Source organism: Streptomyces sp. NPDC007945, from assembly GCF_042958885.1.
Taxonomy (GTDB): Bacteria; Actinomycetota; Actinomycetes; order Streptomycetales; family Streptomycetaceae; genus Streptomyces.
Map to the genome: position 1 here is coordinate 503509 of NZ_JBIBJV010000003.1, position 113936 is coordinate 617444.

The 113936-nt window shown below is 73.6% G+C and carries 101 protein-coding genes and 2 tRNA genes (2 of these 103 only partly in view); 60 read left to right on the forward strand and 43 right to left on the reverse strand.

Features of this window, described 5'->3' with window-relative positions:
- Positions 1–875 carry the 3' portion of a cytochrome P450 gene (locus tag ACFZCF_RS13150; protein WP_391286571.1) on the forward strand. It extends 325 nt beyond the left edge of the window, so only the last 875 of its 1200 coding nucleotides appear in the window; its start codon lies off the left edge, out of view; it ends in the stop codon at positions 873–875.
- 15 nt (positions 876–890) lie between these two features.
- Here the strand turns inward: ACFZCF_RS13150 and ACFZCF_RS13155 are convergent, their stop codons facing one another.
- Together ACFZCF_RS13155 and ACFZCF_RS13160 are read right to left on the reverse strand one after the other, a co-directional pair.
- The gene (locus ACFZCF_RS13155) at positions 891–2459 is read right to left on the reverse strand and encodes an ABC transporter permease (protein WP_391286572.1); all 1569 of its coding nucleotides are present in this window, start codon (positions 2457–2459) and stop codon (positions 891–893) included.
- Positions 2456–3355: an ATP-binding cassette domain-containing protein gene (locus ACFZCF_RS13160; RefSeq protein ID WP_388443018.1), complete on the reverse strand. Its 900-nt coding sequence runs from the start codon at positions 3353–3355 to the stop codon at positions 2456–2458. The genes ACFZCF_RS13155 and ACFZCF_RS13160 overlap by 4 nt, the downstream gene beginning before the upstream one ends.
- 76 nt (positions 3356–3431) lie before the next feature.
- Between ACFZCF_RS13160 and ACFZCF_RS13165 the strand changes: the two genes are divergently transcribed.
- The gene (locus ACFZCF_RS13165; RefSeq protein WP_388443021.1) at positions 3432–3953 is read left to right on the forward strand and encodes a GbsR/MarR family transcriptional regulator; all 522 of its coding nucleotides are present in this window, start codon (positions 3432–3434) and stop codon (positions 3951–3953) included.
- Here the strand turns inward: ACFZCF_RS13165 and ACFZCF_RS13170 are convergent.
- Positions 3932–4753: a diacylglycerol kinase gene (locus ACFZCF_RS13170; protein WP_391286573.1), complete on the reverse strand. Its 822-nt coding sequence runs from the start codon at positions 4751–4753 to the stop codon at positions 3932–3934. The two genes, ACFZCF_RS13165 and ACFZCF_RS13170, sit on opposite strands and share 22 nt — an antisense overlap.
- Positions 4754–4896: 143 nt before the next feature.
- Between ACFZCF_RS13170 and ACFZCF_RS13175 the strand changes: the two genes are divergently transcribed.
- Complete coding sequence (locus tag ACFZCF_RS13175; RefSeq protein WP_388443027.1) at positions 4897–6180, forward strand: adenylosuccinate synthase; 1284 nt, start codon at positions 4897–4899, stop codon at positions 6178–6180.
- A 79-nt stretch (positions 6181–6259) separates the two neighbouring features.
- Here the strand turns inward: ACFZCF_RS13175 and ACFZCF_RS13180 are convergent, their stop codons facing one another.
- On the reverse strand, positions 6260–7090 hold the full coding sequence (locus ACFZCF_RS13180) for an oxidoreductase (protein ID WP_391286574.1): 831 nt from the start codon (positions 7088–7090) through the stop codon (positions 6260–6262).
- A gap of 116 nt (positions 7091–7206) precedes the next feature.
- Complete coding sequence (locus ACFZCF_RS13185) at positions 7207–9159, reverse strand: protein kinase (RefSeq protein ID WP_391286575.1); 1953 nt, start codon at positions 9157–9159, stop codon at positions 7207–7209.
- A gap of 247 nt (positions 9160–9406) precedes the next feature.
- On the opposite strand from ACFZCF_RS13185, the gene ACFZCF_RS13190 reads away from it, so the two are divergent.
- Both ACFZCF_RS13190 and ACFZCF_RS13195 read left to right on the forward strand, forming a co-directional pair.
- Positions 9407–10348 (forward strand): NADP-dependent oxidoreductase, encoded by a 942-nt coding sequence (locus ACFZCF_RS13190; protein WP_388443036.1) that lies wholly within the window; start codon positions 9407–9409, stop codon positions 10346–10348.
- Positions 10349–10490: 142 nt separating this feature from the next.
- Positions 10491–11375 carry a glycoside hydrolase family 19 protein gene (locus tag ACFZCF_RS13195; protein WP_388443039.1) on the forward strand — a complete coding sequence of 295 codons (885 nt, stop codon included), beginning with the start codon at positions 10491–10493 and terminating at the stop codon, positions 11373–11375.
- 202 nt (positions 11376–11577) lie between these two features.
- Here ACFZCF_RS13195 and ACFZCF_RS13200 read toward each other — a convergent pair whose 3' ends face one another.
- Both ACFZCF_RS13200 and ACFZCF_RS13205 read right to left on the reverse strand, forming a co-directional pair.
- Positions 11578–12045, reverse strand: coding sequence for a MarR family winged helix-turn-helix transcriptional regulator (locus ACFZCF_RS13200; RefSeq protein WP_388443042.1), 468 nt, complete (start codon positions 12043–12045; stop codon positions 11578–11580).
- Entirely contained in the window at positions 12042–12635 is a 594-nt protein-coding gene (locus ACFZCF_RS13205) for a DJ-1/PfpI family protein (protein ID WP_391286576.1), read from the reverse strand. The genes ACFZCF_RS13200 and ACFZCF_RS13205 overlap by 4 nt, the downstream gene beginning before the upstream one ends.
- A gap of 165 nt (positions 12636–12800) precedes the next feature.
- Here ACFZCF_RS13205 and ACFZCF_RS13210 point away from each other — a divergent pair, with 165 nt between their 5' ends.
- Positions 12801–14165, forward strand: coding sequence for an aspartate aminotransferase family protein (locus ACFZCF_RS13210; RefSeq protein ID WP_388443048.1), 1365 nt, complete (start codon positions 12801–12803; stop codon positions 14163–14165).
- 62 nt (positions 14166–14227) lie between these two features.
- Here ACFZCF_RS13210 and ACFZCF_RS13215 read toward each other — a convergent pair whose 3' ends face one another.
- From ACFZCF_RS13215 to ACFZCF_RS13230, 4 genes are all read right to left on the reverse strand, one after another.
- Positions 14228–15100: a helix-turn-helix domain-containing protein gene (locus tag ACFZCF_RS13215; protein WP_388443051.1), complete on the reverse strand. Its 873-nt coding sequence runs from the start codon at positions 15098–15100 to the stop codon at positions 14228–14230.
- Between the two features lie 110 nt (positions 15101–15210).
- On the reverse strand, positions 15211–16068 hold the full coding sequence (locus tag ACFZCF_RS13220; protein ID WP_391286577.1) for a helix-turn-helix domain-containing protein: 858 nt from the start codon (positions 16066–16068) through the stop codon (positions 15211–15213).
- A 597-nt stretch (positions 16069–16665) separates the two neighbouring features.
- A complete protein-coding gene (locus tag ACFZCF_RS13225; protein ID WP_388443057.1) occupies positions 16666–19134 on the reverse strand; it encodes an alpha/beta fold hydrolase in 2469 nt (822 codons plus the stop codon).
- Positions 19135–19168: 34 nt separating this feature from the next.
- Positions 19169–19567, reverse strand: a complete 399-nt coding sequence (locus ACFZCF_RS13230) for a nuclear transport factor 2 family protein (RefSeq protein ID WP_388443060.1) — start codon at positions 19565–19567, stop codon at positions 19169–19171.
- A gap of 151 nt (positions 19568–19718) precedes the next feature.
- Here ACFZCF_RS13230 and ACFZCF_RS13235 point away from each other — a divergent pair, with 151 nt between their 5' ends.
- The 6 genes from ACFZCF_RS13235 to ACFZCF_RS13260 all read left to right on the forward strand — a co-directional run bounded on the left by ACFZCF_RS13235 (position 19719) and on the right by ACFZCF_RS13260 (position 26898).
- The gene (locus tag ACFZCF_RS13235) at positions 19719–21200 is read left to right on the forward strand and encodes an MFS transporter (protein ID WP_391286578.1); all 1482 of its coding nucleotides are present in this window, start codon (positions 19719–19721) and stop codon (positions 21198–21200) included.
- A 140-nt stretch (positions 21201–21340) separates the two neighbouring features.
- Positions 21341–22840: an FAD-dependent monooxygenase gene (locus ACFZCF_RS13240; protein ID WP_391286579.1), complete on the forward strand. Its 1500-nt coding sequence runs from the start codon at positions 21341–21343 to the stop codon at positions 22838–22840.
- Complete coding sequence (locus tag ACFZCF_RS13245) at positions 22837–23892, forward strand: 3-oxoacyl-[acyl-carrier-protein] synthase III C-terminal domain-containing protein (protein ID WP_391286580.1); 1056 nt, start codon at positions 22837–22839, stop codon at positions 23890–23892. The genes ACFZCF_RS13240 and ACFZCF_RS13245 overlap by 4 nt, the downstream gene beginning before the upstream one ends.
- 92 nt (positions 23893–23984) lie before the next feature.
- Positions 23985–25064, forward strand: coding sequence for a ScbA/BarX family gamma-butyrolactone biosynthesis protein (locus ACFZCF_RS13250; protein WP_388443072.1), 1080 nt, complete (start codon positions 23985–23987; stop codon positions 25062–25064).
- Positions 25064–25783: an HAD-IB family hydrolase gene (locus ACFZCF_RS13255; RefSeq protein ID WP_391286581.1), complete on the forward strand. Its 720-nt coding sequence runs from the start codon at positions 25064–25066 to the stop codon at positions 25781–25783. The genes ACFZCF_RS13250 and ACFZCF_RS13255 overlap by 1 nt, the downstream gene beginning before the upstream one ends.
- A gap of 26 nt (positions 25784–25809) precedes the next feature.
- Positions 25810–26898 (forward strand): 3-oxoacyl-ACP synthase III family protein, encoded by a 1089-nt coding sequence (locus ACFZCF_RS13260; RefSeq protein WP_388443077.1) that lies wholly within the window; start codon positions 25810–25812, stop codon positions 26896–26898.
- A 75-nt stretch (positions 26899–26973) separates the two neighbouring features.
- Here the strand turns inward: ACFZCF_RS13260 and ACFZCF_RS13265 are convergent, their stop codons facing one another.
- Complete coding sequence (locus ACFZCF_RS13265; RefSeq protein WP_388443080.1) at positions 26974–27879, reverse strand: LysR family transcriptional regulator; 906 nt, start codon at positions 27877–27879, stop codon at positions 26974–26976.
- 100 nt (positions 27880–27979) lie between these two features.
- Here ACFZCF_RS13265 and ACFZCF_RS13270 point away from each other — a divergent pair, with 100 nt between their 5' ends.
- From ACFZCF_RS13270 to ACFZCF_RS13290, 5 genes are all read left to right on the forward strand, one after another.
- Complete coding sequence (locus tag ACFZCF_RS13270) at positions 27980–28921, forward strand: zinc-binding dehydrogenase (protein WP_388443083.1); 942 nt, start codon at positions 27980–27982, stop codon at positions 28919–28921.
- Complete coding sequence (locus ACFZCF_RS13275) at positions 28918–29583, forward strand: NAD(P)-binding oxidoreductase (RefSeq protein WP_388443086.1); 666 nt, start codon at positions 28918–28920, stop codon at positions 29581–29583. The genes ACFZCF_RS13270 and ACFZCF_RS13275 overlap by 4 nt, the downstream gene beginning before the upstream one ends.
- Positions 29580–30653, forward strand: coding sequence for a hypothetical protein (locus ACFZCF_RS13280; RefSeq protein WP_391286582.1), 1074 nt, complete (start codon positions 29580–29582; stop codon positions 30651–30653). Before ACFZCF_RS13275 ends, ACFZCF_RS13280 begins: the two co-directional genes overlap by 4 nt.
- Positions 30654–30766: 113 nt before the next feature.
- A complete protein-coding gene (locus ACFZCF_RS13285; protein ID WP_391286583.1) occupies positions 30767–31480 on the forward strand; it encodes a GntR family transcriptional regulator in 714 nt (237 codons plus the stop codon).
- Between the two features lie 112 nt (positions 31481–31592).
- A complete protein-coding gene (locus ACFZCF_RS13290; protein ID WP_388443094.1) occupies positions 31593–32243 on the forward strand; it encodes a hypothetical protein in 651 nt (216 codons plus the stop codon).
- A 27-nt stretch (positions 32244–32270) separates the two neighbouring features.
- Here ACFZCF_RS13290 and ACFZCF_RS13295 read toward each other — a convergent pair whose 3' ends face one another.
- Positions 32271–32975, reverse strand: coding sequence for an SLATT domain-containing protein (locus ACFZCF_RS13295; RefSeq protein WP_391286676.1), 705 nt, complete (start codon positions 32973–32975; stop codon positions 32271–32273).
- 289 nt (positions 32976–33264) lie between these two features.
- On the opposite strand from ACFZCF_RS13295, the gene ACFZCF_RS13300 reads away from it, so the two are divergent.
- The 6 genes from ACFZCF_RS13300 to ACFZCF_RS13325 all read left to right on the forward strand — a co-directional run bounded on the left by ACFZCF_RS13300 (position 33265) and on the right by ACFZCF_RS13325 (position 38725).
- Positions 33265–33600 (forward strand): YbaB/EbfC family nucleoid-associated protein, encoded by a 336-nt coding sequence (locus ACFZCF_RS13300; protein ID WP_384666151.1) that lies wholly within the window; start codon positions 33265–33267, stop codon positions 33598–33600.
- A gap of 58 nt (positions 33601–33658) precedes the next feature.
- Complete coding sequence (recR, locus tag ACFZCF_RS13305; RefSeq protein WP_388443098.1) at positions 33659–34258, forward strand: recombination mediator RecR; 600 nt, start codon at positions 33659–33661, stop codon at positions 34256–34258.
- 56 nt (positions 34259–34314) lie between these two features.
- Entirely contained in the window at positions 34315–34995 is a 681-nt protein-coding gene (locus tag ACFZCF_RS13310; RefSeq protein WP_359533288.1) for a DUF5063 domain-containing protein, read from the forward strand.
- Positions 34996–35110: 115 nt separating this feature from the next.
- Positions 35111–36379 carry an aspartate kinase gene (locus ACFZCF_RS13315; RefSeq protein ID WP_360602561.1) on the forward strand — a complete coding sequence of 423 codons (1269 nt, stop codon included), beginning with the start codon at positions 35111–35113 and terminating at the stop codon, positions 36377–36379.
- A gap of 538 nt (positions 36380–36917) precedes the next feature.
- Entirely contained in the window at positions 36918–37454 is a 537-nt protein-coding gene (locus tag ACFZCF_RS13320) for a SigE family RNA polymerase sigma factor (RefSeq protein ID WP_388443530.1), read from the forward strand.
- Positions 37451–38725 carry a hypothetical protein gene (locus ACFZCF_RS13325; RefSeq protein WP_391286584.1) on the forward strand — a complete coding sequence of 425 codons (1275 nt, stop codon included), beginning with the start codon at positions 37451–37453 and terminating at the stop codon, positions 38723–38725. Before ACFZCF_RS13320 ends, ACFZCF_RS13325 begins: the two co-directional genes overlap by 4 nt.
- 114 nt (positions 38726–38839) lie before the next feature.
- Here ACFZCF_RS13325 and ACFZCF_RS13330 read toward each other — a convergent pair whose 3' ends face one another.
- Positions 38840–39589 carry an SURF1 family protein gene (locus ACFZCF_RS13330; protein ID WP_388443105.1) on the reverse strand — a complete coding sequence of 250 codons (750 nt, stop codon included), beginning with the start codon at positions 39587–39589 and terminating at the stop codon, positions 38840–38842.
- Positions 39590–39847: 258 nt separating this feature from the next.
- A complete protein-coding gene (locus ACFZCF_RS13335; RefSeq protein WP_391286585.1) occupies positions 39848–40858 on the reverse strand; it encodes an AsnC family transcriptional regulator in 1011 nt (336 codons plus the stop codon).
- 254 nt (positions 40859–41112) lie between these two features.
- On the opposite strand from ACFZCF_RS13335, the gene ACFZCF_RS13340 reads away from it, so the two are divergent.
- The 3 genes from ACFZCF_RS13340 to ACFZCF_RS13350 all read left to right on the forward strand — a co-directional run bounded on the left by ACFZCF_RS13340 (position 41113) and on the right by ACFZCF_RS13350 (position 44073).
- Positions 41113–42510, forward strand: a complete 1398-nt coding sequence (locus ACFZCF_RS13340; protein WP_391286586.1) for a tetratricopeptide repeat protein — start codon at positions 41113–41115, stop codon at positions 42508–42510.
- Positions 42511–42610: 100 nt separating this feature from the next.
- Entirely contained in the window at positions 42611–43624 is a 1014-nt protein-coding gene (locus ACFZCF_RS13345; RefSeq protein WP_388443114.1) for a YdcF family protein, read from the forward strand.
- Positions 43625–43791: 167 nt separating this feature from the next.
- Positions 43792–44073, forward strand: coding sequence for a hypothetical protein (locus ACFZCF_RS13350; RefSeq protein ID WP_388443117.1), 282 nt, complete (start codon positions 43792–43794; stop codon positions 44071–44073).
- A gap of 21 nt (positions 44074–44094) precedes the next feature.
- On the opposite strand, the gene ACFZCF_RS13355 is transcribed toward ACFZCF_RS13350, so the two are convergent.
- Positions 44095–45267, reverse strand: a complete 1173-nt coding sequence (locus ACFZCF_RS13355) for a protein kinase (protein WP_391286677.1) — start codon at positions 45265–45267, stop codon at positions 44095–44097.
- A 321-nt stretch (positions 45268–45588) separates the two neighbouring features.
- On the opposite strand from ACFZCF_RS13355, the gene ACFZCF_RS13360 reads away from it, so the two are divergent.
- The gene (locus tag ACFZCF_RS13360) at positions 45589–46467 is read left to right on the forward strand and encodes a glycosyltransferase family 2 protein (RefSeq protein ID WP_388443123.1); all 879 of its coding nucleotides are present in this window, start codon (positions 45589–45591) and stop codon (positions 46465–46467) included.
- A 158-nt stretch (positions 46468–46625) separates the two neighbouring features.
- Here ACFZCF_RS13360 and ACFZCF_RS13365 read toward each other — a convergent pair whose 3' ends face one another.
- The 5 genes from ACFZCF_RS13365 to ACFZCF_RS13385 all read right to left on the reverse strand — a co-directional run bounded on the left by ACFZCF_RS13365 (position 46626) and on the right by ACFZCF_RS13385 (position 51195).
- Positions 46626–48182: an SPFH domain-containing protein gene (locus ACFZCF_RS13365; RefSeq protein ID WP_391286587.1), complete on the reverse strand. Its 1557-nt coding sequence runs from the start codon at positions 48180–48182 to the stop codon at positions 46626–46628.
- Between the two features lie 50 nt (positions 48183–48232).
- Positions 48233–48736 (reverse strand): hypothetical protein, encoded by a 504-nt coding sequence (locus ACFZCF_RS13370; protein WP_391286588.1) that lies wholly within the window; start codon positions 48734–48736, stop codon positions 48233–48235.
- A gap of 206 nt (positions 48737–48942) precedes the next feature.
- Positions 48943–50001 (reverse strand): PucR family transcriptional regulator, encoded by a 1059-nt coding sequence (locus ACFZCF_RS13375; RefSeq protein WP_388443131.1) that lies wholly within the window; start codon positions 49999–50001, stop codon positions 48943–48945.
- An 84-nt stretch (positions 50002–50085) separates the two neighbouring features.
- Positions 50086–50159 (reverse strand) — tRNA-Pro (locus ACFZCF_RS13380).
- Between the two features lie 97 nt (positions 50160–50256).
- On the reverse strand, positions 50257–51195 hold the full coding sequence (locus ACFZCF_RS13385) for a metallophosphoesterase (RefSeq protein ID WP_388443133.1): 939 nt from the start codon (positions 51193–51195) through the stop codon (positions 50257–50259).
- Positions 51196–51269: 74 nt separating this feature from the next.
- Between ACFZCF_RS13385 and ACFZCF_RS13390 the strand changes: the two genes are divergently transcribed.
- A complete protein-coding gene (locus ACFZCF_RS13390) occupies positions 51270–51734 on the forward strand; it encodes a GatB/YqeY domain-containing protein (RefSeq protein ID WP_388443136.1) in 465 nt (154 codons plus the stop codon).
- A gap of 72 nt (positions 51735–51806) precedes the next feature.
- On the opposite strand, the gene ACFZCF_RS13395 is transcribed toward ACFZCF_RS13390, so the two are convergent.
- Positions 51807–54041: a transglycosylase domain-containing protein gene (locus tag ACFZCF_RS13395; RefSeq protein ID WP_388443139.1), complete on the reverse strand. Its 2235-nt coding sequence runs from the start codon at positions 54039–54041 to the stop codon at positions 51807–51809.
- A 510-nt stretch (positions 54042–54551) separates the two neighbouring features.
- Here ACFZCF_RS13395 and ACFZCF_RS13400 point away from each other — a divergent pair.
- Complete coding sequence (locus ACFZCF_RS13400; protein WP_030495795.1) at positions 54552–54896, forward strand: WhiB family transcriptional regulator; 345 nt, start codon at positions 54552–54554, stop codon at positions 54894–54896.
- A gap of 28 nt (positions 54897–54924) precedes the next feature.
- Here the strand turns inward: ACFZCF_RS13400 and ACFZCF_RS13405 are convergent, their stop codons facing one another.
- Together ACFZCF_RS13405 and ACFZCF_RS13410 are read right to left on the reverse strand one after the other, a co-directional pair.
- Complete coding sequence (locus ACFZCF_RS13405; RefSeq protein WP_391286589.1) at positions 54925–56325, reverse strand: ArsA-related P-loop ATPase; 1401 nt, start codon at positions 56323–56325, stop codon at positions 54925–54927.
- Positions 56322–57287: an ArsA family ATPase gene (locus ACFZCF_RS13410; protein ID WP_388443145.1), complete on the reverse strand. Its 966-nt coding sequence runs from the start codon at positions 57285–57287 to the stop codon at positions 56322–56324. Before ACFZCF_RS13410 ends, ACFZCF_RS13405 begins: the two co-directional genes overlap by 4 nt.
- A 122-nt stretch (positions 57288–57409) precedes the next feature.
- On the opposite strand from ACFZCF_RS13410, the gene ACFZCF_RS13415 reads away from it, so the two are divergent.
- From ACFZCF_RS13415 to ACFZCF_RS13435, 5 genes are all read left to right on the forward strand, one after another.
- Positions 57410–57568 (forward strand): DUF4177 domain-containing protein, encoded by a 159-nt coding sequence (locus ACFZCF_RS13415; protein WP_169093077.1) that lies wholly within the window; start codon positions 57410–57412, stop codon positions 57566–57568.
- Positions 57565–58035, forward strand: coding sequence for a RidA family protein (locus ACFZCF_RS13420; protein WP_359533348.1), 471 nt, complete (start codon positions 57565–57567; stop codon positions 58033–58035). Before ACFZCF_RS13415 ends, ACFZCF_RS13420 begins: the two co-directional genes overlap by 4 nt.
- 126 nt (positions 58036–58161) lie before the next feature.
- Positions 58162–59025, forward strand: a complete 864-nt coding sequence (locus tag ACFZCF_RS13425; protein ID WP_391286590.1) for an NUDIX hydrolase — start codon at positions 58162–58164, stop codon at positions 59023–59025.
- Complete coding sequence (locus tag ACFZCF_RS13430; protein ID WP_391286591.1) at positions 59022–59852, forward strand: MBL fold metallo-hydrolase; 831 nt, start codon at positions 59022–59024, stop codon at positions 59850–59852. Before ACFZCF_RS13425 ends, ACFZCF_RS13430 begins: the two co-directional genes overlap by 4 nt.
- Positions 59853–59980: 128 nt before the next feature.
- Positions 59981–60868, forward strand: coding sequence for a prohibitin family protein (locus tag ACFZCF_RS13435; protein WP_388443153.1), 888 nt, complete (start codon positions 59981–59983; stop codon positions 60866–60868).
- Between the two features lie 65 nt (positions 60869–60933).
- Here the strand turns inward: ACFZCF_RS13435 and ACFZCF_RS13440 are convergent, their stop codons facing one another.
- Positions 60934–61608, reverse strand: a complete 675-nt coding sequence (locus ACFZCF_RS13440) for a Crp/Fnr family transcriptional regulator (protein WP_030495802.1) — start codon at positions 61606–61608, stop codon at positions 60934–60936.
- Between the two features lie 270 nt (positions 61609–61878).
- Here ACFZCF_RS13440 and nth point away from each other — a divergent pair, with 270 nt between their 5' ends.
- From nth to ACFZCF_RS13455, 3 genes are all read left to right on the forward strand, one after another.
- Positions 61879–62982, forward strand: a complete 1104-nt coding sequence (nth, locus tag ACFZCF_RS13445) for an endonuclease III (RefSeq protein WP_391286678.1) — start codon at positions 61879–61881, stop codon at positions 62980–62982.
- A 73-nt stretch (positions 62983–63055) separates the two neighbouring features.
- The gene (locus ACFZCF_RS13450) at positions 63056–63760 is read left to right on the forward strand and encodes an NUDIX hydrolase (RefSeq protein WP_388443156.1); all 705 of its coding nucleotides are present in this window, start codon (positions 63056–63058) and stop codon (positions 63758–63760) included.
- 68 nt (positions 63761–63828) lie between these two features.
- Complete coding sequence (locus ACFZCF_RS13455) at positions 63829–65028, forward strand: MarP family serine protease (RefSeq protein WP_391286592.1); 1200 nt, start codon at positions 63829–63831, stop codon at positions 65026–65028.
- Between the two features lie 9 nt (positions 65029–65037).
- Here the strand turns inward: ACFZCF_RS13455 and ACFZCF_RS13460 are convergent, their stop codons facing one another.
- The 6 genes from ACFZCF_RS13460 to ACFZCF_RS13485 all read right to left on the reverse strand — a co-directional run bounded on the left by ACFZCF_RS13460 (position 65038) and on the right by ACFZCF_RS13485 (position 73740).
- Complete coding sequence (locus tag ACFZCF_RS13460) at positions 65038–65229, reverse strand: hypothetical protein (RefSeq protein ID WP_169093085.1); 192 nt, start codon at positions 65227–65229, stop codon at positions 65038–65040.
- Between the two features lie 164 nt (positions 65230–65393).
- Positions 65394–66329, reverse strand: a complete 936-nt coding sequence (locus ACFZCF_RS13465; RefSeq protein WP_391286593.1) for an alpha/beta fold hydrolase — start codon at positions 66327–66329, stop codon at positions 65394–65396.
- Positions 66326–66823: a phage holin family protein gene (locus ACFZCF_RS13470; protein WP_388443165.1), complete on the reverse strand. Its 498-nt coding sequence runs from the start codon at positions 66821–66823 to the stop codon at positions 66326–66328. The genes ACFZCF_RS13465 and ACFZCF_RS13470 overlap by 4 nt, the downstream gene beginning before the upstream one ends.
- Positions 66824–66897: 74 nt before the next feature.
- A complete protein-coding gene (gene nhaA / locus ACFZCF_RS13475; RefSeq protein WP_391286594.1) occupies positions 66898–68280 on the reverse strand; it encodes a Na+/H+ antiporter NhaA in 1383 nt (460 codons plus the stop codon).
- 252 nt (positions 68281–68532) lie between these two features.
- Positions 68533–70488 (reverse strand): acetate--CoA ligase, encoded by a 1956-nt coding sequence (gene acs / locus ACFZCF_RS13480; protein WP_391286595.1) that lies wholly within the window; start codon positions 70486–70488, stop codon positions 68533–68535.
- Positions 70489–71337: 849 nt separating this feature from the next.
- Positions 71338–73740: a SulP family inorganic anion transporter gene (locus ACFZCF_RS13485; RefSeq protein ID WP_391286596.1), complete on the reverse strand. Its 2403-nt coding sequence runs from the start codon at positions 73738–73740 to the stop codon at positions 71338–71340.
- A 229-nt stretch (positions 73741–73969) separates the two neighbouring features.
- Here ACFZCF_RS13485 and ACFZCF_RS13490 point away from each other — a divergent pair, with 229 nt between their 5' ends.
- Positions 73970–75274: a hypothetical protein gene (locus ACFZCF_RS13490; RefSeq protein ID WP_391286597.1), complete on the forward strand. Its 1305-nt coding sequence runs from the start codon at positions 73970–73972 to the stop codon at positions 75272–75274.
- A gap of 112 nt (positions 75275–75386) precedes the next feature.
- Here ACFZCF_RS13490 and ACFZCF_RS13495 read toward each other — a convergent pair whose 3' ends face one another.
- On the reverse strand, positions 75387–76394 hold the full coding sequence (locus tag ACFZCF_RS13495) for an ATP-binding protein (RefSeq protein ID WP_391286598.1): 1008 nt from the start codon (positions 76392–76394) through the stop codon (positions 75387–75389).
- Between the two features lie 102 nt (positions 76395–76496).
- Here ACFZCF_RS13495 and ACFZCF_RS13500 point away from each other — a divergent pair, with 102 nt between their 5' ends.
- Positions 76497–77315 carry an oxidoreductase gene (locus ACFZCF_RS13500; protein WP_388443182.1) on the forward strand — a complete coding sequence of 273 codons (819 nt, stop codon included), beginning with the start codon at positions 76497–76499 and terminating at the stop codon, positions 77313–77315.
- A 386-nt stretch (positions 77316–77701) separates the two neighbouring features.
- Here ACFZCF_RS13500 and ACFZCF_RS13505 read toward each other — a convergent pair whose 3' ends face one another.
- Positions 77702–78556 (reverse strand): HAD family hydrolase, encoded by an 855-nt coding sequence (locus tag ACFZCF_RS13505; protein WP_388443185.1) that lies wholly within the window; start codon positions 78554–78556, stop codon positions 77702–77704.
- Between the two features lie 495 nt (positions 78557–79051).
- Here ACFZCF_RS13505 and ssd point away from each other — a divergent pair, with 495 nt between their 5' ends.
- From ssd to ACFZCF_RS13540, 7 genes are all read left to right on the forward strand, one after another.
- Positions 79052–80170 (forward strand): septum site-determining protein Ssd, encoded by a 1119-nt coding sequence (ssd, locus tag ACFZCF_RS13510; RefSeq protein ID WP_388443536.1) that lies wholly within the window; start codon positions 79052–79054, stop codon positions 80168–80170.
- Positions 80167–81375, forward strand: a complete 1209-nt coding sequence (locus ACFZCF_RS13515) for a TadA family conjugal transfer-associated ATPase (protein WP_391286599.1) — start codon at positions 80167–80169, stop codon at positions 81373–81375. Before ssd ends, ACFZCF_RS13515 begins: the two co-directional genes overlap by 4 nt.
- On the forward strand, positions 81372–82244 hold the full coding sequence (locus ACFZCF_RS13520; protein ID WP_391286600.1) for a type II secretion system F family protein: 873 nt from the start codon (positions 81372–81374) through the stop codon (positions 82242–82244). Before ACFZCF_RS13515 ends, ACFZCF_RS13520 begins: the two co-directional genes overlap by 4 nt.
- Entirely contained in the window at positions 82234–83049 is an 816-nt protein-coding gene (locus ACFZCF_RS13525) for a type II secretion system F family protein (RefSeq protein ID WP_391286601.1), read from the forward strand. The genes ACFZCF_RS13520 and ACFZCF_RS13525 overlap by 11 nt, the downstream gene beginning before the upstream one ends.
- A 66-nt stretch (positions 83050–83115) precedes the next feature.
- On the forward strand, positions 83116–83352 hold the full coding sequence (locus tag ACFZCF_RS13530; protein ID WP_388443197.1) for a DUF4244 domain-containing protein: 237 nt from the start codon (positions 83116–83118) through the stop codon (positions 83350–83352).
- The gene (locus ACFZCF_RS13535) at positions 83339–83704 is read left to right on the forward strand and encodes a TadE family type IV pilus minor pilin (RefSeq protein WP_388443200.1); all 366 of its coding nucleotides are present in this window, start codon (positions 83339–83341) and stop codon (positions 83702–83704) included. The genes ACFZCF_RS13530 and ACFZCF_RS13535 overlap by 14 nt, the downstream gene beginning before the upstream one ends.
- A gap of 65 nt (positions 83705–83769) precedes the next feature.
- Positions 83770–84162 carry an Rv3654c family TadE-like protein gene (locus tag ACFZCF_RS13540; RefSeq protein WP_391286679.1) on the forward strand — a complete coding sequence of 131 codons (393 nt, stop codon included), beginning with the start codon at positions 83770–83772 and terminating at the stop codon, positions 84160–84162.
- A 126-nt stretch (positions 84163–84288) separates the two neighbouring features.
- On the opposite strand, the gene ACFZCF_RS13545 is transcribed toward ACFZCF_RS13540, so the two are convergent.
- On the reverse strand, positions 84289–86862 hold the full coding sequence (locus ACFZCF_RS13545; RefSeq protein WP_391286602.1) for a DEAD/DEAH box helicase: 2574 nt from the start codon (positions 86860–86862) through the stop codon (positions 84289–84291).
- 80 nt (positions 86863–86942) lie between these two features.
- On the opposite strand from ACFZCF_RS13545, the gene ACFZCF_RS13550 reads away from it, so the two are divergent.
- From ACFZCF_RS13550 to ACFZCF_RS13610, 13 genes are all read left to right on the forward strand, one after another.
- Positions 86943–87296: an STAS domain-containing protein gene (locus ACFZCF_RS13550; protein ID WP_030749286.1), complete on the forward strand. Its 354-nt coding sequence runs from the start codon at positions 86943–86945 to the stop codon at positions 87294–87296.
- 12 nt (positions 87297–87308) lie between these two features.
- Positions 87309–87764: an ATP-binding protein gene (locus tag ACFZCF_RS13555; protein WP_391286603.1), complete on the forward strand. Its 456-nt coding sequence runs from the start codon at positions 87309–87311 to the stop codon at positions 87762–87764.
- A 786-nt stretch (positions 87765–88550) separates the two neighbouring features.
- The gene (locus ACFZCF_RS13560; protein WP_391286604.1) at positions 88551–90884 is read left to right on the forward strand and encodes a sodium-translocating pyrophosphatase; all 2334 of its coding nucleotides are present in this window, start codon (positions 88551–88553) and stop codon (positions 90882–90884) included.
- Between the two features lie 162 nt (positions 90885–91046).
- A complete protein-coding gene (locus ACFZCF_RS13565; protein ID WP_388443215.1) occupies positions 91047–91724 on the forward strand; it encodes a small secreted protein in 678 nt (225 codons plus the stop codon).
- 271 nt (positions 91725–91995) lie between these two features.
- On the forward strand, positions 91996–93558 hold the full coding sequence (locus ACFZCF_RS13570) for a methyltransferase (RefSeq protein WP_391286605.1): 1563 nt from the start codon (positions 91996–91998) through the stop codon (positions 93556–93558).
- 422 nt (positions 93559–93980) lie between these two features.
- Positions 93981–94178: a hypothetical protein gene (locus ACFZCF_RS13575; RefSeq protein WP_388443221.1), complete on the forward strand. Its 198-nt coding sequence runs from the start codon at positions 93981–93983 to the stop codon at positions 94176–94178.
- Between the two features lie 214 nt (positions 94179–94392).
- On the forward strand, positions 94393–97242 hold the full coding sequence (topA, locus tag ACFZCF_RS13580; protein WP_391286606.1) for a type I DNA topoisomerase: 2850 nt from the start codon (positions 94393–94395) through the stop codon (positions 97240–97242).
- A gap of 117 nt (positions 97243–97359) precedes the next feature.
- Entirely contained in the window at positions 97360–100725 is a 3366-nt protein-coding gene (gene tmk / locus ACFZCF_RS13585) for a dTMP kinase (RefSeq protein ID WP_391286607.1), read from the forward strand.
- Between the two features lie 373 nt (positions 100726–101098).
- Complete coding sequence (locus tag ACFZCF_RS13590) at positions 101099–102301, forward strand: DNA polymerase III subunit delta' (RefSeq protein WP_388443230.1); 1203 nt, start codon at positions 101099–101101, stop codon at positions 102299–102301.
- 64 nt (positions 102302–102365) lie between these two features.
- Positions 102366–103928, forward strand: a complete 1563-nt coding sequence (locus ACFZCF_RS13595) for an alpha/beta fold hydrolase (RefSeq protein WP_391286608.1) — start codon at positions 102366–102368, stop codon at positions 103926–103928.
- Positions 103929–104028: 100 nt separating this feature from the next.
- Positions 104029–104102: transfer RNA gene (locus ACFZCF_RS13600), tRNA-Thr, on the forward strand.
- A gap of 322 nt (positions 104103–104424) precedes the next feature.
- Complete coding sequence (locus ACFZCF_RS13605) at positions 104425–104958, forward strand: hypothetical protein (protein ID WP_391286609.1); 534 nt, start codon at positions 104425–104427, stop codon at positions 104956–104958.
- A gap of 268 nt (positions 104959–105226) precedes the next feature.
- Positions 105227–105979, forward strand: a complete 753-nt coding sequence (locus ACFZCF_RS13610) for a hypothetical protein (RefSeq protein WP_391286610.1) — start codon at positions 105227–105229, stop codon at positions 105977–105979.
- Between the two features lie 316 nt (positions 105980–106295).
- Here the strand turns inward: ACFZCF_RS13610 and ACFZCF_RS13615 are convergent, their stop codons facing one another.
- The 9 genes from ACFZCF_RS13615 to ACFZCF_RS13655 form a co-directional block, all read right to left on the reverse strand.
- Entirely contained in the window at positions 106296–107030 is a 735-nt protein-coding gene (locus ACFZCF_RS13615) for a methyltransferase domain-containing protein (RefSeq protein WP_391286611.1), read from the reverse strand.
- Positions 107031–107066: 36 nt separating this feature from the next.
- A complete protein-coding gene (locus ACFZCF_RS13620; RefSeq protein WP_391286612.1) occupies positions 107067–107750 on the reverse strand; it encodes a methyltransferase domain-containing protein in 684 nt (227 codons plus the stop codon).
- A 65-nt stretch (positions 107751–107815) separates the two neighbouring features.
- Entirely contained in the window at positions 107816–109183 is a 1368-nt protein-coding gene (locus ACFZCF_RS13625) for a hypothetical protein (RefSeq protein ID WP_391286613.1), read from the reverse strand.
- Complete coding sequence (locus ACFZCF_RS13630) at positions 109183–109953, reverse strand: hypothetical protein (protein ID WP_391286614.1); 771 nt, start codon at positions 109951–109953, stop codon at positions 109183–109185. The genes ACFZCF_RS13625 and ACFZCF_RS13630 overlap by 1 nt, the downstream gene beginning before the upstream one ends.
- Before the next feature lie 39 nt (positions 109954–109992).
- Complete coding sequence (locus ACFZCF_RS13635) at positions 109993–110580, reverse strand: CYTH domain-containing protein (protein ID WP_391286615.1); 588 nt, start codon at positions 110578–110580, stop codon at positions 109993–109995.
- A 149-nt stretch (positions 110581–110729) separates the two neighbouring features.
- The gene (locus ACFZCF_RS13640) at positions 110730–111029 is read right to left on the reverse strand and encodes a hypothetical protein (RefSeq protein WP_391286616.1); all 300 of its coding nucleotides are present in this window, start codon (positions 111027–111029) and stop codon (positions 110730–110732) included.
- 72 nt (positions 111030–111101) lie between these two features.
- Positions 111102–111611, reverse strand: coding sequence for a nucleoside-diphosphate kinase (locus tag ACFZCF_RS13645; protein ID WP_353795655.1), 510 nt, complete (start codon positions 111609–111611; stop codon positions 111102–111104).
- 196 nt (positions 111612–111807) lie between these two features.
- A complete protein-coding gene (locus ACFZCF_RS13650) occupies positions 111808–112374 on the reverse strand; it encodes an adenylyl cyclase (protein ID WP_391286617.1) in 567 nt (188 codons plus the stop codon).
- A 144-nt stretch (positions 112375–112518) separates the two neighbouring features.
- Positions 112519–113211, reverse strand: coding sequence for an HAD hydrolase-like protein (locus ACFZCF_RS13655; RefSeq protein WP_391286618.1), 693 nt, complete (start codon positions 113209–113211; stop codon positions 112519–112521).
- A 94-nt stretch (positions 113212–113305) separates the two neighbouring features.
- Between ACFZCF_RS13655 and ACFZCF_RS13660 the strand changes: the two genes are divergently transcribed.
- Positions 113306–113936 carry the 5' portion of an XRE family transcriptional regulator gene (locus ACFZCF_RS13660; protein ID WP_391286619.1) on the forward strand. Its footprint extends 143 nt past the window's final position, so the window shows 631 of its 774 coding nt (coding positions 1–631); the start codon lies at positions 113306–113308; its stop codon lies off the right edge, out of view.

Genomic DNA, 113936 nt, shown 5'->3' on the forward strand with positions numbered 1-113936 from the left:
TCACGCCGCGGACGGTGGAGCGCCTCGCGCCGACGGTGCGGGAGCTGGCGGACGGCCTCGTGGGGGAGCTGGTCGCGGCGGGCGGCGGCGACCTCCAGGCGGCGGTCGCCGAACCCCTGCCGGTCGCGGTCATCGCCGCCATGCTGGGCGTCCCGGAGACCGACGACGAACGGGCCATGCTGCGGCCCTGGTCGGCGGCGATCTGCGGGATGTTCGAGCTGAACCCCTCGGAGGAGACCGCCCGCGCGGCCGTCCGCGCCTCCGTCGACTTCTCCGACTACCTGCGCCGGCTGATCGCGCGCCGCCGGTCCGACCCCGGCGACGACCTGGTCTCGGCGCTGGTCGCGGTCGAGGAGCTGACCGAGCAGGAGACGATCTCCACCTGCGTGCTGCTGCTGAACGCGGGGCACGAGGCGACGGTGAACACGACGGTCGGCGGGGTGCGGACGCTGCTGCGCCACGACGCCTGGCCGTCCCTCTCCGCCGGGAACCTGTCCACAGCTGTGGACGAACTCCTCCGCTACGACACACCGCTGCAGATGTTCGAACGGTGGGTCCTCGACGACATCGAGGTCGGGGGGACGGTGATCCCCCGCGGCTCGCAGGTCGCCCTCCTGCTCGGCTCCGCCAACCGCGACCCGGCCCGCTTCGGCCCCACGGCGGACGCGCTGGACCTGACCCGCGCCGACAACCCGCACGTCACCTTCGGCGCGGGCATCCACTACTGCCTCGGCGCCCCGCTGGCCCGCCTCGAACTCGGCGCGGTCTTCCGGGCCCTGCGCGAGCGTGCGCCCGGCCTGCGGCTCGCCGCGGACCCCGTCCGGAAACCCGGGTACGTGATCCGCGGCTTCGAATCCCTGAGCGTGGCGGTCTGACCCGGTCCGAGCGCGTCAGACCCGGAGGTCGCGGCGGCGCAACCCCGCCAGACCGGCCGCGGTGAGGGCCGCCGCCAGCACCGTGAGGAGGACCGCCGGGGTCCACTCGGGGTCCGGGCCCGGCAGGGTGGGCAGGTGGGTGAAGGGGGAGAGGTCGAGGACGGCCCGGGGGAGGTCGAGGGCGGGGCCGATCCAGCCGAGGGCCAGGCACAGGCCGGCCACCCCCCAGCCGGCCGCGGCCGCCCGAGGCGCCGCGCCCCACAGCAGCACCGCCACCGCCGCGAGGGTCCAGACGGCCGGAAGCCGGGTGAGCGCCGCGCCCAGGATCGGGCCGAGGTCGTCGCCGTACGAGACGGCGAGGCCCAGCCCCGCGAGGGCGAGGATCAGCGCGGAGCCGGCGTACGCGTGGGCGAGGTGGCCCGCCGCCCACCGCATCCGCCCGAGGGACGACGCGAGCAGCGGTTCCGCCCGGCCGGAGGTCTCCTCGCCGTGCGCCCGCAGCACGGCCCCGACCGCGTAGAGGCCGGCGAGCATCCCGAAGAGGGAGACCATGGTGGCGAGGAAGGCGTCGGTCAGCCCGTCCTGGCCGCCCATCCGCCGGAAGATCTCCCGCGCCCGCTCGTTGTCGCCGACGAGCTCCGCCGCGCCGTCCGCCATGCCGCCGAAGACGAGCCCGCCGAGGAGGAAGCCGAGTCCCCAGCCGGTCAGCGTGCCGCGTTGGAGGCGGAGGGCGAGCGCGCCGGCGCCGGCGAGCCGGCCGGTGGCGGGGCCGGGCCGGGTGGCGAGGAAGGAAGCGCCGACGTCGCGCCGTGCGGCGAGCCCGTACGCGAGGAGGGTCTGGACGAGCACGGCCGCGGCGATCAGCGGCAGCACCCACCAGCGTTCGCCGCCGTAGGCGCGGACGTTCTCGGCCCAGCCGAGGGGGGACAGCCAGGTCAGCGGGGACGAGCCGGAGGCGTCGCCGGAGTCGCCCGCCGCCCGCAGCGCGAAGGCCAGGCCGAGGACGCCGCCCGCGAGGCCCTTGGCGAGCCGGGCGCTCTCGGTGAGCTGCGCGGTGAGCGCGGCGACGGTCGCGAAGACCATGCCGGTGCCGCCGACGGCGAGGCCGAGGGCGAGCGCCCCGGCGAGGCCCTGCCCGGCGAGCCCGGCGACGATCAGCAGCGCGGTGGCGGCGTTGAGCGTCAGTGCCGCCAGCAGCGCGGAGGTGAGCGGGGCGCGGCGGCCCACGGCCCCGGCGGAGAGGAGCTCCTGCCGGCCCGTCTCCTCCTCCTCGCGGGTGTGCCGGACGACGACGAGGAGCGAGGCGACGGCGGCGAGGACGGCGGCGAAGGTCCCGAAGCGCCAGGCGACGAGTCCGCCGAGGGAGTCGGAGAAGACCGGTCCGTACAGGGAGCGCAGGGAGCCGTCGGCGGTCATGGAGGCGGCGAGTCCGGCGCGCGCCTCGGCCGTGTCGTAGAGCCCGCCGAGGGAGCCGGGGCCGGAGGCGACGAGGCCGCCGGTGACCACGGCCCACAGGGGGAGGGCCAGCCGGTCGCGGCGGAGCGCGAGCCGGGTGAGGGTGCCGGTGCCGGCGAGCGCGGTCATGACGCCACCTCGGTGTCCGCGTAGTGGCGGAGGAAGAGCTCCTCCAGGGTGGGCGGGGTGCTGGTGAGCGAGCGGACGCCGGCGGCGAGCAGCGCGGCGAGGACCGGGTCGAGCGTGTCGGTGTCGACCTGGAGACGGACGGTGCGGCCGTCGACGCGCAGGTCGTGGACGCCGGCGAGCCGGTCGAGCCCCCGGGGCGGTCCGGCGAGTTCGGCGGTGACGCTGGTGCGGGTGAGGTGGCGCAGCTGCGCGAGCGAGCCCGACTCCACCGTGCGGCCCTTGCGGACGATGCTGACCCGGTCGCAGAGGGTCTCGACCTCGCTGAGGATGTGGCTGGAGAGCAGTACGGTGCGGCCCCTGTCGCGGGCCTCGCGGACGCACTCCTGGAAGACCTCCTCCATCAGCGGGTCGAGGCCGCTGGTGGGTTCGTCGAGGACGAGGAGTTCGGCGTCGGAGGCGAAGGCGGCGACGAGGGCGACCTTCTGCCGGTTTCCCTTGGAGTAGGTGCGGCCCTTCTTGGTGGGGTCGAGCTCGAAGCGCTCGATCAGCGCGGTGCGGCGCGCCGGGTCGAGGCCGCCGCCGCGCAGCCGCGCGTACAGGTCGATGACCTCGCCGCCGGAGAGGTTGCGCCAGAGGGTGACGTCGCCGGGGACGTACGCGAGCCGCCGGTGGAGGGCGACGGCGTCGGTCCAGGGGTCGCCGCCGAGGAGCCGGACGGTGCCGGAGTCGGCGCGCAGCAGCCCGAGGAGGACACGGAGGGCGGTGGACTTCCCGGCGCCGTTGGGGCCGAGGAAGCCATGGACCTCGCCGGTGGCGACGGTGAGGTCGAGACCGTCGAGGGCGTGGGTGCGGCCGAACGACTTGTGGAGGCCGGTGACGCTGAGGGCGTTCGTCATGCTTCGGAACGTACGCTCATTTCACAAATTTGTGAAGTTAAGGAATCGTAAAAAGGGACGGTATAGAGTCGTGCCCATGACCAGCACCGATGGCACCCCGCCGCAGGAGGAGGCCGTCTCCCGCTTCGTGGAGCGCTTCGCCGGCGAGCTGACCGAGGCCGGCATGCAGCGGATGGCCTCGCGGGTCTTCGCCGCACTGCTCGCCTCCGAGACCGCCTCCCTCACCTCGGCAGAGCTCTCCGAACAGCTCAGGATCAGCCCCGCCGCCGTCTCCGGCGCCATCCGCTACCTCACCCAGGTCGGCATGGTCGCCCGCGAGCGCGAACCGGGCACCCGCCGCGAGCGGTACGTCCTCCACAACGAGATCTGGTACGAGACCTTCACCCGCCGCGACCAGATCCTGCTCCGCTGGGAGAAGGTCCTCCGCGACGGCGCCGCCACCCTCGGCCCCGACACGGCCGCCGGTGCCCGCACCGCCGAGACCGCCGACTTCTTCGCCTTCATGCAGGAGGAGATGCTCACCCTGATGGACCGCTGGCGGGAGCGGAAGGCCGCCCGGGACACCGCCGCCCGGCCTCAGGAGCCGACCGCCTCCTGAGGCTGCCGGGGCAGCGTCAGCCCCCAACCCGCCGCCCGGACCGTCCAGGTGCGGCGGCGGACCGGGCCCGTGACGCGGCCGTCCGCGCGGTAGCGGAAGTCCGGCCCCGAGACCGTGAACGACCCGGCGACCGCGCGCCGGGGCGCGCCGTATGGGCCGGCCGGATGGACGGCGACGACCGCCGTGCCGTCGCCGGCGTCCGCCGGGCGGGCCGTCACCGCCGTGACCGGGGCGTCCACGTCGGCGAGCAGCACGCCGTCCGCCTCCACCCGCAGCCGGTGGACCAGGACGCCGGGGAACGGCGGCGCCGGGCGCACCAGGGTCCGCACCAGGGACCGGCAGGTCCCCCAGACGGAGGCGGTGCCGGACGCCGGGACCGGCACGGCCGGCAGCCGCAGCTCGCCCAGGACCACCCCGCCGCTGTCGTCCACCAGCAGGTCCAGGCTCCGCACCGTCCCGTCCAGGACCGCCCGGGCCGCCGCCACAGCGCCGCGCGGCACGCCGAAGCCGTGCGCGACCTCCAGGGCGTCCGGCGGGCCGATCGGGACCAGCGCGAGCGGCGCCCGGTCCCGGTGCAGCAGGGTCACCGCGCGCAGCAGCGCCCGGTCGTCGCCGAGCACGACGGGACGCCGGGAGCCGCGCCGGGACAGGGCACGGGAGAATTCCTCGGGAGAGTCCGGCAGGCAGATCTTCGCCTGCGCACCCGCGGACAGGACATCCTTCGCGATCCGCACGGACTCGCCGTCACTTCGGCGGGCGACCGGGTCGACGATGACCAGCAGCTGGTCGTGATCCGACACCTCGGTCCTTCCTCGGGTAGCATCTTTGTGCAAGAGCCCCTTGCGCTATTGCGCCAGGGGCTTCGTCTATTCCGGGGCACCACCGGTGAGGCGGCGTACGCCCCTGACCTTGGACATGCCCCGCCCGGAAGGGGTGTACGCCTGTGCCCGCACTTGTGCTGCTCGGTGCTCAGTGGGGTGACGAGGGCAAGGGAAAGGCCACCGACCTGCTCGGTGGATCCGTGGACTACGTGGTGCGTTACCAGGGCGGCAACAATGCCGGCCACACGGTCGTCGTGGGCGACCAGAAGTACGCGCTCCACCTCCTCCCTTCCGGAATCCTCTCCCCGGGGTGCACCCCGGTGATCGGAAACGGTGTCGTCGTCGATCCGGCGGTCCTGCTCTCCGAGCTGAGCGGACTGAACGAGCGCGGCGTCGACACGTCGAAGCTCCTGATCAGCGGCAACGCCCACCTGATCACCCCGTACAACGTCACCCTCGACAAGGTGACGGAACGGTTCCTCGGCAAGCGCAAGATCGGCACGACCGGGCGCGGCATCGGCCCCACCTACGCCGACAAGATCAACCGCGTCGGCATCCGGGTCCAGGACCTGTACGACGAGTCGATCCTGGAGCAGAAGGTCGAGGCGGCCCTGGAGCAGAAGAACCAGCTCCTCGCCAAGGTCTTCAACCGCCGCGCGATCGAGTCGGGCCGGATCGTCGAGGAGATGCTCCAGTACGCGGACCAGATCCGCCCGTACGTCGCCGACACCACGCTGATCCTCAACGACGCCATCGACGAGGGCAAGGTCGTCCTCTTCGAGGGCGGCCAGGGCACCCTCCTGGACGTGGACCACGGCACGTACCCCTTCGTCACCTCCTCGAACCCGACCGCCGGCGGTGCCTGCACCGGCGCGGGCGTCGGCCCGACGAAGATCAACCGGGTCATCGGCATCCTCAAGGCGTACACGACCCGCGTCGGCGCCGGCCCGTTCCCGACCGAGCTCTTCGACGAGGACGGCGAGGCGCTGCGCCGCATCGGCGGCGAGCGGGGCGTCACCACCGGCCGCGACCGCCGCTGCGGCTGGTTCGACGCGGTCATCGCCCGCTACGCCACCCGCGTCAACGGCCTGACCGACTTCTTCCTCACCAAGCTGGACGTGCTGACCGGCTGGGAGGAGATCCCCGTCTGCGTCGCGTACGAGATCGACGGCAAGCGCGTCGAGGAGCTCCCGTACTCCCAGACCGACTTCCACCACGCGAAGCCGATCTACGAGACCCTGCCCGGCTGGTCGGAGGACATCACGAAGGCCAAGACCTTCGCGGACCTCCCGAAGAACGCGCAGAACTACGTGAAGGCGCTGGAGGAGATGTCCGGCGCCCCGATCTCCGCCATCGGCGTCGGCCCCGGCCGCACCGAGACCATCGAGATCAACTCCTTCCTGTAGGCGGTCCGTGCGAAGGGCCCGCGCCTCCCCGGGGCGCGGGCCCTTCGCCGTGTCCGCGGCCGGGTCGGCCGCGGAGCCCTCAGCCGTCCAGCCGGGTGTCCCGGCCGACCTTGTCCCAGGCGGTCAGGTCGGCGCGGACCTGGTCCAGGTGGGCGTGGACCGCGTCGATGGCGTCGTCGCCGAGGGCGAGCCGCAGCGGGGTCTCCTCGGCGGCGAGCGCCGCGAGGACGGCCGCGGCGGCCTTGGCCGGGTCGCCGGGCTGGGTGCCGTCACCGGACTCCACGTAGGCGCGGGTGGCGCCGACGGTGTCGGCGTAGTCGGCGATGGTGTCGCCGCTGAGGCTGCCGTTCACGAAGAGCCGGGTGCGGAAGGCGCCGGGCTCGACGATCAGGACGTCGATGCCGAGCGGGCGGACCTCCGCGGCCAGCGCCTCCGACATGCCCTCCAGGGCGAACTTCGTCGCGCTGTACGCGCCGAATCCGGGCAGTGACATCTGCCCGCCCACGCTGCTGAGCTGCACGATGGCGCCGCTGCGGCGGGCCCGCATGTGCGGCAGGACCGCGCGGACGAGGGCGGCCGGGCCGAAGACGTGGACGTCGAAGAGGGAGCGGAGCTCCTCGTCGCCGGTCTCCTCCACCGAGCCCACGTGGGTGCGGCCCGCGTTGTTCACCAGCACGTCCACCCGGCCGTGCCGCTCCACGATCCCCGCCACGACCCGCTCGACCGCCGCGCCGTCGGTGACGTCCAGGGCGACCGGGTCGACCCGGCCCGGGTGGGCGGCGACGAGGTCGTCCAAGGTCTCCGTGCGGCGGGCCGCCGCGACCACCACGTCGCCGGCGGCGACCGCCGCCTCGGTGAACGCGCGGCCGAAGCCGCTGTTCGCGCCGGTGATCAGCCAGATCCTGCTCATCCGTACTTCCCCCTGTAGCCGAAGGGCGTCGTCCGGCCGCTGCCGGAGACCCAACCAGCTTGCCCTGTACGGGAGTTGTCGGGGGCGAGAATGAGCCAGGGAGCGGTCGGCGCGGCTCAGTCCGGGCGGTGGTACTCGCCCGGCTCGGTGTCGTACATCGGGTAGACCTGGAGGCGCTCCTCGCCCTTGTACGTCGTCAGCACCAGGTAGCTGCCGGGGTCGTCGCGGACGCACTCCGGGTCGGCGCCGGGCTCCGGGGCCATGGGGCCGAGGACGTACGGGGGCGTGGTGCTCGCCAGGATGGCCGTCCAGCTGCAGTTGACGGCGTCCGACAGGGTGTTGCCCTCCTCGTCCGTGCGCGGGTAGACGCTCAGTGAGCGGAGGACGGCGGCGCCGACCGCGCCCTGGGTGACCGTCACCTCGTCGGTGTAGCGGTCCGCCTCCGGGCCCTCGACCAGCGGCTTCATCTTCCACCGGCCCAGGTACGCCGCGGGCAGGATCGCCCCGCCGGTGCGGGCCCTGCGGAAGGTGGTTTTCGCGGCGCCGGAGGTCCACTCCAGGACCTCGGGGGAGCGCAGGGCGAGGGTCTGGTGGGCGGCCGCCATGCACCGTCCGGCGGGCACGCTGGTGGTGACGTCGGACTCGCCCAGGACGACCTTGTCCTCGTCGGCGGAGACGAGCCGCGAGCGGCCCATGCACAGCCGCCCGTCGCCGACGTGGGTGTAGACGGCGGTCTTGGTGCCGACGGCGCCCTGCACGAGCTCGATCCGGACGGTCTCGCGCGGGCTCTCCTCGGTGCCCCGCAGGACGCCCTCCCAGGCTCCGAGGAAGGCGGCGGGCACGGCCCCGGCGGGCCGCGCCGAGCCGGCGGAGGACGAGGAGGACCCGGTGGTGCCCTTGCCGTCGGGAGTGGTGGCGCCGGGGCCTCCGAGTGGCCACAGCGCGTAGCCGACGCCCGCCGTCGCGGCGACGGCGGCGGTGGCGAGGGCGGCGGCCAGGACGCGGCGCCGGGAGCGGGCCCGGGGCCGCACCGGCTCCGGCTCCGGATCCGCCCCCGGGTCGGTACCGGGACCGGGCGCGGGTGTCGGGGCGCCGACCGCCGCGCCGCCCGCCGTGCGCTCCGGCGTCCGCTCCGCCCCGGCGGGCCGCTCGGAGCCGGCCGGGCTCTCCGCGCCCTCGGCGCTCTCCGCCTCCAGGAGCCGGGCCGCGTGCCGGCCGAGACGGGCCAGGACGTCGGCGGGCAGCCAGGGGTCGGCGACCGGCAGGGTCTCGGCGATCTCGGCCGCCGTCGGCCGCCGCGCCGGGTCCTTGGCGAGGCAGGCCCGGATCAGCCCGGTCAGCTCGGGCGCCACGTCCGTCAGGTCGGGGTCGTCGTGGGCGATCCGGAACATCAGCGCGTGGACGCCGCTGTCGGAGGTGCCGAAGGGGGAGCGGCCGGTCGCCGCGTAGGCGAGGACCGAGCCGAGGCAGAAGACGTCGGAGGCCGGGCCCAGCTTCTCGCCGCGCACCTGCTCGGGCGACATGAAGCCGGGGGAGCCGACGACGGCGCCGGTGCTGGTGAGGCCGCCGTCGGTGACGGTGTCGACCGCCCGGGCGATGCCGAAGTCGATGATCCGGGGGCCGTCGACGGTCAGCAGCACGTTCGAGGGCTTGAGGTCGCGGTGGACGAGCCCGGCCCGGTGGATGTGGTCGAGGGCCCGGCCCAGCCCTGCGCCGAGGGAGCGGACGGTGGCGGACGGCAGCGGCCCGTACTCGTCGCCGACGACGGCCCGCAGCGAGGGCCCGGCCACGTACCCGATGGCCACCCACGGGGAGGCGGCGGCGGTGTCGGAGCCGAGGACGGGCGCGGTGCCGGCGCCGCCGACCCGCCTCAGCGCCTCGACCTCGCGGGCGAAGCGGCGCCGGAACTCCTCCTGGGCGGCGAGCTCGGCGTGCACCACCTTCACGGCGACGGTCCGCCCGCCGGCCGAACGCGCGAGGAACACCCGGCCCATGCCGCCGACCCCGAGACGGCCGACGAGTCGGAACGGGCCGATGGCGACCGGGTCTTCCGCGTTCAATGGCTCCACGTGGCAAGAGGATGCCAGACGCGGCGGACGGCCCGTGGCGCGGTCGCGGTCACGGTCGGATGTCGACCCACCGGCCCCGAGGCGGTCACCCCCCGCCGCGGATCCGCGGCCCCTCCGGGGTGGCGCGCGGCGGGTTCCCACGGAGGCCCCGGGGCGGGGTCGTCCGGGTGGCCCGGCCGGGGTTGCCCGGGTCGTCGGGGCGTGGATGTAATGGCCGTGAGGGGGCCTTCCGGAGGAGGAACACCCCATGCGTGTCGTCGAAGTGACCGCCTACGGCGGACCCGAGGTCCTCAGGTCGGTGCGCCGCCCGGAGCCGGACCCCGCGGACGCCCCGGGGCGGGTCCGGGTACGGCTCAGGGCCGCCGGGGTCAACCAGGCGGACCTCAAGATCCGCTCCGGCCGCTACGCCGCCGCGCTCGGCGCGCTCGCCCCGCCCTTCGTGCTCGGCTACGACTTCGCGGGCACCCTGGTCGACCCGGCCCCTGGCCTCCCCGAGGGCACCCGGGTGGCCGGTTTCGTGCCCTGGGTGGAGGAGGGGACCGGCGCGGGGACGTACGCGGAGACCATCCTGGTGGAGCCGGAGTGGCTGGCCCCCGTCCCGGACGAGGTGGACTTCACGGCGGCCGCCTCCCTGCCGCTCTCCGCGGTGACCGCCGCGCAGGCGCTGGACCTGATGGCGCTGCCGGAGGGTTCGACGGTCCTTGTCACCGGGGCGAGCGGGGTGGTGGGCCGGTTCGCGGTGCAGCTGGCGGCGCGGGCGGGCCACCGGGTGATCGCCCTCGGCCACGGCGACGACGCGCACGAGCTGCGGCTCCTCGGAGCGGACGCGGTGGTGCCGCGCGGTGCGCCGGCGGAGGTGCTCACCGGGGTGCTCGGCTCCGCGCCGGACCGGGTGGACGGGGTCTTCGACGCGGCGCTGGTCGCCGATCCGCTGCTGGCCGCCGTCAAGGACGGCGGGGTCTTCGTCTCCGCCTCCGGCGAGCGGGTCCCGGTCGCCGAACGGGACATCCGGGTGGACGCGGTGATCGGGCGCCCCGACGCGGCGCTCCTGAAGGAGCTGCTCGAACTGGTCGGCACGGGCGGCCTCGCGACCCGGGTGGCCGACGTGCTGCCGCTGGAGTCCGCGGCGGAGGCCCACCGCCGGGCGGAGGCGGGCCATCGTCCGGGCCGCATCGTCCTGATGATCTGAGCCGACGGGCCGACGCCCCGTCGGATCCCTTCCGCGCGCCCCCTGGTGACCCGGTCCCAGGGGGCGAATCCTGGTCTAGACCTTGACAGGTACAGACCAGTGCCGCTTCGCTGGCCTTCCCCCACCGGAAGGACGACAGCGCATGCGACGTCTCCTCGCCCTGCTCGCCGCCCTGTGTACGGCGCTCGGGCTCGCGATCCTGCTCCCCACCACCGCCGGCGCGGCACCCGCCTGCGTCACCGCCTGGAGCTCGGGCCAGGTCTACACCGGCGGCATGACCGCCTCGTACAACGGCCACAACTGGTACGCGAAGTGGTGGACGCAGAACGAGCGTCCCGGCTCCACCGACGTCTGGCGCGACGAGGGCGTCTGCGGCACGGGTGGCGGCGGCGGAACCCCGGACCCGTCCGGATTCGTGGTCACCGAGGCCCAGTTCAACCAGATGTTCCCGAACCGGAACCCCTTCTACACGTACGCCGGTCTGGTCGCCGCCACCAAGAAGTACCCGGCCTTCGCCGGCACCGGCAGCGACACCGTGAAGAAGCAGGAGGCCGCGGCCTTCCTCGCCAACGTCTCCCACGAGACCGGCGGCCTCGTCCACATCGTCGAGCAGAACACCGCCAACTACCCGCACTACTGCGACGCGAAGCAGCCCTACGGCTGCCCGGCCGGGCAGGCCGCCTACTACGGCCGCGGCCCGATCCAGCTCTCCTGGAACTTCAACTACAAGGCCGCCGGCGACGCCCTCGGCATCGACCTCCTCAACAACCCCTGGCGCGTCGAGCGCGAGCCGGACGTCGCCATGATGACCGGCCTCTGGTACTGGAACACCCAGAACGGCCCCGGCACCATGACCGCCCACAACGCCATGGTCAACGGCGCCGGCTTCGGCCAGACCATCTGGGCCATCAACGGCAGCCTGGAGTGCAACGGCGGCAACCCCGCCCAGGTCCAGAGCCGCGTCACCAAGTACCAGCAGTTCACCCAGATCCTCGGCGTCCCGGCGGGCGCGAACCTGTACTGCTAGCCCCCCGCCCTGGAAGCGGTCCGTCGACCGGCTCGCCCTGACCACCCGGATCAGGGCGAGCGCGGGCGTGAAGCCGGCGGCGAACGCCCCCAGCCCGCCGAACCCCGCCACCGGGAACTCCAGCGCCTTCGGCGGCAGCAGCCCCAGCCCGGCCGACAGGACCCCCCGGCGCGCGGCACAGGCGCCCCACGGGGCCGGAGCGCTACCCCTCGCGCGCGGCCGCCGCCTCCACCGCCTCCAGTGCCGCCGAGAGGCGTTCCAGGACCCGCACCGTCTCCTCGAAGGCGGCCGGGCCGCCGAGTTCGGCGGTCAGCCGGGCGGCCAGCTCCGCGTGGCCCGGGTCGATGCGGGCGAGCGCCGCGCGGCCGGCCTCGGTGGGGGCGAGGAGCTTGGCGCGGCGGTGCGCCGGGTTGGGGGCGTAGGCGGCCAGACCGTCGCGAACCAGTAGGTCGGCGATCCGCTGCACGCTCTGCCGGGTGATGCCCATGACCCGGGCGACGCCGGACACCGGCAGCGGCTCGGGGAGGACCGCGCCGAGCACCTGCCACCAGGCGGCGGTCAGCCCGGCGGGCTCGGCCAGCTTCTCCGAGACGGCGAGGAACTGCCCGTTGAGCCGGAAGACCCCGAGGGCGGTGCGGCTCAGGGCGTCCTGCCGGTCGCGGCCGCTCACGCGTTCAGCTCGGCGAAGGCGGCCGGGTCGGAGTGGTGGAAGAGCCGGTACCAGGCGTCCCGCTTCCCCTCGTACGCGCCGAGACGGGCGAAGATCTCACGGGCGAAGGCGACCGGCTCGGTCGGCCCGGCGGTGACGAGGTCCCCGTCGGTGACCGCGTCCGCCTCGACGTACCGCTCCCCGCCCGCGTACCCGGTGGCGGCGAGGTAGAAGGGGGCGGCGCTCGTGTGCGCCCGGTCGTCGAGCAGCCCCTCCCTGGCGAGCCCGGCGGTGGCCCCGCAGATGGCGGCCACCGGCACCCCCGCGTCGAGGAAGGCCCGTGCCTTGGCGGCGAACGGCGCGAGCTCGTCGCCCTCGTCGTACTTCTCGGCCCCGGGGAGGATGAGCAGCGCGCTCTCCTCCGGCCGCAGCCCGTCCAGCCCGAGATCAGGCACGATCCGCACCCCCGCGAGCGTGGTGACGGGCTCCCCGGCCCGGAATCCCACGGTCCGGACGGTGAAGCCGTCCCGGGCGAGCCACGCGGTGGCGTGCCCCGTCTCCCAGTCGGCGAGGGTGTCGTACACGGCGAGGTGAACGGTCCTGGAGGTCATGACAGCATGCTGTCTTCATGTCAGCCTGCTGTCAATGGGGGAGGGCGGGGTCCACGACGGAATCCGTGGCGGGACCCCCGGCGAAGCACAGTGTCGCGTCCGGCGCGTTCTCGGTGGACAAGATGGTCATGGCCGCCCCACCTGCGGTTCCTTACCCTCGGGTGCATGACCCCTCATGTCATCGAACCCGATCCCCAGGCCGGTGCCGCCGTCAAGGCCGCGGACCGCGCGCACGTCTTCCACTCCTGGTCCGCCCAGGGCCTGATCGACCCGCTCGCCGTGGCCGGCGCGGAGGGTTCGTACTTCTGGGACTACGACGGCAACCGCTACCTCGACTTCACCAGCGGCCTCGTCTACACCAACATCGGCTACCAGCACCCCAAGGTGGTCGCCGCCATCCAGGAGCAGGCCGGGAAGCTCGCGACCTTCGCGCCCGCCTTCGCCGTCGACGTCCGCTCGGAGGCCGCGCGCCTCATCGCCCAGCGCACCCCCGGCGACCTGAACAAGATCTTCTTCACCAACGGCGGCGCCGAGGCCGTCGAGAACGCCGTCCGGATGGCCCGGCTGCACACCGGCCGCCACAAGGTGCTCTCCGCCTTCCGCTCGTACCACGGCGCCACCTCCACCGCGATCAACCTCACCGGCGACCCCCGCCGCTGGGCCTCCGACACCGGCTCCGCGGGCGTCGTGCGCTTCTGGGCGCCCTTCCTCTACCGCTCGCCGTTCTACGCGGAGACCGAGCAGCAGGAGTGCGAGCGGGCCCTCGCGCACCTGGAGGACACCATCGCCTTCGAGGGGCCCGGCACCATCGCCGCGATCATCCTGGAGACCGTCCCCGGCACCGCCGGCATCATGACCCCGCCGCCCGGCTACCTCGCCGGCGTCCGCGAGATCTGCGACAGGTACGGCATCGTCTTCGTCCTCGACGAGGTCATGGCCGGCTTCGGCCGCACCGGCGCGTGGTTCGCCGCCGACCACTTCGACGTCGTCCCCGACCTGCTGACCTTCGCCAAGGGCGTCAACTCCGGCTACGTGCCGCTCGGCGGCGTCGCCATCAGCGAGGAGATCGCCGCGACCTTCGAGACCCGCCCCTACCCGGGCGGCCTCACCTACTCCGGCCACCCGCTGGCCTGCGCCGCCGCCGTCGCCACCCTGCACGTGATGGAGGACGAGAAGGTCGTCGAGAACGCCGCCCGCATCGGCGAGCAGGTCCTCGGCCCCGGCCTGCGCGCGCTCGCCGAGCGCCACCCGTCGGTCGGCGAGGTCCGCGGCATGGGCGTCTTCTGGGCGCTCGACCTGGTCAAGAACAAGGAGACGCGCGAGCCGCTCGTCCCCTACAACGCGGCCGGCGAGGCCAACGCGCCGATGGCGGCCTTCGGCGCCGCGGCGAAGAAGAACGGCCTGTGGCCCTTCGTCAACATGAACCGCACCCACGCCGTCCCCGCCTGCAACGTCTCCGACGACGAGGTGAAGGAGGGCCTGGCGGCCCTCGACGCGGCCCTCACGGTCGCCGACGAGCACACGGTCTGAACCACCCGGCCCACCGGGGCCCGCCGGTCCCCGGTGGGCCCGGTGGCCTCAGGGCGGTAGGTCTAGCCGCTCTCCGGCGCGCCGCACCGCGTCGGGCCGGGCAGCAGGGACAGCAGCCGGGCCAGGGCCTGTTCGGACGGGGAGCCCGCCTCGGCGCTGAACACCACGGCCCGCTCGCCGGAGCCCGAACGGTGTTCCAGGGTGACGACGGACAGCTCCATGCGTCCCGCCACGGGGTGGTCGAAGGTCACCGGGCCGCAGGTGTCCTGGGGCCCGGCGCCCGCCGCCGCGGCCGAGGCCCGCCACCACAGGTCGGTGAACTCGGTGCTGTTCTCGGTCAGTTCCGCGATCAGGCCGGTCAGCTGGCGGTCCGTCGGGTACCGCTCGGCCGCCCCCCGCAGCGAGGCGGCCACCCCCGCCGCCGGCCGCTCCCGCCCCCCGAAGAGGGCGCGGGTGCGGGGGTCGAGGAAGACCATCCGGGCCAGGTTGGGCCGGACGACGAGGTACGCGGCGGGGCCCGGCTGGGGCGCCGTGCCGCGCAGGTGCCAGGCGAGCAGCGCGCTCCCGAGCGGGTTCCAGTCCACCACGTCGTGGCGGTGGTTGAGCACCACCGCGGGCAGCGACGGCATCGACGAGGCGACCCGCCGCACGGCGTCGGCCCCGTCCTGGCCCGCGGCCTGGTTCGCGAGCCAGTAGAGGTGCGCCCGCTGGGTGTTGTCGAGGAGGAGGGCGCGGGCGATGGCGTCCAGGACCGCGGGCGAGACCCGCCGCACCCGTCCTTGTTCGATGCGCGCGTAGTAGTCGTGACTGATCCCGCCCAGCAGCGCCACCTCTTCCCGCCTCAGGCCGGGGACGCGGCGCTGGGACGTGCCGGGAGGCAGGCCGACCTCCTCGGGCGTGACGAGACAGCGCTGGGACCGGAGGAAATCGCCCAAGCGGGCTGCATCATTCATGGAAACACGGTTCCACGGGAATGGAATGCCCCGCCAGTCCCCAGCCTGCCCCTATTGATCATTCCTTAATCCGGCCATGCGCGGCCGTCGGTTCATTCCTTGAGGAGTGAGGCGAGCGCCGCTTCCGAGGAAGATCCGGATTCGGCCCGGTAGAGGACGATGCACTGGTCAGCGGCGTCCGGAAGCCGGAGCGTCTCGAATGACAGCGTCAGCCGCCCCACCTTGGGGTGATGCACGGACCGGGTGCCGTGGGTCTTGTCCCAGACGACATGTCCGGACCAGATCTCGGCGAACTCCGGACTCTTGTCGTTGAGGCGGTGAATGAGTGCGGAAAGCTGCGGGTCCCCCGGATATCGGCCCGCCATGACCCGAAGATATCCCGCCAATTCGTGGGCCTCGTCCATCCAATGCGGGTAGAGCGCGCGGGAGCCCGGTTGTAGGAACACCAGTTCGGCCAGGTTGGGCAGGCCTCCCTCGCGGGTGGCCGGGCCGAGGTCGATGTGGCCGGAGAAGAGGATCCGGGCGAGACGGTTCCACGCCAGGATGTCGACCCGGCGGCCGAGCAGGACGGCGGGCCCGTTCTCGTAGGCCGCGATCATGCGGGCCACGGCCGGCCGGGCGTTCTCGGTCAGCGGCTGCGGGTTCCTCGGCGCCGGGCCCGAGCGGGCGGCGAGGTCGTGCAGATGGGCCCGCTCGTCCGGGCTCAGCCGCAGCGCGGTGGCCAGGGCGTCCAGAACCTCGGGAGAGGCGGTGCCGTTCTGTCCCTGTTCGAGACGGGTGTAGTAGTTGACGCTCACCCGGGCGAGTTGCGCCACTTCTTCCCGCCGCAGTCCCGACACCCGGCGGCGCTTCCCCACGTCACCGGTCAGCCCGACGTCCTCGGGACTTAGTCGGCCGCGCCTGATCTGCAGGAAGCGCCCGAGCTCCAATTCCCCCGTCGCCTTCTTCATGGATGACCGCCTCCTCAGCCGTCGACGCGTGTCGGGAGGGGCCGGGCGGTGCGCGAAATCCATGTGGGGGAGAAATCCCCCGTGGTTCTTGATCCGAAGGGCGGTAAGCGCGGGTGGTCCGACGGGGCGCCGGACGGGTTCGTGCGCGGTGGCATATTCACGGGCAGTGCCAAATGCCACGGTCTCTGCAAGGCGAGTCCCATGTGATTCCCCCTGTTGTCCTGCCGGGCCGGGTCGGTTGCCCATTAAACTTTCAGGCTCCGTACTCGGCCCCGGTGATTCGGTTGTCCGGCGATCATAGCAACTGGCCGAAGTTCATCAAGTCGCTTAGGACGGACGGTAGTTACGGGTGATGACGAGGGGGTACGAGAAACCGAATGATTGATATTCCGGGAATCAATCATTCCTCGCGCCCGGGACGCACGGCTCGGGCCCCTGGCGGGGGGAGGCACCAGGGGCCGGGGACCGGGGGCGCCGGGGACGGACCGGCGGCGCCCGCCGGCCTGCGCGCCCGCGACGGCCGGGCGGAGGTGAAACGCGGCGGATATCCGGGCAACCGACAGGAGGAATACCGGATATCCGCCGCCTCCTCGCGGACTACTTCGCGAGGAAGTCCTCGAGCAGCGTGGCCAGCGCGATGGGCGTCTCCACCATGGGGTAGTGGCCCGAGTTGCCGATGACCGCCAGCTCGCCCTGGGGGTAGTGCTTCATCCAGGTCTCGTTCATCGCCTCGGCGGTGACCGCCGGGTCGTTCTCGCCCACGACCACGAGGGCCGGCACCTCGGCGCCGGTGATCCGGGCCGAGAAGTCCGTGGTGCGGAAGGAGTCCAGGTAGCTGCGGAAGGCGACCGGGCCGACCGCCTTCATCGACGCCTCCGCCCAGGCGTTCACCCAGGTCGACGAGAGCTTGTCGCCCGTGGTCAGGTTGATGACGATCCGACGGTTCTCCACCTTGTGCGCCGCCTCGGCGAAGAGCGGGAAGTCCTCGTCCGGGATCGGCATGCCGGAGGCCGGCACCGGGCTGAGGCCGATCAGCTTGCGCACCCGGTCCGGGGCCTTGAGCAGCACCTGCTGGGCCGGCTGGCCGCCCAGCGAGTGGCCTATCAGGGAGAACTCGTCCCAGCCGAGGTGGTCGGCGAGCGTCAGCACGTCCGAGGCGATCTCGTCCGTGCTGTACGTGCCCGCCTCGTCGAGGGCGGCGCTGAAGCCCCGCGCGTCCATGAAGGCGTAGCTGAACCGGCTCCCGTCCAGGTACGGCCACCAGGCGCTGAAGGTCTCGTGCCCGCCGAACAGCGAGTGCAGCACGATCACCTTGTGCGGGCCGTCCCCGACGACGCGGGCGGGCGGGACGTAGCGGCCGGTCACGGCCATGGTTTCCTCCAGGGTGGTGTCGGTGGACCGGGTCGCCCGGTCGGCGTCGTGGTCGGTGGCGGGCTGGGGCAGCAGCAGGCGCCCGAGCTCCGCGTGCAGTTCGTCGAGGTCCTCGCGGTGGCCGTGCAGGACGATGTGCCCGTCGGGGCGCACCAGGTGGAACCCCGGCCGTCCGCAGTGCAGTTCGCGGGCCGCGCGCCGGGGCAGGTCGGCCTTCCGGCCCCGCCCGACGCGCCGCGGCCCCTGCGTGACGTCCACGACGCGGACCGCGCGGCCGAAGGGCTGCGCGAGCCGGCGTACCGCCTCGGCGAGATCCGCCCCCGCGGCCCGCCGCGGGTCGGGGGAGACCAGTACCGCGAACGGGCCGGGGTCGGCTCCCGGGCCGGCCAGGCCCAGGTCGACGGCGAGTTCGCGGGGCAGGGCGGCCCCTTCGCGGGCGTGCCGGCGCAGCGTGGACCTGAACGAGCACCAGGTGGCGCGGTGCGTCCGCTGGCCGCGGGCGGTCCCCGGCGCGGGCGCGTACACCCACCGCCGGCCCGCCGCGACCGGCAGGTAGAAGCGGTCGAGGACCCGGGTGCGGTCGAGCGCCTTCATCGCGGTGTCGCGCAGCAGGACCTGGCCGGTGCCGGTCCACATGGCCGCGCGGGTCTGCAGATCGGTGTCGCGGACGACCGCGTCGGCCACCGGAGCGCGCTCCGGGGTGTACGTGGCGAGCAGCTCGGGCCTCGCGTGCCCCCGCACCACCGAGGCCAGCTTCCACGCCAGGTTCTGCGCGTCCTGCATACCCGTGTTCAGGCCCTGGCCGCCCATCGGGCTGTGCGCGTGCGCCGCGTCCCCGGCCAGGAAGACCCGGCTCAGCTGGAAGGAGGCGGCGCGCCTGCGGTGCAGCCGGAAGGTGGTGACCCAGTCGGGGTCGACCAGCCGCAGCCCGCCGGGGCCGCGCATGTCGACCAGGCGCTGCATGTCGTCGAGGGTGCCCTCGGTGAGTCCGGCGGGCGCGTTGGTGAAGAAGCGGTACAGGCCGTGCGGCTGCGGCACGATCGCCAGGACGCCCAGACGGGACTGGTGGTAGTGGATCTCGTCGGGGGCCAGCGGGTTGTTCTCGATGCGGGCGTCGGTGATGAGGAAGCGGTTCTCGTACGTCGCCCCTTCGTAGGCGATGCCCAGCTGGTTGCGTACGGCGCTGGCGGCACCGTCCGCGCCGATCACCCAGGGCACGGTGAACCGCTCGACGGAGCCGTCGGCGTGTTCGAGGGTGGCGGTGACGTCGGTGCCGGGGGTGATGGCGCCGGAGAAGTCGACGCCGTGCAGGGCGAGGAGCCGCACTCCGCGCTCGATGGAGCCGCCGAGGCCCTTGAGGCCGGCGGTGAGGATCTCCTCGGTGCTGCGCTGGGGCAGGCAGTACGGGGCCATGCCCTCGGTCATCCGCATCCGGGACACCGGCTGCTTCTCCGAGTAGTAGGTCATCTGGCGGAGCTCCACGGACACGTCCCGCAGGTGCTCCGAGAGGCCCAGGTCCTCGAGGATGTCGAGGGTGCGCGGCCAGACGAGCATGGCCTTGGAGTAGACGCTCGGGCCCGCCGCGGAGTCGATCAGCCGCACCCTGACCCCGCGCCGCAGCAACTCGCAGGCCGCGGTGAGTCCGGTCGGGCCGGCGCCGACGACGAGCACATCGCACTCGTTCTCGTTCGACATGGTGGTCTCCTGCGTGCTCGCGGATCGGGTCGGCTCAGTGGAAGGCCAGCGAGATGGCGTAGCTGTCCTCGTGCATGTGGTAACGGGTGATCTTCCCGTCGGTGACCCGGAGTTCGAGCGCGAACTCCGAGGCGAAGCTCTTGCCGGTCGCGTTCACGCGGTACCGGAAGGAGCCGAGGACGACGGCGAGTTCGCCGTCCACGAGGGTGTGGACGGTCTCGAAGGACTCGGGGGTCATGTTCTCGCCGGCCATCCGGAAGAAGTCGCGGACGTCGGAGTGGCTCTTGCGCGGGCCCATCCACGGGATGAGCGCGGTGTCCCCGGGGGTGAACCAGTCGACCGGCTCGGCGATGAACTCCAGGGCGCCCTCGACGTCGCCCTTGCTGACTCGGGCGAAGAACGCCTCGACGGTGGAACGGGTGTCTGCGGTCATGGCCGGAACGGTACGCACGGCATCGCGTCACGAGACAGACCCGGCCAGTGGTACCCACGGCAGCCATATGAAGGGGCGGGTACTGGCTCGCCTTCGGTTCTTCCCCGGATGCTCGACGCCTAATCAACCGACAGGAACCGAAAGGCCTCCCATGTCAACGATCAACCAGTCCGGGGAGACGCTGGAGGGGCGGCCGCCGGCGGCGACTCCGCCCCCGGCGCTGGCCGACGGGAAGATGACGCGCCGTCAGACGATGGTGCTCTTCCTCCTCCTCGGCGCCCAGTTCACCCTGGCCGTGGACTTCTCGATCATGAACGTGGCCGTCCCCGTCATCGGCCGTGAACTGCACTTCTCCCAGGAGAACCTGCAGTGGATCGCCACCACCTTCGCCCTCAGCGCGGCCGGCTTCAGCCTGCTGTTCGGCCGCATCGCCGACCTGGTCGGCGCCCGCAAGATCTTCCTCGCCGGCCTCGCCCTCCTCACCGTCGCCTCCCTGCTCGGCGGTCTGGTGGACGCGGCGGGGCCGCTGCTCGCCGCCCGCGTCGCCCAGGGCCTGGCCACCGCGATGGTCACCCCCGCCGGCCTGGCGCTGCTCACCACCTCGTTCCCCGAGGGCCCGCTGCGCGACCGCGCCCTCGGCCTCAACGGCGCCATGCTCTCCGCCGGATTCACCTGCGGCGCCATCCTCGGCGGTCTGCTCACCGACGTGCTGAGCTGGCGCTGGGGCTTCTTCATCAACGTCCCGATCGGCGTCCTGCTGATCGTCGTCGCCCCGATGCTCCTCGCCAAGGGCGAGGTGCGCCGCGGCGGCAAGCTGGACATCCCCGGTGCCGTCACCGTCAGCGCCGGCCTCATCGCCCTCGTGTACGGCATCTCCGCGGCCGGCCAGTACGGCTGGGCGAGCCCGACCACCCTGGTCTCCCTCGCCGCCGCCGTCGTCCTGCTGATCGCCTTCGGCCTCATCGAGCTGCGCGCCCCGGAGCCGCTGGCCCCGCTGCGCGTCCTGGGCCTGCGGAGCGTGACCTGGGGCAACATCGGCGGCGCCGCCACCTTCATCGGCTTCACCGCCATGATCTTCCTGATCACCCTCTACCTCCAGGACGTGCTGGGGTACTCGGCGATGGCGACCGGCCTCACCTTCGGCGTGCTCGGCGTCGGCGCCTTCCTCGGGGGCGTCACCGCCCCGCGCTGGATCGGCGCCCTCGGCGGCAGCAGCGCGGTCCTGGTGGCCGGTCTCGTCGTCCAGGGCCTCACCGTCGGCGCGCTGTACTTCGCCGGCGACGACCGCGGCTGGCTCTACGCCGTCCTCGGCCTGGCCTTCCTCAGCAGCTACGCCCACGTCGTCGCCATCGTCGGCTTCATGGTCACCGCCACCTCCGGCCTGCCCAACGAGCAGCAGGGCCTGGCCACCGGCATCACCACCCTGACCCAGCAGGTCAGCATCACCATCGGCATCCCGATCATGAGCGCCATCGCGGTCGCCCAGATCCGCGCGAGCGGGGACTCCTCCGTCGAGGCCGCCACGCTCCACGGCATCAACGTCGCCATCCTCGCCAACGGTCTGATCCTGATCGCGGTCGGCCTGCTCGTCGCGCTCTTCGTGAAGCGCCGCGCCGCGGCCGCCCGCGACTGACCGGACGGCACCCCCAGAACCCGCGGCCGGGGTCCACCCCCGGCCCCGGCCGCGGCCACCGACACGCCCCCTCCGCTCCGCTCCGTCCCGCTCCGTCCCGTTCCGCTTCCGCCTTCCGCCTCCTGTGCGAGAGGAGAACGATGAACCACCCTCCCGAGTCCGGGGCGTTCCCGGGCGACGGCACCGACGTCCTGATCGTCGGCGCGGGGCCAACCGGCCTGATGCTCGGATGCGAACTGCGCCGCCGCGGCGTCGACTGCACCGTCATCGACCGGGCCCCGGACGTCGACCCCCGGACGCGCGCCGTCATGGTGCACGCGGCGAGCCTGGAGACCCTCGAGGACCTCGGCCTGCGCGCCGGCCTCGAACGGCAGGGGGTGCGCCAGCGGCGCATCGCCTTCCACCTCCACCACGGCGCCGTCCACACCGTCGAGTTCGCCGGACTCGACACCCCCTACCCCTACTACCTCAACGTCCCGCAGCCCGCGGTGGAGCGGGCGCTGGCCACCGCGTTCACCGAGCGGGGCGGCCGGCTCCTCCGCTCGGTCCGCTACGAGGACCACAGGCCGGACGGACCCGGCGGTCAGCTCCTCGTCGAACTCGCCACGGGGCGCGGCGCGTTCACCGTCCCGGCCCGCTACCTGGTCGGAGCCGACGGCGCCGGCAGCGGCGTCCGTCAGCGGCTCGGCCTCGCCTTCGACGGCGTCACCTACCCGATGAGCTACCTCCTCGCCGAGGGCAGCCCCCAGCAGGCCGCCGACCCCGACACCTCGGCGATGTACGTGGGCCCCGGCGGCGCCGTCTCGTTGCTGCCCCTGCCCGGCGGCCTCGTCCGCATCGCCGGCCCCGCCGCCCCCGAACTCCTCGGACGCGACGAGGGGGTCACCGCCGCCGCGTTCGCCCGGGCCGTCGACGCGCTGGGCTTCGGCGCCACGCTCCGCCTCGCGCGCACCGACCGGCTCGCCCACTACCAGGTGCACGAGCGGCTCGCCTCCGTCTTCCACAGCGGCCGGACCGTCCTCGCCGGCGACGCCGCCCACCTCAACTCGCCCGCCGGCGGCCAGGCCATGAACACCGGCTTCGCCGACGCGAGCGCCCTGGCCTGGCGGCTGGCGGCCCTCGTCGAGGGCCGGGCCGGCGACGGCGTCCTGGCCGACTACGCCCGCGAGCGCCGCCACGCCGCCGCCGAGGTGGGCCGGGCCACCAGCGCCCTGGGCCTGCTCCAGGCCATGCGGGAGGCGACCACCCAGGACCTGCGGCAGCGCGTCCAGGAGAGCCTCGCCGGATACGCCGAGGCGTGGAGCCAGCTCTACACCACCTACGCCGAGCGGCCCGCCGCCGCGCTGCCGCGCCGGGAGACGTACCAGCTCGTCCCGGGCGCCCGCGTGCCCGGCCACGTGCCCCACCCGGACCGGCCCGTCGCGCTGTTCCGCCCCGGCGTCCACCCGGAGGCGTACCGCGGGGTGCTCCCGGCGGGCACCCGCGGCCTGACCCTGTCCACCCGCCAGTCCGCCTGGCTGCCCGCCGGGGCGGACGCGGTCCTGGTCCGCCCGGACCGCCACGTCGCGGCCGTCCTCGGCCCGGACACGCGCCGGCCGGACGGCACACCGGATCACCGACGAGAGGAGGTGGCCGCGTGAACCGGGCCACCCGGACCACCCCCGAGACCGAGGTCGTCACGATCGCCGGCACCGGCAGCCACCTGCCCGCGCGCGTCGACGTCGAGAAGGCCGCCGAGGCGTACGACGTGGACGGAGAGGGCGACCGGATCCGCGCCACCGGGTACGCCACCGTCTGCGCCGAGGACACGCTCTACCCGGCCGACATGGCGCTCCGCGCGGCCCGCGACGCCCTGAGCGCCGCCCGCGTCGAGGCGTGGGAGCTCGACCTGGTCGTGATCACGTCCATACACCGCCACGGCCACAAGCGGCTGTGGGCGCCGGCCTCCTGGCTGCAGTCCGAACTCGGCTGCCCGCAGGCCCTGCCGCTCACCGTCAACCAGGGCTGCAACGCCCAGATGCTCGTCCTCGACATGGCCGCCGGATTCCTCCGGGGGCGCGGGCGGGGCACCGCCCTGGTCGTCGCCGCCGACCGGTTCGGCTCCTCCGGGTTCGACCGCTACACCGCCGACTACGGCATCGTCTACGGTGACGGCGCGGCCGCCGCCGTCCTCACCTCGGAACCGCCGACGGGCGAACGCCGCGGCGGCTGGCGGATGCTCGCCCGGCACACGGTCAGCGCCCCGCACCTGGAGGGCCTGCACCGCGACGAGGCGCCCGCGCCCGAACGGCCCGAGCTGCTGGCGGCCGAGCACGACGTCCGCGCGGCCAAGCGGCGCTACCTGGCCGAGCGGGGCAAGGACCAGCTGCGCGACAGCACCCGCGCGGCGGTCCGGGAGATCCGCGCCGCGCTGCTCCCGGACGGCGACGACCCGGCCCTGCGGCACGTCGTCTACCCCAACCTGGGGCTGCCGCTGCTCACCGAGAACTACTTCCCCGAGTTCCCCGGAGGCCGCGACCGGTCCCTGTGGGACTTCGGCCGCACCGTCGGCCACCTGGGCACCGGCGACCAGATCGCCGGTCTGCACCACCTCACCGACCAGGGCGGGACGGCCCCCGGGGACCGGGTGCTCCTGCTCGGCGCCGGCGCCGGGTTCACCTGGACCGGCGCGCTCCTGGAGCGGGCCGCTTGAGCCCGGCCCCGGCCCCCGGCACCGCCCTCACCGAACCGTTCCCTCCCGAGAACCACGTCACGTCCCATCCCATGACAAGGCAGGTTCCTTCCATGACCGCAACGCTTCCCGAGGCGCCCGAACTGAGCTACGCGCGCACCGTCGACCGCGGCCTGGTGCACCGCGACTCGGTGGGCGAGGTGTTCCTCACCGACCTGAAGCCGGTCGACGAGACCGGCTACCTCGCGGGCGCCCAGCTGCCCCGCTCGCACGCCTACTACGGCGACCACCTGCTGCGCCCGAGCATGTACGACCCGGTGCTGCTCCTGGAGGCCTGCCGGCAGTCGGCCCTGGCCGGCGCGCACGCCTTCTACGGGGTCCCCACCGGCCACAAGTTCATCCTCACCCACCTGCGCATCCACCTGACGCGCCCGGAGCGGATCGTCGTCGGCGCGGCGCCGTGCGCGATGACCCTGCGGGTCACCGTCTCCGGCCACCGCAGGCGCGAGGGCCTGACCACCGGCCTCGACTACGACATCGACATCGACGTGCGGGGCACCGTCATCGGCCGGGCCTCGGTCGGCCTGCGGTTCAAGTCCCCCGAGGACTACCTGGCGTTGCGGCTGCGCAACCGCGACGGCAAGGCGCTGCCCAGCTCGGACGCGTACCCGCACACGGGCCGCGGGGGCTCGGTCGAGCCGTACCGCGTCGGCCGGAAGAACAGCGACAACGTGGTGATCGACCACGCCACGCGGGAGGGCGCCGCGGCGGAGGCGCTGCTGCGCGTCCCCGGCGACCACCCGAGCATGTTCGACCACCCGCAGGACCACCTGCCCGGCATGGTGCTCGCCGAGGCGGCCCGCCAGCTCGCCCTGTTCGGGGCGCTCGAAGTGCACGGCATGTCCCCGTCGCGGACCTTCCCCACGGACCTGTCGGTGGTCTTCAGCCGCTTCGGCGAGCTGGAGCACACCACCGAGCTGTCGGCGGAGGTCGGCGAGGTCCTCCGGGCCGACCGCGACGCCGCCACCGGGGCGTACTACACGCAGGGCGGCGTGGTGGAGCTGGGCGAGGACGACGGCGAGGGCGACCGGGCCGGCGTGGACCAGCTGCGGGTGCGGGTCGACGCCCGGCAGGACGGCGAGTCGATATGCCTCTTCAGCCTCAGCTTCTCCCGCCTCGGGGACCTGGGCTGATGGCGGGCGGGAGCGCCCGTCCGGGGGCGGCCTTCTTCGACGTCGACGAGACGCTCGTCCGGACCAAGAGCATGTTCTCCTTCCTCCGCTTCCACCTGGCCCGCCGCGGCGAGCCGGACGGCACGTACGACCGCCTGACGGCGGGACTGCACCGGGACGCGGCGCGCGGCGTCCCCCGCGCGGAGATCAACCGCGACTACTACCGGCTGTACGCGGGCGAGCGCCGGGCCGAGCTCGCCGAGACCGGCCGGGCCTGGTTCGACGCGCTGCTGTCCGGCGGCGACGTCTTCCTGCGGGAGACGGTGGCCCGGCTCGAACGGCACAGGCAGCGGGGCGAGTTCGTGGTCCTGCTGTCCGGCTCCTTCCACGCCTGCCTCGACCCGGTCCGCGACCACCTCGGGGCCGACTGGGCGATCGGCACCCGCCCGGTGGTCCGGGCCGGCGTGCTCACCGGCGAGGTGGTCACCCCGATGATCGGGGACGCCAAGGGCCGGGCGGCGCGCGCGGTCGCGGCCGTGCGCGGACTGGACCCGGCCGCGTGCACCGCCTACGGCGACCACGCCTCCGACGCCGACCTGCTGGCCTTCGCCGGGAAGGCGGTCGTGATCGGCGACGACCCGGTCCTCGCCGAGCATGCCGCACGGCTGGGCTGGGAACGTCTGGCGACGGCCCCGGCCGCCGCCCCCGCCCCGGAACCGGCGGCGAGCGGCATCCGATGAGCTTCCATCCACCCTCAGGAGAGGCCATGCACAATCCGATCGGGATCGTGGGCACCGGCTCCCGGCTGCCCGAACAGGTGGTCGGCAACGAGGAGATAGCCCGCACCGCGGGCGTCTCCGACGAATGGATCGTGCGCAAGACCGGCATCCGGGAGCGCCGCAGGGCGGCCCCGCACGAGGCCACCTCGGACCTCGCCGCCGAGGCCGCGCGGGCGGCCCTCGCCCAGTGCGGCATCGACCCGGAGGACGTGTCGTACCTCGTCGTGGCCACGTCGACGCCCGACCACCCGCAGCCCGCGACGGCCGGCATCGTGCAGGACCTGATCGGTGCGCGGCGGGCGGCCTGCTTCGACATCAACTCGGTGTGCAGCGGCTTCGTCTACGGCCTGTCCGTCACCGAGCGGATGCTGCGCGCGGACGGCGGCGACGGGTACGGCCTCGTCATCGGCGCCGACATCTACTCCCGGATCCTCGACTACTCCGACCGCAGGACGGCGATCCTCTTCGGCGACGGCGCGGGGGCCGTCGTACTGGGGCCCGTGCCCGCGGGGCGCGGGATCCTGCGGACCGACCTGCGCACCGAAGGCGGCGCGCACGGCCTGATCAGCGTGCCCGCGGGCGGCAGCCGGCGGCCCGCGTCGGCCGAGACCCTGGAGGACGGCGGGCACTTCTTCCGCATGGACGGGCGGGGCGTGCGCGAGTTCGTGAACGAGCGGCTGCCCGCCGCCGTCCGCGCCCTCCTGGAGCGCTCGGGCACCCGGAGCGAGGACATCGCGCACCTCGTCCCGCACCAGGCCAACGGCGTCATGCTGGCCGAGGTCCGGCCCCGGCTCGGGCTCGGCGCGGCCGCCATGCACCTGTCCCTGGAGCGGTACGGCAACACGGGCGCCGCGTCCGTGCCCGTCACCCTCGACGAGGTGCACCGCGCGGGCCTCCTCGACGAGGGCGACCTGCTGGTGCTCACCGCGTTCGGCGGCGGGATGTCGCTGGGGTCCGCCCTGGTGAGCTGGGCCGCGACGGCGCACGCCGGGGCCGCGTCCGCCCCGGCCGGCGCCGCGCGACCGCTCGCCGAGCGGAGCAGGGGGCTGATCCCCCTGCTCCCGGCTGGCCTGTAGACCCGGGGCCGCCCCCGGTCGTGCCCTCCCGGTCCGTACGCGCGTACGGACCGGGAGGGCACCGTCACGTGCGCCTCAGGCCGGGAGCCAGCCCTCCGCCGCCGCCAGCGCCAGCGCCGCCTCCTCGAAGCGCGCGACCACCGGCGCGAGCGGGCCCTCCGGCAGCGCCAGGTGGATCCGCTGCGGCGGCGCGTCCTCCAGCGGGACCCAGCGCAGCCAGTCCGCCAGCCCGTCCCGGGAGGTCTCCGACACCAGGCCGATCGCCTGCCCGTCGCGCAGCGGCCGCTGGGTGGGGTCGAAGGCCATCGGCCGCTCCACCAGTTCGGGGCGCGCCCCGGCCCGGACGAACATCTCGACGAGGGCGTCGTACGCGGACGGGTTCGCCTCCCGGGCGTGGACGAGCACGGGGTACGCCGCCGCGTCCGCCAGGCGCGCCGACGCGGCTGTGGCCAGCGGGTGGTCCTCGGAGACCAGCAGCCCCTGCGCCGCCTCGCGCAGCAGCGGGGTGCGCACCCCGTCGACGGGGTGCGAGGCGCGGACCACGCCCGCGTCCGCGCGGCCCTCCCGGACCGCCTGCGCGATGGCCGGCGTCGGCGTCATCTCCGCGCTGACCCGGATCTCCGGATGGCGCTCCGCCAGCGCCTCCACCAGCTGCGGCACCGTCCCGTACCCGGTGGTCGCGCCGTACGCGAGCCGCAGCAGCCCCCGCTCGCCGCGCCCCGCGCGCCGGGCCGCCTCCCACACCTCCTCCAGCGCCTCCAGGGCGGCCGGGCCGCGTTCGAGCGCGGCCCGGCCGGCCTCGGTGAGCTCGACCGTCCGGGTGGTCCGGGTGAGCAGCCGGACGCCGAGCCGGCTCTCCAGGAGGCGGATCTGCGCGCTCAGCGCGGACTGCGCGATGTGCAGCCGTTCGGCGGCGCGCGTGAAGTTGCGTTCCTCGGCGACCGCGAGGAAGTAGCGGAGCAGCCGGGCGTCGGGAGTCACCGGCCCAGGCTAAGCGCCGCCCCCATTCATCACCAGGGCCTCTGAATCCATCGTCACCCGGTCTTTCCCTCACCCGGCCGCCCGTTCCTAGCGTGGGGGCATGACCCTCACTCCTCTTCCCGAGGCCATCCGCGCCTACGTCGGCACCCCCGAAGGACCCGAACTGCGCAAGGTCCCCCTGCCCAGCCCGGCGCCGGGCGAAGTCCTGGTGCGCGTCGGCGCGTTCTCCGTCAACCGCGGCGAACTCCGCCTCTTCGCCAAGCGCGCCGAGGGCTGGAGGCCCGGCCAGGACCTGGCCGGCGTCGTCGTCCAGGAGGCCGCAGACGGCACCGGACCGGCCGTCGGCACCCGGGTCGCGGCGATGGCCGACTTCGGCGGCTGGGCCGAGTACACCGCCGTCCCCACCGACCGGCTCGCCCCCGTCCCCGAGGGCGTCGCCACCGCGGCGGCCGCCACCCTCGGCGTGGCCGGCCTGACCGCCCTGCGCGCGCTGCGCCGCGGCGGACCCCTCCTCGGCCGTCGCGTGCTGATCACCGGCGCCAGCGGCGGCGTGGGCTCCTTCGCGGTGCAGCTCGCCGCCGCCGAGGGCGCGGAGGTGACGGCCCTGCACGGCAGCCGCCGCGCGCTCGACCTGGCCGCGCTCGGCGCCCGCCACGTGATCACCTCGCTCGACGAGGCCGAGGGCCCCTTCGACCTCGTCCTGGAGTCCGTCGGCGGGGAGGTCCTGACCGCCGCGCTGCGGATGCTCGCCCCCGTCGGCCACTTCGTCCTCCTCGGCACCTCGTCGGGGCGCACGGCGGCCCTCTCCATCTCCTCCTTCGTCCCGCACGCCCGCCAGACCCTGCACCCCTTCTGGGTGTTCGGCTCCGGAGAGTCCGTCGCGGAGGACCTCGGCCTGCTGCTGCGCACCATCCGCGACGGGCGGATGCGGCCCGTCGTGGCCCGCACCGAGGGCTGGGAGCGGCTGCCCGAGGTGATGACGGCCCTGCGGGAGCGGCGGCTGGCGGGCAAGGCGGTCCTCCTCGTCGGCGGCGCGTCGTGACCGCGCCCGCCCCCGCCCGCATCGCCGTCGTCTCGTCGGGCTTCGCGGCCTCCACCGGCCGCCGGGTCGCCGGCCACGCCGCCGACCGGGGCCACGACGTGCGCTTCGTCGACGACGTCGAGGACGCCACCGCCCTGCGGGCCGCGCTGCGCGACGCGGACGCCGTCGTCCTCGTCCCGAAGCGGGGCGACCCCTCGCGCCACACCGAGCACGCCACCCGGCTGGTCCTCGCCGAGGCCGCCGCCCGCCCGGCGCCGCCGCACCTCGTGCTGCTGAGCTCCTTCGCCGTCGGCCACGGGCCCGCCCACCCGCTCAACCGGACCGGCGCCACCCTCCTGCCCGCGCGGATCGCCGCCGAGCGGGCCCTGCGCGCGGGGCCCGCGCCCTACACGATCGTCCGGCCCACCTGGATGACCGACGATCCGGCCGGCTCGCACGCCCTGACCCTGACCCAGCATCCGCGCACCGACGGGATGATCTCCCGCGCGGACCTCGCCGCCGCCATGGTCGCCGCCGTGGAGGAGCCGTCCGCCCGCGGCACGACCTTCGCCCTCTTCAACGAGCCGGGCGAGCCGCTCACCGACTGGGACGCGGCCTTCGCCGGGCTCCGCCGGGACACCGAGGACGCCGGCGCCGACCCCGACCGGGAGGAACCGTCATGACCGCCCTGCCCGCCGCCCAGCACGCCTGGGAGGACACCTTCCTCCACGACGAGGAGGGACGCCCCCTCGCCCCGCGCTTCCACCGGCTGCTCCTCCTCGACCTCGCCGGCGGCGCGCCCACCCCGGCCGACGCCGGCCGGCTGGAGTCGGCGCTGCGCACTCTGGAGAGCGAACTCCCCTACGGGCCGCAGGGGTTGCTGACCTGCCTGGGCTGGGGCCCCGGCTACTTCGAGGCGTACACCGGCGTCCGGTCCCCGGTGAACCGGCCCGTCCCGATGGCGCGCTGGGAGAACCCGCGCCTGGAGTCCTACGACGCCTGCCTGCACCTGGCCGCCGACGACGAGGACACCCTCGCCGAGGTCACCGGCCGGCTCTTCGGCGACGGCCCCCTCGACCAGCGGGACCGGCTGCGGCTGACCGAGGTCCGCACCGGGTTCGTCGGCCGCGGTCTGCCCGCCGCCCGCCGCCCCGGCTCCGGCATACCCGACCGCGCGCCGCTGATGCTCGGCTTCCACTCCGGGCTGCGCGGGAACCAGGCCCCCGAGGAGCGGATCTCCGTCGCCTCCGGCCCGCTGCGCGGCGGCACCACCATGCACGTCAGCTACATCGAGCTCGACGTCGACAGCTGGTACGAACAGGACGCCGACACCCGCAGCGCCCTCATGTACTCGCCGCGCGTCGGCGCCGACGAGGCGGAGAAGCTGGTCGACGACGCGACGAGCGACGCGGACAGCCTGCCGCGGGTGGCCGCGGACCACGGCCGCGTGGGCCACGCCCAGGCCACCGGACGCGCCCGCCTCGCCGGGGTCCCGCGCATCAACCGCAGGGACTTCGCGACCCTGGACCACGGGGTGCCCGGGACCCACTTCGTGTCCCTGCAGCGCACCATGGAGGACTTCAACGCCACCCGGGCGACGATGAACGCGGCCGACGCGCCGACCCACGACGGCCGCATCGGCGTCCGGCGCCGCAACGGCATCAACGCCTTCATGGAGGTCCGCAGCCGCGCCACCTTCGCGGTTCCGGTGCGCCGGGACCGCGCCTTCCCGTTCCTGGCGGACGCCCGCTGAGGCCGCGGCGGGCCGGCCCCGGGTCCCGGGCGGGCGGGCGCGCCGGGGCCGGACGGCGGGGATCCGGCATCCGTTAGAGTCGTGCGGAACCTCAGGGAGGGGCTCCCATCCGCATGCCCGGCACGTCCGCGAACAGCGCCGTCACCCGCAGCACCCTCAGCCGGCAGATCGCGGACGCGCTCCGTGACGAGGTCCTCGCGGGGCGTCTCCAGCCGGGCCAGGAGTTCACCGTCAAGCAGATCGCCGAGCAGTACGGCGTCTCCGCCACCCCCGTCCGCGAGGCCCTCGTCGACCTCTGCGCCCAGGGCCTGCTCGACTCCGACCAGCACCGCGGCTTCCGCGTCCACCGCTTCTCGGTCGCCGACTACCGGCAGCTGGTCGAGGCCCGGATGCTCGTCGCCGACGGCCTCTTCCGCGGCCACACCCCCCGGGCCCGGGCGGCGCTCCCCGAGCCCGACCCCGGCGTCGGGGTCGTCCTGGTGTCGATCCGCCGCCGGGGCGAGGCCGCCGCCCGCGCCGCCCTCGCCGGCGACCTGGACGTCCTCATCGGCTACGACCTGCGGTACTGGCGCGAGCTGGCCCGGCTCGTCGCCCGCAACGAACCCATCGCCGACTTCCTGCACCGCCTCCGCGTCCAGGCCTGGGCCTTCTCCGTGCCCCACCTGCGCGCCGAGCGCGCCCTGCACGGCTGGCTCTGGTCCGGCCACGTCGACCTGATCGACGCCGTGACCCGCGGCGACGCGGAGGCCGCCATCGGAGTCGTACGCGCCTACAACGCGCACGCCCTGGAGTGGGCGGACCGCCTGGAGGCCCGGCTCGGCCGGTGAGCCGCCGCCGGGTTGAGGCCGCGCTTCCCGGGGCAGGCCTCCCTCGGGTGGGCGTCGTCGGCGCCGCCGACTACCCTGGCCCTCCCCGGAACTGACGGAGAGCGAGCCTCCCTTGGCCTGTGACCTGTGGTTGGTCCCCCTCGTCGACGTGCTGTGCCACAGCCCCGACAACCCCTTCGCCGAAGACCTCGCCGCCTATGACGCCGTGCTGAGCGCCGCCGGCCAGCCGACCGTGCCCGTGTACGCGTACATGCCCGGCCTCTCCGGCGACGTCGCCCCGGTCGCCGGCTTCGACTACGAGGCCCTGCACTTCCTGCGCCGGGCCTATCTGCTGGCGATCTGCGGGCTGCCGGTCGAGCCGGTCGGCGAGCTCGGCGGGGACTACGAACAGCTCCTGGAGATGTTCGAGGCGACCGCCCAGCAGTCCCACCTGGTCTGGCACTACGACCACGCGGGCGCCTACGTGCCGGTCGACTTCCCGGTCCCGCTCTCCAACGACGAGCTCCTGGAGGGCGGCGGTCCGCTCGGCTCCTCCTACGGGCTGCTGCGGGAACTGGAGTTCGTCGCCCCGGCCCTCGGCATCGACCCGATGAACCCCCCGGCCGCCCCGGCCCCGCCCGCCCGGCCCACCGAGCTGGAGGAACCCGCCGCCCCGATGCCGTACGACGACGGCCCCTTCGCCCGCGAGCGGCACGTCTGGCTCGGGCTGCACGCGGCGGCGACCCGCAGCCTCGCCCAGGGCTCGATGATCATGCTCAGCTGACCACCCCGGCACCCGCCCCGGGGACCCTCAGCGGGTCTCCGGGGGACGCTGGCGCGGCATGTTCGGCCGGGTGCCCGGCGGCAGCGGGAAGCGCCCGGACGGGTGCGCCGCCTCCGGGCGGGCCGGTACGACCCCGACCGACTGGAGCGCCAGCGGCGCCGGGCCGGAACGGAACTCCACCATCCAGTCCGCCGTCTCCGCCCGGACCAGCTCCGTGATGTCCTCCGAGAAGCGCCGCAGCACCCCGAGACACCGCTCGGCCGCCTCGCTGGCGGTGCCCTCCGTCGGCCCGAGCACCTCCCGCACGCTCTCCGACGCCCAGTCGAACTGGAGGGCCTGGAGCCGGCGCTGCACCGCCTGCGCGGTCGCCACGTCCCTTATCCATCCCGAGGTCAGCCCGAAGTACCGGTCGCAGGCCATGCAGGCGGCGCCGAGCAGCAGCGACAGATAGCCCCAGCCGGCCGTGCCCTCGGCCACCCCCGTCAGGTCGAGCAGCGGCAGCGCGGCCCCGGCGATCACGCCCAGCGCCGTGCCGACCCGCAGCACGCGGGCGGCGCGGCGCTTCCACACCCGGTCCGAGAGGTACCACTCGGCGGTGCGCAGGGCGCCTGCCTCCACCCACCGGTAGAGCTCGTCGAGCCGCTCCGCGGGCTCGCCCCAGTCGCCCAGGGGGAAGGGCTTCCCCGTCAGATCTCTGTGGACGTCTTCCCCGGGCTGCCCCGGCGGCTGCATCTCCGGCTGGTGGCTCACCGGGGGACTCCTCTGTTCAGCCCAGCGTTCGTGTCGCTCGTGTCCTTCTGTGACGTGCGGTGCACGTGGTGCCTGCCCTTCCTACCGCCGAATGGTGGGCGGCGGGCCCGGAATCCCGGGATTTCCGCCCGCAAGAGGGTGTTGATCAGGTAGAGGAGCCCGCAGTTTCTCACCCGAAAGAGTTGTCGCGGCAGGGCGGTCCGCGACCACGTAGGCTCAGAACACCGGCACCAGACGTGACCGGGCGACCTTCGACCCACGAGGAGTGACCGTGATCCCCGGTGGCGGCCAGCCCAACATGCAGCAGATCCTCCAGCAGGCGCAGAAGATGCAGCAGGACCTCGCCCGCGCCCAGCAGGAGCTCGCCGCGACCGAGGTCGAGGGCCAGGCGGGCGGCGGCCTCGTGAAGGCCACCGTGACCGGCTCCGGCGAGCTGCGCGCCCTGGTCATCGACCCGAAGGCGGTGGACCCCGAGGACACCGAGACCCTGGCGGACCTCGTCGTGGCCGCCGTCAAGGCCGCGAACGACAACGCGCAGCAGCTCCAGCAGACCAAGCTGGGCCCGCTGGCGCAGGGCCTGGGCGGAATGCCGGGCCTGGGCTTCTAGCGGGCACGCCGAGCCACTACCGTAAGAGGGCAAGAGCACACCCGGAAAGGGCGTTCCGTTGTACGAAGGCGTGGTCCAGGACCTGATCGACGAGCTGGGCAGGCTGCCCGGCGTCGGTCCCAAGAGCGCGCAGCGGATCGCCTTCCACATCCTCCAGGCCGAGCCGACGGACGTGCGCCGGCTGGCCCACGCGCTCCTGGAGGTCAAGGAGAAGGTCCGGTTCTGCGCGGTCTGCGGGAACGTGGCACAGCAGGAGCAGTGCAACATCTGCCGCGACCCGCGCCGGGACCGGACCGTCATCTGCGTGGTCGAGGAGCCGAAGGACGTCGTCGCGATCGAGCGGACCCGCGAGTTCCGGGGGCGGTACCACGTCCTCGGCGGCGCGATCAGCCCGATCGAGGGCGTCGGCCCCGACGACCTGCGGATCCGGGAGCTGCTCGCCCGCCTCGCGGACGGCGAGGTCACCGAGCTGATCCTGGCGACCGACCCGAACCTGGAGGGCGAGGCCACGGCCACGTACCTGGCGCGGATGATCAAGCCCATGGGGCTGAAGGTCACCCGGCTCGCCAGCGGCCTCCCGGTCGGCGGCGACCTGGAGTACGCCGACGAGGTGACGCTCGGCCGTGCCTTCGAGGGGCGGAGGCTGCTAGATGTATGACGACCGGGCGCGGGAGGACCGGGCCGGTGCCGGTGAGCTCTCAGGGAGGCTCCTCGATGTCTGACCCCACGCTGCACTCCATCACGCAGAACCCCGACGACTTCGCCGTCCAGATCGCCGACTCGGTCGAGAGCTTCATCGTCGCCACGACCGAGGTCGCCAAGGGGGACGAGCCGGACAGCGCGGTGCCCTTCCTGCTCCTGGAGATCTCGCAGCTGCTCCTCGCCGGCGGCCGGCTCGGCGCGCACGAGGACATCGTCCCGGACGAGCGGTACGAGACGGACACGGGCCCGGAGCCGGACGTGGACGACCTGCGGGAGCGGTTCGCCGCGATGCTGGACCCGGTGGACGTCTTCTCCGAGGTCTTCGACCCGTACGAGCCCCGCAAGGCCCCCGTCCCGGCGCGCATCTCGGACAACCTCGCGGACATCGTCGCCGACCTCCGCCACGGCCTCGCCCACTACCGCGCCGGCCGCACCTCCGAGGCGCTGTGGTGGTGGCAGTTCTCCTACTTCTCCAACTGGGGCCCCACCGCCTCGGCCACCCTCCGCGCCCTCCAGTCCCTCGTCGCCCACGTCCGCCTCGACCAGCCCCTGGCCGCCCTCGACGGCCTGGACACCGACGAGGACCTCACCGAGGACGACCTCGCCGAGGAGGCGGGCCGGGTCATGCTCCAGGAGATCGCGGGCCCGCTGGGCCTGCGGGGCCGTCCTTCGGGCGCGGGCAAGGAGTTTTGATCATTCTCTGAGCACGGTGTCTCAGGATGCGGTACCAGGTCGGTGTTTTTCGGTCGCTCGTTAGACTGAGCCGACCGCAGCGCGGGCTGCGGCACCGACCGAGCGAGGAGCGCACGTGGGCCTTGTCGTGCAGAAGTACGGAGGCTCCTCCGTTGCCGATGCCGAAGGCATCAAGCGCGTCGCCAAGCGGATCGTGGAAGCCAAGAAGAACGGCCACCAGGTGGTCGTCGTGGTTTCCGCGATGGGCGACACGACGGACGAGCTGATCGATCTCGCCGAGCAGGTCTCTCCCATGCCTGCCGGACGCGAGTTCGACATGCTGCTGACCGCCGGAGAGCGGATCTCCATGGCCCTGCTGGCGATGGCGATCAAAAACCTGGGCCACGAGGCCCAGTCGTTCACGGGCAGCCAGGCGGGTGTCATCACCGACTCGGTCCACAACAAAGCGCGCATCATCGATGTCACGCCGGGCCGGATCCGCACCGCCCTCGACGAGGGCAACATCGCCATCGTCGCGGGCTTCCAGGGCGTGTCCCAGGACAAGAAGGACATCACCACGCTGGGCCGCGGCGGCTCGGACACGACGGCCGTGGCGCTCGCCGCCGCGCTCGACGCCGAGGTCTGCGAGATCTACACCGACGTCGACGGCGTCTTCACCGCCGATCCGCGCGTCGTGAAGAAGGCGAAGAAGATCGACTGGATCTCCTTCGAGGACATGCTGGAGCTCGCCGCCTCCGGCTCCAAGGTGCTGCTGCACCGCTGCGTGGAATACGCGCGCCGCTACAACATCCCGATCCACGTCCGCTCGTCCTTCTCCGGACTCCAGGGCACGTGGGTCAGCAACGAACCGACAGGGGACAAGGTGGAGCAGGCCATCATCTCCGGTGTCGCCCACGACACCTCCGAGGCGAAGATCACCGTCGTCGGCGTCCCGGACAAGCCGGGCGAGGCCGCGGCGATCTTCCGGGCCGTCGCGGACGCCGAGATCAACATCGACATGATCGTGCAGAACGTGTCGGCGGCCTCCACCGGTCTCACCGACATCTCCTTCACCCTCCCCAAGGCCGAGGGCCGCAAGGCCATCGACGCCCTGGAGAAGGCGAAGACCGCGATCGGCTTCGACTCGCTGCGCTACGACGACCAGATCGGCAAGATCTCCCTCGTCGGCGCCGGCATGAAGACCAACCCGGGCGTGACCGCGGACTTCTTCCGCGCCCTGTCCGACGCGGGCGTCAACATCGAGCTCATCTCGACCTCCGAGATCCGCATCTCGGTCGTCACCCGCGCCGACGACGTCAACGAGGCCGTGACCGCCGTCCACACGGCCTTCGGCCTGGACAGCGACTCGGACGAGGCCGTCGTCTACGGCGGCACCGGGCGCTGATCCACCGCCCCGCACTCCCCGCGCCCGGCCGCGTCCAGCGGCCGGGCGCAGCCGCGCATCCGATTGTGGTGGCTTCGTAGGATCTGTGAACATCCTGTGAGCAATTCGGCGCCATAACCCCCTTGAACTGCGGTGATGCGGTGTCGGACGATGCTCTTCCCCCGTGCTGCAACTAGGAGTTGGGCGGGGCGCGTCTCCGCGTTCACCCACCAACGTGAAGCGGTCACGCGAAGTAACGGGGCATTGGGGGAGAACGGTCGCGCATGAGGACGAACAGCCCACCGCCGAGAAACGCGGTGCACGCGTACAACCATTCCGGGGGAACACGAGTCAAACAGGCGTGGCAGACGTACTCGACATTCCCGCGGTCTCCCCGCTGCGCGGGGTCCGCACAGCCGTGCTCCCCCTGCGGGGCCCCGGCGCCGGCGGCGTGCCCGGACGCGCCGCCGCGCTCCGGCCGCAGGGACGCCCGCGCCCGCTCGACGGTCCTGCGGTGAGCACCGCCGTGTCCACCGAATCCCGCGCGCGCGTCAGCGGCATCCCGGCGCCGCGCAAGGCCGCCGACGGCCCCGTCGCCGGCGCCGGCACCACCGTCGACCACCTCACCGAGACCTACCGCGCCCACTACCGGTCGCTGCTCGGTCTCGCCGCCCTCCTGCTCGACGACACCGCCTCCTGCGAGGACGTCGTCCAGGAGGCCTTCATCCGCGTCCACTCGGCCCGCCGGCGCGTCCGCGACCCCGAGAAGACCCTCGCCTACCTGCGCCAGACCGTGGTCAACCTCTCCCGGTCCGCGCTGCGCCGCCGCATCCTCGGCCTCAAGCTGCTGTCCAAGCCGATGCCGGACATGGCCAGCGCCGAGGAGGGGGCGTACGACCAGCTGGAGCGCGACGACCTCATCAAGGCGATGAAGGGCCTCCAGCGCCGCCAGCGCGAGGTCCTCGTCCTGCGCTACTTCGCCGACATGACGGAGGCCCAGGTCGCCGAGACCCTCGGCATCTCGCTCGGCTCCGTGAAGGCGTACGGTTCGCGGGGCATAGCCGCCCTCCGCGTCGTCATGGAGGCCAAGGCATGAGCCGCGAGCACGAGGACGACGCGGTCCCCGAGGCGCGGGACGGCCACGGCGACGGCGAGGAGCGCCACGACCCCGACGAACGCAGCGGACGCGGCGCCGAGCAGGCCCGCGTCGGACGTGACGACCTGAGTGGACGACTGATGATGGACTTCGAGCCCGGCCCCGGTGAGGACGAGGGGGAGGACGAGCTCGCGCTGCGCCGCCTGTTCCAGGGCGCCGTCTCCGGGCTCGAACCGTCCGCCGACACCCTCGACCACCTGCGCCGCGCCGTGCCCGCCCGGCGCGCCCGCAAGCGCCAGGCGCTCGTCGGCGCCGCCGCGGCGGCCGTCCTCATCGGCACCGCCGTCCCCGCCTTCCTCCACGTCGCCGGCTCCCCCGGCCTCACCGCCGCCAACCCGGCGCTCGCCGGCCACGGAGAGCAGGCCCAGGGGGGGACCGGCGCCGAGGCCGAGGGTGACGACCCGGCCTCCACCAAGGCGCCGTCCACGAAGGTCTCCTCGACCACCGGCCCCACCGAGGGCGCCACCGACAAGGGCGAGGCCCGGCCGGACCCGACGGGCAGCCGGTCCGGCGCGGGCTCGGAGCCCGGCTCCGCGGCCGGCTCCGTGCCGACCTGCGGCCCCGGCACGCTCCGGTCGGGCGGCGGGTACAACAGCGGCGCCGACTCCACCGGCGTCGTCTACGGCGGCTTCACCATCGTCAACGGCTCCGGCTCGACGTGCCGCGTCGAGGGTTCCGGCCTGGTCTCCCTCTCGGCGAGCGGCGCCGCCGACCCGGGCCGGATCTCGGTCGTCCGTCACTTCGACGGCGATCCGGCGACCGGCCTGCCCTCCGCCTCCGCGGACGTCAAGCCCCTGGTGCTCAAGGCGGGCGCCTCTTACCAGGTGAAGTTCGCCTGGGTGCCGTCCGCGAGCTGCTCCACCGACGGCGGCGGGGCCACCCCGACCGCGCCGACCGAGCCGACCGAGGTCCCCACCGAGCCGACGCCCACGCCGACCGAGCCCACCCAGGTCCCGACCGAGCCGACGCCCACACCCACCCCCGACGGGGAAGGCGCCGCCGGCGGCGGCACCGAGACCGGCGGCGGCACCGGGACGGGCACGGACGCCGGCACGGACTCCGGCCTGACCACCCAGCTCCTGCGCGCCGAGCCGGCCGCGGGCAGCGTGGCCGTCAGCTACACCGCGGAGCCGGGCGACCCGACCGTCACCACGGTCCTCGACGGCGCCTGCGCCGGCACGCTCTACCGGACGGGCATGCTCAAGGGCTGAGGACCGTACCGCGAAGGGGCCGGGGGACGAACTCCCCCGGCCCCTCCGCCGTGGCCTTGACCGTGCCCGTACGGGCATCTCTGTCCGTGCCGGTGCCGGACCGGACCCGGGCCGTCAGTGCTCCGCCAGGCCCAGCTCCGCGTCGCGGGCCGCCTCCGCCTCCCGGCGCAGCAGCCGGAACCACATGAAGACGACGAAGCCGGCGAAGACGAACCACTCCGCGGTGTAACCGAGGTTCTGGAAGGACTTCGCGTCCAGTCCCGTGCCCGCCGCCGCGACCGCCGGCACCGGCGTCAGCCCGGCGGGGGAGTCGGTGAGGGTCACCCAGGCGTCGTACACGTCGTCGTCGACGACGTTCACCAGCGAAGCCGCGCTGATCATGCCGAGCTGCCCCTCGGGCAGCCCGCCGGCCGCCCGCACGCCCTTCGTCCCCTGGGTCTCCGAGGCCTGGAGGGCGCCCACGACCGTCACCTCGCCGGACGGCGGCTCCGGGGCCCGCTCGCCCGCGGGCAGCCAGCCCCGGACGACCGGCAGCGACCGTCCCGCGTCCGTCCGCAGCAGCGTCAGCACATACGAGCCGGGCCTCCCGTCCAGCTCGCGGTCCGGCACCAGGAACTGCTCCCCGTACCGGCCCCGGGCCTCGGCGGCGCGGCCGGAGGTCTCCTTGTCCACCGGCAGCAGCGACGCCAGCGGCTCGGCCTGCCGCGCGGACGCGGCCGGCTTCCGCTCGGCCTCCTGGTGGGAGTCGACGCGATCCTCGAACTTGCCCAGCTGCCAGGTCCCCATGAACACGCAGAACGGGATGGCCAGCAGGACGAAGAGATTGATCCCCCACCAGCGGGGGGTCCTCAGGAACCGGTACACACCCCCACGGTACGGGGACGGCCCCGGGCCCCCCTCAGGCGGCCCCGCTTTGGGCACGGCCCGGCCGCCGGCACCAGGCTTCCGGCCCGAGGCTCCCCTGCGTCCGGTCTCCGACGTCCGGCGTCGGGCCCCCCTGCGTGAGGTCCCCCGACTCCCGGCGTCCGGCGTCGGGCTCCCCGGCTTCCGGCTCACCCCGCGGGGCACCCGGCGTCCGGCGTCGGGCCGAGCCCGAAGGGGCCCGTACCGCCGGGAGGCGGCTCAGGCCTCCGGGCGCACGTGGTGCGTCCTGAGGCCGTCGGGGCCGAGCACCTGCGCCCCGATCTTGTACGTGCGCAGGCTGACCGCCGTCCCCGTGATCCGCAGCGCCGGCGCGCCGCGGACGAGCCGCGCCGTGATCTCGTGGAGCTCCTCCACCGAGGCCAGCCACATCGCGAGGGCCAGGTTGTGCGGCCCGGTCACCGAGGTGATCACCTGGGTGCGCCGCAGTCGGGCCAGCGCCGCCACCGTCACCGCCTCGTCCTGCGGCGCCAGCTGCGCCGTCACCATGGCCCACACGGGACGCCCGGAGAAGCGGGGCGCCGGCTGGCAGTGGTGGTGGAGCGCGCCGCCCGCCGACAGGACCTCCAGGCGGCGCCGTACCGTCGACTCGCTGGTGCCGCACTGCCGGGCCAGCTCGGCGGCGCTCCGGCGGGCGTCGCCGGCCAGCTCCGCGACCAGCCGCCGGTCCAGCTCCGTCACCTGCGGGGCCTGGCCGGGGTGGACCGGCCCACGCGCGCGTGCCGCGTTCTGCCGCTCCAGGGCGCCGAGCTCGGTGAGGAGCCGGGCCTGCGCGGGGCTGAGCTGTTCGAGTCGGGAGCGGTAGGGGCGGTTGTGCATCCGGGTGACGACCTGGGTGCGGGCCCGCAGCACGCCGGGCAGCCGGCGCACCCGGCCGGTGACGTACGCGTCGAGGGCCGGCAGGTCGGGCGCGATCAGCAGCACGATCAGATCGGCGCCGCCGGTCACCGCGTGCACCCCGAGGGTGCCGGGGTCGCCGGACAGCTCGACCGCGGTGGCCTCGGAGCTGTCGGCGGTGCACTCCAGCTCGATCCAGGCGTACAGCGCGGCCTCGCCGCCGCGCCGGGCTATGAGGAGCGAGGTCCAGGCGTACCCGCCGGCGGTGAGGTGGTCCCAGCGGCGCGCGAGCGTCTCGGGACCGGCGCCGAGGACGGTGGACAGCTGGGTCCAGCTCGCTCGGGGGAGGATCTGGAGTGCGTGGATCAGTGACATGTCCGCCTCTCCCAGGACGGATTCCCCGCTCCGCATTTTCCTCCTTGGCCGATCACCCGGAAAACCTTGGCCGTGAGTCCGGGGCACCCCAGGATGTGGACCGGGGCATAGGCATTCAAGCCGCCTCGGCGCTCGTCGGCCACGAAACGGCCAAAAGTCACAGTGACGACATCCGGCAGTGACGAGACCCTGCGGAGACGGCCGGCCGGAGAGGCGCAGAAGCGGAGAAGGGGAACGCGCGGCGGATGACGACGATGGGGCGAGCGCCGGGGGAACCCCCCGAGTACCAGGTGCTGTGGGGCGAGCCGGTGGGCTGCGGTCAGCTGGCCGCGGCCGAGGAGGGCTACGCGGCCGCCGGGCCCGCCGAGCGGCTGCTCTGGGAGCGGCTCTCCGTCTTCGAGGGCGCCTTCGACGCGCGGGCCGTCGAGGAGGTCTGCGGATACGGGGCGCTGTCGCTCGTGGACGTCGGCGCCGTGCTCGACCGGCTGGCGCGGCTGGCACTGCTGCCGGTGGACGACCGCTTCGACGGGGAGGACGGCGGGCCGCGCCACTGGATGCCGCACGCGATGCGGGCCGTCGGTGCCCGGCGGCTGACCGCCCGGGGCGACCGCTGGATCGTGATCCTGCACCACCGGAGGTGGTGCGTCCAGGTCGCCCGGCGGGCCGCCGAGTGGTGGCAGCGGGGCCGGCAGGTGGACGCCCGGGACCTCGCGCTGCGCGAACTCCCGGACCTGGCCGCCGCCATGGACCCGACGACGGCGCCGCTCGCGCCGGGCGACGAGGCGGGGCCGGCCGTGGAGATCGCGGTCTCGCTGTGGTTCCTGTGGGTCTCCTGCGGGCGGGTCGCGGAGGGGCGGACCCGGCTGCGGCACGCCCTGTCGCTGCACCCGGGCCCGCCGCCCGCCCGCGCGCTGTGGCTGGCCGCCTTCCTGGAGCTGGAGTCGGGGCGCCCCGAGGACGCCGACCCGCTCCTCGTCCAGGCGTGGGCGAGCGCGGTGAGGGACGGGGACGAGCGCTGTCTGGGACTCCTCGCCCATCTGCGCGGCGCGATCGCCCTCTACCAGGGGCGCACCCGGGCGGCGGCGGAGGAGTTCCGGGAGGCGCTGGAGCAGATCGGGGACGCCCCCGACTTCGGGCCGACCCGGGAGGCCTGCTGGGCGGCGCTCGCGCTCTGCCACAGCCGCACCGACCCGGAGGCCGCGCAGGAGGCGCTCGACCAGCTGGAACTGGACGGGGCGGGGCGGCGGACCTGGGTGGGCCGTGACCTCTTCGCCGACGCCTGGGCCGACCACGCCCGGGCCGAACTCCTCGCCTGGGACGGGGAGCCGACCCGGGCCGCCGAGCACGCCCGCCGGGCGCTGCGCGAGCACCTGCGGCTCGGTTCCGCCGTCGGCGCCGCCTGCGCGGCCGAACTCCTTGCCCGGGTCAGGCTGATGGACGGCCGACCCGACCGGGCCGCCCATCTCCTGGGCGCCGTCGACCTGTTGAGGAACTCCGCCTTCGACACCTCCTACCGGCCGGGGCGGTACTGCGCGGTGTCCCGGGCCCGCAGCGACGAGGCGCTGCGGGCCCTGCTCGACGACCCGGAGCTGCGGGAGGCGTACGAAGAGGGCGCGCGGAAGGGGCTGTTCGCGCTCTCCCGGGAGCGGTGACTCACCCGTCCGGGGTGGGGACGGCCGGCCCGCCGGCCTGTTGTCCACAGCTTCGTCCGAGGTCTGCTCGGGCGCGGGGCCGGCTGCCTACGATGGCGGCATGATCGCTTTCGCGGTGTCCGCCCTGTTCGCCCTGCTCTTCGGGGTCGGTGTGCTGCGCGACCGACGCCGCTTCGGGAACGCGGTGTACCTCGGTCTCGCCGTCACCTTCCTCGGCCTCGGCCTGCTCTCGGCCGTCGACCACCTGCCACCCGGCCTGACCGAGACGGTCCTGGTCCTGCTCCTGCTGGTCCTCGGCCTGGGGCCGCTCGTCCTCGCCGGGCTGCTGTGCGCCAACGGCGTCGAGATGATCCGCAAGGAGGGCAGCCGTCCGGCCAACCTGCTGTCGCTCCTGGCCGGCCTCGCGATCCTCGGCGTGCTGGGGCTGATGGCCGCCGCCGTCCTCACCCACTCCCGGGTCCTCGGCGTCGTCGCCGTCACCCTGCTCCTCGTCCTGGGGTACGTCTCCTTTCTCTTCGTCTGCTTCGTGGGGTACGCCTTCCTGTACGGCCGCATGCGGCTGCGCAGGGACGCGGACTTCGTGGTGGTCCTCGGCTCCGGGCTGATCGGCGGCCGGCGCGTGCCGCCGCTGCTCGCGAGCCGGCTCGACCGGGGCCGCGAGGTGTACGAGCGGCTGGCGGCGCGCGGCACGGGCGCGCCGCCGCTCCTGATCACCTCGGGCGGCCGGGGCCCCGACGAGGAGCTGCCGGAGTCCCACGCCATGGCCGGTTACCTGGTGGAGCGGGGCTTCCCCGAGGACCGGATCCTCCGCGAGGACCGCTCCCGCACCACCGAGGAGAACCTGCTGTTCAGCAAAGAGCTGATGGAGGCGGAGCGGCCGGGCGCCGCCTGCGTGGTCGTCACCAACAACTTCCACGCCTTCCGGGCCGCGCTGATGGCCCGGAAGGCCGGGGTGGACGCCCAGGTGGTGGGCTCGCCGACCGCCGCGTACTTCTGGCCCAGCGCCACGCTCCGCGAGTTCGCCGCGGTCTTCCTGGAGCACCGCGCGGTCAACCTCTCGGTCTGCGCGGTCCTGGTGGCCGTCGGCGCCCTGGGGCTCGCGGTCACGGGGTGACGCCGGGGGGCGGAGGGGGAGGGCAGGAAGGGGGGAGGGAGGGGGAGGGGAGGCCCCCCGGGCGGCGCCGGAGGGGCGGGGCGGGCGCGGCGTCCCTAGGCTGGAGGGACGGAGGTGTCCGAGGGCGCCGGCGGAGGCGTCCCGGAGCCCGCCGCGGAGGTGACCCCATGAGGCGACGCCACCACTTCCACATCGACTACCGGGGGCATTCGGTCACGGCGACGGTGGAGACCGGTCTGCGGCCGGTGGTCGAGGTGCTCGTCGACGGCAAGGAGACCGGGCACGGGGAGATCCGGGGCGACCGGCCGGTGTCCGTCCCGATCGAACTGCCGACGGATCCGCCGACGCGGGCGACGGTGCGCGCCGCCCCGGGGCCGGACGCGCCCCGCTGCCTCCTGGCCGCCGAGGGCGATCCGGACGAGCACGTCATGGCGCCGCGGCCGTACTGAGCACGGGTCGGCGGGGCCGGGTCAGGAGAGCCAGGCCATGCCGATGAAGAGGAAGACGACGAAGGCGACGATCCCGGCGACGGCGGCCGTCTTGCGGGGCCGTCGGCGGGACAGCTCGGCGAGCGCCCCGCCGGTGGATCCGGTGTTCCCGGTCCGCTCGGGCACGCGGCGCCGGGACCCGGCCACCGGGGCGGAGACGGCCGTCGCACCGGCCGCCGGGCCGGGCGGCGGGGTGCGCGGGCCGGAGGGCCGCGGCGCGGGCAGGGGGGCGGGCGCGGGCGCGTGGGCGGTGTGCGCGGGCCGGGCGTGCGGCGGCGGGGTGTGGGCCGGCGGGGGAGTGTGGACGCTGCCCGGCATGGCGGGGGCCGCGGGCCGGGGCGCGTACTCCCGCCACGCGCCGGAGCCGAACCAGTCGGCGATGGCCTGTGCCGGTGGGCGCTGCTCGGGCTGCTTGGCCAGCAGGCTCAGCAGGTACGCCTCGAAGGCGGGCGTGAGCACGACGCCGAGCCGGCTCGGCGGGGTGGGGGCGCTGTCGATGTGCTGGTAGAGCAGCGCGGTCGCGGTGTCGGCGCGGAACGGCGGGTGCCCGGTCAGCAGCTGGTAGAGGACGCAGCCGAGCGAGTAGACGTCCGAGGCGGGGGAGGCGGGCTTGCCGAGGGCCCGCTCCGGAGCCAGGTACAGCCCGGTGCCGACGATCTGCCCGGTCGTCGTCAGCCCCGCGGAGGGGTCGTCGACGAAGCGGGCGATGCCGAAGTCGGCCAGCTTCACCGTGCCCTCGGCGTCCATGAGCAGGTTGCCGGGCTTGATGTCGCGGTGGACCACGCCCTGCCGGTGGGCGGCGGCGAGCCCGGCGGCGGCGTGCGCGGCGACCACGGCGACCCGCTCGGCGGGCAGCACCAGGGGGTTCGACGGGGAGGAGCCCAGGCTGTCGCCCTCGACCAGCTCCATCACCAGGAAGAGCTTGCCGTCCCAGGTGCCGAAGTCGAAGACGCCGACGACGTGCGGGTGGCTGAGCCGGGCGGCGGTCTGCGCCTCCAGACGGAACCGGTCGGCGCCGGAGGGGTCGGTGGACTGCGCCAGCATCAGCTTGACGGCGACGGGCCGGCCGAGGACCTCGTCGGTGGCCTGCCACACCTCGCCCATGCCGCCACGGCCGATACACCCGTGAAGCCGATATCGGTCCGCGACCAGCACCAGGAGACGCCCTTTCGACAATCGATCACTTGACGGCAGAGGACCAGGGTAGAGCCGCCCCGGGCGCGTGCTCGCCGCGCTCCCCCCGAAGCGGAACCACGACCGGTCCGGCGGGGAACCGCCGCGCGACCGCCGTCGTACGCACGGACGCCCGGGAGGGCCTCCGGGGTTCCGGAAGCCCCGCGTTTCCCTCGTCCCGGGCCCTCCGGGTTCCTTCCGGGTTCCACGGGGGTTCCCGGAGGGTGAACAATGGGTGCCGTGCGGCCGGCGGGCGCCGGCCCGCACGCGAGACCCGACCCCGAACCTGGAACGGAGTGGACCGTGGCGCGACCGAGAGTGGGCGTGGCGGTACTGACGATGGGCACCCGCCCCGCCGAGCTTGGCGCGCTGCTCGACTCGGTGGCGATGCAGGACGAGCCCCCCGCCCGGGTCGTCGTGGTCGGCAACGGCACGGGTTCGCTGCCCGCCCTCCCCGAGGGCGTCACCGGCGTGGAGCTGCCCGAGAACCGAGGGGTGACCGGCGGGCGGAACGTGGCCATCGACACCCTCCGCTCCTTCGGCGACGTGGACGTCCTCGTCGACCTCGACGACGACGGCCTGCTCGTCGACACGGACGTCTTCCGCCGTCTGGCCGACCTGTACGAGACCGAGCCGAAGCTCGGCGTGGTCTCCTTCCGGATCGCCGACGAGACGGGCGAGACGCAGCGCCGGCACATCCCCCGGCTCGGCGCCAAGGACCCGATGCGCGGCGGTGAGGTCACCACCTTCCTCGGCGGCGGACACGGCCTGTCGATGCCGATGCTGGACCGGATCGGCGGCTGGCCGGAGGACTTCTTCTTCGCGCACGAGGAGACCGACCTGGCCTGGCGCGCCCTCGACGCGGGCTGGCGGATCCGGTACGAGCCCGAGCTGCTGCTCCAGCACCCGAAGACCAGCCCGGCCCGGCACGACGTCTACTACCGGATGACCGCCCGCAACCGCGTGTGGCTGGCGAAGCGGAACCTCCCGGCCCCGCTGGTCCCGCTCTACCTGGCGGTCTGGATCCTCCTGACGGTGGCCCGCACCCGCTCGGTCCGCGGCCTGCGCTCCTGGTTCGCCGGCTTCGCGGAGGGCCTGAAGGCCCCCGCGGGACCCCGCCGGCCGATGCGCTGGTCGACGGTCCTGCGCATGACGAAGCTGGGCCGCCCGCCGATCATCTGACGGCGCCCGCTCCCGGCACCCGGCGCCTGCTCCCGGCACCCGGCGCCTGCTCCCGGCACCCGGCGCCTGCTCCCGGCACCCGGCGCCTGCTCCCGGCACCCGGCGCCTGCTCCCGGCGCCCGGCGCCCCGCCCCGTCAGGGCCGGGGCGCCGCGCGGTTCAGCCGGTGATCTCGACCTTCCCGTTCATCCCCTCGCCCCCCTGGACCCCGCCCGTCCCGCCGGCCTGCGGCGCGGGCGCCGGGACGGACGCCTTGGACGTGAGCCCCTGGAGCAGCGCGGCCAGGTCGACGCCGGTGGTGGAGGAGAGCAGCTCCATCCCCTGGGCGACGTTGTCCGCGACGGCGCGCGGCAGCCTGCTCGCCCCGTCCGTGGAGATGACCGTCATCTTGTCCACGGCGGCCAGCGGCTCCGCCGCCTTGGCGACGACCTGCGGCAGGACCTCCACCAGCATCTGGAGCACCGCCGCGTCGCCGTACCGCTCGAACGCGTCGGCCCGCTTGTGCATGGCCTCCGCCTCGGCGGCGCCCTTCGCCGCGATGGCACCGGCCTCGGCGTCGCCCTCCAGCCGGACCGCCTGCGCGATGGCGGCGCGCCGGGCGCGCTCGGCCTCACCGCGCTTGGCGCCCTCGATGGCCTCGGCCTCGGCGAGGGCCTGGCGGCGCTGCTTCTCGCCCTCACCGGTGAGCCGGGCGCGCTCGGCCTCGGCCTCGGCCGCCGCGATGGCCGCCATCCGCTCGCCCTCGGCCTGCTTCACCCGGGCGGTGCGCTGCGCCTCGGCCTGCTGCTCGGCCTCGTACCGCTTGGCGTCGGCGGGCTTGCGGACCTGGGTGTCGAGCTGGCGGTCGGTGAGCGCGGCCTGCCGGGCGGCGACCTTCTCCTGCTCGGCGAGGACGTCCTGCTGGCGGGCGGCCTCGGCGAGCGGTCCGGCGGCGTTGGCCTGGGCGGCGGCCTCGTCGGTCTGCGCCTTGATCTCGGCCTGCTTCAGGTAGAGGGTCCGCTGCGCGACCGCGATCTCCTCCTCGGCCTTCAGCCGGGCCTGCTCGGCGGCCCGCCGGGCCTCGGCCTCGGCGATGTCGGCCTCCTGCTTGGCGCGCGCGGCCTCGGGCCGGCCGAGGTCCTCCAGGTAGGAGCCCTCGGTGGTGATGTCCTGGATCTGGAAGGCGTCGAGGACGAGGCCCTGCCCGGAGAGGCTCGCCTCGGCCTCCTCGGCGACCTGCCCGGCGAAGGCGGCCCGGTCGCGGATGATGTCCTCGACCGACATCCGGCCCACGATGGACCGCAGCGCGCCGGACAGCACCTCCTGGGTGAAGCCGACGATGCCGTCCTGCTGCATCAGGAAGCGCTGGGCGGCGGCGCGGATGGAGTCCTCGGTGCCGCCGACCTTGACGATGGCGACGCCCTCCAGGTGGGCCTTGACGCCGCGCAGCGTGACGGCGCCGCGGACGGCGATGGGGATGTGCCGGCTGGAGAGGTCGAGGGTGAACTTCTGCTGCACGAACGGCACGACGAAGACGCCGCCGCCGACGACGACCTTCTGGCCGCTGTTGTCGGTGTAGACGCGGCCGGTCGCCGGATCGGTGGCCTTCTGGCCGCGCCGGCCGGTGATGATGAACGCCTCGCTGGGCCCCGCCACCTTGTAGCGGGTGACGACGGCGAGGCCGAGCAGGACGAGGAGGACGACGATGCCCACCACGGCGATCAGGACAGGGCTCACGGAGAACCCCCCTTCGGTCGGTACGGGAAGGATGGATCCGGCGGTCGGGGTCAGCGGTCGACGGGCCGTACGAGGACCGAGGTCGCCGAGAGGACCGACTCGACCCACACCTCGGTGCCGCGCGGGACGGGCCGGTCCGCCCGCGCCGCGTACTTCACGGGCTGGCCGCCCAGGTACAGCAGCACCTCGCCGTAGCCGTCCGCCGGGACGGCGGTGACGACCGAGCCGGAACTGCCGGCGAGGTCCGTGCCGCGCGGCGCGGGCGCGTTCGTGTCGCGGAGCAGGGCCCGGGAGAACCGCCAGGTCACCCACCCCACGCCGACCCCCGCCAGTACGCCCGCGCCGCTCGCGGCCCCCGCCCCCGCGCCGCTCGTGCCGAGCACGAGCGCCCCCGTGAAGCCGAGCGCCGAGACGAACCCGGCGGCCACCGGCAACGACAGCAGCCCGTCCAGGCCCCCGAGCCCGTCGAAGAGTCCCTCCAGGAACCCGTCGAAGACCAGGCTCAGGACGAGCAGCAGCAGGCCGCCGATGCCGAGACCAAGAAACCAGACCATGTCCCCGCTCCTCCGGCCGCCGTGCTCTGTCCGCCGTCCGAAGGATCGTGTCACCGCGAGGCCGGACACCGCATTGCCGGTGACCGGCAATCTTTACGCGCTCTTCATGCCGCCCGGACCCGCCCGCTCCGGACCCGCCCGCTCCGCAACCGCCCGCCCCGGACCCGCCCGCCCGCGAGGCGCCGACCCGCGATCGGCCGACCGGCTCACAGCTCCTCGTCCGGCCAGCCGAGCAGCCGGGCGCCGATCGCGGCGGTCTGGAGCGTGTACCGCTGGGTGGGGTCGCCGGGGTCGGAGCCGGTGAGCCGGTGGATCCGGTCGAGCCGGTACGTGACGGCCCGCACGCTCAGCGCGAGCCGGCGGGCGGCCTCGGTGGTGACGCAGCCCGCGTCGAAGTAGGCGTGCAGGGTGTCGAGCAGCGGCCGCGCACCGCCCCGGGCGGCGGCGAGCGGTCCGAGCACGGTCCGCACCAGGTCGGCCATGGCCTGCCGGTCCCGCCCGAGGACCGGGTAGACGAGCAGGTCGGCGGCGTACAGCACGGGCCCTTCGAGCCCGATGCGGTCGGCGAGGTCGAGGGCGCCGAGCGCCTCCTCGTACGAGTGGACGACGCCCCCGGCGCCGGGGTGCGCGCGCCCGATCGCGACGAGGCTGTCGTCGGCGGTCGCGTACGTCTGCTTGGCGAAGTGGGCCAGGACCTCGGGCTCGTCGGCCGGGGCGACGCAGATCAGCCGCCCGTCCTTGGTGGTGAGCAGGATCCGCCGGGTGCCGAAGCGGGCGAGCAGCGAGGCCTCCACGCTCCGCGAGACCGGCGCCCCGTCCCCGAACGGCTCGGGCGCCCGGGCGACGGCGACCGCGTGCGCGTGGGAGAGCAGCAGCCCGAAGCGCTCGGCCCGCTCGGCGAGCCGCCCCAGGTCGCTGCGCCCGTACAGCAGGTCGTCGACGAACTCCCGCCGCGCGGCCTCCTCCTGTCGTACCGCCAGCTTCTGCGCCCGCTCGTGCCCCTCGGCGAAGGCGTCGACGGCCTGCTCGACGGCGGCGAGCAGCAGATCGGGGTCGGTGCCGTGCGGCAGTCCGCCCCGCGCGGCCCGCGCGGCGGCGAGATGGGCCCGTACGAGCTCCCGCAGCCCGATCCCCGCCTCGGCGGCCCGTTCCCCCCGGGTCCGCAGCCCCTCCAGCTCCTCCCGGCTCAGCCGCCGCCCGGTGGCGCAGACACCGGCCAGGATCCCGGCGTACCCGTCGAGGTACTCCTCGTACGCCCCCGTCATCGTCGGCCCCGCCCCCTGATCCGGTCCCGGAAACGACTCAGGGCCCGACCCGCTTCCGCGGATCAGGCCCTGAGTCTCTGGCTGTCGGGGTGGCGGGATTTGAACCCACGACCTCTTCGTCCCGAACGAAGCGCGCTGCCAAGCTGCGCTACACCCCGATGTCGCTGCTCTGATCTTCTCGTCGCGGCGACATCGATTACTTTAGCCCACCCGCGCCCAGAGACGAAATCCGGTTCCGGCGCCCCCGCGGGCGGCTCAGGGGCGTGCGGTCAGGGTGAGCAGCGTCGCCTCGGGCGGGCAGGCGAAGCGGACCGGGGTGAAGCGGTTGGTGCCGCAGCCCGCCGAGACGTGCAGATAGGAGGTGCGGCCGCCGGCGGTGTGGGTGGAGAGGCCCTTCACCCGGTCGGTGTCGAGGTCGCAGTTGGTGACGAGCGCCCCGTAGAAGGGGACGCACAGCTGGCCGCCGTGGGTGTGCCCGGCGAGGACCAGCTCGTAGCCGTCGGCGGTGAAGGCGTCGAGGGCGCGCAGGTAGGGGGCGTGGACGATGCCCAGGGAGAAGTCCGCGGACGCGTCGGGGCCGCCGGCCACCTTCTCGTACCGGTCCCGCTTGATGTGCGGGTCGTCGAGGCCGGTGAAGGCGAGGTCGGCCCGGGGGAGCTCGAGCCGGCCGCGGGTGTTGGTGAGGTCCACCCAGCCGGCCGCGTCGAAGGCCTCCTTCATGTCCTCCCACGGGTTGTGGACGGCGCCGACGACCGGCTTGTTGCCGTTGAGCCCGTGCCGGCCCTGGACCTTCTCCAGGAGGTAGCGGCCGGGGTTGCGGAAGCGGGGGCCGTAGTAGTCGTTGGAGCCGAAGACGTAGACGCCGGGGAACTCCATGAGCGGGCCGAGCGCGTCGAGCAGCTCCGGCACGGCCTCGGTGTCGGAGAGGTTGTCGCCGGTGTTCACCACGAAGTCGGGGCGGAGCCCGGCGAGCTTCTGCAGCCAGCCGCGCTTCTTGTCCTGCCCGCGCACCATGTGCACGTCGGAGACCTGGAGCACCCGCAGGTCGTCCATGCCCGGCGGCAGGACGGGGACGGTCACCCGCCGGAGGCGGAACGAGCGGGCCTCGAAGCCCGCCGCGTAGACGAGTCCGGCCGCGGCCGTGGCCGCGACGCCTGCCGTGATCTTCAGGGGGATCCCGTACCGTGCGCGCATTCCCCCATCGTTCCAGACCCGCGGGGCGTAAATGCACGGGCGGTACGCCGGGAGCACCTGCCACACTTGAGGCCATGACCACGCTCAAGGCACGACTGAAGGACGACCTCAACGCCGCGATCAAGGACCGCGACGAACTGCGCTCCTCGACCCTGCGGCTCACCATCGCCGCGATCACCAAGGAGGAGGTCGCGGGCAAGACCAAGCGCGAGCTCTCCGACGACGAGGTGCAGAAGGTGATCGCCAAGGAGGCGAAGAAGCGGCGCGAGGCCGCGGACGCCTTCGAGCAGGGCGGTCGCGCGGAGTCGGCCGAGCGCGAGCGCGCGGAGGGCGTCATCCTCGACGCGTACCTGCCGAAGCAGCTCTCCGACGAGGAGCTGGAGGGCATCGTCGCCGAGGCCGTCGAGGAGGCGAGGGCCGCCGGCGCGGAGGGTCCGCGCGCCATGGGCGCCGTCATGAAGATCGTGAACCCGAAGGTGGCCGGGCAGGCCGACGGCGGCCGGGTGGCCGCCGCGGTGAAGAAGCTCCTCGCGGGCTGAGCCCCGCCCCCGGGTGTGCGAAGGGCCCCACCGGTCAGCCGGTGGGGCCCTTCGCGTACGACGGCGACGGCGTCAGCGGTTCCCGCCGCGGCCGTTGCCCGGCCGGCGGGTGTCGCCGCCGGTCAGGTCGGGGAGCGTGATGCCCGGGAGGGCGTCGGTCGGCCGGTCGGCCGGCTTGTCGTCGCCCCGGCGCGGCTTCTCGTCGTCCCGCTTGTCCTCCTTCGGGTCCTTCGGCTTCTCGGCCCGGGGGACCTTGATGCCGACGAAGGAGGGGGTGTCGGAGCCGAGCGCGCCGGTCATGGCGATCCGCCAGATCGGGCCGGGGAGGCAGCCGCCGCAGACCTTGTCGTAGTAGACGCCGCCGATGGTGAGGTCGAACATCTCCTCGCGCTTGCCGACGTCGTCGCCGACCCAGACGGCGGTGGAGAGGTCCGGGGTGTAGCCGACGAACCAGGCGTCCTTGCGGCCGTCGGTGGTACCGGTCTTGCCCGCGTTGTCCCGGTCGCTCAGGCCGGCCTTCGTGCCGGTGCCGTCCTCGACCACGCCCTTGAGCATCTGGTTGATCATGTCGGCGGTGCGGTCGGACATCGCGCGGGTGCACTTGGTCTGCGGCACGTTGAGCTTCTCGCCGTTGGCGGTCTTGATGGAGTCGATGACCACCGGGACGCAGTAGATGCCGCGGTTGGCGAAGGTCGCGTAGACGTTCGCCATGTCGAGCGGGGTGCTCTCCAGGGAGCCGAGGGTGGCGGACGGGCTCTGCTTGATCGGCTTGCCCAGCTCGCGCTCGTAGCCGACCTTCTTCGCCATCGTCAGCGTCTCGCAGAGGCCGGCCGCCTGCTCCAGCTTGGCGAAGTACGTGTTGATGGACTTGCCGAGGGCGCTCGTCATGTCGTACGCCCCCTTCTCCGACTTGAGCTCGTTCTGGACCGGCCAGTCGCCGTAGTCGGCGGGCTTGCCGTCGCAGCGCTTGAAGTCGCTCTTCTCCAGGGAGATCTTCCACGGCGTGTCGTAGCTCGTCGCCGGGCTCAGACCCTGCTCCAGGGCGGCCGCGGCCGTGATCGGCTTGAAGGTCGAGCCGACCGGGAAGCCGAAGGTGGTGCCGCCCATCTTGCTGCCGACGGCGAGGTTGAGCGTGGTCTGGTGCTGCTTCTGGTCCAGGCCGTAGGGGCGGGACTGGCTCATCGACACGATGCGGCCGGTGCCGGGCTTGACCTGGACGACGGCGGTCGCGACCGGGTCGTCCTTGTCGACCTTGGCCACCGCGGCCTCGTTCGCCGCCGCCTGCGCCTTCGGGTCCAGCGTGGTCCGGATGGTCAGACCGCCGAGGTTCCACAGCTTCTGGCGCTCTTCGGAGGTCTTGCCGAAGACCGGGTCGGTGAGGATCGTCTTGCGGACGTAGTCGCAGAAGAAGCCGGCGCCGTCGACGGCGGTGATGCAGCCGTTCCTCGGCGTCTTCACCTTCAGCTTGATCGGCGTGGCCTTGGCCTTCTCGAACTCGGCCTGGGTGATGTCGCCGACGTCCGTCATCCGCTGGAGGACGATGTTGCGCCGCTTGGTGGCTTCCTGGAGGTCATTGATCGGGTCGAAGCGGCTCGGCGACTGCACCAGGCCGGCCATCATCGCGGCCTCGCCCAGGTCCAGCTTGGCGGCGGGCTTGGAGAAGTAGCGCTGCGAGGCGGCCTCGATGCCGTACGCCTGCTGCCCGAAGAACGTGATGTTGAGGTAGTTCTCCAGGATCTTCTTCTTGCCCAGCTCCTCCTCGACCTGGATCGCGTACTTCAGCTCGCGGACCTTGCGGCCGATCGTCTGCTGGGTGGCCTGCGCGACCTTCTCCGGGTCGTCACCGGCCTCCTCGACGAAGACGTTCTTCACGTACTGCTGGGTCAGCGTGGAGGCGCCCTCGGAGACCCCGCCCGACTGCGCGTTCTTGTTGATGGCGCGCAGCACGCCCTTGAGGTCGATGGCCCCGTGCTCGTAGAAGCGCGCGTCCTCGATCGCGACGATCGCCTTCTGCATGTAGGGGGAGATCTTCTCCAGCGGCACCACCTTGCGGTCCCTGGAGTAGACGGTCGCGATCAGCCCGCCCTCGGAGTCCAGGATGGTGGTGCGCTGACTCAGCGGTGGGGTCTTCAGGTTGGAGGGGATCTCGTCGAACCCCTCGACCGTCCCCTTCGCCGCCAGACCCAGTGCCCCGGCCGCGGGCAGGGCGATGCCCGCCAGCACCGCTCCGGAGAGCACACTGACACCGAGGAACTTGGCGGCCTGCTGGGTCCCGGTCAGACCACCGCCCGAGCGCTTCTTTGCCATGGGGGGCAGCCTAATCCGTGTCGCCGGGCGTTCCGCAGGACCGGGTCCCTCTCGGAGCGTTCGCGTACCGGACCGTGACCTCCGGACCCCTCGGGGCCGGGGAGCCGCCCCGACGCGGCACCGGCGCGGAGCCCCGAGGTTCCCAATCGCCGGACACACGGACAGGCCTTGGCCTAAGCTGCTCCCAACTGTCACAGGAGTGCGGTCCGGCATCAACCCCCCGTGCGTGACATCCGCTGCTCTCGGCAGGGAGTCCCCGCGTCCCGAATACGCGGGCACCGCCTGTCCGGTTTCGGCACGTGTGTCACCAGATGCCCTATAGCTGACGCATGTCCTTCGATCACTCCCCTGGGTGATCTCACGCGCACGCATAGTCCGTTCGGGCCATTCAAGATTGGGCCCGAAGGGGGTGTTGCGCTGTCCCCGCCTTCCGTAACGTCCCAACTGGCAGCGGTGAATATGCCGCTGCCGCCGTGGGGGAGCCTCGATTCGGGAGAGGACGGCGCCGGTATGGGCTGGGTAGCTGACTGGAGTGCGCAGGCGGCCTGCCGCACTACCGATCCGGATGAACTTTTCGTGCAGGGAGCGGCACAGAACAGAGCCAAGGCGGTGTGCACCGGCTGCCCGGTACGCACCGAGTGCCTCGCCGACGCCCTGGACAACCGCGTGGAGTTCGGCGTGTGGGGCGGCATGACGGAGCGCGAGCGCCGCGCCCTGCTCCGCCGGCGTCCCACGGTCACCTCGTGGCGGCGGCTCCTGGAGACCGCCCGCACCGAGTACGAGCGCGGCGCGGGCCTGCTGCCCGTGGCCATGGAGGACGACGCGACGTACGAGGAGTACGCCGCGGTCGGATAGCCCCGCTCCGCTCGCGCGCGAGGTCCCGTCAGGACCGGTCGCGCGGCGACGAGAGTCGCTCCCCGATGGCCCGCAGCCCGGCGAGGTCGTGCACATCGCCGGGCAGGGCGGCCACCTCGGTCACCGGCACCTCCGGATGGAGGGCGGTGAAGCGGTCACGCGTGTGCTGCTCGCGCCCGACCACCCGCATCCGCTCGGCGTGCAGCCGCAGCAGACCCGCGGTGAGCCGCGCTATGTCGGGATCGGTCTCGGAACCGGTCTCGGGAGTGGCGCCGACCTCAGGACCGGTCTCCGGTCCGGCCGTGCCGCTGTGGTCTTCGGCCGTGGGGGCAGCCTCTGGTGCGGCGGGGAAACGTGCGGAGGATTCGGCGGCGGTGGCGGAGTGCGACGGCTCGGACGACGTGGCCGGGGTGCCACGCCCTCCAGTCTTCCCGGGCCCCTGATCCGCCATGCGGCCCTCCTCAAGATTTTCCGCGGCCGCCCGCGCCCGCTCGGCCGACAGGCGCCCGGCCCCGCTGCCGTGGACCCGGTTGAGGACCAGCCCCGCCAGCGGCATGCCCTCCGCCGCGAGCCGCTCCACGAAGTACGCCGCCTCCCGCAGCGCGTCCCGCTCCGGCGCCGCGACGACCAGGAAGGCCGTCCCCGGCGCCTGCAACAGCCGGTACGTGGCGTCCGCCCGCGTCCGGAAGCCGCCGAACATCGTGTCCATCGCGGCGACGAACGTCTGGACGTCCCCCAGGAACTGACCCCCGAGCAACTTCCCCAGCGTCCCCGACATCATCGACATGCCGACGTTGAGGAACTTCATCCCCGCCCGGCCGCCCACCTTCGCCGGCGCCATCAGCAGCTTGATGAACTTCCCGTCCAGGAAGGACCCCAGGCGCTTCGGCGCGTCCAGGAAGTCCAGGGCCGAACGCGACGGCGGGGTGTCGACGACGATCAGGTCCCACTCGTCCCGCGCCCGCAGCTGGCCCAGCTTCTCCATCGCCATGTACTCCTGCGTACCGGCGAAACCGGCCGACAGGGACTGGTAGAAGGGGTTCTCCAGGATGGCCCGCGCCCGCGCGGGCTCCGCGTGCGCCTCGACGATCTCGTCGAAGGTCCGCTTCATGTCCAGCATCATCGCGTGCAGCTCGCCGCCGTCCGAGCCCTTGATGCCGTCCACCTTGCGGGGCGTGTTGTCCAGCGCGTCGATGCCCATCGACTGCGCCAGCCGGCGCGCCGGATCGATGGTGAGGACCACCACCCGCCGGCCCCGCTCCGCCGCCCGCACGCCGAGCGCCGCCGCCGTCGTCGTCTTGCCGACGCCGCCCGAGCCGCAGCAGACGATGATCCGGGTGCCCCGGTCGTCCAGGATCGGATCGACGTCCAGGAAGGGCGCCGCGTCCAGGCCGCCGGCCTTCGCCGGGCCGGGGGTCTTCTCCGTCACGCCGCACCCACCCCTTGCTTCCGCAGTTCCTTCGCCAGGCGGTAGAGGCCCGCGATGTCCGCCCCGTCGCCCAGATACGGCAGCTCGTACGCGGGCAGCCCCAGGCCGTCCAGAACGGCCCGCTGCTCCCGCTCCAGCTCCACCCGGCGCGCGTGCTCGGCGGCCTCGTCGAGCAGCGGGTCCACCAGGGCGGCGCCGCCCGGGACCCCGGCCGAGGCCAGCGCCCGTGCGATCGCCTCGCGGTGACCGTCGGAGGCGGCCCGCACCGCCGTCGCGTCCAGGACGTGCGGGCGGACCATGTTCACCACCGCCCGCCCCACCGGCAGCCCCGCCGCGCGTAGTTCGGCGACGCCGTCGGCGGTCTCCTGGACCGGCATCTCCTCCAGGAGGGTCACCAGGTGCACCGCCGTCTCGGAGGACTTGAGGACCTTCATCACCGCCTGCGCCTGATGGTGTATCGGACCGATCCTGGCCAGCCCCGCCACCTCGTCGTTCACGTTGAGGAAGCGGGTGATGCGGCCGGTCGGCGGCGCGTCCATCACCACGTGGTCGTAGACCGGGCGGCCGTCGCGCTCCCGCCGCCTGACCGCCTCGCACGCCTTCCCGGTGAGCAGGACGTCCCGCACCCCCGGCGCTATCGTCGTCGCGAAGTCGATCGCCCCGAGCTTCCGCAGGGCGCGGCCCGCGCCGCCCAGTTTGTAGAACATCTGGAGGTAGTCGAGGAGGGCGCGCTCGGCGTCGATGGCCAGCGCGAACACCTCGCCGCCGCCCGGAGCCACGGCGATCTTGCGCTCCTCGTAGGGAAGCGCCTCCGTCTCGAAGAGCTGTGCGATGCCCTGTCTGCCTTCGACCTCGACGAGGAGCGTGCGCTTCCCCTCCGTCGCGAGGGCGAGGGCGAGGGCGGCGGCGACCGTCGTCTTACCGGTACCGCCCTTGCCGCTGACGACCTGGAGCCTGCTCACGCTGTCGAGCCTAACCACTGGCGGGCCCGCGCAATCAGCGGACCGCCCCGGAGAAGCCCCTGAGCCGGCCCCTGGGGGGAGCCTCGGCGGAGCACCCCGGCACAGCGGCTACAGTCGGGCCCATGACCAAGTGGGAGTACGTCACGGTGCCGCTTCTGGTGCACGCGACCAAGCAGATTCTCGACAACTGGGGCCAGGACGGCTGGGAGCTCGTCCAGGTCGTGCCCGGGCCCAACAACCCCGAGCAGCTGGTGGCCTACATGAAGCGGCCGCTGTCGTGAGCGGGGCCGTCGAGGCGCGGATCGCCGAGCTGGGCCTGAAGCTGCCCGAGGTCGTCCCGCCGATCGCCGCCTACCAGCCGGCCGTGCAGTCGGGCGTGTACGTCTACACCGCGGGCCAGCTCCCGATGGTGGAGGGCAAGCTTCCGGTGACCGGCAAGGTCGGCGCCGAGGTGACCCCCGAGGAGGCCAAGGCGCTCGCCGCCACCTGCGCGCTGAACGCGCTCGCGGCCGTGAAGTCGGTCGCCGGCGACCTCGACCGGATCAAGCGCGTCGTGAAGGTGGTCGGCTTCGTCGCCTCCGCCCCCGACTTCACCGGGCAGCCCGGCGTCCTCAACGGCGCCAGCGAGCTGCTCGGCGAGATCCTCGGCGACAAGGGCGTGCACGCCCGCAGCGCCGTCGGCGTCACCGTCCTCCCCCTCGACGCCCCCGTCGAGGTCGAGGTCCAGGTGGAGCTGACCGAGGCCTGATCCCGGCCCACGCGCGCGTGGAGCCGCCGTACGGCCCGGAGCCGGTCGCCCCTCCCCGGGGCGGCCGGCTCCGGGCGTTCCGGAGGGCCCTCGTGCACTGCCGTTCGTTGCGCATAGCATCCGCCCATGTCGAATGGTCAGTGGTATCCGCCGGAATGGCCCGACCGCATCCGAGCCCTCGCCGCCGGCGAGCTGGTGCCGGTGACGCCCCGGCGCGCCGCCACCGTGCTCCTGCTGCGCGACGCGGCGGGCGGGCCCGAGGTCCACATGCTGCGCCGGCGCGCCTCCATGGCCTTCGCCGGCGGCGCGTACGCCTATCCGGGCGGCGGGGTCGACCCCCGCGACGAGCAGCCGGTGCGCTGGGCCGGGCCGCCGCTGGAGGAGTGGGCGGAGCGGCTCGGGCTCGACGATCCCGCGCAGGCGCAGGCGGTGGTCTGCGCCGCCGTCCGCGAGACCTTCGAGGAGGCGGGCGTGCTGCTCGCCGGGGAGACCGAGGACACGGTCGTCGGCGACACCACCGGCGAGGACTGGGAGCGCGACCGGGCGGCGCTGGTCGCCCGCGAGCTGTCCTTCGCGGACTTCCTCGACCGCCGCGGGCTCGCGCTCCGCTCCGACCTGCTGGGCGCCTGGGCCCGCTGGATCACCCCCGAGTTCGAGCAGCGCCGGTACGACACCTGGTTCTTCGTGGCCGTCCTGCCGGCCGGGCAGCGGACCCGGGACGTCTCCGGCGAGGCCGACCGCACCGTGTGGACCCGCCCGGCCGACGCGGCCGACGGCTACGACCGGGGCGAGCTGACGATGATGCCGCCGACCATCGCGACCCTGCGCTCCGTGCAGCCCTGCGCCACGGCCGCCGAGGCCCTCGCCGCGGCCGCCGCCCGGTCCCTGACCCCGGTGCTCGCGCAGGCGCGCGTGGAGGGCGACCAGGTGGTGCTCACCTGGCCGGGGCACGACGAGTTCACCAAGCGGGTCGAGGGAGGCACCCCGTGACCGACGCCGCGTCCCTGCCGGGCCAGCCGCGCGGGCTCGTCACCTCGGGGGCCGCGACCGCGCGGGCCGTGAACGTGCTGGCGCCCAACCCGTCCGCGATGACCCTGGACGGCACCAACACCTGGCTGCTCTCCGAGCCGGACTCGGACCTGGCCGTCGTCGTCGACCCGGGTCCCCTCGACGAGGGCCACCTCCGGCACGTGGTCGACACGGCGGAGAAGCTGGGCAAGCGGATCGCGCTGACCCTGCTGACCCACGGCCACCCGGACCACGCCGAGGGCGCGGGCCGCTTCGCCGAGCTGACCGGCACGTCCGTGCGGGCGCTCGACCCGGCGCTCCGCCTCGGCGACGAGGGCCTGGGGGAGGGGGACGTGGTGACCGTCGGCGGCCTGGAGCTGCGGGTGGTGCCGACGCCCGGCCACACCTCCGACTCGCTCTCCTTCCACCTGCCCGCCGACCGGGCGGTGCTGACCGGCGACACGATCCTGGGGCGCGGCACCACGATGGTGGCGCATCCGGACGGGCGGCTGGGCGAGTACCTGGACTCGCTGCGGCGGTTGCGCTCGCTCACCGTCGACGACGGCGTGCGCACGGTCCTGCCCGGCCACGGCCCGGTCCTGGAGGACGCACAGGGGGCCGTGGACTTCTACCTGGCGCACCGGAGGAGCCGGCTGGCGCAGGTGGAGACGGCGGTCCTGGCCGGGCACCGGACGGCCCCGGAGGTGGTGGCGCACGTCTACGCGGACGTGGACCGCTCGCTGTGGCCGGCCGCGGAACTCTCCGTACGGGCCCAGCTGGAGTACCTGCGGGAGCGCGGCGCGCTCTGACCGGAGGCCCCGGGGCGGTCCGTCCGCGCGCCCCGGGGCGGTCCGTCCCGGACCCCGGGAACCCTGCGGGCTCCCCGAGTGTCTTACGCTCCGCTTACATCAGGTCGTAGCCCTCGGGGGGAATGCCCGTGTTCGTCATAGCCATCCTGCTGGTCATCGCCGCGGTGGTGCTCTGGTTCGTCGGCCGGTCGCAGGACTCGACCGGCTGGAAGCTGGGTGCCGTCGGCGCGCTGGTCGCCGGAGTCTTCTCCGTGATCGTGAGCATGACGTACGTGATCAGCGCGTACGAGGTCGGCGTGCCGGTCGCCTTCGGCAAGGTCGGTTCGCCGATGACGTCCGGCATGCACGTGAAGTCGCCGTTCACCGACGTCACCACCTTCTCCACCCGTCCCGTCGACCTCAACCTCTCCGACAAGGACGTGGTCGAGGTCCGCTCCTCGCAGGGCGGCGTCATGTACGCCGAGGTCACGGTGAAGTGGGCCGTGGTCCCGGCCAAGGCCGTCGAGCTCTACAAGCTCGCGGGCAGCGAGGACGCCATCCAGCAGCGGCTGGTCTACCCGGACAGCCGCGAGATCGTCCGGAACGTCTTCGCCCGCTACTCCAGCGAGCAGGGGTACGCCACCGACCGCGAGAAGATCAACGCCGAGATCGCCAAACTCATCACGGAGCGCCTGGAGCCGCGCGGCATCGTCGTCACCACGGTCAACCTGCGGAACGTGAAGCCCTCCGACGCCCTCCAGGGCCAGATCGACCGCAAGATCCAGCAGCAGCAGGCCACCGAGCGGGCCCTGGAGGCCGCCCGCACCGCCAAGGCGGAGGCCGACCGGCGCCGCATCGAGGCGGAGGGCATCGCCCGCGCCAACAAGATCCTCAACGAGTCGCTGACGGACAAGGTCCTCGCCAACCAGTGCATCGACGCCTTCAAGGAGGCCGCGGCGAAGAACCCGGTCTACGCCGTGCCCTGCGGCAGCGGCGGCGGCTCGGCCCCGGTGATCGTGGACGGCAGCAAGCGCTGACGCGCACACGGAAGGGGGCCGCCCGGTCGAACCGGGCGGCCCCCTTCGCGTACGTACGGCTCCGCTTACCGCGAGCGCTTCGCGAGGCGCTCCACGTCCAGCAGGATCACGGCGCGGGCCTCCAGACGCAGCCAGCCGCGCTGGGCGAAGTCGGCGAGCGCCTTGTTCACGGTCTCGCGGGAGGCGCCGACCAGCTGGGCCAGCTCCTCCTGGGTGAGGTCGTGGACGACGTGGATGCCCTCCTCCGACTGGACGCCGAAGCGGCGCGACAGGTCGAGGAGCGCGCGGGCGACACGGCCCGGCACGTCGGAGAAGACCAGGTCGGACATCTGGTCGTTGGTCTTGCGCAGCCGGCGGGCGACGGCGCGCAGCAGGGCGCCGGCCACCTCGGGACGGGCGTTCAGCCAGGGCTGGAGGTCGCCGTGGCCGAGGCCGAGCAGCTTGACCTCGGTCAGCGCCGTCGCGGTCGCGGTGCGCGGGCCCGGGTCGAAGAGGGACAGCTCGCCGATGAGCTCGCCGGGGCCGAGGACCGCCAGCATGTTCTCCCGGCCGTCGGGGGAGGTGCGGTGCAGCTTCACCTTGCCCTCGGTGACCACGTACAGGCGGTCACCGGGGTCGCCCTCGTGGAAGAGCGCGTCGCCACGGGCGAGCGTCACCTCACTCATCGAGGCGCGCAGCTCGGCGGCCTGCTCGTCATCGAGCGCCGCGAAGAGCGGGGCGCGCCGCAGAACGTCGTCCACGAGTTCACTCCTACTGTCGACCTGCTCACGGGAACCTGGCTCCCATGATGCCGGACGTGCCAAACAGTGCGATCAATCACAACAAGTTTGACGCACCGGGCGCCATTGCCGAACGTCAGGGGCCCGATCGGGGTCCGATCGGCGGTGGGCGGGGCGGATGTCGCCCCCGGCCCCTAGGCTGGCCGGGTGTCCAACTCGCCGGTGAGAACGCAGGCCAAGGGGGCTGGAAGAGTGTCGGCCGAAGGTAATTCCGCTGTGGGCGAACGCGGCGTGTCGAAGCGACCGAAAGCCGCGAATCGGGATGATTCGCCCGCACCCGCGCAGGCCGCGAAGAAGCCCGCGGCGCAGAAGGCGACGGCCGCGGTGAAGAAGGCGGCGGCCACCAAGAAGGCGACCGCCACGAAGAAGGCGACCGCCACGAAGAAGGCGGCGACCGCGAAGGCAGCGGCCACGAAGAAGGCGGCGGCGACGGTCACGAAGAAGGCGGCGGCCACGAAGAAGGCGACCGCCACCAAGAAGGCGCCGTCCGCGAAAGTGGCCTCGGCGGCGGTCGTGCCCGCCGGGCCCCGCAAGGCCGAGTCGCGCCTCGGCATGGTGCGGCGGGCGCGGCGGATCAACCGGGAGCTCGCGGAGGTGTACCCGTACGCCCATCCCGAACTCGACTTCCGCAACCCCTTCGAGCTCCTCGTCGCCACCGTCCTCTCCGCGCAGACCACCGACCTGCGGGTGAACCAGACGACCCCCGCGCTGTTCGCCCAGTACCCGACCCCCGAGGACCTGGCCGCGGCCGTCCCCGAGGAGATCGAGGAGCTGATCCGCCCGACCGGCTTCTTCCGCGCCAAGACCAAGTCGATCATGGGCCTCGCGGCCGCCCTCAGGGACGACTTCGGCGGCGAGGTCCCCGACAGCCTGGAGGACCTCGTCAAGCTCCCCGGCGTCGGACGCAAGACCGCCTTCGTCGTCCTCGGCAACGCCTACGGCGTCCCCGGGATCACCGTCGACACCCACTTCATGCGGCTCGCCCGCCGTTTCGGGTGGACCGGGTCCGACGACCCGGTGAAGATCGAGGCCGAGGTCGCCGAGATCTTCCCGAAGAGCGAATGGACGATGCTGTCGCACCGGGTGATCTTCCACGGCCGCCGCATCTGCCACGCCCGCAAGCCCGCCTGCGGCGCATGCCCGATCACCCACCTCTGCCCCGCCTACGGCGAGGGCGAGACGGACCCGGAGAAGGCCCGGAAGCTGCTCAAGTACGAGAAGGGCGGCTACCCCGGCCAGCGGCTCAACCCGCCCGCCGACTACCCCGGCCGTCCGGCCCCGCCCGCGCCCGGCGTGGCCCCCGGGGCCGTCCAGCGGCCCTCGGGCGGACAGTGAGCACCGAGAAGGCCCTCAGGGCCCTCGGGAACGAAGAGGCAGGGCGACGGCGTTGGACGACTCGGGGGTGCTCATGACGCGCACGGACGAAGAGATCTACGGCCCCGGCACCGGCGGCCTGCTGGACCGGGACGGCCTGCCCGACTGGCTCGCGCCCGTCGACCGCGCGGCGCGCACCGTCGCGCCCGAGCAGCTGAGCCGCTTCCTGCCGCCCAAGAGTGGCGCGGGCCGCCAGTCCGCCGTCCTGGTCCTCTTCGGCGAGGGCGAGCGCGGCCCCGAGCTGCTCCTCATGGAGCGGGCGGGCAGCCTCCGCTCGCACGCCGGGCAGCCCTCCTTCCCCGGCGGCGCCCTCGACCCCGAGGACGGCGACCCGGCCGACGGCGGGCTGCTGCGCGCCGCCCTGCGCGAGGCCGAGGAGGAGACCGGCCTCGACCCGGCGGGCGTCCAGCTCTTCGGCGTGCTCCCCCGGCTCTACATCCCGGTCAGCGGCTTCGTCGTCACCCCCGTCCTCGGCTGGTGGCGCGAGCCGAGCCCGGTCGGGGCGGTCGACCCCGCCGAGACCGCCCGGGTGTTCACGGTCCCCGTGGCGGATCTCACGGATCCGGCGAACCGCGCGATGGCCGTCCACCCGGCCGGCCACGCGGGCCCCGCCTTCCTCGTCGCATCCGCGCTGGTCTGGGGTTTCACCGCCGGAGTGATCGACCGGCTGCTCCATTTCGCGGGCTGGGAGCGCCCCTGGGACACCTCGCGGAAGGTCCCGCTCGACTGGCGGTCATGACAGGCTGACCCCTCGGAGGCCGGAGACGGAACGGCGTCCGGAAGAACGGAACTGCGAGGCTGACGACCGTGAACGTGCTGGACATCCTGCTGCTGCTCGCGGCCGTGTGGTTCGCGATCATCGGCTACCGCCAGGGCTTCGTGGTCGGCATCCTCTCCGTGATCGGCTTCCTCGGCGGCGGCCTCCTCGCCATGTGGCTGCTGCCGATCCTGTGGGACCAGCTCACCGACAAGAGCGAGGTCTCCACCTCGGTCACGGTGATCTTCGTGATGGCGGTCATCGTCGCCGCCTCCGTCGGCCAGGCGTGCACCACCCACCTCGGCAACAAGCTCCGCCGCCACATCACCTGGTCCCCGGCCCGCGCCCTCGACGCCACCGGCGGCGCGCTGGTCAACGTGGTCGCCATGCTGCTCGTCGCCTGGCTGATCGGCTCGGCCCTCGCCGGCACCTCGCTGCCCACCCTGGGCAAGGAGGTGCGCGGCTCCAAGGTGCTCCAGGGCGTCTCCCGGGTGATGCCCGATCAGGTCGACGTCTGGTTCGCCGACTTCAGCTCCACGCTCGCCCGCAGCGGCTTCCCGCAGGTCTTCAGCCCCTTCGCGAACGAGCCCATCACCGAGGTCGTCCCGCCGGACCCGGCACTCGCCGGGAGCCCCGTCGCCACCCTCGCGCAGCGCTCCATCGTCAAGGTCGTCGGCACCGCGCCCAGCTGCGGCAAGGTCCTGGAGGGCACCGGCTTCGTCTTCTCCGAGCGCCGGGTGATGACCAACGCGCACGTGGTCGGCGGCGTCGACGAGCCCACCGTGCAGATCGGCGGCGAAGGCAGGCTGTACGACGCCAAGGTCGTGCTCTACGACTGGCGCCGCGACATCGCCGTCCTCGACGTGCCGGACCTGAAGGCCACCCCGCTCCGCTTCACCGAGCGCGAGGCGGGAAGCGGGGACGACGCCATCGTCGCCGGCTTCCCGGAGAACGGCTCGTACGACGTCCGATCCGCCCGCGTCCGCGGCCGGATCAGCGCCGACGGCCCCGACATCTACCACCGGGGCGAGGTGCGCAGGGACGTCTACTCGCTGTACACGACGGTCCGTCAGGGCAATTCCGGCGGCCCGCTGCTCACCGGGGACGGCACGGTCTCGGGCGTGATCTTCGCCCGCTCCCGCGACGACGCCGACACCGGTTACGCGCTGACGGTCCAGGAGATCCGCGAGGACATCGAGCTCGGCCGTACCGCCAACCAGCAGGTGGACACCGACAGCTGCGCCCTCTGACCCCCGGGGCTACGCCGTGTCGCGGGGATGCCGGAGGCGGGCCGAGACCCAGCGCGCCCGCCGCCTGAGGATGCGTGAGATCCCGACCTGCCCGCCGGGAGCGCGGCCCTGCTCCGGCGGGCCTCCCCGCTCGCGGGAGCCCGGCCCGGAGGCCGAGCGTCGGTCGCGTGCCGTGTCACCGTAGTCGTGCGTCCAGCCCATACCCCGACGTGTGCCCGGGGTCCGGGGTCGGTAACCGTTCCGGTGCCCGCCAATCGGAGTATGCGCCCGGCACATGGCCGTTCGACGCAAACCCGTGCGGGCGCGGGCCCGCCGCGGGGCCTTGGCGGCCGGGCGTACGGCGGCCGGGCCTCGGCGGTGGGGCGTCATCGGTCGGGCTCGGGGTCCTTCAGCCAGTTCACGAGCTCCGTCGTGAAGGCGGCCGGGTCCTCCTCGTGCGGGAAGTGCCCCAGGCCGTCGAAGAGCCGCCAGCGGTACGGCGCCTCCACGTACTCGCCCGAACCGGCGGCGCTGCGGGTCCGCATCACCGGGTCCATCGAGCCGTGCAGGTGCAGCGTCGGCACCCGCACCGGCCGCTTCATGCGCCGGTTGAACTGGATGCCGTCGGGCCGGGCCAGCGAGCGGACCAGCCACCGGTACGGCTCGATCGAGCAGTGCGCCGTGGAGGGCACGAGCATCGCCCGCCGGTACGCCTCGACCGCCTCGTCCTCCACCGGGCGCGGGCCCGACCACTCCCGGACCAGACGCCCCACCAGCTCGGCGTCGTCGGCGACCAGCTGACGCTCCGGCAGCCACGGCCGCTGGAAACCCCAGACGTGCGAGCCGGCCCGGGACTGGGCGAAGTCGGAGAGCATCGCCGAGCGCCAGCGGCGCGGGTGCGGCATCGACGAGACCACGAGCCGGCGGACCAGCTTGGGCCGCATGACGGCGGCCGTCCAGGCGAGGTAGCCGCCCAGGTCGTGGCCGACGAGCGCGGCGTCCGGCTCGCCGAGGGAGCGGATCACGCCGGTGATGTCGAGGGCGAGGTTGGCGGGGTCGTAACCGCGGGGGGTGCGGTCGCTGCCGCCGACGCCGCGCAGGTCCATCGCGACCGCCCGGAAGCCGGCCTCGGCGAGCGCCGGCAGCTGGTGGCGCCAGGTCCACCAGAACTGCGGGAAGCCGTGCAGCAGCAGCACCAGGGGGCCGTCGCCCATCTCGGCGATGTGGAAACGGGCGCCGTTGGCCGCGACGTCACGGTGGGTCCACGGACCGTCGAGGCGTACGGGCCCGCCGCCGGGGGTGCTGCTCTCGGGGAGGGTCATACGGACGAGCGTGCCACAGACTGCGCCTTGGCCATCGTCACCTCGGCGGCCGGGACACCCTCGGGGCGGGGGTGCGGCTTCACGTTCTGCATGATGGCGGCGGTCCGCTTGGCGGAGGCGATGGACTTCTCCGGCGGCTTGACCTTCTTGAACTTCGAGACGGCGATCGCGCCGAGGAGCCCCGCGACGATCACGTTGAAGGCGAAGGACAGCAGGAAGCACCAGACGAGGTTCCAGCCGCCGTTGCCGTTGTGGCCGCCGGTCCAGGTGTTGATGGCGTAGGCCAGCGCGAAGCTCAGCATCGGCAGCGAGAACAGCAGCACGACGGCGGCGGCGATCGCCGCGCCGCTGCCGATGGCGCCGCGCTTCACGTCCTGCCGGAGCTCGGCCTTGGCCAGGGCGATCTCGTCGTGCACCAGTGCGGACATCTCCGCGGTCGCCGAGGCGACCAGCTGCCCGAGGCTGCGCTCGGTTCCGTCGAACGGGTGGCTCATCGCTCTCCCTCTCCTCTTGTACGGTCCGAGTCTCCGGGTACGGGTCCGAGTCTCTGTGTACGGTCCGCCTCAGATCATGCCGGACGGTCGGCCCCGTCGCGCGGTGCCCCCGCCAGTCGGGCGCGCTCGCGGTGCTCCGCGGCCTTCCGCTCCAGGATCTCGGCCATCCGGAGGTGGTATGCCTCGGTGCCCTCCTCGTACACGTCGGGGATGCCGTCCTCGTCGTCGTCCCGGTCCTCCTCGGCGACGAGGAGCTGGTACTTCCGCACCCGCAGCTTGAGCAGCAGCGAGGCGCAGGCCGCGGCGACCAGCGAGCCCATGAGGACGGCGGCCTTCACCTCTGAGGTGAGCGCCGCGTCGCCCTCGAAGGCGAGCTCCCCGATGAGCAGGGAGACGGTGAAGCCGATGCCGGCGAGGGTGGCGACGGCGAAGACGTCCGGCCAGGCCAGCTGCGGGTTGAGCTCCGCCCTGGTGAAGCGGGCGGTCAGCCAGGTGCCGGCGAAGATGCCGACGGCCTTGCCGACGACCAGGCCGAGGACGACGCCGAGGGTGACGGGCTGCGTGAAGACGTCGCGCAGCGCCCCGCCGGAGAGGGTCACCCCGGCGGAGAAGAGCGCGAAGAGGGGGACGGCGAGGCCGGCGGAGAGCGGCCGGACCAGGTGCTCGATGCGCTCGCCGGGGGAGTGCTCCTCGCCTTCGCGGGTGGTGCAGCGGAGCATCAGGCCCATGGCGACGCCGGCGATGGTGGCGTGGACGCCGCTGTTGTACATCAGGCCCCAGATCACCAGGGCCAGCGGGACGTACACGTACCAGCCCCCGACCTCCTTGCGGATCAGGAACCAGAAGAGGGCGAGGCCGGCGAAGGCGCCGCCGAGGGCGGCGAAGTCCAGGTCGCCGGTGAAGAAGACGGCGATGATCAGGATCGCGAAGAGGTCGTCGACGACGGCGAGGGTGAGGAGGAAGGCGCGCAGGGCGGAGGGGAGCGAGGTGCCGATGACGGCGAGGACGGCGAGGGCGAAGGCGATGTCGGTGGCGGTGGGCACGGCCCAGCCGTCCATGGAGCCGCCGCCGACGGCGTTGACCAGGACGTAGACGAGGGCCGGGGTGGCCATGCCGCAGAGCGCCGCGACGACGGGAAGGGCGGCGGCCCTGGGGTCGCGCAGCTCGCCGGCGACGAGTTCCCGCTTGAGCTCGATGCCGGCGACGAAGAAGAACACCGCGAGGAGGCCGTCGGCGGCCCAGTGCGCGATCGAGAGGTCGAGGCCGAGGGAGGCGGGGCCGAGGTGGAAGCCGGAGACCGCCTGGTAGCTGCCGGGGAGGACGTTGGCCCAGACGAGCGCGGCGACCGCGGCCGCGAGCAGGAGGACGCCGCCGACGGTCTCGGTGCGCAGGGCGTCGGTGAGGTGGCGGCGCTCGGGGAGCGAGAGCCGTCCGAGGAACGTGCGGTCGGTGGACACGGGGAGCCTCCGGTCGGGTGGGCAGCACACAGCACATGCCGACCAGACTTCCCGGCTCACCTAGGTCTTTCTGTCGCGTTCCTGACGCGTTTCTTACCTTACCCAACGAGCCCGGGGCGCGTCCGGCGGGGAGCTTTCTGCCCGATGCCGGTCACTTTAGGGAGGCGCGGGGGTTTCGGCGCGGCGGCGGGGACGCGGGAAGGCCCGCCCCGGGGCGTCGGGGCGGGCCTTCGCGGTGCGCTGCCGGGGTGTTCAGTCCTCGCTGGACGCGGCGGGCAGCTGCGTCTGGATGAGCGACATGACCGAGGAGTCGGCCAGCGTGGTGACGTCGCCGACCTGGCGGTTCTCCGCCACGTCGCGCAGCAGTCGGCGCATGATCTTGCCGGAGCGGGTCTTCGGCAGCTCGGCCACCGGGAGGATCCGCTTGGGCTTGGCGATCGGGCCGAGCGTGGCGCCCACGTGGTTCCGCAGCTCGGCGACGAGGCCCTCGTCCTGGCTGGCGGTGCCGCGCAGGATCACGAAGGCGACGATCGCCTGGCCGGTGGTCTCGTCGGCGGCGCCGACGACGGCCGCCTCGGCCACCGCCGGGTGGGAGACGAGCGCGGACTCGACCTCGGTGGTCGAGATGTTGTGGCCGGAGACCAGCATGACGTCGTCGACCCGGCCGAGCAGCCAGATGTCGCCGTCGTCGTCCTTCTTGGCGCCGTCGCCGGCGAAGTACCGGCCCTCGAAACGGGACCAGTAGGTGTCGATGAAGCGCTGGTCGTCGCCCCAGATGGTGCGGAGCATCGACGGCCACGGCTCGGTGAGGACCAGGTAGCCGCCACCGCCGTCCGGCACCTCGTTCGCCTCGTCGTCGACGACGGTGGCGGAGATGCCCGGCAGCGGGCGCTGGGCGGAGCCGGGCTTGGTCTCGGTGACGCCGGGGAGCGGCGAGATCATCATCGCGCCGGTCTCGGTCTGCCACCAGGTGTCCACGATCGGGCAGCGGTCGCCGCCGATGTGCTTGCGGTACCAGACCCAGGCCTCGGGGTTGATCGGCTCGCCGACCGAGCCGAGGACCCGCAGGCTGCTCAGGTCGAACTTCGCGGGGATGTCGTCGCCCCACTTCATGAACGTGCGGATCAGCGTCGGCGCCGTGTAGAGGATGGTGACGCCGTACTTCTGCACGATCTCGAAGACCCGGCCCTGGTGCGGGGTGTCCGGGGTGCCCTCGTACATGACCTGGGTGGCGCCGTTGGCCAGCGGCCCGTAGACGATGTACGAGTGGCCGGTGACCCAGCCGATGTCGGCCGTGCACCAGTAGACGTCGGTCTCCGGCTTGAGGTCGAAGACGGCGTGGTGGGTGTACGCGGCCTGGGTGAGGTAGCCGCCGGAGGTGTGCAGGATGCCCTTCGGCTTCCCCGTGGTGCCCGAGGTGTACAGGATGAAGAGCGGGTGCTCGGCCGGGAACGCCTCGGGGGCGTGCTCGGTGGACTGGCGCTCGACGACGTCGTGCCACCAGACGTCCCGGCCCTCGGTGAAGGCGGTGTCCTCGCCGGTGCGGCGGACGACCAGGACGTGCTCGACCGTCGGGCACTTGGCGACGGCCTCGTCGATGGCCGGCTTGAGGGCGGACGGCTTGCCGCGGCGGTATCCGCCGTCGGCGGTCACCACGACCTTGGCGTCGGCGTCCTGGATGCGGGAGGCGACGGCGTCGGCGGAGAAGCCGCCGAAGACGACCGAGTGGGCGGCGCCGACGCGGGCGCAGGCCAGCATCGTGATCGCGGCCTCGGGGATCATCGGCAGGTAGACGGCGACCCGGTCGCCCTCGCGGACGCCCAGCTCGGTCAGGGCGTTGGCGGCCTTGGAGACCTCGTCCTTGAGTTCGGCGTAGGTGATCGCGCGGCTGTCGCCCGGCTCGCCCTCGAAGTGGATGGCGACCCGGTCGCCGTGGCCGGCCTCGACGTGCCGGTCGACGCAGTTGTACGCCACGTTCAGCTCGCCGTCGGCGAACCACTTGGCGAACGGCGGGTTCGACCAGTCGAGGGTCTCGGTCGGCTCGGTGGCCCAGGTCAGGCGCCTGGCCTGCTCGGCCCAGAACCCCAGCCTGTCCGCCTCGGCCTGCTCGTACGCCTCCGCCGTCACGTTGGCGTGCGCGGCCAGCTCGGCGGGCGGCGCGAAGCGGCGCTCTTCCCGGAGCAGATTGGCCAGGCTCTCGTTGCTCACGACATCTCCCTTTCCCAGGGCGTCCTCTGTGCGTATGTGTCCCGCGTCATACCTCATCAGCCCGATGCCCAGGTGACAAGAGTCTCCGGGGGATTGGTTTAGACCTGTGAGTGCCTGACGGACGGTGGCCCCTCCTTCCCGAGCGGAGGAAAGGAGGGGCCACACAGTCTCACGGAGGGCGAAGGGCAAAGGTTCAGGACGCGCGGAACCCGAGTCGGGGGGCGGGGTGGGGGCGGCGGGCTGGGCCTTGCCCGGCGAGGGCCCAGCGCGCCGGGGCGGCCGCGTGCGGGGCGCGCCGGTGCGGGGTGCCCGCCGCTGGGCCCGACGCGCCGGGACGGCCACGTGGGGGACCCCACGCGCGCCGCGGGACCCCGGTGGCGGGATGCCCATGTGTCGGCCCTGCGCTCCGGGACGCCCCATGTGCGGGAGGCACGCGCTCAAGGCCCCCGCGCGCCGGGGGGCCTCGGTGGCGGGATGCTTACGTGCTGGGGCGGCCACGCGCCGAGGCGGCCACGCGCCGGGCCCGCAGGCGCGGGGACGCCCACGTGCGGGACGCCCACGCGAGGCCCCCACGCCCGAGGCTCCCCACGCCCATGGCCTCCACGCGTCGGGACACCCCGGTGCGGGGACGCCCGCGCAAGGCCCCCACGCGACGGGACGCCCACGTGTCGGGCCCCACGTACTGGGACGCCCACGCGCGCCGGGGCCACCGATCGGGGCCACCGATCGGGGCCACCGGCCGGGGCTACCGGCCGCGGCCGCTGGCCGCCGGCCGCCGACCGCGGGCCCGGGCTGGGCGGGGCCCGGGCTGGGGCCTGGCGCGGGCGGGCCAGGCGGGCGGCTCGGCGGTCAGGAGGCCTTGGCCGCCAGGGTCGCCGGCGGGACGCTGGAGAAGACGTCGTCGTAGCCGCGCACCTCGTCCCCGGAGAGCAGGTACGCCTGCGCCTCGCCCACGTGGAAGTACATCCCGTGCAGGGTGAGACTGCCGTCGGCGAGCCGTCTCGCCACCGAGTCGTACGCCCGCAGGTGCTCCAGCTGCTGCACCACATTGGTCAGGCACAGCTGCTCGACCGCGTCCGCGGGCAGTCGCCCGGCGATCCGCGCCCAGGCGTGGCGGCGGCTCGCCATGCGTTCGAGGCTCGGCAGGCCGTGCCGCAGCCAGCGGCGCAGCGGCGTCGCCGGATCGTCCGGTCCGGCGCCGAGCAGGGCCTGCATGGCGCCGCAGCCGGAGTGGCCGCACACGGTGATCGACTGCACCCGCAGGACGTCCACCGCGTACTCGATCGCCGCGGCCACCGAGTCGTCCCCGCTCTCCTCGCCGGGCAGCGGCACCAGATTGCCGACGTTGCGCACGGTGAAGAGGTCGCCGGGACCGCTGGACGTGATCATGCTGGTGACCAGGCGGGAGTCGGCGCAGGTGAGGAAGAGCTGGGAGGGGTTCTGGCCCTCCCGGGCGAGCCGCGCCAGCTCGTCGCGGACCAGCGGCGCGGTGTTCCGCTGGAACTTGCCGATCCCGTGGGCGAGCTGATGCCCCGTCCGCGCCGGAGGCTCCTGCGCCGCGGTGAGGGGCGGCGCGGGCAGCACGGCGCACTGGTGGTTGTGCCAGGGGGTCCAGGGGCGGCAGCAGGGGTGCGGTGAGGGCGGCGCGTCGCCCGCCGGGGCGGAGCTCGTATCGGACTCGGCGCCGGGGCCGGGCGCGTGGCCGCCGGGGGAGACGGCGATACGGCCTCCGGTGGGGCCGGTCAGCTCGACCGCGCCGCCATGGGCCCGGTGGGCCGCCGTCCAGTCGTTCAGCGTCTCGTACGCCGCGTGGTCCATGAACGAGCCGTCGAGCTCCACCGTCACCTCGGAACCGGCGGGGATCTGGTGCAGCGCCCGGCTCAGCCGTGGCACGGCAAGGAAGGTCAACTGCCCGCGTACGCGCAGCAGGTGGCGTCCTTCGCACTCCTCCCGGGTGATCCGGGTGCGGGCCAGCCGCTGCATCGCGACCGCGACCGCGACGGCGATCCCGAGGGCGACGCCCTCCAGGAGGCCGATCAGGACCACCCCGGTCAGCGTCGCCGCGTAGACCACGACCTCGCGGTGCCGGGTGACCGTGCGGATGTGGGTGATGCTCACCATCTGGATGCCGACGATCATGACGAGCGCGGCGAGCGCGGCGAGCGGGATCAGGTCGATCGCCGGCACGAGGAACAGCGAGGCCAGCACGATCCACAGGCCGTGCAGCATCGTGGAGGCGCGGCTGACCGCGCCCGCCGACACGTTGGCGACGCTGCGGACCGCGACTCCGGCGACCGGGAGGCCGCCGAGCGCGCCGGAGACCATGTTGGCGGCGCCCTGGCCGGCCAGCTCGCGGTCGAGGCGGGAGCGCGGGATGCCGCGGCCGCGGTCGGGGCGGGCGGCGACGAGCTTGTCGACGGCGACCGCGGAGAGCAGCGACTGCACGCTGGTGACCAGGGTGATGGTCAGCACGCCGGCGGCGATGCCGAGGACGGGGCCCTCGGGCAGTCCCGGCAGCGCGTGGCTGCTCCAGGACGGCAGGTCGACGCGGGGCACGCTGAGCCCGGCGGTCGCGGCGAGCACGGTCGCGCCGCCGACGGCGACCAGCGCGGCCGGTGCCTTGCGTGCGAGGCGGCCCGCGCGGCCCGGCAGCCGCGGCCAGCCGAGCAGGACGGCGATGGTCAGTCCGCTGATGGCGAGCGCGGAGGGGCGGACGTCCGCCAACTGCGCGGGCAGCCCCAGGGCGTTGGCCACCACGGAGCTCTGCGGGGTGCCGCCGAGGACGATGTGGAGCTGGGCCATGGCGATGGTGACGCCGATGCCGGCCACCATGCCGTGCACGATCGCGGGCGACACGGCGAGCGCCGACCGGGCCACTCTGAGCGAGGCCAGGGCGAGTTGGGAGAGTCCGGCGAGGACCGTGATGGCGCAGGTGGTGCGCCAGCCGTACCGCTGGATCAGTTCGGCGGTGACGACGGTGAGGCCGGCGGCGGGGCCGCTCACCTGGAGCGGCGAGCCGCCGAGCCGGCCGGCGACCAGGCCGCCGACGGCCGCGGCGACCAGTCCGGCCTGGAGCGGGGCTCCGGTGGCGAGCGCGATGCCGAGCGAGAGCGGCAGCGCGATCAGGAAGACGGCGATCGACGCGGAGACGTCCGCGCCGGCGGGGAGGAGGCGGCGGGCGCCTCCGGGCGGGCTGTGAGGCCGCTGGACACGTGGTCGGTTGGGCGTACGGGCGGGGGTGCAGAGGGTCATCCGGTCTCCTCGGGGCCGAACGGGTACCTCAACTCTGAGTAAACGAATCGTAATGGAGAGTAAAGTCTGCGGCATTATTTTCGGGGCAAACAGGGCAATGATTCACCGATTCCGGTGAATGGTGGACGCCTGTCCGCTTGTCGTTTCATCACCCCGCCCCCTCGGGTGCGACGTTGACGCCGCTCGGCCGCCGGACGGGGCGGAGCCGTCGGACGAAAGAGGTGGGCGGATGTCAGCCGCAGTGCGAGGAAGTACGTTCCGGAGGAAGGCGCTGGCCGCCGGTGCCCTCACCGTCGCTCTGATCGGCGGCCTGGCAGGCTGCTCGGAGCCGACCTCCTCGGAGCCCGGCACCCAGGGCGCTTCGGGCACGGACGCCGGCGCCGCGAAGAAGAAGCCCGCCGCCGCCCCGGAGAACCCGGTCCGGCTGATCGGCGACGGCTCCACCGCCTACACCGGCGCCCAGCCGCACCAGCGCACCTGGAAGAAGCTGAAGCCGGGCGAGGCCCCGCCGCAGTTCGTCGTCTTCTCCTGGGACGGCGCCGGCGAGGACAGCCAGAAGCTCTTCTCCCACTTCCGGAACGTCGGCAAGAAGTACGACGCGACCATGACGTACTTCCTCAGCGGCGTGTACCTCCTGCCGGAGGAGAAGCGGGCGATGTACGACCCGCCCAAGCACTCCGCGGGCCGCTCCGACATCGGCTTCAACGACACCGAGGGCATCCGTGACACCGTCCGCGAACTGCGCGGCGCGTGGCTGGAGGGCAACGAGATCGGCACCCACTTCAACGGTCACTTCTGCGGCGCCGACGGCGGCGTCGGCACCTGGTCCGTGGAGGAGTGGAAGAGCGAGATCCGGCAGGCCAAGTCCTTCGTCAAGAACTGGAAGACCAACGCGGGCCTGCGCGCCGAGCAGCCGCTCCCCTTCGACTACGACAAGGAGCTCGTCGGCGCCCGCACCCCCTGCCTGGAGGGCCGCGACAACTTCGTGAAGGCCGCCTCCGAGCTCGGCTTCCGCTACGACACCAGCGGCGTCAACGACCAGATCTGGCCGGAGAAGGAGCACGGCCTCTGGGACCTTTCCATGCACCTCGTCCCGGTCCCCGGCCGCGCCTTCCAGACCCTGTCCATGGACTACAACTTCCTGGTCAACCAGTCGCCGGGCACCACCCAGGGCGACCCGGGCATGCACCGCTACTGGGGCGACCAGATGCGCGACGGCCTCGTCCAGGCCTTCGAGCGCTCCTACCGCGGCAACCGGGCGCCGGTCATCATCGGCAACCACTTCGAGTCCTGGAACGGCGGCACCTACATGCGCGCCATCGAGGAGACCATCGCCACCGTCTGCGTCCAGAAGGACGTCGAGTGCGTCTCCTTCCGTCAGCTCGCGGACTGGCTGGACGCCCAGGACCCGGCCGTCATCGCCAAGATGCGCACCCTGAAGGTCGGCGAGGCCCCCGCCGGCGGCTGGTCCACCTTCCTGGCGGCCCAGCCCCCGGCCCCCGCCGCCGCACGCCGGCCCGACTCCCGCACCTGACGACCCCTCCGCCGGCGCCCCGCCCCGCCCGGTCGCCACGAGGCCGCCGTGCCGTCCGCCGGTGAGGCACCGCCCCGCCGGCCGGACGCGGCGGCGGGTCCGGCGGCGGCCGTCAGCGGGACGCCGTCGCGACGGGTTCGGCGGTCGGTTCCGTGACGGGCTCGCCGAGGACGAAGTCGGGGTCGACCTGCGCCGCCAGGTCGGCCCCGGTCTTGGCGTTGCCCCAGCTCTCCGCGTTGCGGAGGTGGAAGTGGACCATCTGGCTCGTGTAGCGGTGCGGGTCGCGGCGGGTGTACGAGGCGTCCGCCGCCTCCCGCAGGGTCCGCAGCGCGCGGTGGTTCTCGGGCTCCAGCCGCTCGAAGCGCGGCGGGCGGCCCTTCTCCATGGCCCGGACCCAGTCGGAGTGCCCGACGGTGGCCAGCAGGTCGTCGCCGACCTCCTGACGCAGGAAGTCCAGGTCGTCCGGGCCCTGCACCTTGTTGCCGACGACCCTCAGCGCGACGCCGAAGTCCCGCGCGTACTCCTTGTACTGGCGGTACACCGACACCCCCTTGCGGGTCGGCTCGGCGACCAGGAAGGTCATGTCGAAACGGGTGAACATGCCGGACGCGAAGGAGTCCGACCCGGCCGTCATGTCGACCACCACGTACTCGCCGGCCCCGTCCACCAGGTGGTTCAGGCACAGCTCCACCGCGCCGACCTTCGAGTGGTAGCAGGCGACGCCGAGGTCCGACTCGGTGAACGGACCGGTCGCCATCAGCCGCACCTCGCCCGCGTCGAGCCGCACCCGCCGGGCGCACGCCTCGTACACCGGGTTGTCCTCGCGGACCCGCAGCAGTCGCGAACCCGCCCCGGGCGGTGTCGTCTTGATCATCGCCTCGGCCGAGTCGATCCGGGGGTTGCTGCCGCGCAGGTACTCCTTGATGAGCGGCAGATGCGCCCCCATCGCGGGCAGCGCGGCCGCCTCCGTCTCGGTGAGGCCGAGCGCGACCCCCAGGTGCTGGTTGATGTCCGCGTCGACGGCGACGACCGGCGACTCTGCGGCGGCGAGGTGGCGGACGAAGAGCGAGGACAGCGTCGTCTTGCCGCTGCCGCCCTTTCCGACGAAAGCGATCTTCATGTTCACCTAGCGTAGCGGTATGAACGCGTGACGTGGTCAAGGTCTATGAAGAAGACCACTCCATCGTGGGGCGGGCCCCCGAGGCGCGTAGCCTCCTTACCTATGAGTACGCACGCCTCTGACCCCTTGGCCGCCCTCGGCACCCTGCCGGGCGTCGCCGACGCGGTGGACTCCGTACGCAAGGCCGTCGACCGGGTCTACGGCCACCGTGTGATGCGGCGCCGCAGCAACGAGATCGCCCACGAGGCTGCGCTCCGTGGCGCCCGCGGCTCGGCCGCGCTGGCCGGTGCCGACTGGGCCCTCGAAGAGGTCCGCCGCCGCACCGACTTCAGCGCCGACCCCGAGGCCCGCACCGTCGGTGCCGCCCTGCGGCTGAGTGCCGAGGCGGGCGAACTGCTCTCCATCTGGCGCCAGTCCCCGCTCCGCGTCCTGGCCCGGCTCCACCTGGTCGCCGCGGGCGAGCACGAGGAGTCGACCGGCCGCCCCCGGCAGGCCGGCGAGGCCGTGACTGAGCCGCTGATCGAGGCCCCGCTGCCCGCCCCGGACGAGGTGGCCGCGCGTCTCGACGGCCTCGCGGAGCTCGTGGTCGCCGGCAGCGAGGCCCCGGCGCTGGTCGTCTCCGCCGTGGTCCACGGCGAACTGCTGGCCCTGCGTCCCTTCACCTCGCACAACGGCCTGGTCGCCCGGACCGCCGAGCGGATCGTGCTGGAGGGCAGCGGTCTCGACCCGAAGGGCATCTGCCCGGCCGAGGTCGGCCACGCGGAGCAGGGTCGGGCCGCCTACGCGGCCGCGTTCGAGGGGTACCTCACCGGCACCCCGGAGGGCGTCGGCGGCTGGATCGCCCACTGCGGGCGCGCGGTGGAACTCGGCGTGCGGGAGTCGACGGCGGTCTGCGAGGCGCTCCAGCGCGGCGCGGCCTGAGAATCCGGCCGAGGGCTCCGGGCCCGAGAGCCTCGGGCCTGCGAGCCCGGACATGGGTTGCGGCGGTACCAACCTTCGGTACCGCCGCTGGCACGTCCACCCAGTTACCAAGCGTCCTCGATATGTGCCCATCAGGCGGGGTGCTTTGCCCTTCGCCTGGTGCGGCTGGCCCGTAATCGACGGGTCGACGTCGCGTGGGTGCCAGGTTTTTGTGCGTCAGGTCCGTGGGGCCTTCATGCTCAACAGGTGATCCTCTCGGATGTCCCAGGTCTCGCGGGCCTGCTTCCTTTCTACTCCTGTCCGCCGGTAAGCGAAAGTGGTGAGTCCGCCTCTTTCCGCTCTTTCCGGATGCTCGCGGCCTGATCGCCCGAAAAAGGGGCAGACGGTCAGCTTCCGGTGAGGACGGCCGTCGCGGCCCGGTGGCGCCGGCGGGCGGCGTACCAGACCAGTCCCGCCGTCGCCGCCGCAGCGCCCACGGCCGCCGCGGCCATCAGCGCCGGACGCGGCGGCATCCGGAAGTCCGGCACCCGCTGCTTGAGCCGCACCGGCCGGTTGAACACCAGCACCGGCCACTCCCGGGCCACCGCCTCGCGGCGCAGCGTCCGGTCCGGGTTGACCGCGTAGGGGTGCCCGACCGCCTCCAGCATCGGCAGGTCGGTCGCCGAGTCGCTGTAGGCGTAGCAGCGGGAGAGGTCGTACCCCTCTGACTTCGCCAGCTCGCGGACCGCCTCCGCCTTCGTCGGGCCGTAGGCGTAGTACTCCACCTCCCCGGTGAAGCAGCCGTCCTCGCCGACCACCATCCGGGTGGCGACGACCCGGTCCGCGCCGAGCATCTCCCCGATCGGCTCGACCACCTCGGCGCCGGAGGTGGAGACGATCACGACGTCGCGGCCGGCGGCGTGGTGCTCCTCGATCAGGGAGGCCGCCTCGTCGTAGATGATCGGGTCGATCAGGTCGTGCAGGGTCTCGGCGACGAGTTCCTTGACCTGGGCCACGTTCCAGCCTTTGCAGAGCGCGGAAAGATATTCGCGCATCCGCTCCATCTGGTCGTGATCGGCCCCGCCGATCAGGAACACGAACTGGATGTAGGCCGTCCGCAGCGCGGCACGGCGGCTGATCAGTCCGCCACGGTAGAAGGACTTGCTGAAGGTCAGCGTCGAGGACTTCGCAATGACCGTCTTGTCCAGGTCAAAGAAGGCGGCTGTGCGCGGCAAGGAGTGGTTTTCCACAACGCTGAGCATAGGTGCCCGCCATTCGGCGTACGCTGGGGCGCGTGGGTTTGCCTGAGAAGGCTCTCGGGTACACCATGGAAGTCACGGATCGTTCGCGACCGTGCTAACCCGGACCGGCTCCTCCCCCCCCGAGTCGGCCGGAGAGACGACCCCCGCTCTCCCCCCCGGCGGGGGTCGTCGCATGTCCGGAGCCGTTTTCGCCCTCTGGGCCATGGCTCCTTCCCCTTTCTTTCGCCGCCGCGTGCCCCGTCGGCGGGGGCGCGACGATCTCTCGATTCGTCACCCAGAGTAATCATCAGGCTGCGTTCCGGACAGTCCCCGGACGGGTGGTCGAGATATTCACAGGGAGGGGATTGTCCACAGTTTTTCGGTGGTCTCGGCACGTTTTCCCGTTCGGCCCCACCGTGATTCCCGTCGCGAAGTTCGCGGCTCACAGGAATCACGAGAGGGGTGGGTGCGATGCGCAAGCCGACGGTCTCCCGCACGGGAGCGGAGCGCGAGTCCATGGCGCGGGACGGGGTGACGGCGCGGGAAGGGTCCGCGGCCCGGGACGGGGAAGGGGTGCGCGGGCCCGGCCCGCTGATCGTCACGGAGGACGTGGTCCTCCTCGACGACCTGCTGCGGCTGTGCGCCGCGGCCGGTGTCGAGCCCGAGGTGCACCACCGGGTGCCCGAGCGGCGGGCGAGCTGGACCGATCCCCCGCTCGTCCTGGTCGGGGAGGACGCGGCGGCCCGCTGCCGCGGCTCCGTGCGCCGGCCCGGGGTCGTCCTCGTCGGGCGGGCCCCGGACGACCCGGAGGTGTGGCGGCTCGCCGTCGAGCTGGGCGCCGACAGCGTCCTCAGGTTGCCGGACGCCGAGTCCCGGCTCGTCGAGCGGATCGCCGACGCCGCCGAAGGGGGCGGCCGGACGGCCCTGACCGTCGGGGTCGTCGGCGGACGCGGCGGCGCCGGTGCCTCCACCCTCGCCTGCGCACTCGCGCTCGCCGCCGCCCGTTCGGGCCGGCGCACCCTGCTCGTCGACGGCGACCCGCTCGGCGGGGGACTCGACGTGCTCCTCGGCGCCGAGCGGGAGCCGGGCAGGCGCTGGAGCGACTTCACCAGCTCGAAGGGACGGCTCGCCGGCGGCGCCCTCGCGGAGTCGCTGCCCGCCTCCCGGGGCGTGCGGGTGCTGAGCTGGGGCCGGGAGCCCACCGGCGCCGTACCCCCCGACGCCGTCCGGGCCGTGCTCGCCGCGGCCCGCCGGGGCGGCGGGGTCGTCGTGGTCGACCTGCCGCGCGCCGTCGACGAGGCCGGGGCCGAGGCCCTGGCCCAGCTCGACCTCGGACTCCTCGTCGTCCCCGGCGAACTGCGGGCGGTCGCCGCCGCCCACCGGATCGCCGGCACCCTCTCCCTCGGCGTCCGCGACCTGCGGGCCGTGGTCCGCGGGCCGTACGCGGCCGGGCTCGACGAGCGCTGGGTCGCCGACGCGCTGCGGCTGCCGCTCGCCGGCGAACTGCCCTACGACCCCGCCATCGTGACGGACCAGGACGCGGGCTCCCCACCGGGCGCCGATCCCCGGGGCCCGCTCGGCCGCTTCTGTACGGCCTTCTGGGAGCAGGCGCTGCCCTCCGGCGGTGCGGCATGACCGGCACCGGCGCGGTGGAGACCACCGCCCCCGGTGCGCTTCCGGCCGCGCGGGCGGTCGGGACCGGACTCCTCGACGCCGTGCGGCAGCGGCTCGCGGCGAGCGGCGCCGAACCGACCCCGGCCCGGGTGGCGGCCGCCCTGCGGGCCCAGGGACGCCTGCTGGGGGACGCGGAGGTCCTGGGGGCCGCCGAGGAGCTGCGGTGCGAGCTGACCGGCGCGGGGCCGCTGGAGGCGCTCCTCGCCGACCCGGACGTCACCGACGTCCTCGTCTCGGCGCCCGACCGGGTGTGGGTCGACCGGGGCGCCGGCCTGGAGCGGGCGCCCGTCGTCTTCCCGGACGCCGCCGCCGTCCGGAGGCTCGCCCAGCGGCTCGCGGCCGTGGCCGGGCGCCGTCTCGACGACGCCCGGCCCTGGGTGGACGCCCGGCTGCCCGACGGCACCCGCATGCACGCCGTCCTGCCGCCCGTCGCCGTCGGCTCCACCTGCCTCTCGCTGCGGGTGATGCGCCCCCGGGCCTTCACCCTGGAGGAGCTCACGGCCGCGGGGACGGTGCCGCCCGGCGGCGACCGGGTCCTGAGCGCGCTGATCGAGGCCCGGGTGTCCTACCTGGTCAGCGGGGGCACCGGGACGGGCAAGACGACGCTCCTGGCCGCCCTGCTCGGCCTGGTCGGGGAGCGCGAGCGGATCGTCCTCGCCGAGGACTCGGCCGAACTGCGTCCGGACCACCCCCACGTGGTGCGGCTGGAGGCCCGGCCGCCGAACCAGGAGGGAGCCGGCCTCGTCACCCTCCGGGACCTGGTCCGCCAGGCCCTGCGGATGCGGCCCGACCGGCTGGTCGTCGGCGAGGTCCGCGGCGGCGAGGCCGTCGACCTCCTGGCGGCCCTCAACACCGGGCACGAGGGCGGCTCGGGCACGCTCCACGCCAACACGGCCTCCGACGTGCCCGCCCGGCTCGAAGCGCTCGGCACGGCCGCGGGACTCGACCGGGCCGCCCTCCACAGTCAGCTGGGCGCCGGACTGTCCGCCGTGCTGCACCTGGTGCGCGACCCCGACGGGCGGCGCCGGATCGCCGAGGTCCACGTCCTGGAGCGGGACCGGGACGGTCTGGTGCGGACGGTGCCCGCGCTCCGCTGGGCCCCGGCCGGCTTCGAGCGGGAGCGGGGCTGGCCCCGGCTGCGCGAGCTCGTCGGAGGCGCCCCGTGACCTGGGGACTGTACGCCGGGTTCTGTCTCCTGGCCGTCGGCTCCCTGCCCGCCCTCCGCCAGGCTGCCGGGCGCCGCCGGGCGGTCCTGCGGGCACGGACGCTGCTGCCCGGCGAGGGGACCGGAGACGGGAGCGGGCGCCTCGGGCGCGCTGCCCTCGGCCGCTGGTGGGCGGCCGCCCGCGGACGGCCGGAGTGGCTGTGTCTGCCCGCCGCCGGACTGATCGCGTGGCTGGGCGGGTCGCCGCTGCCGCTGGTCGCGGGCGCGCTGGCCGTTCCGCTCGTGCGGCGCCGGTTGCGGATGGCCGGGGCGCGCAAGGAGCGGGAGGCGCTGGCCGGGCGGGTGGTGGCGCTCTGCGAGGCCGCAGGCGGTGAGCTGCGGGCCGGTCGCCAGCCCGGTCACGCCCTCGCCTACGCGGCCCGTCGAACCGGTGCTCTCGGCGCGGAGGAGGCGCGGGTGCTCGCCGCGGTCGGCTTCGGCGGTGACGTACCGGCGGCGCTGCGGAGAGCGGCGCGCCGGGAGGGGGCCGAGGGTCTCGCGGGCCTCGCGGCCTGCTGGCAGGTCGCCGTCGACAGCGGCGCGGGACTGGCCGCCGGCCTCGACCGCTTGGAGGCCGCCCTCCGCGAGCAGGGCGAGCGGCGCGAGGCGCTGCGGGCCGAGTTGTCCGGGGCGTGGGCCACGGTGGCGGTGCTCGCGGCCCTCCCCGTGGCCGGGATCGGCCTCGGCGCGGTCATGGGCGCGGAGCCCCTGCGGGTGCTGCTGCACACCCCGGCCGGAGGGGCCTGCCTGGTGGTCGGCGGCGCCTTGGAGGCCGCAGGGCTGTGGTGGGCCGCGCGGATCGTGCGGGGAGGAGGCGGCGATGTGGAGTGACCTGCTGGTGAGGTCGGCCCCCCTGCTGCTCCTGGGCTGCTGGTTGCTCGGTCGGGCCTGGCTGCGGCTGGCGCGGGTGCGCGGCGGGCGGGGTGCCAGACGACGGCTCGGCGGACTGTTGGCGGATGCCGGTGGCGGGCCCTCCGGGACCCGGGCCGGGAGGCGGACGCCGAGGTGGCGGCAGCTGACGGCGGGACTGCGGGAGGTGCCGGTGCCGGTGGGGGCGGCGGTCGTGGGCGGGGCGCTCTGCGCGGGGGTGTTCCTCGGGGCGCCGGCGGCGCTGCTCGCGGGAGCGGGCGGAGTGCTCGGTGCCCGGTGGTGGCTGCGGCGGGCCGGTGCCTCCCGGGTGTCGGCCGCGGACCGGGAAGCGGCGGCACGGCTCCCGCTGGCGGCCGATCTGCTGGCCGCCTGTGTCTCGGCCGGAGCCGGGCCGGGGGAGGCGGCGGAGGCCGTGGGGCGGTCTCTGGGCGGACCGCTCGGGGAGCGGCTGCTGCGGACCGCGGCCGAGCTGCGTCTCGGCGGGGAACCGGCGGAGGTGTGGGGGAGGTTCGGCGCGATACCGGGCGCCGAGGGGCTCGCCCGCTGCCTGGAGCGGGCCGACGCCTCCGGGGCACCCGCCGCGGAGGCGGTGGCGCGGCACGCGGCCGCACTGCGGGCGGCGACCGCCCGCGCGGCCGCCGCCCGGGCCCGCCGGGCCGAGGTGCTGATCAGCGCCCCCGTGGGGCTGTGCTTCCTGCCCGCGTTCCTCGCGGTCGGGGTGGCCCCGGTGGTGATCGGCCTGGCGAAGGGCCTGCTCGGCCCCTGAAAGACGACATGACACGACGACACGACATGACGAAGTGAACCGACGGAACGACGGAGGAGAAGACAGATGCGAACGGCATACACGCGAACGGCGTACACGCGGGTGCGGACGGCGCTGCGCGGGTTCTGGACGACCCGGCGGGCGGCTCTGCGGACCGACGACGGCATGAGCACGGTCGAGTACGCGCTGGGCACGCTCACGGCGGCCGGCCTGGCCGCCGTGTTCTACAAGGTGGTGACCGGCGGCTCCGTATCGGGCGCCCTGGAATCCCTGGTCACGAAGGCGCTCGATGCGCCGTTCTGACCGCGACCGGGGATCGGTGACCGTGGAGGCGGCGGTGGCGCTGCCGGTGCTCGCGCTCTTCGCGATGGCCCTGCTCTGGGCGCTGGCGGCGTCCGCCGCGCAGATCCGGTGCGTGGACGCGGCCAGGGCCGGGGCGCGGGCGGCCGCCCGCTCGGAGCCCGCGGAGGCCGTGGTGGCCGCCGCCCGGGCCGCCGCGCCCGAGGGGTCCCGGGTGGCGGTGGCGCGGGAGGGCGAGCTGTGGCGGGTGACCGTGGAGTCCGCGGCGCCCGGGCCGGGCGGCCTGGGCGTGACCCTGCGGGCCGGGGCGGCCGCCCTCGCCGAGGACACGGTCGGGGGAGGTGGACCGGGGTGAGGCGCGGACACGGCGACCGGGGCGTCGCCAGCGTGTGGACGGCCTTCGCGGCTTGCGCCCTGTGCGTGGTCTTCGGAGCGGTGCTGGCGCTCGGTCAGGCGGTGGCCGCCCGGCACCGGGCCGGTGGCGCGGCGGACCTGGCGGCCCTCGCCGCCGCCGACCGGGCGCTCTGGGGCGAGCCGGAGGCGTGCGGGGCGGCCCGCCGGGTCGCCACCGCCCAGGGCGTCGAACTCCTCCACTGCCGCCTGACCGGCGCCGAGGCGGAGGTCACGACCCGGACCGCCGCCGGCCCCTGGACCCCCACGGCCAGATCCCGCGCGGGCCCAGCCACCCCCGGCCCTCCCCCACCTGCCCCGCAGGCGCCGGGCCTTCCGGCTTCCGGTCCTCCGGCACCTGACCCGCAGGCGCCAGGCCCTCCGGCTGCCGGCCCTCCGGCTTCCGGCTTTGCCCCTGGTTGACCCGCCGGTCCCGGCCCTCCGGCTTCCGGCCTTCCCTCAGCCGGGCCGCAGGCCCCTGGTCGACCGGCGCCGGCTCGGCTGCCGAGGCTTGGCTGCCCGGGGCTCGGCCGCGTCGTTCGGCCCCTTCTACGGCCCGTTCCAAGGGGCTTCGTGTCCTGGGCCGGGCGGGGCCCCGGGGTCGGGCCTGGCACCAGGGGGTGTCGAGGGCGGCGGGATGGTCCCGTCGGCCGGGGCGGCGGGGGTCTCGGGGGGTGTGGGGGAGGTGCGGAGGAGTTCGGTGAGGAGGCGGATGGCGCCTCGTTTGTGGAGGGGGTCGTTGCCGTTGCCGCACTTGGGGGACTGGATGCAGGAGGGGCAGCCGGCCTCGCACTCGCAGGAGGCGATCGCCTCGCGGGTGGCGGCGAGCCACGCCCGGGCGGTGTGGAAGGCGCGTTCGGCGAACCCGGCGCCGCCGGGGTGGCCGTCGTACACGAAGACCGTCGGCAGCAGGGTGTCCGGGTGGAGCGGGACGGAGACGCCGCCGATGTCCCAGCGGTCGCAGGTGGCGAAGAGCGGAAGCATGCCGATGGAGGCGTGTTCGGCGGCGTGCAGGGCGCCGCCGAGGATCTCCGGGGTGATCCGGGCGGCGTCGAGCTGGTCCTCGGTGACCGTCCACCACACGGCCCGGGTGCGCAGGGTGCGGGGCGGCAGGTCGAGCTTGGTCTCGCCCAGCACCTCGCCCGTGATCAACCGGCGGCGCAGGAAGGAGACGACCTGGTTGGTGACCTCGACGGAGCCGTAGCAGAGGCGGCCGTCGCCCCAGGGGATCTCGGTGTCGGTCTCCAGGACGCGGATGGAGGTGGTGTCGCGGGCGACGGTCGAGTACGGCGGGACGGCCTCTTCGACGAGGGCGACGGAGTCCTCCAGGTCCAGTGTGCGGACCAGATAGGTGCGGCCCTGGTGGAGGTGGACGGCGCCCTCGTGGACGGAGGCGTGGGAGGCGGCCTCGTCGACCGTGCCGAGGAGCCGGCCGGTGCCCTCCTCGACGATTCGGACCGGGCTGCCGCCGCCACCCCGGATGTCGGCGAGGTCGGCGGCCCGCTCGCGGCGGGTCCAGTACCAGCCGCCGGCGCGGCGGCGCAGCAGCCCGGCGCCCTCCAGTTGGGGCATGAGATCGGGCGCGGCGGGGCCGAAGAGGGTCAGGTCGGCGGCGGTGAGGGGGAGTTCGGAGGCGGCGGCGCAGAGGTGGGGGGCGAGGACGTAGGGGTTGTCGGGGTCCAGGACGGTCGACTCGACCGGCTGGTCGAAGATCGCCTCAGGGTGGTGGACGAGGAAGGTGTCCAGCGGATCGTCGCGGGCGATCATGACGGCGAGGGCGCCCTCGCCGGAGCGGCCCGCCCGGCCGGCCTGCTGCCACAGCGAGGCCCGGGTGCCGGGGTAGCCGGCGATGAGGACGGCGTCGAGACCGGAGACGTCCACGCCGAGCTCCAGGGCGGTGGTGGCGGCGAGGCCGAGGAGTTCCCCGGAGTGCAGGGCCCGCTCCAGGGCGCGGCGCTCCTCGGGGAGGTAGCCGCCGCGGTAGGCGGCGACCCGGCGGGCGAGGGCCCGGTCGGTCTCGGCGAGCCGTTCCTGGGCGATCACCGAGATCAGCTCGGCGCCGCGCCGGGAGCGGACGAAGGCGACCGAGCGGACGCCCTGCCGGGTCAGGTCGGTGAGGAGGTCGGCGGTCTCGGCGGTGGCGGTGCGGCGGACGGGCGCGCCCCGCTCGCCCTGGAGTTCGGTGAGGGGCGGCTCCCACAGGGCGAAGACCAGTTCGCCGCGCGGGGAGGCGTCGTCGGAGACCTCGGTGACCGGCAGGCCGGTGAGCCGGCCGGCGGCGCGGGCCGGGTCGGCGGAGGTGGCGGAGGCGAGGAGGAAGACCGGATCGGAGCCGTACCGGGCACACACCCGGCGCAGCCGGCGCAGGACCTGGGCGACGTGGGAGCCGAAGACGCCCCGGTACGTGTGGCACTCGTCGATGACGACGTAGCGCAGTGAACGCAGGAAGGAGGACCACCTGGGGTGGGCGGGCAGGATGCCCCGGTGCAGCATGTCGGGGTTGGTGAGCACGTAGTTCGCGTACTGGCGGACCCACTCGCGTTCCTCGACCGGCGTGTCGCCGTCGTAGACGGCGGGCCGGATCCGGTTGCCGAGCGGGGCGGCCAGTTCGCGGACGGCGCGGCGCTGATCGGCGGCGAGGGCCTTCGTGGGGGAGAGGTAGAGGGCGGTCGCCCCGCGGCCGTTCGCGGCCTCCGAGCCGTCGAGGAGGGCGGAGAGGACGGGGGCGAGGTAGGCGAGCGACTTGCCGGAGGCGGTTCCTGTGGCGATCACCACGGAATCGCCGTCGAGCGCGTGCTCGGCGGCCTCGGCCTGGTGGGCCCAGGGATGCTCGATGCCGGCGTCCCGGATCGCGGCGATCACCTCGGAACGGATGCGGTCCGGCCAGACTGCATGCCGACCCGCCCGAGCGGGCATGTGCTCCATATGAGTGATGCGCGCGGCGCGGCTCTCGCCCGAGGCGAGCCGTTCCAGGACCCGGTGCGGGGAGGGGCGGCTGCCCGTGTCCCCGGCGGGTCGAGCGGTGTGGTGATTCTTGGCCATCGGCACCGAGTGTGTCACCGGCGTGACGGACAATGCTTCCAAGGCGTCGTGCATGGCTGCTGGTAAGTGATTGAATGCCATCGCGGCTGGCGATTCGTTCTCCGACTCCGCCCGGGAGATCCGAGGGGGCGAACGCCCGATAGCAAGGTGCTGGAGGATCCGTGGACCTGTCCCTGTCGACTCGCACTGTGCCCGGAGCTGGCGGCGACCGTACGGTCGTCGAGGTCGGTGGCGAGATTGATGTTTATACCGCGCCCAAGCTGCGCGAGCAGTTGGTCGAGTTGGTGAACGACGGCAGTTACCACCTGGTCGTCGACATGGAGGGAGTGGACTTCCTCGACTCCACCGGCCTCGGTGTGCTCGTGGGTGGCCTGAAGCGCGTGCGTGCGCACGAGGGTTCGCTGCGTCTGGTCTGCAACCAGGAGCGCATCCTCAAGATTTTCCGGATCACGGGCCTCACCAAGGTCTTCCCGATCCACACGTCGGTCGACGAGGCCGTCAACGCGGTCGACTGACCGGGGGACCCCATGGCCACCGTTGAACTCCGCTTCAGCGCCCAGCCCGAGCACGTGCGCACGGCCCGCCTGGTGGCGGCCGCCGTGGCCCGCCGGGCCGGGGTGGACGAGGCGGTCCTCGACGAGGTGCGCCTCGCCGTCGGCGAGGCGTGTTCCCGCGCCGTCGGGCTGCACCGCCTCGGTGGCGTCACCACGCCCATCCGGGTCGTGCTGACCGAGGAGGAGAAGACGTTCTCCATCGAGGTCGGTGACGAGGTGCCCGGTCCGGGCGCCGCCGCCGGTGTTCCCGGCGCGCGCGCCGAGGCCACGGCGGAGGGGTCCGACGAGGGCGACGGCGAGGACGAGATGGGTCTCGCCGTGATCCGCGGGCTCGTCGACGACGTCGAGGTGACCGCCGGCCAGGACGGCGGCACGATCCGGATGAGCTGGCCCACCCCGGCGGAGGCGGACGCGGACGTCCTGTCCTGACCCCTCGCCCCCGGCGGCGCACCTGGAAGTACCCAGACGTGCGCGAAGAGGCCCTGCCCCACGGCAGGGCCTCTCCGCGCTCCCGGGGCCCCGCGACACGCCCGGGCCCCGCCGGGGCCGCTCGTGCCTTTCCGGGGCAAGACGGGCCTCTCGGAGCAGGCCGGTCCTCCCCGGAGCACCACCGGGTCCCTTCGGACCACGAGCGGGTTCCAACGGAGCAGGCCGGTCCTCCCCGGAGCACCGCCGGGTCCCTCCGGACCACGAACGGGTCCGCCGGAGCAGGCGGGTCTCCCCGGAGCAGGGCCGCGGCGTGCCGGATTACGAGCGGGCTCTCTCGGAGCAGGACCGGGTCTCCGGGAGCAGAACCGGGTCCCCCGGAGCAGGACCGGGTCCCCCGGAGCAGGATTCGATCCCCCCTCCCGGATCAGCCGTGCCCATTCCCCCGAGCACGACGGGGGCCTCCGGGATCAGGACGGGTCCCCCAGAGCGGGGCCGGGGCCCCCGCAGCAGGGCCGGGTCCCCCTCCCGGATCACAGCCGGGCCCTTTCCCCGAGGGCGGCCGGGGTTGCCCGAGGCGGTCGGGCCCTTCCCGGGACTAGGTCCGGCGATCCTCCCCTCCGGCAGGGCTTCCGGGGCCTGTCCCGGCGCATCCGTGGCCTCTCCGGGTGCGTCCCGGCGTCTTGTGGTCACGCGCCGGCCGTTCTCAGGGGCAATCGATGGATTCCGGCGGAGTGGCCCTCCGTGATGCCTGATTCGTTGCGGTTGGGCTGCTTATGATCCGTGCTCATGCACCCGGAACCGGAATTGGCCCAGGCCCCCGTCGTCCTTGCCGCGGCGGTGCTCACCAGTGGGAACCGGACGATCGTCGCCGTCATCGCCGGGGTCGCCCTCGCCGCACTGGTCACCGCCCGGCTCTTCGGCCGGCAGGTGCTCAAGGCCGACGAGGGCACCCCGGTGATGCGGCGGATCGCCGCCGCCGTGCAGGAGGGCGCCAACGCCTACCTCGCCCGCCAGCTGCGCACCATCGCGGTCTTCGCCGTCGTGGTCTTCCTGCTGCTCCTCGCGCTGCCCGCCGACTCCTGGTCGCAGCGGGCCGGGCGTTCGCTGTTCTTCCTGGTCGGGGCGTTGTTCTCGGCGGTCACCGGCTACGTCGGGATGCGGCTCGCGGTCCGGGCCAACGTGCGGGTCGCCGCCGCCGCGCGGGAGGCCGCGCCGGCCCCCGGCGAACCCGGCCGGGACCCGGCGGAGGCGGGCCGCAGGGCCCTGCGCATCGCCTTCCGCACCGGCGGCGTCGTCGGCATGTGCACGGTCGGACTGGGGCTGCTCGGGGCCGCCTGCGTCGTTCTCGTCTACGCCGCCGACGCCCCCAAGGTCCTGGAGGGCTTCGGCCTCGGCGCCGCCCTCATCGCCATGTTCATGAGGGTCGGGGGCGGCATCTTCACCAAGGCGGCCGACGTCGGCGCCGACCTCGTCGGCAAGGTCGAGCAGGGCATCCCCGAGGACGACCCGCGCAACGCCGCCACCATCGCCGACAACGTGGGCGACAACGTCGGCGACTGCGCGGGCATGGCCGCCGACCTCTTCGAGTCGTACGCCGTCACCCTGGTCGCCGCCCTCATCCTCGGCAAGACCGCCTTCGGCGACCACGGCCTGGTCTTTCCGCTGGTCGTGCCCGCCATCGGTGTCCTCACCGCCGTCATCGGCGTCCTCGCCGTCGCCCCCCGGCGCTCGGACCGCAGCGCGATGCGCGCCGTCGACCGGGGCTTCTTCGTCTCCGCGGTCGTCTCCCTCGTCCTGGTCGCCGTCGCCGCCTTCGTCTACCTGCCGTCCTCCTACGCCGACCTCGCAGGCGTCACCGAACCCGGCCTGAACGAGCACGGCGGCGACCCCCGGGTCCTCGCCCTGGTCGCCGTCGCCATCGGGATCCTCCTCGCCGCGCTCATCCAGCGGCTCACCGGCTACTTCACCGAGACCGGCCGCCGCCCCGTCCAGGACATCGGCCGCTCCGCGCTCACCGGGCCCGCCACCGTCGTCCTCGCCGGCGTCGCCATCGGCCTGGAGTCCGCGGTGTACGCGGCGCTGCTCATCGCCCTCTCCGTCTACGGGGCCTTCCTGCTCGGCGGCACCTCCGTGATGCTGGCGCTGTTCGCGGTCGCACTCGCCGGAACCGGGCTGCTCACCACGGTCGGCGTGATCGTCGCCATGGACACCTTCGGCCCGGTCGCCGACAACGCGCAGGGCATCGCCGAGATGTCCGGTGAGGTCCGCGGCGCCGGCGCGCAGGTCCTCACCGAGCTCGACGCCGTCGGCAACACCACCAAGGCGATCACCAAGGGCATCGCGATCGCGACCGCCGTCCTCGCCGCCGCCGCGCTCTTCGGCTCGTACCGCGACGCCATTGCCACCGCCGTGGCCGAGGTCGGCGCCAGGGCCGGGGAGTTGACCCTGTCCATGGACATCTCGCAGCCCAACAACCTCGTCGGGCTGATCCTCGGCGCCGCCGTCGTCTTCCTCTTCTCCGGACTGGCAGTCAACGCGGTCTCCCGGTCCGCCGGTTCGGTCGTGTACGAGGTGCGGCGGCAGTTCCGCGAGCACCCCGGGATCATGGACGGCACCGAACTCCCCGAGTACGGCCGGGTCGTCGACATCTGCACCAAGGACGCGCTGCGCGAGCTCGCCACGCCCGGGCTGCTCGCCGTCACCGCTCCCGTCGCGGTCGGCTTCGCGCTGGGCGTCGGCCCGCTCGGCGCGTACCTCGCCGGGGCGATCGGCACCGGCGCGCTGATGGCCGTCTTCCTCGCCAACTCCGGTGGCGCCTGGGACAACGCGAAGAAGCTGGTCGAGGACGGCAACCACGGCGGCAAGGGCAGTCCGGCGCACGAGGCGACCGTGATCGGCGACACGGTGGGCGACCCGTTCAAGGACACCGCGGGACCGGCGATCAACCCGCTCCTCAAGGTGATGAACCTGGTGGCGCTGCTGATCGCCCCGGCCGTGGTGCGCTTCGGTCACGGCGAGGACGCGAACCCCTGGGCGCGGGCCGGGATCGCCGTCCTCGCGCTGCTCGTCGTGACCCTCGCGATCCGCGCCACCAAGCGCCGTCCGGTGGCCGTCGCCTGACGTGGCGTCCGTCTCATTTCGCGGACGTGCGGACCGCCCGCAGGCCGGGCGCCCCTTGGGTCAAACGGATTCAACACGGGAGGAATCCCTCGTACGAAAGGTGGAAGTCGTCCGCGCGGCGTGTATGTTCCGGGGCCGAGAGTCTTGGAAGGGACCGATCCGGTGAACAAGAAGCTTGCGGCAGCGCTGTCCGGCGGCGCGGTACTGATGCTCGTGCTGTCCGGTTGCAGCGAGGACGAGGGCGACAAGGTGACCGACTGGGCCAAGTCGTTCTGCGACCAGGCCAAGCCGCAGATCCAGAAGCGGGCCGACGCCCACCAGATCATCATCTCGACCGCGGCCGACAGCCGTCCGGCGGAGATCCAGGCCGCCGACTCCAAGGCGTTCAAGGACATCGCCGACGCGGACCGGGCGCTGGCCAAGGCCGTGGAGAGCGCCGGCGTCCCGCCGGTCGAGAACGGCGAGAAGGTCCAGAAGGACGTCGTCGCCGAGCTCAACTCGACCGCCGTCGCCTATGACGGGCTGAAGAAGCAGGTCGACGCGCTGGACCCGACGAACCAGCAGAAGTTCGCCGAGGGCCTGAAGGACGTCGCCGACGGCCTCACCAAGATCGAGAAGATGGACCAGAACGCGCTGGCCAACCTGGAGAACGGCGAGCTCGGCAAGGCGATGGCCCAGCAGCCCGGCTGCCAGAAGCCGACCCCGTCGGTCCCGAGGACGCCGTCCGGCTCCGCGTCCCCGAAGGCGGGCGCCACGGCCACGCCTACCGCCACGCCCACCGCTACGGCCACGACCTCCGCCTCGCCGAAGGCGACGGCCTCGGCGTCCGCGGAGTCCTGACCTCCGCGCCTCGGCGTCTCCGCACCAGCGCGTCTCGGCACCTCCGCGCCTCGGCATCTCGGCGTCTCCGCACAGGAGTCCCGGCCCTGCGCAGGAGTCCCGGCCTCCGCACAGGAGTCCTGACCCCGCGCAGGAGTCCCGGCCCCGCGTCTTCCCCGCAGGAGGCCTGTCCTGCGCACCGTCGTACGGGTGTTCGTGACGGCCGGCATCGGGCATCCCGGTGCCGGCCGTCGGGCTGTCGGCGACCGGGATGCCGGGGGCGGCCGTCACAATGGAGCACGTGAGTACGACCAGCCTGACCACCAGCCTCCCGGTGCCCGCGCACGCCGCCCGAGTGCGCGAGGCCCTGCTCGCCGCGGACTTCACCGCCGACGGTCTGCTCGACCGGCTCGGCGCCCCCGCCTACGCCGCGCTCGCCCGCAGCGAGACCGTGCCCGCCCTGCGCGCCACCCGTGGCGACTCCCCGCTGGAGACCCTCGTCCGGCTCTTCCTGCTCCAGGAGGCCGTCGAGCCCGCCCGCGCCGCCGCCGCCCTCCCGCTGGAGGAGGCCCTGGCCGACGGCTGGGTGGTCGAGGAGGACGGCGCCGTGCGCGCGACCGTCGACGTCCGGCCGTACGGCGGACCTGACGGCGAGGACTGGTTCATCGTCTCCGACCTGGGCTGCGCCGTCGGCGGCGCCGGCGGCATCGGCAGCAAGGAGGAGGGCGTGGTCCTCGGGGTCGGCGGCGCCTCCACCACGCTCGCCGGCATCACCGTCCGCACCCCGGTCGCCGCCGCGCTCGACCTCGGCACCGGCTCCGGCATCCAGGCCCTGCACGCCGCCCGGCACTCCACCCTGGTCACCGCCACCGACCTCAACCCCCGGGCCCTGGACTTCACCCGGCTGACGCTCGCGCTCTCCGGGGCGCGGGAGGCCGAGCTCCTGGAGGGTTCGCTCTACGAGCCGGTGGACGGCGACACGTACGACCTGGTCGTCTCCAACCCGCCGTTCGTGATCTCCCCCGGCGCCGGACTCACCTACCGGGACGGCGGGATGAGCGGCGACGACCTGTGCCGGACCCTCGTCCAGCAGGCCGGCGACCGGCTGAACGACGGGGGGTACGCGCAGTTCCTCGCCAACTGGCAGCACGTCGAGGGGGAGGAGTGGCAGGACCGGCTCCGCTCCTGGGTGCCGCGCGGCTGCGACGCCTGGATCGTCCAGCGCGAGGTGCAGGACATCACCCAGTACACCGAGCTGTGGCTGCGGGACAGCGGCGACCACCGGGGCGACCCCGGGGCGTACCGGGCGGCGTACGACCGCTGGATGGACGCCTTCGAGGCGAGCGGGACCAAGGCCATCGGCTTCGGCTGGATCACGCTGCGGCGCCACCCGGCGGTGGCCGCGGGCGAGACCGAGCCGTCCATCGTCATCGAGGAGTGGCCGCACCCCGTCGAGCAGCCGCTCGGCCCGACGGTGCGCGCCCACTTCGAGCGCCAGGACTACCTGCGGAGCCACGACGACGCCGCTCTGCTCGCGGACAGCTTCACCCTCGCCCCCGAGGTCGTCCAGGAGCAGGTCGGGCTGCCCGGCGCCGAGGACCCCGAGCACGTCGTCCTCCGGCAGAACCGGGGCATGCGCCGGGCCACCCGGGTCGACCACGTGGGCGCCGGCTTCGCGGGCGTCTGCGACGGCTCCCTCAGCGCCGGCCGCATCCTCGACGCGATCGCCCAGCTCATGGGCGAGGACCCGGTGCTGCTGCGGGACCGCACCCCGCAGGCCATCCGGCTCCTCGTGGAAGAGGGCTTCCTCACGCCGGAGTCTCTCCTTCCGGACGAGAAGCCGACCGCGGAGTAGTCCGCGAGGCCGTCACGACCGGCCCGCCACCAGACCGCGCAGCGGTCGGGAGCGGTCCGGGAGCGGTCGGCGGCGTGGCACGGGGCCGTCGTAGAGCTGCCCCGGGCCGTGCCGTGCCCATCCCCCGACCCGCCACGGCACAGCCCGAGCCCGCACCGCAGCGGAAGCCCGTGACCCCGGCGCCGGAGCGGGAGCCGGCCCCGTGCCCCCGCCCCGTGCCCCCGTCCCCCTGACCCCGCCCCCCCGTCCCCCGCCGGAGCATGCCGGAGTAGTCCGCCACTACCGGCCATCTTCGTGAAACCGGACGGTCCGGCCCGCGTCGTTCACCCCGAATTCGCGTCCGTGACGCCGGGAGGTGTCAGCCTCCCCTCGGGAGACACACATCGCGCGGGACGGCGCCGGGACGGAAAGCGGGTACGGGCATGGAGAGCGGGCCGGCGATCTTCGCGGGAGCGGCGTTCACGCTGTTCGGAGGCGCGCTGCTGTTGTGGACGACCGTCCGGGTGCGGCACGGCGAGCCGGTCGCGCTCGGCGTCGCGCCCCGTGTCGCCGCCACCTTCGGGGGCCTCGCCGGCGCGCTCTTCCTGGGTCTCGGCCTCTGGTGCTTCGGCCGCCTCTGAGACCCGCCCCACAGTGAACCGCCCCGCCGGTCCGGCAGTCCGGGCGGCAGGAAGGGCAGGAGTCGGGTTACCGTTCGAGTGGCCGTTGCGGGCTTTCCCCGTTTGACACGGGGGCGGGTTGTACCGTCACACTCCGCAGCGACGCCAGCGCCACCATGCGTGTCGCTGACGTGCGTGCCAGCGCAGACCGCGTCGACCGGAGAGAAGAGCGAAGTTGTCCCCGACCAGCGAGACCGCACACGGCGGCCGCCGACTCGTCATCGTCGAGTCGCCTGCCAAGGCGAAGACGATCAAGGGCTACCTCGGCCCCGGCTATGTCGTCGAGGCGAGCGTCGGGCACATCCGTGACCTCCCCAGCGGCGCCGCCGAGGTGCCGGAGAAGTACACCGGCGAGGTGCGCCGCCTCGGCGTCGACGTCGAGCACGACTTCCAGCCCATCTACGTCGTCAACGCGGACAAGAAGGCGCAGGTCAAGAAGCTCAAGGAGCTGCTGGCCGAGTCCGACGAGCTCTTCCTCGCCACCGATGAGGACCGCGAGGGCGAGGCCATCGCGTGGCACCTCCAGGAAGTCCTCAAGCCCAAGGTCCCCGTCCACCGGATGGTCTTCCACGAGATCACCAAGGACGCGATCCGCGCGGCCGTCGCCAACCCGCGCGAGCTGAACCAGCGGATGGTCGACGCCCAGGAGACCCGCCGCATCCTCGACCGCCTGTACGGCTACGAGGTCTCGCCGGTCCTGTGGAAGAAGGTCATGCCGAAGCTGTCGGCGGGCCGCGTGCAGTCCGTCGCCACCCGCCTCGTCGTCGAGCGCGAGCGCGAGCGCATCGCCTTCCGCTCCGCCGAGTACTGGGACCTCACCGGCACCTTCTCCACCGGCCGCGCCGGCGACCCCTCCGACCCGTCCTCCCTCACCGCCCGCCTCGCCGCGGTCGACGGCAAGCGCGTGGCGCAGGGCCGTGACTTCGGCGCCGACGGCCGGCTGAAGAGCGACAGCGTGCTCCACCTCGACGAGGCGAACGCCCGCGCGCTCGCGGCCTCCCTCGCCGACACCCGCTTCACCGTCCGCTCGGTCGAGTCGAAGCCGTACCGCCGCTCCCCGTACGCGCCCTTCCGCACCACCACCCTCCAGCAGGAGGCCAGCCGCAAGCTCGGCTTCGGCGCGAAGGCGACCATGCAGGTGGCGCAGAAGCTGTACGAGAACGGCTTCATCACCTACATGCGTACGGACTCCACCGTGCTCTCCGACACCGCCGTCGCCGCGGCCCGCGCCCAGGTGACGCAGCTGTACGGCGCCGACTACCTGCCGGAGAAGCCGCGCGTCTACGCCGGGAAGGTCAAGAACGCGCAGGAGGCGCACGAGGCGATCCGGCCTTCGGGCGATCGTTTCCGCACCCCGGCCGAGACCGGCCTCACGGGCGACCAGTTCAAGCTGTACGAGCTCATCTGGAAGCGGACCGTCGCCTCCCAGATGAAGGACGCCACCGGCAACTCGGTCACCGTCAAGATCGGCGGCGGCTCCGCCGACGGCCGCGACGCCGAGTTCTCGGCCTCCGGCAAGACGATCACCTTCCACGGCTTCATGAAGGCCTACGTGGAGGGCGCCGACGACCCGAACGCCGAGCTCGACGACCGCGAGCGGCGCCTGCCGCAGGTCGCCGAGGGCGACGCGCTCGCCGCCGAGGAGATCACCGCCGACGGCCACGCCACCAAGCCGCCCGCCCGCTACACCGAGGCCACCCTGGTCAAGGAGCTGGAAGAGCGCGAGATCGGCCGCCCGTCGACGTACGCCTCGATCATCGGCACCATCCTCGACCGCGGCTACGTCTTCAAGAAGGGCACGGCCCTCGTGCCGTCCTTCCTCTCCTTCGCCGTGGTCAACCTCCTGGAGAAGCACTTCGGCCGGCTCGTCGACTACGACTTCACCGCGCGCATGGAGGACGACCTCGACCGCATCGCCCGCGGCGAGGCCCAGTCCGTGCCGTGGCTGAAGCGCTTCTACTTCGGCGAGGGCGACGTGTCCGGCGCCGCCGCGGCCGATGCCGGGAACGGCGACGGCGACCACCTCGGCGGCCTCAAGGAGCTCGTCACCGACCTCGGTGCCATCGACGCCCGCGAGATCTCCTCCTTCCCCGTCGGCGACGGCATCGTGCTCCGCGTCGGCCGCTACGGCGCCTACGTCGAGCGCGGCGAGCGGGAGCAGGAGGGCTACCAGAAGGCCGACGTCCCCGAGGACCTCGCGCCCGACGAGCTCACCGTGGAGTACGCGGAGGAGCTGCTCGCCAGGCCGAGCGGCGACTTCGAGCTCGGCACCGACCCGGTCAGCGGCCACCAGATCGTCGCCAAGGCCGGCCGGTACGGCCCGTACGTGACGGAGATCCTCCCCGAGGACACCCCGAAGACCGGCAAGAACGCGGTCAAGCCGCGCACCGCCTCCCTCTTCAAGACGATGTCCCTGGACACCGTCACCCTGGAGGAGGCCCTCCAGCTGATGTCGCTGCCGCGCGTCGTCGGCACCGACGCCGAGGGCGTCGAGATCACCGCGCAGAACGGCCGGTACGGCCCGTACCTGAAGAAGGGCACCGACTCGCGGTCGCTGACCAGCGAGGACCAGCTCTTCAGCATCACGCTGGAGGAGGCGCTGGCGATCTACGCCCAGCCCAAGCAGCGTGGCCGGGCCGCCGCCAAGCCGCCGCTGAAGGAACTCGGCACCGACCCCGTCAGCGAGAAGCCCGTGGTCGTCAAGGACGGCCGCTTCGGCCCGTACGTGACGGACGGCGAGACCAACGCGACCCTGCGCACCGGCGACAGCGTCGAGACGATCACGCCGGAGCGCGGCTACGAGCTGCTCGCCGAGAAGCGCGCCAAGGGACCGGCGAAGAAGACCGCCAAGAAGGCCCCGGCGAAGAAGACCGCGGCCAAGAAGACGGCCGCCAAGAAGACCGCCGCGAAGAAGACCACGGCGGCGAAGAAGACGACGACGGCGGCCAAGAAGACCACGGCCGCCAAGACCACGGCCGCCAAGAAGACGGCCGCGAAGAAGACCGCGGCCGCGCAGCCGGAGTAGTCCGGGGCGGGGCGGTCGGCGGCGACGCCGGGGAAGGGCGGGAGCGCGGCTCCCGCCCTTCCTACGTTTGTTCGGCCGAGGCCCCGGTGAGCCGAGCCGTCCGGATAGGGTGGACGGATGACGCGAGCAGAGCAGCCAGAGCTTCTGGGCGACTCCGAAGCCGCACCCGCCCCCGGCGCCGCCCCCGTCTTCGACGCGGCCCTCGTCGCGGATTCCCGGGAGCGGGCCGTGAAGGCCCTCGTACGCCACCAGCCGCTGCGCCGGCTGTGGAGCGCGCAGGTCGTCGGCGGCGTCGGAGACGCCCTCGCCCTCCTCGTCCTCGTCCTGCTCGGCCTCCAGGCCGCGCTGACCGAGGGCGCCTTCGGCGGCGGCTACCGCGGCGCGGCCTTCGCCGTCGCCGCCGTCGTCGGCGCCCGGCTGCTCGCCACCGTCCTCTTCGGCGCCGTCCTGCTCGGCCCGCTCACCGCCCTCACCGCGCCCGGCGCCGCCCTCGACCGGCGGTGGACCATGATCGGCGCCGACGGGCTGCGGATCGCGCTCCTCGTCATCGCGCCCCTGTGGATCGACTGGACCCCCGGCAGCGCCCTGTGGTTCCTGCTCGGCACCGTCTTCCTGACCGGCGCCGCCGAACGCCTCTGGACCGTCTGCCGCGACGGCGCCGCGCCCGCGCTGCTGCCCGCCGCGCCCGTCGAGGGCGACGCCGTCCGGCCGCTCCCCGACCACCTCGGCGCCCTGCGCACGCTCACCCAGCGCACCGCCTTCCTCGCCGTCCCGGCCGCCGCCGCCGTCCTGCTCGCCGCCACCCTGGTCGGCAACCTGCTGGGCTCCGGCATCGACTGGTTCTCGCTCCACCAGGCCGCCCTCGGCGCCTACGTCGCCGCCGGCCTCTTCGGCGCCTCCGTCAGCGTCCTCGCCGCGATCACCCTCCCCGGCGGACAGACCCCGCGCCCCCGCTCGCCCCTGGAGGGCCTGCGCCGCACCGGAGCGGCGGGCAAGGGCCGCACCGGAGCCGTACCGCTGCTCGTCCTGGCCTGCGCCACCGTCGCCGCCGCCATCGGCGCGGCCGCCTCGCTCGCCGCCCTGCACGCCTACGACCTCGGCGGCGGACCCGTCACCTACGCCCTGCTGGTGCTCGCGCTCAGCGGCGCCACCGCCGTCGGCATCCGCACGGCCCGCTCCGTGCTCCCCGTGCTGTCCCGGCGCCGGCTGCTCGCCCTCGCCCTCACCGTCACGGGCATCGCCCTGATCGCCGTCGGCCTCGTGCCCGACACCGCGACCGTGCTGTTCCTCGCGACCCTCGCCGGGTACGCGGCCGGGGTCGCCGCCAACACCGGGCACACCCTCATCGACCAGGAGACCGAGGAGCCGGGCCGGGAGCGCACCACCGCGCACCTCCAGGCCACCGCCCGCGTCGGCATCGCCGTCGGCGCGCTCGCCGCGCCGCTGCTCGCCGCCGCGATCGGCCCGCACCGCTTCGTCTCCGGCTCCGGGAAGTTCGTCTTCGACCACGGCGGCGCGGCCTTCACCCTCGCCCTCGTCGGCGCCCTGCTGCTGCCCGTCGCCGCGCTCGTCCTCGCGAAGACCGACGACCGCGCGGGCGTCCCGCTCCGCCGCGACCTGCGCGACGCGCTGCGCGGCGCCGACCCCGCCCAGGCCCCGGCCGCCACCGGCTTCTTCATCGCCCTGGAGGGCGGCGACGGCGCCGGCAAGTCCACCCAGGTCCAGGCGCTCGCCGACTGGATCCGCGCCAAGGGCCACGAGGTGGTCGTCACCCGCGAGCCCGGCGCCACCCCCATCGGCAAGCGGCTCCGCTCGATCCTGCTCGACGTCTCCTCCGCCGGGCTGTCCAACCGCGCCGAGGCGCTGCTGTACGCCGCCGACCGCGCCGAGCACGTCGACTCCCTGGTCCGGCCCGCCCTGGAGCGGGGCGCCATCGTCATCTCCGACCGGTACATCGACTCGTCCGTCGCCTACCAAGGCGCCGGCCGCGACCTCTCGCCGACCGAGATCGCCCGCATCTCCCGCTGGGCGACCGGCGGCCTCGTGCCGAACCTGACCGTCCTCCTCGACGTCTCCCCGGAGACGGCCCGGGAGCGGTTCACGGAGGCGCCCGACCGGCTGGAGTCCGAGCCGCCCGAGTTCCACGCGCGCGTGCGGGCCGGTTTCCTCGCCCTCGCCGCCGCCGACCCCAGCCGCTACCTCGTCGTCGACGCCGGGCAGGAGCCCGAGGCCGTCACCACCGTCGTACGCCACCGGCTCGACCGGATGCTGCCCCTCTCCGAGGCCGAGGTGAAGGCCGCGGAGGAGGCACGCCGGAAGGCCGAGGAGGAGGCCCGCCGGAAGGCCGAGGAAGAAGCCGCCCGCAAGGCCGAGGAGGAGCGCCTGGAGCGCGAGCGCCAGGAGCAGCTCGCGAAGCTGCGCGCCGAGGAGGAGGAGCGCAAGCGCCGCGAGGAGGAAGAGGCCCGCAGGCTGGAGGCCGAGCGGCAGGCGGAGGAGGCCCGGCGCAAGGCCGAGGAGGCCCGGATCGCCGCCGAGGAGGAGGCCCGCCGGCGGGCGGCCGAGGAGAAGGCCCGCCGCGAGGAGCAGGAACGCCTCCGCAAGCAGGCGGAGGAGGAGGCCCGGCTCCGCGCCGAGGCCGAGGCGCTCCGCCAGGAGAAGCAGCGCAAGGCCGAGGAGGCACTGCTCCGCGCGGAGGAGGCCCGCCGGGCCGCCGCCGCTGCCGCCGCCGCGAAGGCGGCCGAGGAGGCCGCGGCGCGCGCCGCCGCCGAGCGTGCCGCCGCGGAGGCGGAGGCGGCGGAGCGGCAGGCCGCCGCCGAGCGCGCGGTGGCCGAGCGGGCCGCGGCGCAGAAGGCGGCCGCCGAGCGTGCCGCCGCCGAGCGTGCCGCCGCCGAGCGTGCCGCCGCCGAGCGTGCCGCGTCCGAGGCGTCGGCCGACGAGGTCACCGTCCAGACGCCGGTCGTACGGCTCGGCAAGGACGCCCCCGCGTCGGCGAGCGACTCCGCTCCGGGGAACGGCCGCGCCCCGGGGGACCCCAGGGACCCGAGGGGCCCCGGGGCCTCGCGCGAATCCGCCCCGCCGACGGGCTCCGTCTCGCCGAACGAGGTCACCGTGCCGACGCCCGTCGTACGGCCGGAGGACCCGCGCCGCACCGAGGACGAGACGGCGGTCCTGCCGCGGATCGGCGACCGGGACGTCGACGAGACCGCCGTGCTGCCGCCCGTTCGGGACGGGCGACGGGCGGCCGACCCGGTCGACCGGGTGCCGCAGGACTTCTTCCGGGACGGGACCGGCGCGCGGGGGGCGAACGACGTCACCCGCGAGCTGCCCCAGCTCGACGAGACCGGCCGGCCGCGCCGCCGCTCCGACTGGGCCGAGGAGACCCCGCTGGACGACCTGCCGACCCTCGCCGACGAGCTCTTCGGCGGCTACGACGGCGCCGACGGGGACGACGACGAGCAGGACGGCCGAGGACGCCGCCGCTGAGGCGGCGGGCCTGGCCGGGCTGGCGTCGGTCCGCGCGGGGGCGGGCTGCCGGCCCGCTTCGGGCCGCGGTGTGGGCCCGCTCCGACCGGGTTGACGGTCCGCTTCGGTGCGGGCTGCCGGCCCGCGTCCCGCGTCGGGCCGGGCTGCCGGTCAGCGCCGGGCAGGGTCGCCGGTCGACGCCGGGTGGGCTGACGGTCAACTCCGGGCGGGCTGAGGGTCCGCTTCGGGCGGGGCTCGGTCCGCGCCGGGTGGGCTGACGGTCCGTGTCGGTCGGGCTGATGGCCCGCTCCGGGCCGGGCCGTCGTTCCTGGCCCGGGCTGGGTTGTCGGTGGGCTGCCCCACAATGGAGGGCGTACCTTCAGGAGGGGCAGACATGGCCGTATGGGACGACCTGGTCGGACAGGAGCGGGTCGAGGAGCAGCTCACCGCCGCCGCGCGGGACGCCGACGCGCTCGTCACCGCCCAGGCCGCCGGCGAGTCCGGCCCCGAGGCGTCGAAGATGACGCACGCCTGGCTCTTCACCGGACCGCCCGGCTCGGGCCGGATCGACGCCGCCCGTGCCTTCGCGGCGGCCCTCCAGTGCGTGAGCCCGGACCGGGCGCTCGGCGGGGCGCCCGGCTGCGGCTTCTGCACCGGCTGCCACACGGCCCTCGTCGGCACGCACGCCGACGTGACGACGGTCGCCGCCGTCGGCACCGAGATCCTCGTCAAGGACATGCGCGACACCGTCCGCAAGTCCTTCACCTCCCCGGCCAACGGCCGGTGGCAGATCATCCTCGTCACCGACGCCGAGCGGCTCAACGAGAAGTCGGCCAACGCCGTCCTGAAGGCCGTCGAGGAGCCCGCGCCCCGCACGGTCTGGCTGCTCTGCGCGCCCTCGGTCGAGGACGTGCTGCCGACGATCCGCTCCCGCTGCCGCCTCCTGACCCTGCGCACCCCGCCGGTCGAGGCCGTCGCCGACATGCTGATCCGACGGGACGGCATCGAGCCGGAGCTCGCCCACGCGGCCGCCCGCGCCACCCAGGGCCACGTGGACCGGGCCCGCCGGCTCGCCACGGACGAGCGGGCCAGGGCCCGCCGCGCCGTCGTCCTCAAGCTGCCGCTGCGGGTGGCGGACATCGGCGGCTGCCTGCGGGCGGCGCAGGAGCTGGTGGACGCGGCGGCGGAGGACGCGAAGCAGGTCGCCGAGGAGGTCGACACCAAGGAGACCGAGGAGTTGAAGGCGGCGCTCGGGGCCGCGCAGGGCGGCCGCATGCCGCGCGGCACCGCCGGGATGATGAAGGAGCTGGAGGAGAAGCAGAAGCGCCGCGGCCGCCGCACCCAGCTCGACAGCCTGGACCTCGCGCTCACGGACCTGACCGGCTTCTACCGCGACGTGCTGACGCTCCAGCTGGGCACCGGCTCCGCGCTGGCCAACGAGGACGTGCGGGACGCGGTGGAGCGGATCGCCCGCGACACCACGCCGGAGCGGACCCTGCGCCGGGTGGAGGCCGTCCTCGCCTGCCGCGAGGCGCTGGAGCGGAACGTGGCGCCGCTGCTGGCGGTCGAGGCCATGACGATGGCGCTCCGCGACTGACTGGCGCGGACGGCCGGACGTCACGATTGGACACGGAGTGTGGCCTTCCGGATACGCTCCGGGAATGGACTCCAGGCGTCTCCTCCGCATCTCCGCCACGGCGCTCGCCGCGGCCGGGCTGATCCTCTCCGGCTGTACGGGCGGGAGCGGCGCCGCCGCCCCCGAGCGCCCGGGGTCCGCCGCGGCGCGGCAGGCCGCCGCCTCCCCGGCGCCGTCGCCCGCGGCGCTGAGGAAGTACTACGGCCAGAAGCTCTCCTGGCGGGACTGCGGCGTCCCCGGCTTCCAGTGCGCCACGCTCAGGGCCCCGCTCGACTACGCGAAACCGGACGGCCCCGAGGTGCGGCTCGCCGTCTCCCGGGTGCGGGCCACCGGGCCCGGCGAGCGGATCGGCTCGCTCCTGGTGAACCCGGGCGGGCCGGGCGGCTCGGCCGTCGACTACCTCCAGGGGTACGCAGGCATCGGCTACCCCGAGCCGGTGCGGGCCCGCTACGACGTGGTGGCCGTCGACCCGCGCGGGGTCGGCCGCAGCGAGCCCGTCGACTGCCTGACGGGCCCGGAGATGGACGCGTACACCCAGGTCGACCAGACGCCGGACGACGCGGCGGAGGTAGAGGCGCTGGCCGCCTCCTTCCGGCGGTTCGCGGCCGGCTGCGAGCAGCGGTCCGGCGCGGTCCTGCCGCACGTCTCCACCGTGGAGACGGCCCGCGACATGGACATCCTGCGGGCGGTCCTCGGCGACGCGAAGCTGCACTACGTCGGCGCCTCGTACGGCACCTTCCTCGGCGCCACCTACGCCGAGCTGTTTCCCGGGCGGGTGGGACGGCTCGTCCTCGACGGGGCGATGGACCCGTCGCTGTCGGCGCTCGACCTCAACCGGGACCAGACGGCCGGCTTCGAGACCGCCTTCCGCGCCTTCGCCGCCGACTGCGTCACCCGCCCCGACTGCCCCCTCGGCACCGGGTCGGTCGCCGCGGCCGGGGAGGCCTTGAAGAAGTTCTTCCGCGCCACCGACGCCGACCCGGTCCCCACCGGCGAGAGCCGCGAGCTCGGCGAGTCCCTGGCGACCACCGGCGTCATCGCGGCCATGTACGACGAGGGTGCCTGGCCGCAGCTGCGGGAGGCCCTGACCCGGGCGATCGGCGGCGAGGGCTCCGCGCTCCTGGCGCTCGCCGACAGCTACTACGAGCGGGAGCCGGACGGCTCGTACGCGAACCTCATGTTCGCCAACGCCGCCGTGAACTGCCTCGACCTGCCCCCCGCCTACCGGGACCCGGCCGCCGCCCGGGCCGCCGCCCCCTCCTTCGACAAGGTCTCCCCGGTCTTCGGCACCGGCCTCGCCTGGGCCGCCCTGAACTGCACCTACTGGCCCTCCGAGGCCACCGGCCGCCCGCACCGCATCACCGCCGACGGCGCCGCCCCGATCCTCGTCGTCGGCACCACCCGCGACCCCGCCACCCCCTACAAGTGGGCCGAGTCCCTCGCCGCCCAGCTCTCCTCCGGCACCCTCCTCACCTACGACGGCGACGGCCACACCGCCTACGGCCGCGGCAGCGACTGCGTCGACACCGCCGTCAACACCTACCTCCTCGAAGGCACCCCGCCCACCACCGGCAAGCGCTGCTCCTAGCCAACCCCCGGCGCCGCCCCCTCCGCCCCTGGTCAAAGCACCTCCGGAAACTGTGTAGACTTGGCGACGCTGCTGCACCGACCATGGTGCTGCACGCGGCGCCGCCTTAGCTCAGTTGGCCAGAGCAACGCACTCGTAATGCGTAGGTCTCGGGTTCGAATCCCGAAGGCGGCTCAGAGAAAGGCCAGGTCAGACAGTGTCTGACCTGGCCTTTTCTGTTCCCTGAATATGGGCCGGGCGGTCCCCTGGGGTGGCGCAGGTTTGCTTGCGTGAGCGCTGCGTGAGCGGAGGGGTGGGTTAGGGCCCCGGGGAGCGCCGCATCGTGGAGGCCAGGGCGGAGCGAGCGGCCTGAACGGAATGGCCAACCTGCCCCTCGATGACCTGGCACCCCGCCTCCTATGATCGTTTCACCGCGTTGACATGTCCTAGGGGGAACATGCCGTCACGTCCATCCGCGAGCAGAAGCCAACGTCTCGCCTTCCTCGTACCGCTCGCCATGCTGACGCTCACCGCATGCACCTCAACGCTTCCCGATATGGCGGGCCGTGAGCTGCAAGCCGCCCAGGATGATGCCCAAGAGGCCGGGTTCAACAACCTCACGTCGGAGGATGCACTCGGCCAAGGGCGAGCGCAGGTCTGGGACCGGAACTGGGTGGTCTGCGACCAGGACCCCCAACCGGGGGAGGCGGACCCTGACGAGCTCGTCACTTTCACCGTGGTGAAAACGGACGAGCAGTGCCCTGCCGGCACCCCTGGTTTCAGGGTTCGTCCGGGCGACCAGATGCCAGACCTCGCCGGCATGAACCTGTTCGATGCGGGAGAAGTGCTCGTCCTCGTCAACGGCGTCGAAGACGTGGATGCCACGGGCAAGGGGCGCAGCACCCTCGCTCAGTCGCGTGACTGGAAGGTCTGCTCGCACGAGCCGGCAGCAGGAGAAGTGATCGAGGAAGTGATCTCGCAGATCGGTGAGCCGGTGGAAGATCCCGCCGTCACCCTGCACGTCGTGAAGTCGGACGAGAACTGCCCGTAGGCGAGCTTGCGGGAGCAATTCGTGAGCGGTCTGAGGGAGAGGTACCAACTCAGGCTTGGGGCATGCCGTGGGTACCCTGGGCGCCCTCTATCGGCGGTAGGTGACCGCTACGGCTGCCACGGCAGTCGCCAGCGGTCATAGCTGGACGCTTCCGCTCCCATCCGGGCTGGCCCCGACTGAAAAGTGAAAGTCATGTGCCTCTTGGCGCCGCGCCACGCAGGATGAGGCTTTGGGGCACAGCGGAGTCGTGCGCAATCGGAGGGGCAACGTGGCCAAGCTGACAGAGGAAGAGCGCCAGCGGCGGGCGGCTGCAAGGGCAAGAAAGAAGGCGCTCGAGGCCGAGGAACAAGACCGGCGAGACACTGCGCGACGCGAGCTGTGGGCTCGAGAAGGAACGCGTTTGACCTGGGCGGAGTTCGAGGCCGGCGAGCCCTGCCGAGGTTGCGGAAAGCCGATGTATGACCGGCTGGGTAGCTGGTACCCGCTCATGGCGTTGTCCGAGACGGAAAGGCAGGAGTACGAGGCTGCGGAAGCACGCTTCAAGGAAGAGCACCCGGACTGCAGGAGCTCACGGTGGAGCATCAGCGGATCACACGTTTCTCACTGTTCTGCGTGTTGCCCGCCGCCGCCCCTGGGCCCCCAGATGATCAGGAAGCTCAACGACTTCTTCGCCCGCCTTCCTCCGGAAGAGGAGCGCAAGAAGGATCTCGACGCATGGCAGCTGACGCTGACGTGTGATCACGTCGCCCGTCACGTGCAGCACCGCGAGCACAGCTACGTCTCTGCTCGTGCCGTTGACTGTCCCGAATGCGGTGAACGCCGCGGTGTCGTGGAGAGTGTCCGTATGGGCCCGGCTCATGTGGACGAATCGGGAGGGGCTGACCGCACGGCGGAAGAACGAGAGCGTTTGTCTGCGGAGTTGGCCGCGGCCCAGGAGAAGCTCAGGCGCGAAGAACGGAAGGCGGAGGTCACCCGCCGCCGCATCGAGGATATGCAGAAGCAGCTCGGGGCCCAGCCCTAATGCCCAGGCCCTCTCGATGGCAGCTGAGTGGAACCTAGTCCACGAACTTGCTGGCCTTGTCTGCCACTTGCAGTGGGACGGGGCCCCCGGCCAGGGGATGTGAGGCCGTGACCCCGCGCTGTCATCCCTTCTTCACAGCCTTCTTGGTTTTGGCCTTCTTCTTTACCTTCGCCCGCAGTAGAGCCAGCAGAAGCTGTCGACCCACGTGTTGGCGTCGTCCGTGGTCGCCGCAGCCGGACGACCGCCGCGGGCGAAGTCGGCGATGCCGGGGATCACCCGATGTCCCAAGGCGAGTTCCGTGAGCACGTCGGGCTGCCTACTTGGTCGCGATGACGTAGACACTCGCCCACTGCCGTTTCGGGTTGGCCATGCTCGGGTCGAAGGTCCAGGGCCTGACGGTGGCGAAGCCGGCCTCGGTGAACAGCTGGCTGAGCTTCTCGAAGTCGTAGGCCCAGTAGTGGGGGTTGTACGTGGGGTCGTCGTCCTGGTCGCGGAAGACGTAGTTGATCAGGTCGAGGTAGGTGTTGATGTCCTTGCGGCAGTCCCGCTTGGCGTACCAGCGGGCGATCATCTCCTCGGCCTGTTCCGGGCCGGCCGGGTACTGCCCGAGCACGAAGGCCGCGTCCGGCACCCCGGTGATGAGACGGCCGCCGGGCGTCAGCACGCGGAACGCCTCGCGGGCGTAGGTCTTGGCGGAGCGGGGGTAGTCGATGTGCTCCAGGAAGTGCTCCGAGAAGATCTCCTGGGTGCTCTCGTCGGCGAGCGGCAGGCCCTCACGGACGTCCCACAGGAGGTCGGCCGGCGGGACGATGTCGATGTTGAAGAAGCCGTCGATGCGGTGACCGCCACCGCCGATCTGCACCTTGGCGGGGCTGGGCTGGAGGACACCGTCGGGCAGGCCGGCGAGGCTGGCTCGGTGGTGGCGGTGCAGCTCGGCCTCCTTGGCGGCCGCCCTGAGCGTGCGGGCGAGACCGTGCGTGGTCGCCGGGGAGGCAAGGGCGCGGTCGAGCTGGTCGAGGAGGGACGCAATCTGGGCGTCGTGCGTGGCCATCGTGTCTCGCTTCCTGGGTCGCCGTGGGTGGGTGGTTCAGGTGCTTCGGGTGCCGAGCTGCTCGATCCGCCACAGCCCCAGACCGTTGCCCGGCTGGTGTCGCCCGTTGTCGGTGAAGTCGGTGTCGAAGTGCTCGATGGGCGGTGGGAGGTGGAAAGGGGCCGCCTGGAGGTTGAGCGGGCGCCAGTGCCCGTCCGTGGTGTCGCGGTTCTCCGCCAGGTCGGCGTACGTGGTGGCGAGGAGGTAGGCGGAACCGCTGGCGGCGATGCGGGCGAGGAACGCCAGGACCTCGTGGTGGGTGAGGTGGACCATGCAGTCGCGGGTGAGAACGAGATCCGCGGCCGGGATCTCGTTGCGGCTGAGGTCGGCCTGCTGGAAGGACATCCGCTCGCTGCCGTACCGCTTCTGGTTCAGCTCGACGAGGTCAGGAACGACGTCCAGGCCGACGTACGCGTCCAGCCGGTCGAAGCCATCGACGTGGCGGATCCAGTTGACGTCTCCGCAGCCCGCGTCCGTGATCGTACGGATCGGGTACCGCGCCAGGACGGATGCGAGGGCGCCGCGGACCGCTTCGGTCTGCCGCAGCTCGGATCCGGGCCCGGAGAACGACTCCGGCGATCCCCAGTGGTTGGTGCGGAAGACCTCGGTGAAGATCGTCTCGGCGGTCTGCGCGGGCGCTGGCCAGGTGCGGGTGGGACGTGCGTGCTCGTGGGGCGACATGCCTCTCCACTTCGACGGGTTGAGGGGACAGAGGGCGGGCGATCTGCCATGCGGGCCGACCCTGATCAGCGGCTGTTGTTGCGCATGAGCGTGTACTTGATGTCCACCAGGCGCGGGGCGATGGTCAGCGCGAGTTCCTCGGCGGGGTGGAGTCGTCCGTGGTCGTCCCGCTCGGCCCTCCAGACGCGGTAGTCGAGATCGGGGTACGCGGGGTTGATGCCGATCTCGCCCTTGGGGATCGTGCCGTTGAAGGGCGCGATGATGTCCATGTGGTTCCAGTAGTTCCACGCCTGGAGCGCCTTGTGCTGGTCGTAGTAGAAGTAGAAGTCCGGGTACCGGCCGAAGGTGCGGAGCTCGCGGTGGATGAGGTGGCCGAGGAGCGGTCCGAGCTGGGTGGAAAGGCCGTCGAACTCCCAGCGGGTGCGGTGCCAGGCTTCGGGGACCTGGCCGGGGGTGAAGAGGCGGGCCGCGACGAGATGGCTGATCCGCTCGGTCAGGTAGGCGCGGGCGTGGCGCGCGTCGAGGCTCGGGTCGATGCGGGCCAGGAGCGTGGCCAGGCCGGTGGGCGAGGGCCGGAACCGCGCGAGGTCGAACTTTCCGGCCATGTCCGGGAAGGACGCGAACAGCATGTCCTTGTAGAGCCAGTTGTTGAACTCGCCGTGCTCGGCCCGCTCGCGCGTGTCGTCCGTGGTGGAGTGCAGCATCAGGTACTCGGCCAGGGCCTCGAAGTACACGTAGCCGAGGATCGGTAAGCGGGGGATGGTCTCGTCCAGGAGCCGGAGGAAGTTCTCCGGCGAGACCGTGGCGCCCTGGTGGGCGACGGCAGCCGCCAGGGCGAGGAAGGCCGCGGAGTTCTTGATCCGGCTGACGATCGTCTCGCGCAGCTGGTGGCGTTCGGCCTTGGAGAGCAGGTACTCCAGGCGGCTGTAGATCTGCAGGTGGATCGAGCCGAGACGGAGGTAGTCCACGCCGGCCAGGCCCCGGTACGCCTGCGGCGGGAGGGAGACCTCGAAGATCAGAGGGGTCGGTTCCCGCCTCGGCTCCCCGGCCCTCGCCACGAAGGCCGGGGCCTCCTTGGTCAGGATGTACTCGCCGAGGTTGTGCATGCGGAAGCCGCGCTCGGAGGCCGTGAGGGGCGCGCAGTAGACGCTGCCGACCAGGCAGCCCCCGGAGGGGTAGAGCGCGCCGTGCTCGCTGATCTGCTCCAGGGCGTGCGTGACGTGGAGCAGGTGGATCTTGTCGCCCGTTCCCAGGGCCCGGAACATCGCGTTGTCCCGCAGGAGCCGGCCGTTGGGCGTGTCGGCCAGGCGCTTGTCCCAGGCCGCGGTCTGCGCGGCGAGAGGGTCCTGGCTGTCAGCGGGGCTGGGGATGAGGGTGGTGTCGAAGAAGGAGTGGGCGTCGGCCCACTGCTCGTAGGCGTCGAGGAAGTCCATCAGCCGATCAGCTCCATGATCGCCAGGCTGCCGAGGACGGCTTCCGCGCTGTCGGCCCCGGTCAGCCACGCGGACTCGGACCGGACGACGAGCTCGAAGGCGGTGGTGCGCAGGTCGGCGAACGCCTCGGCGCGGACGCGGGCGGGGTCGGGCCACCAGGTGAGCTTGGGCAGGCGGTAGCGGTCCAGGGCGTCGGCGGCCTTGAGGAGGTCGGTGATCGCCCTCGTGCGGGCATGGTCGGCGCGGTCGTCCGGAGAGAAGTGCTCGTACGGCAGGTCGTGGAGCCGGACTGCCGTGCCGGCTGCGGTGATGCGGCTGGGCGTCGGGGTGAGGCCGAAGCGGTCCCAGACGTCGCTGGCGTTGTCCGTGAGCCAGATGGCGGCGCGGGCGCCGTGGCCGGTGTCGTCCTTGTCGTGGAGCCGGCGGCAGTCGTGCACGGCCGCGGCCAGGACGAGCGTGGCGGTGTCCTCCTCGCCGAGACCGGTGGCCTCGGCGAGGAGGGCGGCCATGGCGGCGGTCCGTACGGCGTGCCGGATGCCGTGGAGCGAGTCGTGGCACCTGGCCTCGGCCAGCCAGTCGGCGGGCAGGGCCGCGCGAGTCACGAGCTGCCGCGAGCTCGGTCGCAGGGTGGGAGGAGGCGGGCCGTCGGAGAGCTCCGGCCGGTTGGCGGCGATCCAGCGGACGGTGGCGGGATCGGTGTACTGGTGGTGTGGAAGCTGCTTGCGCGCGGCCAGCTCGACCAGACTGTCGGCCGGCAGGGTCGTGCTCATCGGGCCCACCCCCTCATGGTGGTCTGCGACAGCGGATGCCTAGCTGGCAGTGGCGGCGGTCGCCGCCTCCTTCTCCTTGCGCTCCTGCTCGGCGGCCTCGAAGGCGGCCGTGAAGTCGGCGAGCTCCTGCTCGGTCATCAGGTGGATGCCGAGCTCGTCGGCGACGCCGCGGATGCGGGCGGTGGCCTCCTCCTGGGCGGTGGCGCCGGCACCCTCCTCGAGGAGGACCTCGAACTCGGCGTGGTGCCCCCACGCCTCGCTCCACTTCACGGCGATCTCGACCCCGCGGAAGCGGAAGTTGTGCCGCTGGTTGAACGCCTGGTGCATGGTGCCCTCGAAGCCGAGGGCGTTGAAGATCCGCACGGCGGCCGGCACGTCGTCCCGGGCGATGGCGAACTCCGTCTCGGGGAACGCGGCGCCCTGGCCGATCTTGCTGGCCTTGAGCGTGATCTTCGCCGAGCCGGCGGCCGTGTTGTCGGTGACCTTCAGCAGCTGGTCCGGCAGCACGTAGAAGTAGATGTTCTTGTCGTCGCAGCCGAGGTCCTCGGCCTCCGCCGCGAGGCGGACGAGGAGCTTCTCGTACGTCTCCTCGTCGAACCGGGCGCGCATCTCGATCTCGATGGCCACAGGGGCTCCTTTCCGGAATGAGGCATGGGTGGTCCGCCCGAGCCGTCCCGCGCATGGGGGCTGGCTCGGTTGGACGTGATGTGTGGTTGGTCAGCGGCCGGCGGGGTGCGGCCAGTCGCCGGGTGCCGCACCGCCGCCGGGGTCGTGCGTCAGTCGAAGTCGCCGAAGCGGTCGCGCAGGATGCCCTCGTGCAGGTAGTTCGGCAGAAGGACGCCGCCGACGGACACCCTCTTGGTGGCGACGTCGCCCTCGGTGTCGCTGGGGAAGCCGGCGAGCAGGGTCAGGCACTGCCGCGCCCATTCGCGGGACTTGTCCCAGGCGCCGGCGTCGCGGCTCTGGATGGCGAGGGCGAAGGCGGTCTCCGCCGCGGCCCAGCGGTCGGTGGCCAGCTCCTGCTGGAAGACGCCCTCCAGCTCGGCTGCGGAGGCGACGCGGGTCGGGTTGGTCATGGGTCTTCTCTCCTACGTTGGTGCTGGGTGGTGTTCAACGCGTCGGCTCCCGAGAGGTGACCTCGGTGCGGGTCAGTACGTGAAGATCTCCGCGAGGGTGCGGTAGTCGTGGAGCTCGTCCTTGTCGAACCAGAGCGCCACCTCCTGGTCGGCCTCCTCCTTGTTGCCGGAGGCGTGCACGAGGTTCGCCACGGCCTTCCCGGAGGCGGCGCTGGCACCACGGCTGTAGTGCGAGAAGTCGCCCCGGATGGTGCCGGCGGGGGCCTCGTTCGGGTATGTGCTGCCGACGATCTTCCGTACGGTCGCGACCGCGTCGAAGCCCTCCAGGACGAGCGCGATGACGGGGCCCTGCTGCATGAAGGTCGCGGTGAGGTTGTAGACCTCCGGGCCGAGCCGCTCCTCCAGGTCGAAGTAGTGGCGCCGCGTGAACTCGGCGTCCATCTGCTTCATCTTCACGCCGACGATCTTCAGCGCGGCGTCCTCGAACCGGGTGATGATCTTCCCGCCGAAACCGCGGACCAGAGCGTCGGGCTTGAGAAGGACGAGCGTGCGCTCCACGGTGTTTTCCAGATCCTGGGCCATCGATTCCCTTTCAGCTTTCAGGCAGGCCAGATGGCGGGCGCTCAGCGCCTCGCCCGCCCGAGGTTACCGGCGGCGTAACCCCGTTCCGCGCAAGGCAGTTGAGCGATTGAAGGCTTATCGGCCAAGTGGCCGAGACCATCGCCCGATGGGGGTCGGTCGGCCAGTGGTGAGTTCGGCTGTCGTCCCTCGTGCCAGGTCACGTCGCACGGGCATGGGCGGTATCGGCGAAGAGGAGGGTGGGTTCGGCAAGCACGTTGCGCTTGGTCGCGGTCAGGTAGATCTGCTCGACGCTCTCGGCTTGGGCGTTACCGAAGTCGAACCCGATCAAAGCCGCCGCCTGCCGGACGGACGCCTCATCGGGGCCAGCGACCGCGACGAGCACGGGGAGGTCGGGCCACGCCTCGATCGAGAACGCCGCTTCCCCCAGCCGCCACTCCTCGCGGAAGTGCTCCTGATACCGGGTCTCGCGCAGGCCCAGCTTGCGAAGGATCTCCACCGCGGACGCGCGGTCGGACACCACGGTCTCGACGACCGCGCTGCCCTGGAGCGCCGAGGAGGCGCAGGACGAACCCATCGCGAGGCTGACGCGGGCGCCCTGGCCACAAAGGCGAAGACAGAGACCGGGGTCCAGAACCTCCCCCTCGAAGATCCAGCACGTACGCAGTGCCCAGGGGATCCTCTGGACGGCCCCCACCCGGCCGAGCCTGGTGCGGATGTCGGCGGCGTCGACATCCAGGAACCGGACTTCGTACTCGCGCTTCATGGCCCCCTTCTCCCCTCGTGAGGCCAGCGACCGTCCCTTTGGGCGATCGCTGACTTGCGATCCGTGCTGAGACAGATGATGGGGAAGGAGAAGGGGACACCGTCACCGCGTCTGCGGACGCCAGGCAGGACGTCCTGGGACGTTTCACCGTTGCGCGGCGCGCTCCAGCAGATCCAGCACCCGAGAGGTCTCGGACAGGTCCCCCAGGACCACGGAGGCTCCCGCCGCTCGCAACTCCTCTTCGCTGTGAATGCCGGACGCGACCGCGATGATCTGCGAGCCGGTCGTGAGCGCGGCTTCGACGTCCCGAGGCGTGTCACCGACGAGCACCACCGGGACGTCCGCTCCAACGCCTCGGAGCCGACGGGCCCGCTCACGAGCCACTTCCACGAGGTCCGGTCGCAGATCCGCGTCGGCGCCGTACGCGCCCATGGACAGGTCGAGGAGCGCGTCGAGTCCGAAGGCGGAGAGCTTCACGACGGCGTTGGCCGCGATGTTCCCCGTCAGAACGGACGAGATCCAGCCAGGCCGGCCAGCCGCTGCGGCGAGTGCCTCACACACCCCAGGCAGGACGCTCCCACGGCGACGCAGATCCTCCTCGCGCCCTCCCCCGGCCTTGACGAGAGCCGCTTCCACGACACCCCAGTCCGGCACGGGGACACCGTGCCGAACAAGCAGCTCCCGCATGATCAGGCGATCCGTACGGCCCTCCGTCCGCGCCGGCCCATCCGGATCCCGCCCCGCGAGGAGGGAGAACGCGCTCGCGTAGATCTCCTTGCTCACCCCGGCGTTCTCGATGAGCGTGTGGTCGATGTCCCACAGAACAATGAGCTGCATGGCGCCAGCGTAGGGAGACGGCTGAGAGCGGCCCGGTGAAGACGTCCCAATACGTCCTTGCCCCGCCTCCCCGTCCCACGCTTGCATGACCAGCGTGAACGAGCGACTGCATTCCGTACTTGCCCAGCGGGGCGTTTCAATCGAGTCGCTCGCCGAGATCTGCGAAGTGGACCCCAAGACCGTAGGCCGCTGGCTCGGCGGGCGCGTTCCCCACCGGCGCCACCGATTCGCCGCGGCCCAGCACCTGCGCGTCGAGGAGTCTTTCCTCTGGCCCCCGCAGCAGTCCCGCGCGACGCGGACAGCGCCGACTTCCGATGGTGAACTCGTCGGCACCTACGCGAACCGGGCGAGCGTGCCCCGGGAGATGTGGATCTCGCTGCTTCGAGGAGCGCAGAAGGAGATCGGCGTGCTCGTCTTCTCGGGCACCTTCTTCGCCCAGTCCAACCCCGACGTGGCCCGGATGCTCGCCGAGCGCGCGCACGCCGGCGTCCGCGTACGGCTGTGCTTCGGCGACCCCACCGGCGGGGCGGTCGCCGTCCGGGGCCGGGAGGAAGGCATCGGCGACACGCTCGCGGCGAAGATCCGCGCCTCCCTGACCTACTACCGTCCTCTCCTGGGCAAGCCGGGGTGCGAGGTACGACTGCACGACACCACCCTGTACACCTCGCTCTTCCTCTACGACGAGAACCTGCTGGTCAACCCACACGTGTGGGGACGCCCCGCCA

Coding starts and splice junctions, on each gene's coding strand:
- ACFZCF_RS13345 (WP_388443114.1), top strand. CDS start 42,611: ATGATCGCTTTCGCGGTGTCCGCCCTGTTCGCCCTGCTCTTCGGGGTC.
- ACFZCF_RS13210 (WP_388443048.1), top strand. CDS start 12,801: ATGACCCCTCATGTCATCGAACCCGATCCCCAGGCCGGTGCCGCCGTC.
- ACFZCF_RS13165 (WP_388443021.1), top strand. CDS start 3,432: ATGACCAGCACCGATGGCACCCCGCCGCAGGAGGAGGCCGTCTCCCGC.
- ACFZCF_RS13155 (WP_391286572.1), bottom strand. CDS start 2,459: ATGACCGCGCTCGCCGGCACCGGCACCCTCACCCGGCTCGCGCTCCGC.
- ACFZCF_RS13545 (WP_391286602.1), bottom strand. CDS start 86,862: ATGGCATTCAATCACTTACCAGCAGCCATGCACGACGCCTTGGAAGCA.
- ACFZCF_RS13160 (WP_388443018.1), bottom strand. CDS start 3,355: ATGACGAACGCCCTCAGCGTCACCGGCCTCCACAAGTCGTTCGGCCGC.
- ACFZCF_RS13625 (WP_391286613.1), bottom strand. CDS start 109,183: ATGGACTTCCTCGACGCCTACGAGCAGTGGGCCGACGCCCACTCCTTC.
- ACFZCF_RS13415 (WP_169093077.1), top strand. CDS start 57,410: ATGACCAAGTGGGAGTACGTCACGGTGCCGCTTCTGGTGCACGCGACC.
- ACFZCF_RS13650 (WP_391286617.1), bottom strand. CDS start 112,374: ATGAAGCGCGAGTACGAAGTCCGGTTCCTGGATGTCGACGCCGCCGAC.
- ACFZCF_RS13370 (WP_391286588.1), bottom strand. CDS start 48,736: ATGGTCTGGTTTCTTGGTCTCGGCATCGGCGGCCTGCTGCTGCTCGTC.
- ACFZCF_RS13285 (WP_391286583.1), top strand. CDS start 30,767: ATGCCCGGCACGTCCGCGAACAGCGCCGTCACCCGCAGCACCCTCAGC.
- ACFZCF_RS13575 (WP_388443221.1), top strand. CDS start 93,981: ATGGAGAGCGGGCCGGCGATCTTCGCGGGAGCGGCGTTCACGCTGTTC.
- ssd (WP_388443536.1), top strand. CDS start 79,052: ATGGCGCGGGACGGGGTGACGGCGCGGGAAGGGTCCGCGGCCCGGGAC.
- ACFZCF_RS13495 (WP_391286598.1), bottom strand. CDS start 76,394: ATGAAGATCGCTTTCGTCGGAAAGGGCGGCAGCGGCAAGACGACGCTG.
- ACFZCF_RS13390 (WP_388443136.1), top strand. CDS start 51,270: ATGACCACGCTCAAGGCACGACTGAAGGACGACCTCAACGCCGCGATC.
- ACFZCF_RS13505 (WP_388443185.1), bottom strand. CDS start 78,556: ATGCTCAGCGTTGTGGAAAACCACTCCTTGCCGCGCACAGCCGCCTTC.
- ACFZCF_RS13450 (WP_388443156.1), top strand. CDS start 63,056: ATGACGCGCACGGACGAAGAGATCTACGGCCCCGGCACCGGCGGCCTG.
- ACFZCF_RS13205 (WP_391286576.1), bottom strand. CDS start 12,635: ATGACCTCCAGGACCGTTCACCTCGCCGTGTACGACACCCTCGCCGAC.
- ACFZCF_RS13470 (WP_388443165.1), bottom strand. CDS start 66,823: ATGAGCCACCCGTTCGACGGAACCGAGCGCAGCCTCGGGCAGCTGGTC.
- ACFZCF_RS13250 (WP_388443072.1), top strand. CDS start 23,985: ATGACCGCAACGCTTCCCGAGGCGCCCGAACTGAGCTACGCGCGCACC.
- ACFZCF_RS13335 (WP_391286585.1), bottom strand. CDS start 40,858: ATGTCACTGATCCACGCACTCCAGATCCTCCCCCGAGCGAGCTGGACC.
- tmk (WP_391286607.1), top strand. CDS start 97,360: ATGACGCGAGCAGAGCAGCCAGAGCTTCTGGGCGACTCCGAAGCCGCA.
- ACFZCF_RS13375 (WP_388443131.1), bottom strand. CDS start 50,001: ATGACGGGGGCGTACGAGGAGTACCTCGACGGGTACGCCGGGATCCTG.
- ACFZCF_RS13260 (WP_388443077.1), top strand. CDS start 25,810: ATGCACAATCCGATCGGGATCGTGGGCACCGGCTCCCGGCTGCCCGAA.
- ACFZCF_RS13570 (WP_391286605.1), top strand. CDS start 91,996: ATGGAGCACGTGAGTACGACCAGCCTGACCACCAGCCTCCCGGTGCCC.
- ACFZCF_RS13235 (WP_391286578.1), top strand. CDS start 19,719: ATGTCAACGATCAACCAGTCCGGGGAGACGCTGGAGGGGCGGCCGCCG.
- ACFZCF_RS13485 (WP_391286596.1), bottom strand. CDS start 73,740: ATGACCCTCTGCACCCCCGCCCGTACGCCCAACCGACCACGTGTCCAG.
- ACFZCF_RS13295 (WP_391286676.1), bottom strand. CDS start 32,975: ATGCAGCCGCCGGGGCAGCCCGGGGAAGACGTCCACAGAGATCTGACG.
- ACFZCF_RS13640 (WP_391286616.1), bottom strand. CDS start 111,029: ATGACCAACCCGACCCGCGTCGCCTCCGCAGCCGAGCTGGAGGGCGTC.
- ACFZCF_RS13385 (WP_388443133.1), bottom strand. CDS start 51,195: ATGCGCGCACGGTACGGGATCCCCCTGAAGATCACGGCAGGCGTCGCG.
- ACFZCF_RS13490 (WP_391286597.1), top strand. CDS start 73,970: ATGTCAGCCGCAGTGCGAGGAAGTACGTTCCGGAGGAAGGCGCTGGCC.
- ACFZCF_RS13500 (WP_388443182.1), top strand. CDS start 76,497: ATGAGTACGCACGCCTCTGACCCCTTGGCCGCCCTCGGCACCCTGCCG.
- ACFZCF_RS13645 (WP_353795655.1), bottom strand. CDS start 111,611: ATGGCCCAGGATCTGGAAAACACCGTGGAGCGCACGCTCGTCCTTCTC.
- ACFZCF_RS13615 (WP_391286611.1), bottom strand. CDS start 107,030: ATGGCCACGCACGACGCCCAGATTGCGTCCCTCCTCGACCAGCTCGAC.
- ACFZCF_RS13400 (WP_030495795.1), top strand. CDS start 54,552: ATGGGCTGGGTAGCTGACTGGAGTGCGCAGGCGGCCTGCCGCACTACC.
- ACFZCF_RS13270 (WP_388443083.1), top strand. CDS start 27,980: ATGACCCTCACTCCTCTTCCCGAGGCCATCCGCGCCTACGTCGGCACC.
- ACFZCF_RS13325 (WP_391286584.1), top strand. CDS start 37,451: ATGAGCCGCGAGCACGAGGACGACGCGGTCCCCGAGGCGCGGGACGGC.
- ACFZCF_RS13425 (WP_391286590.1), top strand. CDS start 58,162: ATGTCGAATGGTCAGTGGTATCCGCCGGAATGGCCCGACCGCATCCGA.
- ACFZCF_RS13465 (WP_391286593.1), bottom strand. CDS start 66,329: ATGACCCTCCCCGAGAGCAGCACCCCCGGCGGCGGGCCCGTACGCCTC.
- ACFZCF_RS13560 (WP_391286604.1), top strand. CDS start 88,551: ATGCACCCGGAACCGGAATTGGCCCAGGCCCCCGTCGTCCTTGCCGCG.
- ACFZCF_RS13225 (WP_388443057.1), bottom strand. CDS start 19,134: ATGTCGAACGAGAACGAGTGCGATGTGCTCGTCGTCGGCGCCGGCCCG.
- ACFZCF_RS13605 (WP_391286609.1), top strand. CDS start 104,425: ATGCTGACGCTCACCGCATGCACCTCAACGCTTCCCGATATGGCGGGC.
- ACFZCF_RS13525 (WP_391286601.1), top strand. CDS start 82,234: ATGTGGAGTGACCTGCTGGTGAGGTCGGCCCCCCTGCTGCTCCTGGGC.
- ACFZCF_RS13195 (WP_388443039.1), top strand. CDS start 10,491: ATGCGACGTCTCCTCGCCCTGCTCGCCGCCCTGTGTACGGCGCTCGGG.
- ACFZCF_RS13395 (WP_388443139.1), bottom strand. CDS start 54,041: ATGGCAAAGAAGCGCTCGGGCGGTGGTCTGACCGGGACCCAGCAGGCC.
- ACFZCF_RS13350 (WP_388443117.1), top strand. CDS start 43,792: ATGAGGCGACGCCACCACTTCCACATCGACTACCGGGGGCATTCGGTC.
- ACFZCF_RS13230 (WP_388443060.1), bottom strand. CDS start 19,567: ATGACCGCAGACACCCGTTCCACCGTCGAGGCGTTCTTCGCCCGAGTC.
- ACFZCF_RS13530 (WP_388443197.1), top strand. CDS start 83,116: ATGCGAACGGCATACACGCGAACGGCGTACACGCGGGTGCGGACGGCG.
- ACFZCF_RS13180 (WP_391286574.1), bottom strand. CDS start 7,090: ATGAGCAGGATCTGGCTGATCACCGGCGCGAACAGCGGCTTCGGCCGC.
- ACFZCF_RS13535 (WP_388443200.1), top strand. CDS start 83,339: ATGCGCCGTTCTGACCGCGACCGGGGATCGGTGACCGTGGAGGCGGCG.
- ACFZCF_RS13460 (WP_169093085.1), bottom strand. CDS start 65,229: ATGGGCTGGACGCACGACTACGGTGACACGGCACGCGACCGACGCTCG.
- ACFZCF_RS13595 (WP_391286608.1), top strand. CDS start 102,366: ATGGACTCCAGGCGTCTCCTCCGCATCTCCGCCACGGCGCTCGCCGCG.
- ACFZCF_RS13190 (WP_388443036.1), top strand. CDS start 9,407: ATGCGTGTCGTCGAAGTGACCGCCTACGGCGGACCCGAGGTCCTCAGG.
- ACFZCF_RS13240 (WP_391286579.1), top strand. CDS start 21,341: ATGAACCACCCTCCCGAGTCCGGGGCGTTCCCGGGCGACGGCACCGAC.
- ACFZCF_RS13555 (WP_391286603.1), top strand. CDS start 87,309: ATGGCCACCGTTGAACTCCGCTTCAGCGCCCAGCCCGAGCACGTGCGC.
- ACFZCF_RS13515 (WP_391286599.1), top strand. CDS start 80,167: ATGACCGGCACCGGCGCGGTGGAGACCACCGCCCCCGGTGCGCTTCCG.
- ACFZCF_RS13255 (WP_391286581.1), top strand. CDS start 25,064: ATGGCGGGCGGGAGCGCCCGTCCGGGGGCGGCCTTCTTCGACGTCGAC.
- ACFZCF_RS13590 (WP_388443230.1), top strand. CDS start 101,099: ATGGCCGTATGGGACGACCTGGTCGGACAGGAGCGGGTCGAGGAGCAG.
- ACFZCF_RS13220 (WP_391286577.1), bottom strand. CDS start 16,068: ATGAAGAAGGCGACGGGGGAATTGGAGCTCGGGCGCTTCCTGCAGATC.
- ACFZCF_RS13280 (WP_391286582.1), top strand. CDS start 29,580: ATGACCGCCCTGCCCGCCGCCCAGCACGCCTGGGAGGACACCTTCCTC.
- ACFZCF_RS13630 (WP_391286614.1), bottom strand. CDS start 109,953: ATGAGCACGACCCTGCCGGCCGACAGTCTGGTCGAGCTGGCCGCGCGC.
- ACFZCF_RS13655 (WP_391286618.1), bottom strand. CDS start 113,211: ATGCAGCTCATTGTTCTGTGGGACATCGACCACACGCTCATCGAGAAC.
- ACFZCF_RS13310 (WP_359533288.1), top strand. CDS start 34,315: ATGTCTGACCCCACGCTGCACTCCATCACGCAGAACCCCGACGACTTC.
- ACFZCF_RS13340 (WP_391286586.1), top strand. CDS start 41,113: ATGGGGCGAGCGCCGGGGGAACCCCCCGAGTACCAGGTGCTGTGGGGC.
- ACFZCF_RS13620 (WP_391286612.1), bottom strand. CDS start 107,750: ATGTCGCCCCACGAGCACGCACGTCCCACCCGCACCTGGCCAGCGCCC.